Origin of the sequence: Mesorhizobium sp. CA14 (genome assembly GCF_020165195.1) — a bacterium.
In the GTDB taxonomy this organism is placed as follows: domain Bacteria; phylum Pseudomonadota; class Alphaproteobacteria; order Rhizobiales; family Rhizobiaceae; genus Mesorhizobium.
Genome location: NZ_JAIUHR010000014.1, coordinates 1 through 113,607 on the forward strand (window position 1 = coordinate 1; position 113,607 = coordinate 113,607).

Below are 113,607 nucleotides of genomic sequence, written 5' to 3' on the forward strand. Positions count from 1 at the left end.
ACAAGAAGCTCGCTCTGCGCCAAGCCGCATGACCAGCCTCGTGGCCGCCCCTTTTGCAGAACTTGACGCACACAACCCGCCGCGGTGCAGTCGATTACAAAGGGGGAGGGAATGGACCAGGGCGTGGAACCGATTGGAGCGGGATAGGCACCGGCATCGGTGTCGATCGGAACTAGGTTTCCCTTGAAGTCCAGATGACCTCCAATCGCCGCCCCAATTTCCGTAACACTCAAACAACGATCGTCTGCCACGTTCAGGATTCGCGTTGTCGGTGCTCGGGCAGCGAAATCAATCAATCGAGCGATGTTAGTGGCCGATGTCGTATGAAAAAGGCTCTCACCTCGGTATGCGAGTGGAATGTTCACGCGCCCATCTAGCATCCGCTTCACAAACCACCATTCGCGCGCATGACTCGAACCCACCCCGTGGATCGCGCCAGGGCGCAGGATAATTACCGGGCGAGAAGCCCCGTCGAGCAATCGCCTTTCGAGCGCGACTTTCCTGGTCGAGTATGTTTCAGGGCCAGGTGCGACCGTCGCCTGCGCTTCTGTCATCGGCTGGGGAAGATCGGGAAATTCGGCCCCACGCGCCTCATCAAGTGTACGTCCCCGGTCGTCGCAGTAGACACTGCTTGAAGAAATGACAAAGAACGCGCCGACATCTGCCTGGACCCGCAACAATTGATCCCCATGCGCGACGTCGAAGGCGACGGTATCGATCACGATATCGGCACCTTTGCCGATCACCGGAGCCAAGTCAGGTGCCTGGTCCCGGTCATGGATAATTTCATAGACGCCTTTGTTTGATCAGCTCCTCAGCAATCGGCCGATTTCCACGATGGACGATGGAAACACTCCATCCTTCACGCAGAAACGTCTGCGCTGTCGCTTGCCCAATTTGGCCGGTCCCTCCAATGATAATCGCGGAACGTGTCATAGAGCCTCTGAGGAAGGATACCACATCTTCATGCCCTTCCGCTTGAGGGTTTAAAACTATGCCCTGATCTAACTGGTCCTGGCGTATCAGGTTGGATCACGCAGCCGCGCTCTTGCGCCGGCCTCGCGACCAGGCCGGCAGCCAGTCGCCGTGAGTGGCAAGCAAATCATCGACCAGCGACCAGATCTGGTCGAGGTCGAGCTCGGCCGCGGTGTGCGGGTCCATCATCGCCGCGTGGTAGATGTGCTCGCGGTTCTCGCTCATCAGCGCCCGCACCGTCAGCTCCTGCACGTTGATGTTGGTGCGGATCAGCGCCGTGAGCTGCGGCGGCAGGTCGCCAATGTAAGTGGGTTGGATGCCGGAGGCATCGACCAGGCACGGCACTTCCGCCGCGCAGTCGAAAGGCAGCGAGGTGATGCAGCCATTGTTGCGGACATTGCCGTAGATCACCGACGGCTCGCCGGTCCACACCGAATTCATGATCGAGGAGGCATATTCCTTCGACTGCTCGACCTCGATCCTGTCGGCCGAGCGATAGGCTTCCGCCTGACCCTTCCAGCGCTCGATCTGCTCGATGCAGCGTTTCGGATATTCGTCGAGCGGAATGCCGTATTTCTCGATCAGGTCGGGACGGCCCTCCTTGATGAAATAGGGCGTGTATTCGGCGAAATGCTCGGAGCTCTCGGTGACGAAATAGCCGAGCCGGGTCAGCATCTCGTAGCGCACCTTGTTCGGGCAGCGCGGGTTCCAGCCGGGTTTTGGCGCACGGCCCTCGCGATAGGCGCGCACGAGATCGGGATAGAGGTCGCGATAGGAGCCGTCCGGCTGGCGATGCTCGAACTTGAGATAAAACGCCATGTGGTTGATGCCGGCCGAGCGGTAGCGGATCTCCTCATAGGGAAGGTCGAGATCGTGCGCCAGTTCCATCGCCGTGCCCTGCACCGAGTGGCAGAGCCCGACCTGCTTGATCGTCGGATATTTCTCGGCGATCGCCCAGGTGTTGATCGCCATCGGGTTGACATATTGCAGCATGATCGCTTCCGGGCAGACGGCGAGCATGTCCTCGCAGATCTTCCACAGATGCGGCACGGTCCTCAGGCCCCGCATGATGCCGCCGACGCCGAGCGTGTCGGCGATGGTCTGGCGCAGGCCGTATTTCTTCGGCACCTCGAAATCGGTGACGGTGCAGGGCTCGTAGCCGCCGATCTGGAAAGCGACGACGACGAAGTCGGCGCCTTTCAACGCCTTGCGCTGGTCGGAATAGGTCTCGGCCTTCGCCTTGACGCCGAGCGTCGCGATCAGCTTGTTGACGACGACGGCGCTTTCTTCCAGCCGCTGCGGGTTGATGTCCATCAATGCGATGGTTGCGCCCGACAGCGCCGGCCGCTGCAGCACGTCGCCGACGATGTTCTTCATGAACACCGTCGAGCCGGCGCCGATGAACGCGATCCTGGGATTTCTTGCCACTGTAAAAACCTCCGGCACTTCTAGGCCACGTCGAAAGCGGCCCTGACGAGCCGTTCCGTGTAGGCGGTCTTGGGATTGGAAAGGACCTCGTCGACGGGTCCCTGTTCGACGATCTTGCCGTGCTGCATGACGATGACGCGGTGGCACAGCGCCCGCACCACCTTGAGGTCGTGCGAGATGAAGAGATAGCTCAAGCCGCGCTCGTCCTGCAGCTTGCGCAACAGGTCGATGATCTGCGCCTGCACGGAAAGGTCCAGCGCCGAAGTCGGCTCGTCGAGCAGGATGAATTCGGGCTCCAGCGCAATCGCCCGCGCGATCGCGATGCGCTGCCGCTGGCCGCCGGAGAATTCATGCGGGAAGCGCGACAGGATGTTGCCGGGCATGCCGGCGCTCACCAGCGCCTCGCGCACCCGCTCGTTCCGCTCGCGCCGCGTCGCACCCAACCTGTTGACGACCAGCCCTTCCTCGATGATCTGGCCGATCGTCATGCGCGGGTTGAGCGACGAGAACGGATCCTGGAAGACGATCTGCATGCGCGAGCGCAGCGGCCGCATCTCGGCCCGCGTGAGACCCTGGATCGGCTGGCCGTCGAAACGGATCTCGCCGCGCTTGGCGTCGAGCAACCGAAGCAGGGCTTGCCCGAAAGTGGTCTTGCCGGAGCCGGATTCGCCGACCAGACCAAGCGTCTCATGGCGGCAAAGCTTGAGACCTAAGTCGTCGACCGCGACCAGCTCGCGCCAGTCCGGCTTCATGAAAGAGCCGTGGCGCAGCATGAAACAGACGCGCACGCCATTCGCCTCGAGGATCGTGCGGGACTTGTCGGGCAGCACCTTCGGCCGTCCGTGCGGCTCGGAAGCGAGCAGCCGCTGCGTGTAGGGATGTTGGGGATTGGCAAAGAGCCGCTCGGTGACGTTATGCTCGCGCATCTCGCCATGCTGCATGACATAGACGTAGTCGGAGAACTTGCGCACTACGGTGAGGTCGTGCGTGATCAGGATCACCGCCATCCGCAGCTCTTTTTGCAAGTTGCGGATCAGGTTCAGGATCTGCGCCTGCACGGTGACGTCGAGCGCGGTGGTCGGCTCGTCGGCGATCAGCACGTCGGGTTCGTTGGCCAAGGCCATCGCGATCATGACGCGCTGCCGCTGGCCCCCCGAGAGCTGATGCGGATACTGTTTGAGCCTTGCCTCCGGCTCGGGGATCTGGACATGCCGCAAAAGCTCGAGGGCTCGCGCCCAGGCTTGTCTGCGGCCGACCCTGCGATGCACCCTGATCGCCTCGACGATCTGGCTGCCGACCGTATAGATCGGGTTCAGCGAACTCATCGGCTCCTGGAAGATCATCGAGATGCGGTTGCCGCGCAGCTTGCGCCGGCCGCTCTCGGGGAATTTCAGGATGTTCTGCCCGCAATAGTCGACGCTCGACCGCGGCGAAACCGTCGCCCGCCGCGATAAAAGCCCCATGACGGTGCGCGCCGTCACCGACTTGCCGGAGCCGGACTCGCCGACGATCGCGATCGTCTCGCCGCGATAAAGCTGGAACGAGACGTCCTTTACCGCCTCGACGATGCCGTGCTCGACCTTGAAGGCGACCTCGATGTTGCGCGCATCGATAATAGGCTGCTCATGGCGCGCGTCATGGTCGAGCCGGACAGCTGGCGCGAAATTGTCTGCGAGCGCGATCGTCGTCATCCGGCCACCTCAATAGGGATCGACGGCATCGCGCAGGCCGTCGCCCAGCGCGTTGAAGGCAAAGACGGTGATCAGCACGAAACCGACCGGCGACAGGATCCAGGGATAGGTGCCGATGACCGAATAGGTCGCCGTGTCCTGCAGCATCAGCCCCCAGGAAATCAGCGGCGGCTTCACCGCGAAGCCGAGGAAGCCGAGGAAGGATTCGAGCAGCACCACGGTCGGGATCGCCAGCGTCACCGCGACGATCACGTGGCTCATCACATTGGGGAAGATGTGCTGCATGATGATGCGCCGGTCTGTGGCGCCCACCGCCATTGCGGCACGCACATAGTCGATCCGCGCCAGCGCCAGCGTCTTGCCGCGCACTTCGCGCGACATCTGCGCCCAGCCCAGCGCCGACATGACGATGATGACGAAGGCGAGGAAGACATTGGTCGGTGCTGTCACGGGGATCAGCGTCGTCAGCGCGAGATAGAGCGGCAGTTGCGGGAAGGCGAGCACCAGCTCGACGAAGCGCTGCACCCAGACATCGAACTTGCCGCCGAAATAGCCGGAGACCATGCCGACGGTGGTGCCGATCACGGTGATGATGAAGACCACCGTCAGCGCGATCATCAGCGACACGCGCGAGCCGTGGATGGCGCGCGACAGCACGTCGCGGCCGAACTTGTCGGTGCCGAGGAAATGCACCGGCTGGCCATCCATCGAGCCGAAGAAGTGCCGGTTCGCCGGGATGAGCCCAAAGAGCTTGTAGGGCGCACCCTCGACGAAGAAGCCGAGCAGCCGCGGATGGTCGTAGTCAGGCCCGACGATCGGCTGGAAGGTGACCGGATCGAGGTCGGTCGAATCGGCCAAGGCATAGATTCTCGGCCGCGCGACGAAATTGCCGTCCTTGTCGTGCAAGACGGGCAGTTGCGGCGGCGCAAAGGCCACATCGGTCGCCTTCGGATCGGAGGGCGCCAGGAAATCCGCGAACACCGCCATGACAAGCAGGAGCACGACCAGGCAGAGCCCAGCCATTCCTGTCCAGGAACGCTTCAGGCGGCGCCAGACAAGGGCGATATAGCTCTCATTGCCGTGCGCCGGCTCAGCAAAGGTCACGCCTGCCGCCGGCAACGGCGTAAGGGGCGTCGGGGAGGGATCGCGCGCCAGCATCTAGTGCTCCCCGAACTGGCGGATGCGGGGGTCGAGAAGCACGAGCAGCATGTCGGCAACGATGTTGCCGACGATCAGCGTCGCCGACAGCACCATCATGAAAGTCGCTGTGACATAGACGTCGCCCACCGCCATCGAGCCGACGATGGCCGGCCCGACGGTGGGCAGCGCGAAGATGATTGCCGTTTCGATCTCGCCGGTCAGCATGTAGGGCAGCACCACGCCCTGATACATCACCAAAGGATGCAGCGCGTTGGGCACGGCGTGCCGCATCACCACGGCGCCGCCGGTCAGGCCCTTGGCCTTGGCCGTCTCGACATATTGCGCGTTGAGCGTGTCGAGCAAATTGCCGCGCATCACGCGCATATTGTAAGCGAGCCCGCCGAAGGTCGCGATCGCCACCACTGGCCAGACGTGCTTGACCAGGTCGACGAACTTCGCCCACGACCACGGTGCGCCGCCATATTGCGGCGAGAAGAACGAGCCGATCTCCGAGACGTTGAACTGGAAGACCAGCAGATAGACGATGATCAGCGCCATCAGGAAGCGCGGCACCGTCATGCCGAGGAACGAGATCGCCGAAAGTGTCGAGTCGATCCAGCTATACTGCCTTGTCGCCGCCCATATGCCGAAGGTGATGCCGAGCACCGAGGCGAGCAGATGGCAGACCAGCGCCAGAAGCAAGGTGCGCGGCAGGCGCTCGCCCACTACATCGGCCACCGGCTTGTTGTAATAGAGGCTATAGCCGAAATCGCCGCGCGTGACGATGCCGCCGATCCAGTTGAGATACTGGACGGGCAGCGGCTTATCGAGGCCGTGTTCGACCCGGTAAGCCTGGGCTTGCGCATCCGCTTCGGCGTAGGAGGCGCCGCCCTGGTTAATCAGCTGCGATTTGATGTAGTCGGCATAGTCGCCAGGCGGCGCCTGGATGATGGCGAAGGTGACGAGGCTTAAGATTGCGAGGACGGGAAGCGCCGACGCTATGCGCATAAGCAGGAATCGCAACATCGGATGGTCCACTCCCTTCTTCCCGGCCGCACCTCGGGCGCTTCCGAGATTTGGTTTTGTCCGGCCGCGCCAGCGGCGCGACCGGAGTTCTCTTCGTCAGGGGAGGTTAACTAGTTCATCGGGCCCTTGTCTCCGGGCTTGCCGGGAAGCTCCTCGGGGAAGAGCTCATACTTCGCCTGCTTGTCGGCGGCGACGAAGACGCGCTCGCGGATGATCGAATCCTCGGCCCAGTTGAACATGTAGATCGGCGTGCCCTGCGGGATGTTGGAGAAGCGCTTGTTGACGATCAGCGCTCCGGGATATTCCGTCAGGCCGACATTGTAGACGTTTTCCGTCGATATCTTCTGGAACTTTCGCATCAGGTCGGCGCGCTCGTCATTGTCCTGCGTCGCGACGAACTTGTTGACGATGTCGACAAGGTCCTTCTCGAACGGCATCAGGTCGACTTCGCCGCTTTCCGGCGCGCGATGGTTCCAGCTGGTCTTCGGACCGACGGGAGCGAGCTGCTCGGTGTTCTGCACCACCGAAGTCAGTTCGGTCTCATTGCGCCGGATCAGCCAGTCGAAGCGGCCGGAATATTGGGTTGCATCGCGCTGCGTGCCGTTGACGCCGTTGATGACCACCCTCAGCCCAAGCTTTTCCATTTGGGCGACGACGCCTTCGGCAAGGCTCTTGTCGGTCGTGTAGTCGTTATTGACCAGCATCACGATCTCGACATTCTTGCCGCCGGCCGTGCCGGCCGGGAAGTTCACGAAACCGTCGCCATCCGTGTCCTTGAGACCGGCCTTGGCAAGTTCGGCTTTGGCGCCTTTGAGATCGAAGGGATAATAGACGGTCGATTTGCGGTCATAGAAGCTGGTGCCCGAGGAGAAGCCGCCCGGATAGATGGCGGTGAACGGGCCCTTGACCAGCGAGTCGCCAAGCGCCTTGCGGTCGAGCGCCATGGTGACCGCCTTGCGGAAATCCTCGTTGCGGTTGAGCTCACGCAGCGCCTGGCCGCGCTCGTCCGGGTTGCCCCAGCCATTGGCGGAAAAATTCATGCGCAGATTGTAGCCGATGAGGCGCGGACCGAAGGCAAGCCGTGCCGGCGCGTTCTTCTCAGCGGCACGCTTCAGCGAGGCGACGAAGTTCTCCGGCTGCTCCAGGTTGGAGAAATCGCCCGAGCCCGCCACCGCCTGGACGTCGCGATCGGCCCAGGTCGAGAGCTTGTATTGCAGCTCGTTGAGATAGGGCAGCTGGTTGCCCTTCTCGTCGACCTTCCAATAGTAGGGATTGCGGCGCAGGACGATGATGTCGTCCGGCCGGTATGCTACAGGCACCCAGGCGCCCATCACCGGCATGTTCATGAATTCCGGCGGGAAGGCGTTCTTGAACTGGTCGTAGGTGTTCTTCGAATATTTCGGATGCTGCGGCTTGAGAATGTGCGAGGGACCGGGGCAGAAGGTGCCGTAGGCCATCGCAAAGAGATATTGCTTCGGGAACGCCGCCTTGAAGGTCCATTCCACGGTGTAGTCGTCGATCTTCTTAAGCGTCGTGCCGACGCCGAAGGTTTCCTGCGTCGCGCCGTTGAGCGGCGAGACGTTGGGATCGAGCACTTCGTCCTCCCAGTAGAACATGACGTCGTCGGCGTTGAAGGGTGCGCCGTCCGACCATTTGGCGCCTTCGATCAGATGCATGGTGAGCTTGTGGCCGTCCTTCGACCATTCCCAGCTCTTAGCGAGGTTGGGCAGCGGCTCAATGTCCTTGGCTTCGACCTGGAACAGCGGCGCCGTACGCGTCAGGCATTCGGACAGGCCGATGTCGATGCCGCCCCAGCCTTGAGTCTGGCCGGCGCCATAGTTCCAGCCTTCCGGCCTTCCGCCGATGACGTGGCGCATCGTGTCGCCATATACGCCGATGCCGTCCGGCATGTTGCCCGTCTTGAAGACAAGGGGCTCCTTGGGCAGCCTGTCCTTGACCGGCGGCAACTTGCCGGTCTTGACGTATTTCTCGGTCACCCAGCTCGGCTCGTGATATTCGGGCAGCGCCTTGAACTCCAGGATGGAGTCGCGCGCCACATAGTGGATCTTGCCCTCGGCCGGAAACGTCGCCGGTTCCGGCGGCACTGTCGGTTCGGAAGCGAAAGCGTTGAGTGCGTGGACTGAAACGCCGAGCATCAGCCCGGCGGCGATGCCAATTCTATGCAGGTTCCTCATAGTCTCCTCCCAGGTGTTGGATGTCTGCTGTTGCCCGCCTCTTGTTCGGGACGGCTGATTCCGACGGGACCTGCCTCCTGCAGGTCCGGCTGCTTGTCCCAGTCTCAGCCGGCCTGTTTCAGCGCCGCCTTCTCGGCGCGCAGTTCCTCGATCGAGCGCACGTTGCGCCGCGCCGCGCCCGCCCATTCGCGGGTCTTGACCTTGGCTTTCGAAAGCCGCTCCTTTGCCGCCGGAACGGCATCGGCATATTGGGGAAGCCAGGCGGCCTGGGCGACGACCATCTCGTCCACCATCTGCCAGACCTCTTCCGGCGTCGACACCGCGCCGACCAGCGGGTCATGCAGGACGGCGAGCTTCAACAGGTCGATGTCGCCGGCGATCGCAGCATGCACCGACATGCGCTGCACATTGATCGAGGCCATGCAGGTGGCCGCGCAGGCCTCCGGCAGCGTGATGCCGGCCGCCATGTTGATGCCGAAGCGGTCGACGAAACCGGGTGACTCGATGATGGCGTCCTGCGGCAGGTTGGTGATCACGCCGTTGTTCTTGACGTTGAAGTGGCCGCGATAGACGCGATTCGTCTCCAGCGCTTCGAGAATGTGGCTGGCATGCTCGTTGGAGCGTTTTGCCGGGTCGATCGGCTTCGACGCCGCTTCGAGGAATTGCGGATATTCCGTCTCGAACCAGTTGCGGGTCTCGGTCGAGTAGCGCAGATAACCGCCGGTCTCGCCATGGATCCAGTCCGACATGTCGATCCAGCGCGTGATCTCGTCGGGGCGTTTGCGATACCAAGGCAGATATTCGGAGAGATGCCCGTTGCTTTCGGTCGAATAGACGCCGAAGCGCTTCAAAACGTCGATGCGCAGCTTCTCCTGCTTCGAATAGACGGGGTGGGCCTCGAAGGCGGCGACCAGCTCGTCCTTGCCGATTGGCCGGCCGTTCAGCCTGAGCTCGATGAACCAGGTCTGGTGGTTGATGCCGGAGCAGACATAGTCGAGCTCCTTGGGCGACTTTGCGCCCAGCACTTCGGCGATCTGCTCGGCGCCGTGCTGCACGCCGTGGCAGAGGCCGACCGTGTCCACCTTGCCGTACTCGATCGCGGCCCAGGTGTTCATGGCCATAGGGTTGGCATAGTTCAGGAACTTGGCGCCGGTGTCGGCGACCTCGCGGATGTCCCGGCAGAAGTCGAGGATCACCGGAATGTTGCGCTGGCCATAGAGGATGCCGCCGGCGCAGATCGTGTCGCCGACGCACTGGTCGATGCCATATTTGAGCGGGATGCGGATGTCGTCCGCATAGGCTTCCAGCCCGCCGACGCGCACGCAGCTGATGATGTAGCGCGCCCCCTCCAGCGCCTTGCGGCGGTCGGTCGTTGCCGTCACCTTGGTTGGCAGCTTGTTCGCTTCCACGATCCTGTCGAGGATCGCCTTGATCATCCCGAGATTGTGCTCGCTGACGTCGGTCAGCGCGAATTCGATGTCCTTGAACTCCGGCACGCACAGGATGTCGGTGAACAGCTTCTTGGTGAAGCCGACGCTGCCGGCGCCGATAATAGCGATTTTGAAACTCATCACCTTCACCTCGATCCAATCGAATGCTAGGCAAGGAGCAACGGAGGAGAACATGGCTGCACGCAACAGCGCGCATGCCCGTCAAGGCCGGAAATCCGGCTTTTCTCCTCCCGCCCGCTCCTCGACCGCGGGTCTTTCGCGTTCTGAGAAGCCGGATTATGCGCTTATTCGCCGGCACGACCAGAGAAGGATTATGCTTTCGAGGGTAATTTTGTGCTGCATGACCTGATCGCCAACGGAAAGCTGATGCGGACGATCTCGCTGCCGCGCGGCCGCCAGCGCCTCCACGCCATGCCGACCAGCACCGGCTACGAAGTGCGCGAGGACGAGACCTATGACTGGGACGGGCGAAAGCGCGGCCAGACCCCGTTCACGGTTCTCCAGCATACGATCAGCGGCACCGGTCAGCTGCGCTACGAGAGCCGCAACTATCGTCTGCAGGCGAACGACACGCTGCTGGTTCTGGTGCCGCACAACCATCGCTACTGGCTGGCCAAGGGCGACCGCTGGGAATATTTCTGGATCTCGATGAACGGCGAGGAGGCGCTGCGCATCCACAAATCCATCCTCAGCGTCTCGGGCCCGGTGTTGCGGCTGCAGTCGGCGACCATCGATCACCTTGCCGATTGCAGCCTGCGGCTGATCAAAGGCGCCGCGTCGCCAGGCGCGGCCTCCGCGATCGCCTATGAGGCGGCGATGGCGCTCTATGACGATGTCTTCGGCTCGCATGCCTTCGCGGAGAAGCAGAGCGCCATGCAGCCTGTCATCGACCACATCAACGCCAATCTCGACAAGCCGCTGCCGGTGGCTGAGCTGGTCGAAATCAGCGGCCTCAGCCGCGCCCATTTCTCGCGCTGCTTCGCCGAGAGCGAAGGGCTGCCGCCGGCCGAATTCGTCCTGCAGCAGCGCCTGCAGCGCGCGGCGAAACTCCTGACCAAGGCGGATTTCCTGCCGGTGAAGGAGGTCGCGGTGCTGTGCGGCTTCGAGGATGCGAACTATTTTTCGAAGGTCTTTCGCCGCTGCTACGGCATCAACCCGACACAGTTTCGCACCACCGGCATGTATGCCAGCCTTGGCAGCCATCGCTGATGTCCCCCTGGGCTCTTGGAAGAAGTCGGCTCCTGGAAGAAGTCAGCGCCTGGCGCTGTCGAGCGCCGTCGAGGCGGTGCTGACCGGATCGGCCGCGGCAGCGAAAGCCGCGTCGATCTGCTCGGGCGTGCGCTGTCCTGAGCGCTTCCAGGCGACATATTGCACGATGCCGAAGCTGGCACGCCGCGGCACCGTCTTCACCACCGGCATGCGGAAGCCGTCGCGGAATTTCTCCCAGCGCGCGCCGAGCACGGCGACCATTTCCTCTACGGTCGGCGGCGTCGCCACGTCGGCATAGGTGATGGTGACCTTGCCGGCCAGCGCTGTCTCACGCGAAACCGGCACCGGGATCGAGGCGAGGTAGTCGGCCGGCACGTCGAGCAGGCCGCCAAAGGCCCATTGCCGGCGCAGCTCGTCGGCGCTCATCGGGGCGACGCTGACGTCGATGTCGTTGGGCGTGCCGGGCACGCGGTAGGGGCAACGGAAGCGGCCGCAATTGGTGTGCGCCGAGAATTGCCAGAGCGCATAGCCCTGCCAGTTGCCCATCGGGAAATGCACGTCGATGTCGGGCTTGTAGCGTGCATACCAGAGCGGCAGCCGCGACAGGAGCCGGTACTGGTAGCGGTTGTCGGCGATATACTGGGCGGTCTTGCCGTTGACATAGAGCACCGGAAAGCGGCCGAGGCGGCGATGCACCTGGCGCACGAATTCCTCGGCATCCTCCAGCGACATCCATTGCGTGGGGTCGATGCCTTCGATGTCGAGGGCCATCAGCTCGTCCGGCGCCGGCTCGGCGAAATCGATAAAATTATTGGCCTGCTCGACCGGATTGCCGGGCCGCGCCAGGTGATAGGCGCCCCATTTCAAGCCAAGCGCCTTGGCCACGACCTTGCGCGTCTGGAACAATTCGCGCGTCACCGCATAGCGCTTCCATTGCGCCTTGCAGAGTTTGACGTCGGCTTCGGCGCCGAAGCAGAAATACGGCGGCGGCAACCCGTCGGATGCCTTGTTGATGAAGCCGGCGATGCGCTTGTCGGTGACGAGCTGCTGCCAGTCGATCGAATTGTATTCGTAGGCGTCGATCACCAGCGGGCGGTCGGCATTCTTCCACGGCTCGGAGAAATCCGAGGCCTTTGCCGCCGTGCCCAGCGCAACCGCCGCCGCGAGAAGCGCCAGGCGGCGAAGAGGGCGCGCCGCCTTTTTCAATCAGGGTGTCCCCACTGACCAGGGAACGATCCTGAACCGCTATGGTTAAGGAAGTGCTTCAGAACATCGGCTGCTTCGACCTCCTCCAAAACGTCAAAAAAGTATCGGCGGGGTGGACAAGCCGTGGTGGCAGGCATTTCAATTGCCGCCTAAGCTTTCAATCACAGCGGCCAGTGGGAATACACGGGTCCGCCTGGCGAAGCGCAGCAACCGGTCACAAGGCCGGACCCGCGCGGGGAGGAAACGAAGATGAATCCGGACCTGGAAGTCGTCCAGATCAGACAGGGAGAATCGTTCAAGGCCTGGGCCCACGGCTACCCTTTCCGTACTGTACGCTGGCACTTCCATCCCGAGTATGAGCTGCATCTGGTCGTCGCCACCACCGGCCGCTATTTCGTCGGCGACTTCATCGGCGAGTTCGAGCCGGGCAATCTGGTGCTCACCGGGCCTAACCTGCCGCACAACTGGGTCAGCGACGTGCCGCCGGGCGAGACCGTGCCGCTGCGCGGCCGCGTCGTGCAGTTCTCGGAAGAATTCATCGCCGGCGCCTCCGCCGCCTTGCCCGAACTTGCCGCCTGCGCCGGCATTCTCGAAACCAGCCGCCGCGGCGCGCTGTTCTCGCCGGCGACGGCTGAGCTCGCGGCGCCCCTGCTGGCGGAACTGACCGAGGCGCAGGGCGTGCGCCGCCTGTCGCTGTTCATGGCCGTGCTCGATATATTGAACCGCGCCGGCGACGTCCGCACGCTGGCCAGCGCGGGCTATCTGCCCGACCCCTCCGGCTTCATGTCGGCCGGCATCAACCAGGCGCTCGCCTACATCAACTGCCACCTGACGGAGCCGTTCAGCGAAGGCACTCTGGCCGAGATTGCCGGGCGCAGCCCGAGTGCCTTCTCGCGCAGCTTCCGCCGGCACACCGGAATGGCGCTGGTGCAGTACGTCAACCGGCTGCGTATCAACCTTGCCTGCCAGCTCCTGATGAGCGAGGCACAGATGTCGATCACCGAAATCTGCTACGCCTCCGGCTACAACAACATCTCGAATTTCAATCGCCAGTTCCTGGCGCAAAAAGGCATGTCGCCTTCGCGCTTCAGGGCCTTGCTGGCCGAGAACGTCAACGCGGAGATTGCCGCCTAACAGGGAGGAAGCGGGAGGAGCTTAAAGCGGTTCCGGTCAGAAAGATCTTTCGTCCGGAATTGCATCAACAAAGAAACATTCAGGGAAGGAAAGACGCGGGGTGCAGGGCGCCCTGTGCTGGGGTTCGTTTGCCCGAAATCCAGCACGTTCAGGAGGATGTCTGCGTGGTTAATCGGGGTCGATCGATCCTCAGCCGCAACCATACTCCTTTCAACAGTTCGATATGCAGTCAAGGCCTGGCGCGTGGTTCACCGCGCAGGTCCTCGTGAAACCATTTCTCGAAACGGAGACATTCGAATGACCAGACATGCTTGGAAATCGCCGTTTGCCTTGAAGTCGACAATCGCGGCCGTTTTCGCGGTCTCGCTGCTCGGCAGCACCGCGGCCTTCGCCGACACGGTCACCGACGCCACGGTTGCCTTCCTGATGCCCGACCAGGCGTCGACCCGCTACGAGCAGCACGACTATCCCGGCTTCGTCGCCGAGATGAAGAAGCTCTGCCCTGGATGCAAGGTGATCTACCAGAACGCTGACGCCGATGCGGCGCGCCAGCAGCAGCAGTTCAATTCGGTGATCTCGCAGGGCGCCAAGGCTATCGTGCTCGACCCGGTCGATTCGACCGCCGCCGCCTCGCTGGTGAAGCTCGCCCAGAGCCAGGGCGTCAAGGTGATCGCCTATGACCGGCCCATCCCGACGGCGCCCGCCGATTTCTACGTGTCCTTCAACAATGAAGGCATCGGCAAGGCCATCGCTGACTCGCTGGTCGAGCATCTCAAGGCTCTGAAGGTCGACCCGGCCGGCGGCGGTCTGCTGCAGATCAACGGTTCGCCGACCGATGCGGCCGCCGGCCTGATCAAGAAAGGCATCCATGAGGGTCTCGACAACAGCGGCTATCCGATCCTGGCCGAGTTCGATACGCCGGAATGGGCGCCGCCGAAGGCGCAGCAATGGGCGAGCGGACAGATCACCCGCTTCGGCACCAAGATCCTCGGCGTCGTGGCCGCCAATGACGGCACCGGCGGCGGCGCGATCGCCGCCTTCAAGGCGGCCGGCGTCGATCCGGTTCCTCCGGTGACCGGCAACGACGCGACGATCGCGGCGCTGCAGCTGATCATTGCCGGCGACCAGTACAACACCATCTCCAAGCCGAGCGAAATCGTTGCGGCCGCCGCGGCCAACGTGGCCGTCAAGCTCTTGTCGGGTGAGAAGCCGAAGGCCGAGATGTCGCTTTACGACACGCCCTCGCAGCTCTTCACGCCGGCGGTGGTGACGCAGGAGAACCTCAAGGCCGAGATCATCGACAAGAAGATCAACACGGCGGCCGAGCTCTGCGTCGACCGCTATGCCGAGGGCTGCAAGAAGCTCGGCATCACGAAGTGATCATAGGACATCCGGCCGCCACTCGGCGGCCGGATGTCCAGGGAACGACAGTCAGAAAGGCGGCGCATGAGCGAGAGTCTTGAAGGGTCGGCTTCCGTCGGCGAGCTGGTGCTCAGCCTGCGCGGCATATCGAAGAATTTCGGCGCCGTTTCGGCGCTGACCGATATCGATTTCGACGTCCATGCCGGCGAAGTCGTAGCCCTGGTCGGTGACAACGGCGCCGGCAAGTCGACGCTGGTCAAGATACTCGCCGGCGTGCACCAGCCGAGCTCGGGAACGATCAATTTCGGTGGCAAGCCGGTCACGCTGCCCGACCCTCGCGCGGCGCTGACGCTCGGCATCGCCACGGTCTTCCAGGATCTCGCGCTCTGCGAGAATCTCGACGTCGTCGCCAACATTTTCCTCGGCAACGAGCTCAGCCCGCTGCGGCTGGACGAGGTAGCGATGGAGATGCGCGCCTGGACGCTGCTCAACGAATTGTCGGCGCGCATCCCGAGCGTGCGCGAGGCGGTCGCCTCGCTGTCCGGCGGCCAGCGCCAGACGGTGGCGATTGCGCGCTCGCTGCTGCTCGAGCCGAAACTCATATTACTCGACGAGCCGACCGCGGCCCTCGGCGTTGCACAGACGGCGGAGGTGCTCAATCTTATCGATCGCGTCCGCTCGCGCGGCCTCGGCGTCGTTATGATCAGCCACAACATGGAGGATGTCCGCGCCGTCGCCGACCGCATCGTGGTGCTCAGGCTGGGGCGCAACAACGGCGTCTTTGAGCCCGACGCCTCGAACCAGGACCTGGTGAGCGCCATCACCGGTGCTTCCAACAACGCGGTGTCGCGACGCGCCGAGCGGCTGCGCATGGAGCGCGATCACAGCGGCAGCGCACAGGCGGGGGAGCAGCGCCCATGACGGCAGAGAAAAGCACCTCCGCCCCATTGGCGCTCGACCGCGCCGACGCGCGGGTGAAGCATGAGGCGGGTATAGGCGGAGCGGTCCGCGCTTTCCTTGACCGCGTGCGCAGCGGCGATCTCGGCTCGCTGCCGGTCATCGTCGGCCTGGTGGTCATCTGGACCGTGTTCACCAGCCTCAATCCGGTGTTCGTTTCCAGCAGCAATCTGGTCAATCTCCTGTTCGACTGCTCGACCGTCGGCGTCATCGCGCTCGGCATTGTCTGCGTGCTGATGGTCGGCGAGATCGATCTTTCCGTCGGCTCGATCAGCGGCTTCGCCTCGGCGGTGGTCGGCACGCTCTGGGTCAACCAGGGCTGGCCGGTGGCGCTCTCCATCCTCGCAGCGCTAGCCTTCGGCGCCCTGATCGGTTCGCTCTATGCCCTTTTGTTCAACCGTCTGGGCATGCCGAGCTTCGTTTCGACGCTTGCCGGCCTGCTCGCGGTGCTGGGCATGCAGCTCTACATCCTCGGCTCCACCGGCTCGATCAACCTGCCCTATGGCTCGGCGCTGGTGGATTTCGGCCAACTGATGGTGATGCCGAAATGGATCTCGTACACGCTGGCAGGGATCCCGGGCCTGGCGATGCTGGTCAGCGGGCTTCGCACCTTTGCGCGCCGCCGCGCGGCCAACCTGTCGGCACCGTCCGTGACCGGACTCATCGTGCGCGTCGCCATCATAATAATCGGCCTCGAACTGATCGTCGCCTATCTCAACCAGTCGCGCGGCATTCCATGGATGTTCGGCCTGTTCGTCGGCCTCGTCGTGGCGATGAACTATGCGCTGACCCGGACCAAGTGGGGGCGCTCGATGACCGCCGTCGGCGGCAACCGCGAGGCGGCGCGCCGCGCCGGCATCAAGGTGCGCGCCATCTATCTCAGCGCCTTCGCGCTGTGCTCGCTCTTTGCCGCGCTGGGCGGCGTGCTGGCCGCCGCCAGGCTCGCCTCCGCCAGCCAGCAGGCCGGTACCGGCGACGTCAATCTGAACGCCATCGCGGCCGCGGTCATTGGCGGCACCAGCCTGTTCGGCGGCCGCGGCAGCGCCTATTCCGCGCTGCTCGGCATCATCGTCATACAGTCGATCGCCAGCGGCCTGACGCTGCTCGATCTGTCCTCATCGCTTCGTTACATGATCACCGGTGCCGTTCTGGCCATCGCCGTGATCGTCGACTCCCTCGCGCGCCGCTCCCGTGCCTCGCACGGCCGCGCCTGAATAGTTCAAACGAGAAGGGTACACATGGCTCACAATCTTTCGGGAAAAGTCGCCGCGGTCACCGGCGCGGCATCGGGAATCGGCCTCGAATGCGCCAGGGCGATGCTTGCCGCCGGCGCCCGTGTCGTGCTGGTCGACCGCGCGGAGGACAGGCTGAAGGAGGTGGTCGCCGAGCTCGGCGACGGCGCGATCCCGCTGGTGGTCGACCTCACCAGCCCGGCAAGCGTGGCGACCATGATGCCCGGCATCCTCGAAAAGGCCGGCCAGCTCGACATCTTCCACGCCAATGCCGGCTCCTATGTGGGCGGCGAGATCCTCAACGGCGATCCGGATGCCTGGGACCGCATGCTGAACCTCAACATCAATTCGGTGTTCCGCTCCGTGCACGCGGTGCTGCCGCATATGGTCGAACGCAAGACCGGCGACATCATCGTCACAAGTTCGATTGCGGGCCTCGTCCCCGTCGTCTGGGAGCCGGTCTACACGGCCTCCAAACATGCCATCCAGGCCTTTGTCCATACGTTGCGCCGGCAGGTGGCCAAGCATGGCCTGCGCGTTGGCGCGGTCGCGCCCGGACCGGTGGTGACGGCGCTGATCAGCGATTGGCCGAAGCAGAAGCTCGAGGATGAGCTGGCGGCCGGCGGGCTGATGCAGCCCACGGAGGTCGCGGACGCCGTCCTGTTCATGCTGACGCGGCCGAGAAACGTCACCATTCGGGATCTGGTGATCCTGCCGCAGAGCAACGATCTATAGGCAGTAGGAATTAGGCAGTAGGGAATAGGGAAAAGAGGCCATTGCCTCCGGCCATTCAACACTAATCATCTCCTACTGCCTACTGCCTACTGCCTACTGCCTACTGCCTACTGCCTACTGCCCTACCTTCGAGGTTCCCATGCCTTTCCATTTCCTCGGCATCGATGTCGGCACCGGCAGCGCACGCGCCGGCGTCTTTGACGAGCACGGCGAGCTGCTCGCTTCCGCCAAGCGCGACATCGCGCTCTTCGTCGAGCCTGGCGAGATCGCCGAGCAGTCCAGCCGCGACATCTGGCAGGCGGTCTGCGCCAGCGTGCGCGAGGCGGTCGGGAAGGCGGGCGTCGATCCTCGGGAAATCGGCGGCATCGGCTTCGACGCGACCTGTTCGCTGGTGGTGGTCGGCGACGACGGCGGCCCTTTGCCGGTCGGCCGCTCGGGAGATAGCGACAGGAACATCATCGTCTGGATGGACCACCGCGCCCTCGACCAGAGCAGGCGCATCAACACCCTCAGGCATCCGGTCCTCGACTATGTCGGCGGCGTCATTTCGCCCGAGATGGAGACGCCGAAGCTTTTGTGGCTGAAGGAGAACCTGCCGGGGACTTTTGCCAAAGCGAGGCATTTCTTCGACCTCGCCGATTATCTCACCTGGCGCGCCACGGGCAGCCTTGCCCGCTCGGTCTGCACGCTCGCCTGCAAATGGACCTATCTCGGCCACGAGCGGCGCTGGGACGAAAGCTATTTCCATGCCGTGGGGCTCGGCGAGCTTGCCGACGAGGGTTTTGCCCGCATCGGCACCGACGTGGTCGAGCCCGGCACGGCGCTGGGCGCCGGCCTGACGGAAGCGGCCGCCGCTGAATTGGGACTGGTCGCGGGCACTGTCGTCGCTGCCGGGCTGATCGACGCCCATGCTGGCGGCGTCGGCACCGTGGGGGCCGCGGGCGAAGCCGGCACCATCTCGTCGCGCATGGCCTATGTGCTCGGCACCTCTGCCTGCACCATGGCAAGCAGCGAAGGCCCGGCCTTCGTGCCGGGCGTGTGGGGACCCTATTATTCCGCCATGGTGCCCGGGCTCTGGCTGAGCGAGGGCGGCCAGTCGGCGGCCGGCGCCGCCATCGATCTGCTGGTGCATTTCCACCCGGCCGAAGCCGAGGCCTCCGCGCGCGCCGCGGCCGAAGGCAAATCGCTGGTCGATTGGCTGGCCGCGGCCGCCACGGCGGGCTCGCCCGACCTGTCGGCCGCGGCCACGCTCGCGGGAAGCATCCATGTCGTCCCCGAATTCCTCGGCAATCGCTCGCCTCTGGCCGATCCGGACGCGCGCGGCCTGATCGCCGGGCTTGGCACCGACCGTTCCGTCGAAAGTCTCGTCGGCCTCTACGTGGCCGGGCTTTGCGGCCTCGGCTATGGCGTGCGTCAGATCGTGGCGGCCATGGCGTCATCCGGTCTTGCGGTCGACACTATCGTCATCAGTGGCGGCGCAGGGCAGTCGCCGCTGGTTCGCCAGCTGCTTGCCGACGCCGCCGGCTTGGCGGTCGCCGCGTCGCAATCGCCCGAACCGGTACTGCTGGGTGCTGCGATGCTCGGAGCTGTCGCCGCCGGCCGGTATGCGGACCTTTCGACCGCCATGCCTGCCATGTCCCGGCTTGGCGAGGTTTTCACCCCGGCGACCGGTGAAATGCGGGCTTGGCATGACAGGCGCTACGAAGCCTTCCTGGCGCTGCAGGCGGTGGGACACAGCATACGTTGAGGGGGTCGCTTTATCCTTGCGCAATTCCGGACGGAAAACCGCGCCCCACTTTTCCTGGAATTACCAGCTGGATGTAATTCGTCGCAGAAATTTGCGTGGTAATTGCAGACCTTGAGATTGGCCATGGCCTTCGCGATTTCGTCATTCTATGGCGGAGCAAGGAGCGAAGCGACGCGCGGGTAGTGTCTCAGTTTGAAATTTGACGGTTAGGCGAAAGCGCCTCGCCGCGTTGGCCCCGTAGGCGGAACCGCCTATATGCTTAGGTAAAGCATATGAGGAACCCATGGGCTGGCGCGAAGATATGATCGAGCATTACACGCAGATGCGTGATCGGTATCAGCAAGGAATCGACATGATGCGCGCCGGCAAACTCGAATTGCGCAGCCTTGAAGACGGCAAGTGGGTCAACATTAACGACTCAACGATAGCGCGCGACGAGACGATTATAGCCACCTTGAACGGAATTATTGAACGCGCGAAGGCCGAGGTAGGCTGATGCCCACCGGACCTAAAGGCCAGAAGCGCCCAGCCGACGTGATCGGCAACGCCGTCCGCGTCATGCGCATTGCTACAGGCGAGGAATCGGACAACGTGCCGGACGACGGCAAGAGCGCGGCCGCCAAAGAGCTTGGCTCGAAGGGCGGAAAGAAGCGCGCCGCCAATATGACACCGGGGGCGCGCCGAGATCGCGAAGAAGGCGGCGGAAAGCCGCTGGAAACGATAGCAAGCATACCTTTGTGAATTTCTGTCGCTCGTGCTTGCTATCGGCAGCAAGCATCGGTATGGATTCGCCATGCAGCAAGCATGAGGTGATTCCCTATGACCGACGATACCCCCCAAAGCAAAGGCGGCCGGATCCGCGCGAGCAATCTATCCGAAGAAGAGAGACGCGAAATCGCACGGCGCGGCGCGCAGGCCAGATGGAAGCCCAAGCCGGAAGCATCGGATCCGACACTGCCGCGCGCCACGCATCAAGGCAAAATGCAGGTCGGGACGCTCGATCTAGATTGCTATGTTCTCGAAGATGGCCGGCGCTTGTTCCATAAACGGGGAATGGCGCGCGCACTAGATATGAAGTCCGGCGGCGGCAACGTGTTTCTACGAGCAATGCGCCGAAAAGGACTAGGATCCGAACTCGACCAAAAACTAGTCCAAGATCTAGAAAATCCTATTAATTTCAAGCCCTTGACACAGGATCTGGGGCACGGGTACGAAGCCGATGTCCTGGTCAATGTCTGTAAAGCGATCGTGCGGGCTCGCGACGCCGGGAAACTGACTGCCTCCCAAGAGGGTTTGGCGGCGCAGGCGCAAATCCTTCTAAATGCCTTTGCCAAGGTCGGCGTCGCGGCATTGATCGATGAGGCCACGGGTTTTCAGGAAATCCGCCAACCCAATGCTCTCCGGATCCTAGTCCAGCAGTACATTGAGAACGAAAAGCGCGAGTGGGAGAAACAGTTCCCAGATGAGTATTATGACGAACTAAACCGCATTTATGGCAGCCGGAAGCGTACGATGACAGCCAGCGGCGCTGTTATTCAGAACCGCCCGCAGCATTTCGCAAATTTCACTCGGACTTATGTCTATCATCCATTGGAGAATGGGGCCGTTCTAGAGGAACTTGATCGGATCAACCCCAAGATCAACGCCAAGGGAACTCGCAAGGCTAGGTTTCATCAGCATCTTACAGAGGGCTATGGAATTGAGAAATTGAAGCGCCAGGTCCAAGAGGTCCTAACTCTCGTCAAGGTCTCGGATACCGTCGGTCAATTTCGGAAGCTGTTTGGCAAGAGGTTTCCCAAGGCCGGGGACCAAACCGATCTTTTTGATTAAGTGAATTTGTATGCTTGACACTTAGGGGCATGAACAAGCTGCCCCTTCAAACCCGTGTCCAAATCCTCTCGATGCTCTGCGAGGGTAGCTCGATGCGATCGATCTCTGCGCGTCCGCTCCGCCCGTGGATGACGAAGTCCAAGCAAAATCCGCGTGACAAAAGTTGACGTTTACGTAAAAAGAAGGCGTGAGGCCGGCCCAAAGGTGGATGGCTTCGCTTCGGCCATGCGCCTACGCTCGGCCGGAACGGGAGGAGCAGACATGTATCGCGCGCCGGTCGAGGACATCGCCTTCACGCTAAAGCAGGTGGCGGGGCTGAAGCCGGCGCTTGACGCCGGCATTTTCGGCGATCTCGGCGAGGACCTTGTCGACGCAATCCTGGCGGAGGCCGGCCGCTTCGCCAGCGAGGAAGTCGCTCCGCTTTACAAGATCGGCGACGAGCAAGGCGCTGTGCTGAAGGACGCTGCCGTCACCACGCCGCCCGGCTGGAAGGAGCTCTACCGGCGCTGGATCGAAGGCGGCTGGAATGCGCTGTCGGGTCCTGAGGAATTCGGCGGGCAGGGCCTGCCGACCATGCTCGGCGTCGCCGCCCTCGAAATGTGGAACTCCGCCGCTATGGCCTTCGGTATCGGCCCGACGCTGACCATGGGCGCGGTCGAGGCGCTCGACAAACATGCATCCGAGGAACTCAAGGCCAAATACCTCTCAAAACTCGTCTTCGGCAAGTGGATGGGCACGATGAACCTGACCGAGCCGCAGGCAGGCTCGGACCTCGCAGCCTTGCGCAGCCGCGCCGAGCCCGTCGGCGACGGCACCTATCGCATCTTCGGCCAAAAAATCTTCATCACCTATGGCGAGCACGATTTCACCGACAACATCGTGCATCTGGTGCTGGCCAGGCTTCCCGACGCGCCGGCCGGCACGCGCGGCATCTCGCTGTTTTTGGTGCCGAAGTTCTTCGTCAACGACGACGGCTCGCTCGGCGCTCGCAACGACGTCTTCTGTTCCGGCCTCGAGCACAAGCTCGGCATCCATGCCTCGCCGACCTGCACAATGATCTATGGCGACGGTTTTCAAGGCTCCACACCCGGCGCCATAGGCTGGCTGATCGGCGAGGAGAACAAGGGGCTGGCCTGCATGTTCACCATGATGAACAACGCCCGCCTTGCCGTCGGCATGCAGGGCGTTGCCGTGGCCGAGGCCGCCACACAGAAGGCGATCGCCTACGCCAATGAGCGCCGCCAGGGCAAGGCTTCCGCCTATTCGGGCTCAGGCATGGCGCCGATCGTCCATCACCCGGACGTGCAGCGCAATCTCTTGACCATGAAGGCGCTGACCCAGATCGCACGCTCGATCAGCTATTCCTGTGCGCATGCGCTCGACCGCGCGCGTGTCGGCGAGGGCGAGGCCGCTGCCAGATGGCATGATCGCGCCAGCCTGCTGACGCCGCTCGCAAAAGCCTTTTCCACCGATATCGGCGTCGAAGTCGCCTCCCTCGGCGTCCAGGTGCATGGCGGCATGGGCTTCATCGAGGAGACGGGTGCCGCCGCGCTCTATCGCGACGCGCGCATCGCGCCGATCTATGAAGGCACCAACGGCATCCAGGCGATCGATCTTGTGGCGCGAAAGCTGCCGCTCGGCGGCGGCGAGCATGTGCATTCCTATATCGGCGAATTGAAAGCGGTGGCCGATGCGGTGCGCACCTCCAACATTGACGGTTTCGGCCGCACCGCCGACAATCTCGACCATGCGCTGGCCGATGTCGACGAGGCGACGCGCTTCCTGCAGAAGCTCATGGCCGATGGCAATGCCGATGCCGCCATGGCCGGCGCGACGCCCTATCTGCGCCTGATCTCGCTCGCTGCCGGCGGCGCCTATCTGGCGCAAGGCGGGCTGGCCGATCGCGGCCGCATCGCCCTTTGCCGCTTCTTCGCCGAAAACCTGCTCGGCGAGACACGCGCGCTCAAGGATCGCGTCATCGGCGGCGCCGAGAGCCTTGCCGCTGCCGGCAAGGAATTGATTTCCGCTTGACGTTCACAAGGAAAAAATCGTGACAAACCACATCCTCGTCGAGCGCCAGGGCGCCGTGCAGATCATCCGCATCAACCGCCCGGACAAGAAGAACGCGCTGACGCGTGCGATGTATGCGAAAATGTCGGCGGCGCTCGCCGAAGGCGATGCCGATCCGGCGGTCCGCGTCCATGTCTTCCTCGGCGTTCCGGGCGCCTTCTCCTCCGGCAACGATCTCGCCGATTTCCTGGTTATCGCCACAGGCGGCGAGGGCGGCGACGAGGTCTGGGATTTCCTGATGGCGCTGGCCAAGGCCGAAAAGCCGATGGTGTCGGGCGTTGACGGCATTGCGGTGGGCATCGGCACCACGCTCAACCTGCATTGCGACCTGACCTTCGCCACGCCGCGCACGCTGTTCCGCACGCCCTTCGTCGATCTCGGCCTGGTGCCTGAAGCCGGCTCAAGCCTGATCGCGCCGCGGCTGCTTGGCCGGCAGGGCGCCTTCGCGCTGCTCGGCCTCGGCGAAGGCTTTTCGGCCGAGCGCGCCAAGGCCGCGGGGCTGATCTACGATGTCGTTGCGGAAGACGCGCTGGAAGCGGCGGCGCTGGCCGTCGCCAACGACATCGCCGCCAAGCCGCCGCAGGCGCTGAAGATCGCTCGCGACCTGATGCGCGAGCCGCGCGAGGAATTGATCGCCCGCATCAAGGTCGAAAGCGAGCATTTCCGCGAGCGGCTGACCTCCGAAGAGGCGCGCGCCGCGCTCACCGCTTTCATGACCAGGAAGAAATAGGTCGCGCAGGCGGCCCCGTAGGGCGGATCACCCGCTCACCGGTGCTCCGTCGCGATGCGGATACCGAGGCCGATCAGCACCATTCCGGTCAAGCCCTCGATGGTGCGGCGAATGGACGGGCGGCGCAGGAAATCCCCAGCCTTGGCGATTACGGTCGCATAGAGCGCGAGCCAGGTGAACGTCATGACGGCGAAGACCGCGCCGAGGCCGAGCAGCGCTGAAAAACTTTCTCCGCCGGGCGGCACGAACTGTGGCAGCAAGCTCGCGAAGAACACTGCCATCTTCGGATTGCCAAGATCGCTGATCAGCCCCTGGCGATAGGCGCTTGCCGCCGTCAGGCGGCGCGCCGGCCTGGCCACGATTGCCGTGTCCTGGCGATGCGGCGGCCGCAGCGCTTCCTGCAGGGCCTTGAAGCCGAGATAGATGAGATAGGCCGCGCCTGCATATTTGACGGCAAGGAACAGCGGTTCCGATGCGACGAGCAGCGCGACGATGCCGGCGCTGGTAGCCAACGCCCAGATCGTCTGGCCGCTGGAGATGCCGAGCGCGGTGAACACACCTGCCATGCGCCCGCCAAGCAGCGTGTTGCGGATGGTGATGGCAGTGTCCGGTCCAGGCGTGGCAAGCACGACGAATGAGACACCGAGAAAGGCCAGGAACAGGTTCATGCGTCTTTCCTTCCTATCGAAGGGCAGGTTCAATCGCACACGCCATCGTCACAACGTCAGGGATAAAGCCGCGTCTTGTCCCAGCCGCCGATGGCGTTGCGTGAGAAGAGGATGCGGTCATGCAGGCGGAATGGCCTGTCATGCCAGAACTCGATTGTCTGCGGCAGGATGCGGAAGCCCGACCAGTGTTTTGGCCGCGGGATATCGCCGATGGCGTAACGCGCCGTGTATTCGGCCACCGCCTTTTCCAGCGCGAAGCGGCTCTCCAGCGGCCGCGACTGTTTCGAGGCCCAGGCGCCGATGCGGCTGCCGCGCGGGCGCGTGGCATAATAGACGTCGGCCTCGGCGTCGCCGACGATCTCGACCGGCCCGCGCACCCGCACCTGGCGGCGCAGCGATTTCCAGTGGAAGCACATCGCCGCCTTCATGCTGCCAAGAATTTCGCGGCCCTTGACGCTCTCGAAATTCGTGTAGAAGACAAATCCCTTTTCGTCGAACCCCTTGAGCAGCACCATCCGCACATCCGGCATGCCGTCGGCGTCGACGGTTGCCAGCGCCACTGCGTTGGGATCGTTGGGCTCGCCTTTCGTGGCGTCCTCCAGCCATGCGGCAAAGAGCCTGAAAGGCTCCGCGGCCTCGGTGAAGTCACCGCTTGTTAACTCAGTTTCGTTCATAGTTTTCCGAATTTTTACCGTTCCGGGAGGAGTTCGCCGATTGTTGCGTATCGCGCAAGCTTTTGACAGCGGGCAATGGGGCGTTATCGCTTCGGCCAGCGTCAAGGCTGTGGTCGTGACGGCGGCCCTTTCCCTTGCCGGCTGCGGTGCGGGCGGCTTCAGCTTGGAAAAAATGGATGTCGATCGCTCGATCATCACTTCCAGCGCGCCGTCCTCGCCTGCCGCTCCGGCGATCGCCGACACGGACTCCGACCAGACCACCATCGGCAACGCCGTTTCTTCCGCCGACATCAAGGAGCTTGGCGGCCAGGCCGTGCCATGGGCCAACGCCGGCACCGGCTCGCGCGGCGCGATCACCGAATTGGTCGAGCTGAAGGATGGCGGTGTGACCTGCCGCCGCTTCAGCGCCACGCGCGAAAGCTTCGACGGCGTCGCGCTCTACAAAGGCGAGTTGTGCCTTGCCGGCGCCGGTGGCTGGCGCATGCAGGAATTCAAGGCGCTTTGATTTCGGTGGCGCCCTGAATTTGCGGCGCCCTGAATTTGCGACGCTCTGAGTTTCAGGCGCTAATTGCCCTTGCGCCACTGGAATTTCTTCCTATGCGAGCGCATATAGGGGGCGATTACAAATCCATTCTCTCTTGCAGGCAGGAAGCATGCGCGACCCCTATGAGGTGCTGGGCGTTGCCAAGAACGCATCGGCCAAGGACATAAAATCGGCTTACCGCAAGCTCGCCAAGAAGTATCATCCGGACCAGAATCCGAATGATCCCAAGGCGAAGGACCGTTTTGCCGCCGCCAACCAGGCCTATGAGATCGTCGGCGATGAGAAGACGCGCGCCGCCTATGATCGCGGCGAGATCGACGCCGAGGGCAAGCCGAAATTCCAGGGCTTTGAGGGCGCGGCCGGCGGCGACCCGTTCGCCGGCTTCCGCCGTCAGCAGGGCCCGGGCGGCGCGCATTTTGAATTCCGCACCGGGCGCCCGGGCGGCGATCCGTTCGACGGCAACAGCGACATCTTCAGCCAGATATTCGGCGAAGCCTTTTCCGGCGCCCGCGGCGCCGGCCGGGCAGACCGCCGCCAGCCGGTGCAGGCGGCCGATCTCAACGTCACCATGGATATCAGCGTCGAGGAGGCAGCCACCGCCGATAAGGTGACGGCAATGTTCCCCGACGGCCGCAAGGTCGCGGTCAAGCTGCCGGCCTATGTCGAGGACGGCCAGACAATCCGCCTGAAGGGCCAGGGCGAGCAGGGTCCGGGCCAACCGGGCGACGCGCTGGTCAAGATCCACATTCGCCGCCATCCGCGCTACCGCATCGAAGGGCGCGACCTGCATGTCGATCTGCCCGTCGATCTGGCCGATGCCGTGCTCGGCGCCAAGGTGACGGTCGAGACGCCGACCGGCAAGCTCGCGGTTAACGTTCCGGCATGGTCGAGCTCGGACAAGGTGCTGCGCCTGAAGGGCAGGGGCCTGCCGGAAAAAGCGGGCGGCCATGGCGATCTCTATGCCCATGTACGGCTGATGCTGCCGGAGGGCGGCGATGCCGAGCTTGAGGCCCTGATGCGCCGCAGAAAGGGTGATTGAGGGAATTTTGTTCCTCTTGCAGTGTCTTTTGAGCGCTTGAAGGGGCTTTGTGCCTGTGCGATAGGCTCTCCACAAAGCGGATATTCTTTCGGAGAGCTTGCACATGGCGGGTGGACAGGGCCTGATGGCCGGTAAGCGGGGCCTGATCCTGGGTGTCGCCAACAATCGGTCGATCGCTTTCGGCATCGCCAAGGCTTGCGTCGATCACGGCGCCGAAATCGCGCTGACCTATCAGGGCGAGGCCTTCAAGAAGCGCGTCGAGCCGCTCGCGGCCGAGCTCAACGCGCATGTCGCCGGCCATTGCGACGTCACCGACCCGGAAAGCCTCGACGCCGTCTTTGCCGACATCGCCAAGCACTGGGGCAAGCTCGACTTCCTCGTCCACGCCATCGCCTTCTCCGACAAGGATGAGCTCACCGGCCGCTATGTCGAGACGACGCGCGACAATTTCCTGCGCACCATGGACATTTCGGTCTATTCCTTCACCACCATCGCCAAGCGCGCCGAGCCGCTGATGACCGATGGCGGTTCGCTTTTGACGCTGACCTATTACGGCGCCGAGAAGGTGATGCCGCATTACAACGTCATGGGCGTCGCCAAGGCGGCGCTGGAGGCCAGCGTTCGCTATCTCGCAGTCGATCTCGGCGCCAAGAAGATCCGCGTCAACGCGATCTCCGCCGGTCCGATCAAGACGCTGGCCGCCTCCGGCATCGGCGACTTCCGCTATATTCTGAAGTGGAACGAGTACAATTCGCCGCTGAAGCAGACGGTCACCCAGGAAGAGGTCGGCGATTCCGGCGTCTACTTCCTGTCGGATCTGTCGCGAGGCGTGACCGGGGAGGTCCATCATGTCGATTCCGGCTACCATGTCGTCGGCATGAAGGCGGTCGACGCGCCGGATATCTCGACCGTCAAGGACTGATCCTTACCTTCGCCTGTCCTTCGTCCCAGGCCCTGGCCCGACCTTGGAAGACCTGATGTATCCGCTCGTCTACATCGCGCGCCACGGTCAGACCGAGTGGAATGCCGAGCACCGCTTGCAGGGCCAGGCCGACACCGACATCAATGCGTTCGGCCGCAAGCAGGCGACGCGCAATGGCCTGCGGCTGGCGGAGCTCGTCAGAAATCCTGCGGATTTCGATTTTGTCGCCAGCCCGATGCGGCGCACGCGTGAGACGATGGAGCTGATGCGCGAAGCTATGGGGATCGATCCCTCCGGTTACCGCACCGATCCGCGCCTGGTCGAGATAAGTTTCGGCAACTGGCAGGGCTTCACCTTCGCCGAACTGGAGAAGCGTGCCCCCGGTTCAACCGACGGCCGTCGCCACGCCAAGTGGGACTTCCAGCCGCCCGGCGAGGGCGCGGAAAGCTACGAGATGCTGCTCGAGCGGATAAAGCCGTGGTTCGACGCGCTGCGCCAGCCGACCGTCTGCGTCACCCATGGCGGCGTCATGCGCTGCTTCTTCCGCTTGGTCACCGGCATTTCCAAGCAGGAGGCCGCCAGCCTCGAAATCCCCCAGGACCGCCTGTTGCGGCTGGAGGGCCGGAATTTGGAGTGGCTTTGAAGGCACTCCGCTTCGCCATCCCAGGCGAAGCAGGAGCGAACGCTCCGTCGCGGAGACACTAGGCGCGGCTTGGCAAATTCAGGTCAGGCCGAGTCGAAAATGGTGGGTTCCGAGAACCGGAGCGGAGCGTACTTTTCGTACGTGAGCACCGGAAGCGCAGGAAGCCGCCATTTGCAGGCCGGCCTCATCTGAATTTAATTCTGGTCGCTGTCGGGCAACTGCATATCCGTCACGACATTCTCGCCATTGGTCACGTCATAGGCGATGACGATGTCCATGCCGGGCTTCAGCGAATCGAGATCGGTCTCGGCGTTGAGCTTGTAGGCCTTGCCGTCGTCAAGCGTCAGCGTCAGCGTGTCCTTGTCGACCTTCTTGATCAGGCCTTCGGTCTGGCCGGCGAACGCGGCGGCGGTGGAAATCAGCAACATGGCGCAGGCGGCGCCAATCAGGGTACGCATCGTCGTCCTCTTTGGTCATTGCGCCGGCTGGTCAGCGGCGGATCCTCAACGGCGGATGGGAAGAGAGCAGAAACCAACCGAATGTGTCAAAACTAAATCCGCCACATCACAGTTTGATGCATCCGATCACCGTTTGACCACTGTGGAAAACGCCAATAGAAGGCAGCCTTAACCGGGTTCCCTCGCCGGGGCAGGGCGTATTCTCATGTCGCACAACACATTCGGCCATCTCTTTCGCGTCACCACCTGGGGTGAAAGCCATGGCGCCGCGCTCGGCTGCGTTGTCGACGGCTGCCCGCCCGGCATCCGCTTCAAGCGCGAGGACATCCAGGCCGAGCTCGACCGCCGCCGCCCCGGCCAGTCGCGCTTCGTCACCCAGCGCCGCGAGCCGGACGAGGTCAAGATCCTGTCCGGCTTCATCCTCGACGGGGACGGCGAGACGATGATCACCACCGGCACGCCGGTGTCGATGCTGATCGAGAATGTCGACCAGCGCTCCAAGGACTATGGCGAGATCGCACGCCAGTACCGGCCGGGCCATGCCGACTACACCTACGACGTCAAATACGGGCTGCGCGACCACCGGGGCGGCGGCCGCTCCTCGGCGCGCGAGACCGCAGCGCGGGTTGCGGCCGGCGCCCTGGCGCGCAGGATAGTGCCCGGCATGACGGTGCGCGGCGCGCTGGTGTCGATGGGCGAAAAGTCCATCGACCGCGCCAACTGGAACTGGAATTTCGTTGGCGACGCCGAGAACCCGTTCTTCACCCCGGATCCGGCCTCGGTTCCGGTCTTCACCGCCTATCTCGACGGCATCCGTAAGGCCGGCTCTTCGGTCGGCGCGGTGATAGAGATCGTCGCCGACGGCGTGCCGGCTGGCCTCGGCGCGCCGATCTACGCCAAGCTCGACCAGGACATCGCGTCCGGCCTGATGTCGATCAACGCCGTCAAGGGTGTCGAGATCGGCAATGGCTTCGAGGCGGCCCGCATCACCGGCGAACAGAACGCCGACGAGATGCGCATGGGCAATGACGGCAAGCCGGTGTTTTTGTCCAACCATGCCGGCGGCATATTGGGCGGCATCTCGACCGGACAGCCGATCGTCGCCCGCTTCGCCGTCAAGCCGACCTCCTCGATCCTGACCCCGCGCCAGTCGATCGACAAGGACGGCAAAGATGTCGAGGTGATGACCAAGGGCCGCCACGACCCGTGCGTCGGCATCCGCGCCGTGCCGATCGGCGAGGCCATGGTTGCCTGCGCGATCGCCGATCATTATCTGCGGCACAGAGGACAGACAGGAAGGTAGCAGGGGAGTAAGGCAGTAGGGCAGTAGGCTAACGCTTGCCCGATGGCCAAAACTTTTTCCTTTCCCCTACTCCCTTACTGCCCTATTCCCCTACTCCCTTGCGAGCGAAGCGAGCGCCGATGCCATACGACCAGAAGAAGATCGTCGAAGCGATCCGTGCCTTCGAGCGCGGCGAGATCGTCGTCGTCATGGACGATGACGGGCGCGAGAACGAGGGCGACCTGATCGTCGCCGCCGTCCATTGCACGCCGGAGAAGATGGCCTTCATCGTCCGCAACACCTCCGGCATCGTCTGCACGCCGATGCTGCGCGAGGACGCGAGGCGGCTGAATCTTGCGCCGATGGTGGCGGATAATGATTCCGCCCACACCACCGCCTTCACCGTCAGCGTCGATTTCAAACATGGTACCACGACAGGCATTTCCGCCGACGACCGCACGCTCACCGTGCGCAACCTTGCCAACGGCAATGTCGGCCCCTCGGATTTCGTACGCCCCGGCCACATCTTCCCGCTGATCGCGCGCGAAGGCGGCGTCTTGATGCGCTCCGGCCATACGGAAGCCGCGGTCGATCTCTGCAAGCTTGCCGGCCTGCCGCCGGTCGGCGTCATTTCGGAACTGGTCAATGACGACGGCACGGTCAAGCGCGGGCCGCAAGTGCAGGCCTTCGCCGAGGAACATGGGCTGAAGCAGGTCTCGGTCGCCGACCTGATCGCCTATCGCCAGCGCAAGGAGACGCTGGTCGAACGCGTTGCCTGTTCCGACATCGACACGCCCGGTGGCAAGGCGCAGGCCTTTACATACACGCTGCCCTGGGATTCCATGCACCATCTCGCAGTCGTCTTCGGCGACATCCGCGATGGCGAGGAGGTGCCGGTACGGCTGCATTCGGAAGATGTCGTCACCGACGTCTTCGGCACCAGCCACCGGCTCGACGGCATCATGAAGGCGATGGGCGAGCGCAGGCGAGGCGTCATCGTCTATCTGCGTGAAGGCTCGGTCGGTGTCGCCCATCAGGAGCGCAAGCGGCCCGCCAGTGGCGACCGCGAGGACCACGAGGAAGCCCGCCGCCGCGAGAACGAATGGCGCGAGATCGGCCTCGGCGCCCAGATCCTCAAGGACTTGGGTATCTCCTCGATCAACTTGATCGCCTCGCGCGAGCGCCACTATGTCGGCCTCGAGGGATTTGGCATTCACATCGCCAAGACGGAAATTCTGTAGTCCGTCGAAGGACTGACGCACCGGAGGTCCTGGCGGCAGCCCCGCCGGCGTTGCTGACTGACGGGAGGCCTCGGCGAACTTCCGACCTCCGCAATGATCATCGGATGGCTGTACGCTCGTAACGTTACTCAGCGGGCATTGCCGCCTCGCCCCTGTCCGCCTCGCAATCGTCCGTCGCCAGCCGGCATTGGCCGGCGAGCACGGCAACGAGCGCGATCGCGCCGGCCGCGACCGAAACCCAGAACCCGTTCTGCGGGCCGAAATTGTCGACCATCCAGCCGGCGGCGAAGGAGCCCAGCGCCATGCCGATGCCGATCCCGGTGGTCACCCAGGTGACGCCTTCGGTGAGCATCGCCGGCGGCACGTGACGCTCGATCAGGCCGAAGGCGGTGATGAAGGTCGGTGAGATCGCGACGCCGCTGACGAACACAGCCAGCGCCAGCGTTGGCACGGTGTCGGCGAAGAGTAGCGGCAAGGTGGTGAGCGCGATCACGGTGACCGCGAGTGCCAATTGCCGCTGCAGCGGCGCCTTGAGGCTGAGCGCGCCGACGATGATGCCGAGCACGAAGGATCCCAGCGCATAAACACCGATGACGAGGCTCGCCGCCTCAGGTTGGCCGAACTCCTTGGTGATCGCCACCGTCGTCACTTCCGTCGTGGCGAAGGTCGCGCCGACGAAGATCAGCGCGAAGGTGATGATCTGCACCGGCCGCAGGCGGATCGCCGAGCCGGCCGCTCCATGTTCCGCCGGGCGGACCGGCGGCTCGGATGAGCGCTGCAGCAGGAATGCCGCCGAGCCGAGCGCAAGCAGCAACGTGCTGACCACCATGCCGGCTTCCGGGAACAGCGCCGCGCTCAGGCCCACCGACAGCGAGGCGCCGGCGACATAGACCAGTTCGTCGGCGGCCGATTCGAAGGCAAACGCCGTGTTGAGCTCCGGCCGGTCGCGGAAGATCTCGGTCCAGCGCGCCCTGACCAGCGCCGGGATGCTGGGCATGGCGGCCGCAAGCAGCGCCGACAGGAACAACGTCCAGATCGGCCAGTGCTGGTTGGCCGCGATGATCAATGTTGCGAAGGAAAGCACCGAAACGAGCGTCATCGGCGCGGCGATCGCCGTCTGGCCGCGCCGGTCCACCAGCCGCGATACCTGCGGCGACAGGAAGGCGTTGACCAGCGCGTATGTGGCCGAGACAGCGCCGGCCAGCCAATATTCGCCATGCGTCTGCGATAGCATCGCCACGATGCCGATTGGCGCCATGGCGATCGGTAAGCGCGCGATGAAAGCCGCCGTGGCAAAGCCTTTCGTGCCGGGAGCCCGAAAGATGTCCGAATAGGGGTTTCGCATGATCCTGCTCCTCGACAAGGGTGAATGCCGCAACTACATACGCAGCGTATGAAAGTCACATAGTTCATACGTCGCGTATGTCAATTGGCATACGAGACGTATGTGAATAGGGCCAGGGCCATGCACAGACCGCGCAAGGAGATGATCGCCGAGACGCGCGCCAAGTTGATCGCGGCCGCCCGCCATGCCTTCGGCACGATCGGCTATGCCGAGGCCTCGATGGACGATTTCACCGCTTCGGCCGGCCTGACGCGCGGCGCGCTCTACCACCATTTCGGCGACAAGAAGGGACTGATGCAGGCGGTGATCGCCGAGATCGACGGCGAGATGGCCTTGCGGGTGAACGAGGTGGCTTCCAAGGCGCCGACCCGCTGGCAGCATTTCGTCGACGAATGCACCACCTATATCGAGATGGCGCTGGAGCCGGAAATCCAGCGCATCATGTTCCGCGACGGCCCGGCGGTGCTCGGCGACCCGGCACAGTGGCCGAACGCCAATGCCTGCACCGCCTCGATGACCGAGCATCTGACCAAGCTGCAGGAAGAGGGCGTGGTCGTTCCGGAGCTTGATCCCGAGACGACCTCACGGCTGATCAATGGCGCCAGCAGTCAGGCCGCGCAGCGCATCGCCAATTCGAAGGATCCGGAAGCCACCTCGAAGAAGGCGATCGCGGCCTTCAAGCAATTGCTCGAAGGCTTGCGCAAGAAGCCATGACGGTTCGCTTGGGTAACCAAGCCACCGGGTTGTGCACCGGTTTCGGGCCGGCGCAACCCTGCCGTGATTGACAATCGCCGGGGCAGGCGCATGCTCCCCGCCCATTCTCTAAGGGTGGGAGAGTCGGGGCATGTGGGACTTCAGCATCGCCAGGTCTGTGTCGATCATGATGCGGACATGGCCGTTCATCGTCTTTCGCATGATCGTCTATTTCGGCATCACGGTCGCCTACATCATGGCGACCGGTACCGGCGCCAGCGTCGGTTATGGCGTCGGGCCCATCTCGACCGATCCCGACGGTCCGATGTCCTTTGCGCTGTGGGGCGGCGTGGTCGGCTTCGGCGTCGTTTCGATCGCCGTCTATTGGATCCGCGAATACATCCTCTATGTGCTGAAAGCGGGCCATATCGCCGTCATGGTGCATCTGATCGACGGTCACGAGGTTCCCGACGGCCAGGGCCAGATCGCCTATGCGAAGGAAGTGGTCACCCAGCGTTTTGCCGAGGCCAACATCCTTTTCGTCGTCGACCAGCTGGTCAAGGGCGCCATCCGCGCCATCACCGGCCTGATCGGCGGCATCGCCGCCTTCCTGCCCATTCCGGGCCTGAGCGGTGTGGTCAGCTTCATCAACACGGTGATCCGCCTGTCGCTGACCTATGTCGACGAGATCATCCTAGGCTACAACATCCGCATCAATTCGAACTCGCCATTCGAGACGGCAAGACAAGGCGTGGTGCTCTACGCGCAGAACGGCAAGCACATGGTCAAGAACGCCGTCTGGCTGGCGGTGATCATGTGGGGCGTGTCCTTCGTCATCTTCCTGTTGATGCTGGCGCCCGCGGCCGCGATTCTGTGGGTCATGCCTGGGCAGTTAGCCGGCTGGGCCTTCGTGCTCGCCATCGTCTTTGCCTGGGCGTTCAAGGCGGCCTTCATCGAGCCCTTCGCCATCGCCTCGCTGATGCAGGTCTATTTCGAAGCCATCGAAGGGCAGGCGCCTAATCCCGAATGGGACCGGCGGCTCGCCGAGACCTCGTCCAAATTCAGGGAACTGCGCGACAAGGCGCTGGGCTCTGTTGGTGGCGGCTCGCGCTGGGATACCCCGAGAGCCGCCTGATCATGGCTTTGATGGGCCGCCAAGCTTTGCGATTGCCGATTTAAGCGGCGCCTCGCCGGCGCCGCGAAACGTCTCGCTCATGACCAGTTCGGGCAGCGGCAGACGCTTGCCCCAGCCATGCGTCTCAAGATCCGGCTTCGGCGCGAATTCCGAGACGCGGCCGACGCAAAGATAGGCGATCGGCGTGACATGCTCCGGGATCGCGAGAAGCCGCTTCAATGCCTCGGTTTCGATGATGCTCACCCAGCCAACGCCGACACCTTCGGCCCGCGCCGCCAGCCAGAAATTCTGCACCGCGCAGACGGTGCTGTAGAGATCCATCTCCGGATTGTGCCAACGTCCGAGAGGCGAGTCCTTCGAGCGCTGCCGGTCGCAGGTGATGCACAGATTGAGCGCGCTTTCGCAGATGCCTTCGAGCTTCAGCTTGCGATAGAGCGCCTGCCGTTCCGCCTCGATCGCCGGCAATTCCTGCTCGCGCGCGGCGAGAAAAAGGTCACGCACCTGCCGTCGTCTCGCGGCGTCGCGGATGACGATGAAATTCCACGGCTGCATATATCCGACCGATGGCGCGTGATGTGCGGCGGTGAGAAGTCGAGCGAGCACACTGTCATCGAGATCGTCTGGGACAAAATGGCTGCGCACGTCGCGCCTGGTGAACATGGCCCGGTAGACCGCGTCGCGCGCCAATTGGTCAAAGTCGTCGCCGCTTGTGGCGATCGCTGCTGCCGTCATCGCTTTTCCCCTTGCGACAAGCAGTCCCCCGCCTGACCAAGCGGAAAACCATGTCTGCCGGGCCGGTCTTCTGGCTCGGGATCGTCCCGCATCCGGCGCCTTCCCGTCTTCGACAGTGGCATTTGCCGGCGCGGTCCCCCTTACAGTGTTGGGCACGCCACGGAGTTCAACCGTGTTCCCGATTCTCCCGCGTCGCGGGCACCAGGCAGCGACGCGACCTTACAGCGAAACCCGGCACCAGCCAATGGCGTTAGCGACACGGCAAGACGCGATTTTCCCCAGCCATTCGGCCTGCCAAACATGGTCATTGCGGTCATAGGTCCCTAGATTAGGCGCCATGGCCACCCGTCTCTACACGCACCCGATCTTCCTCGAACACCTCACGCCGCCCGGCCACCCCGAACGGCCCGACCGCCTGCGCGCCATCGAGCGCGTGCTCGACGACGAGGCGTTTTCGGCGCTCGACCGCGTCAAGGCGCCGGAAGGCGACGAGAAAACGATCCTTTATGCGCACCCGCAGGACTTCGTCGAGCGTGTCCGCGCCGCGATCCCTGAGAGCGGCATCGTCTCGATCGACGCCGACACCAGCGCCAGCCCGAAAAGCTGGCAGGCCGCGGTGACGGCGATCGGCGCCGCCAACGCCGCGGTCGACGACGTCTTCGAGGGCCGTGCGGCAAACGTCTTTGTCGCCGCCCGCCCGCCTGGACATCATGCCGAAAAGACCACCGCGATGGGCTTTTGTCTGTTCAACACGGCGGCGATCGCCGCCCGCTACGCCCAAAACAAGCATCAGGCCGAACGCGTCGCCATCGTCGACTGGGACGTTCACCACGGCAACGGCACCCAGGACATCTTCTGGGACGATCCGTCGGTCCTCTATTGCTCGACACACCAGATGCCGCTTTATCCGGGCACCGGCGCGAAGAGCGAGACCGGCGCCGGCAATATCGTCAATGCGCCGCTGGCGCCGCAGACCGGCAGCGATCTCTTCCGCGACGCCTTCCTGTCGCGCGTGCTGCCGTCGATCGACGCGTTCGCGCCGGACCTGATCATCATTTCCGCCGGCTTCGATGCGCACCATCGCGACCCGTTGGCCGAGATCAACCTGACCGAGGACGATTTCGACTGGGCGACCGGGCAATTGATGGAACGCGCCGGCCGCCACAGCGGCAACAGGCTCGTCAGCCTGCTGGAAGGCGGCTACGATCTGCAGGGACTGGCATTTTCAGTCGCCGCCCATGTCGGGCGGCTGATGAAGGGATAGAGTATGGCATTGGAAGGCAATGAGGACGTCAAGGCGATGAGCTTCGAACAGGCGCTCGACGCGCTGGAGAAGATCGTCGATGATCTTGAGCGCGGCGACGTCCCGCTCGACCAGTCGATCAAGATCTATGAGCGCGGCGAGGCGCTGAAGGCGCATTGCGACCGGCTGCTGAAAGCGGCCGAGGACAAGGTCGAGAAGATCAGGCTGTCGCGCGACGGCAAGCCGGTGGGAACTGAGCCGCTGGACGCCGACTGATTTGGAATAGGGTGGGCAGAGAAAGCAGGTAAGGAGTTCAAGCCATGTGCCGCAATATCAAGACCCTGGCCAATTTCGAACCGCCGGCGACCAATGACGAAGTGCATGACGCAGCACTTCAGTTCGTGCGCAAGCTGAGCGGCTCGACCAAGCCGTCCAAGCGTAACGAGCATGCCTTCTACCATGCCGTCGAGGCGATCGCCGCTGTCGCGCGCGAATTGATCGATTCGCTCGAAACCAACCAGGAACCGCGCAATCGCGAGGAAGAGGCTGCCAAGGCGAAGGCCAGGTCGGCGCTGCGTTTCGCCTGAGGGGTAGTCATGAGCTTTTTTCCCGGAAACGACCCTGAACCCGGCGATGCCTTCGCCTGCGACCAGATCGAGCTGATGGTCGTTCCGAACGCCAAGGACATCGGCGGCTTCGAGGTGCGCCGCGCTCTGCCGACGGCAAAACGCCGGCTGGTCGGGCCGTTCATCTTCTTCGACCGCATGGGCCCGGCGATCCTGCGCGCCGGCCACGCGCTCGATGTGCGTCCGCATCCGCATATCGGGCTTTCCACCGTCACCTACCTGTTCGACGGCAGGATCAGGCATAGGGATTCGCTCGGCACCGAAATGGTGATCGCGCCGGGCGACGTGAATTTGATGACCGCGGGACGCGGCATCGTTCATTCCGAGCGCACGCCACAGGAATTGCGCGGCGCGCCGATGTCGGTCTCCGGCCTGCAGACCTGGCTGGCTTTGCCCGACGGCAAGGAGGAGATTGCCCCGGTTTTCGCGAACACGTCGGTGGCCCGCTTGCCGCAGATCGATGCCGAGGGTGTCAGCGGACGCATCGTGATCGGCGAATTCTCAGGGCTGCGTTCGCCCGTGGCGACCGCTTCGGATACGCTTTATGCCGATCTGCGCTTAGTGTCGGGTGCAAGCGTGAAGATTCCGGCCGATGCCGAGGAGCGCGCCATCTACACGCTGGAGGGCGACGTCTCGATCGCCGGCGATGTTTTCCCTGCCGAACGGCTCCTGGTGTTCAAGCCGGGCGAGGAGATCGTTGTTTCCTCCGAGCGCGGTGCGCATTTCATGCTGTTCGGCGGCGCTTCGCTGGGCTCCAAGCGCTATATCTGGTGGAATTTCGTCTCGTCCTCCAAGGAACGCATCGAGCAGGCCAAGCAGGAATGGAAGACGGGCCGCTTCGATATCGTTCCTGGCGATGAGGAAGAGTTTATTCCGCTGCCCGAGAACTAAGGTGTGTTGATATTCAGGTGAGGCCGGCCTGCAAATGCCGGTTTCCTGCGCTTCCGGTGCTCACGTACTTTGAGTACGCTCCGCTCCGGTTCTCGGAATCCATCATTTTCGGCGCGGCCTGACCTGAATCTCAATACACCTTGCAGCGTAGCACGCGTCACTGGCGCGCATTTACATTCGCCCGCCGTCGGCCTATTCCCGCGCATGATTATGGCGCAATCTGCTGATAGCGCCGTGTTCGATCAATAAGGCAGGACGCGCCCGAGTGAAGCCAGACACGCCGCTGCTCGACAAGGTCCGCATTCCGGCGGATTTGCGGACGCTTGATGAGAGCGCGCTGCCGCGGCTTGCCGCGGAACTCCGCGCCGAGCTGATCGATGCCGTGTCGCAGACCGGCGGCCATCTCGGCGCCGGCCTCGGCGTCGTCGAGCTGACGGTTGCCCTGCACTATGTCTTCAACACGCCGCAGGACCGGCTGATCTGGGACGTTGGCCACCAGGCCTATCCGCACAAAATCCTGACCGGCCGCCGCGACCGCATCCGCACGCTGCGCCAGGAAGGCGGCCTCTCCGGTTTCACCCGGCGCGCCGAGAGCGAATACGACCCGTTCGGCGCCGCGCATTCCTCGACCTCGATTTCAGCCGGTCTCGGCATGGCCATGGGGCGAGACCTGTCGGGTGGCCGCAACAATGTCATTTCCATCATCGGCGACGGCTCGATGTCGGCCGGCATGGCCTTCGAGGCGCTGAACAATGCCGGCGCGCTCGATGCCCGGCTGATCGTCATCCTCAACGACAACGACATGTCGATCGCGCCGCCGACCGGCGCCATGAGCGCATATTTGGCCAGGCTTGCCTCCGGCAAGGCCTATCTGGGCCTACGCGATTTCGGCAAGAAGCTGACATCCTATCTCGGCAAGCGCGCCGACCGCGCCATCACCCGTGCCGTCGAGCATGCGCGCGGCTACGTCACCGGCGGCACCTTGTTCGAGGAGCTCGGCTTCTACCATATCGGCCCCATCGACGGTCACAATCTCGAACATCTGATCCCGGTGCTGAAGAACGTCCGTGACAATGGCAAAGGCCCGGTACTGATCCATGTCGTGACCCAGAAGGGCAAGGGCTACGCGCCGGCGGAAGCCGCGGCCGACAAATATCACGGCGTCAACAAATTCGACGTCATCACCGGCGCGCAGGCCAAGGCGCCGGCCAATGCGCCCGCCTACACCAAGGTCTTCGCCGAAAGCCTGATCCAGGAAGCGCGTGAGGACGACCGCATCGTCGCCATCACCGCCGCCATGCCGAGCGGCACCGGCCTCGACCTTTTTGGCGAGGTGTTTCCGAAGCGAACTTTCGATGTCGGCATTGCCGAGCAGCATGCGGTGACCTTCGCCGCGGGGCTGGCCACCGAAGGCTACAAGCCCTTCGCCGCCATCTACTCCACCTTCCTGCAGCGCGCCTACGACCAGGTCGTCCATGACGTGGCGATCCAGAAATTGCCGGTGCGTTTTCCCATCGACCGCGCCGGTTTCGTCGGTGCCGACGGCGCCACCCACTGCGGCGCTTTCGATACGACCTTCCTCACCACGCTGCCGGGCTTCGTCGTCATGGCCGCCGCGGATGAGGCGGAGCTGCGCCATATGGTGCGCACCGCGGCGGCCTATGATGATGGTCCGATCGCCTTCCGCTATCCGCGTGGCAATGGCGTCGGCGTCGACATGCCGGAGCGCGGCTCGCTGCTCGATGTCGGCAGGGGCCGCATCCTCAAGGAAGGGACCAAGGTCGCGCTGCTTTCCTTCGGCACGCGGCTGCAGGATTGCCTGTTGGCGGCCGAGGAACTTGGCGCTGCCGGCCTTTCCACCACGGTTGCCGACGCCCGCTTCGCCAAGCCGCTGGACGAGGATCTGATCCGGCGGCTCGCCCGTTCGCATGAGGTACTGGTGACGGTGGAAGAGGGCGCCATCGGCGGCTTCGCCAGCCAGGTGCTGCATTTTCTCGCTCATGAAGGCCTCTTGGAAAGCGGCCTCAAGGTGCGCCCGCTGGTGCTGCCGGATGTGTTCACGGACCACGCCAAGCCGGAAAAGATGTATGCCGATGCCGGGCTGGATTCGGCCGGCATCGTGCGCACTGTCTTCGCCGCGCTCGGTCGCGGCGTGCAGGCGCAGCGCGCCTGAATCAGAACGTCAAGACGCTGAATCGTTTGCCGGCTTGCCAAGCAATTCCAGCAAAACTGTGCAGCGGTTTTGCGCTCGGAATTGCATCAAGCCAACATTGTAACTATCTGTTAACGCTCCCGTTTGGCGGTTCGCTTACCCTGTCTATTGGCCGATTTTCAACGGCGCCCTGTTAGAAGTTCGAGCCAGGCAGGGAGATAACAAAAATGAAAACGCTTCTGTGCGGCATGGTCCTTTTGGCGGGCATGATTGCACCGGTGGCAGCCGAGACGCGTTACGACCGCAATCTTGAAAAGGCGGTGCTGGACATCGTTGCCGGCAAGATGGGCAACATCCGCGGCGCCTTCTCCTATAAGCAGGTTCCTCAACTCGTAGTGCTGCCGGATGCCACGCCCGTCGCGCCCACTCCGGTTGAGCCGCCGCGCAAGGAAGCCTCCGGCAATGACGGCCTGATGCCCGCCGTCGAGCGCCAGGTTTCTCGCACTATTTTTTAGAACCACATATCGCGCACGCAGCTGCGATCGCGCGGTAGGTCGTCGAAACTATTCAGGCCGTCGAAATGGTCGATCGGCAGGTCGGCGACCTCCTCGGGCGGCGCAAGCCTGACATTGACTGCGATACGCGTGCGGCCGCTTTTGCTCGAACGCAGGCCACGCCAGGCGACCACGCAGGCGCAGGTCGGACAGAACAGGATTTCCAGCGCGGGCTCCGCCACCTCGGCGCGTGTGTACGATTTCAGCGGCCCGGCGACGCGGATGCGCTCGTCGACATAATCATAGGCCCAGAGCGCACCGTAGCGGCGGCAAAGCGTGCAATTGCATGCGGTGATTCCACCGGGATCGCCCTCCAGCGTCCAATGAACCGCGCCGCAATGACAGGTACCCTTCAGCATTGCCACCTCCACCGGCTGACGAACGGCCTGTGCCTATCGGCATTCTGCAGCCTATTGCCCGATATTCAAACCCATTGCGTTCGCGCCCGGCTTTCGCCAATGAAGGCCGATGAGTTCCCCTTTGCCAGCCAGCCGGCGCCAGCGGCTCGACGAATTGCTCGTCGGGCGTGGCCTGTTTGCCAGCCGTTCGCGCGCCCGCGACGCGATCGAGCGCGGCACGGTGACGGTTGACGGCGCCGTTGCCCGCAAGCCCGGCCAACCTGTCGCGCCGGACTGCCTCGTAGCCATCGACGATCCGGCGCAGGCCTATGTGTCGCGCGCCGCGCTGAAGCTGATCGCCGGCCTCGATCATTTCGGTCTCGATCCTTCCGGCAGCGAGGCGCTTGATATCGGCGCCTCGACCGGCGGTTTTACCCAGGTGCTGCTCGAGCGCGGCGCGGCGCACGTTACGGCGATCGATGTCGGCCACGGCCAGATCAACCCTGACATTGCCGGCGACCCGCGTGTCACGGTGATCGAAGGACTGAACGCACGCGATCTGACGGCAGCCGATCTCGGCGGCCGCGTTCCCGGTTTCCTTGTCTGCGACGTCAGCTTCATCTCGCTGAAGCTTGCGCTGCCGCCGGCGCTGGAACTGGCGGGCGAAGGCGCCAAGGCAATCTTTCTGGTCAAGCCGCAATTCGAGGCGGGCCGCGAGGCCATCGGCAAGGGCGGCTTGCTCAAGAATCCGGGCGAAGCCGGGCGCATTGCCGGAAATTTGCGCGACTGGCTGGCCGGCGTTCCAGGCTGGCGCGTGCTGGGGCTCCAGCCATCGCCAATCGAAGGCGGCGACGGCAACCGCGAGTTCCTGCTCGCCGCCATGAAGGACGGGCGATGAGCGCACGCTTCACCATTGCGAGGCTCGGTTCGCAGGGCGACGGCATCGCCAATGCCGAAGGCGGGGAGATCTTCATCCCGTTCACGCTGCCGGGCGAAACGGTCACGGCCGCGCGCCAGAAGGACCGCGCCGCGCTGATGTCGGTATTGGAAGCCTCGCCGCTCAGGGTCGGCCCGGCCTGCCGCCATTTCACCGAATGCGGCGGCTGCGCGCTGCAGCATTACGAGGCCGCAGCCTACCAGCAATGGAAGCGCGAGAGGGTCGTGCAGGCGCTGAAAGCCAAGGGCATCGCATCCGACATCGCTGCGCTGGTGCCTTGCGCGCCGCACACTCGCCGCCGCGTCACCTTCAGCGCCAGGCGTACCGAGGCCGGCATGCTGCTCGGCTTCGTGCGCGCGCTGTCTTCCGAGATCATCCCGATCGAGGAGTGCTCGATCTCGCTGCCGGCGATCGTCTCGGCGCTCGACAAATTGCGCGCCCTCGCCGGATTGGTCTGCGCCACCCCGAAGGCGTTTCATATGACGGTGACCGTCACCGCTTCAGGCCTCGACATAGCTGTGCACGATGCCGGCAAGCTTGGCGACCATCAGCGCCGTATCGCGTCGAATTTCGTCATAGCTGAGGGTTTGGCGCGGCTTTCCGTCGACGGAGAGATCGTCGTCGAGCCGAAGAAGCCGGTGGTGCAGATCGGATCGGTCGCGGTCGCCGTGCCGCCCGGCGCCTTCCTGCAGGCGACGGAAGCCGCCGAGCAGGCGATGGCGGGCCTTGTCGGCCGGCATTTGTCGCGCGCCAGGAAGGTCGCGGATCTGTTTGCCGGCTGCGGCAGCTTCGCGCTCAGGCTCGCGGCGAAGTCAGAGGTTCACGCTGTGGAGGGCGATGCGCCGGCGCTCGCCGCGCTCGACCGCGCCTTCCGCTTCGCCGGCGGCCTGAAGCGGGTGACCAGCGAACGCCGCGACCTGTTCCGCCGGCCGCTGACCTTCAAGGAGTTGAACCTTTTCGACGGCCTGGTCTTCGATCCGCCGCGCGCCGGCGCCGAGGATCAGTCGAAGCAGATCGCCCGCTCCGACGTGCCGCTGGTCGCTGCGGTGTCCTGCAATCCGGTGACGCTGGCGCGCGATCTGCGCATCCTGATCGATGGCGGCTACGCGCTGAAGAGCGTCACGCCGATCGACCAGTTCCTGTGGTCGCCGCATGTCGAGGCCGTGGCGCTTTTGGAGAAGCCGAAGCGGCGGCGGTAGCCCGCCGCCGGGGGCTCGCATGAAAATTGTGAAGCCTCTGTTCTTTCGACGAAATTGCGCCCTAAAGCCGCCTTTTTGAAGGGCCTTAATTCTGCTGTTAGGGAAACATTCCTGCCTCTCCGGCGTTATCGCGTTGGACGAATGGCGGACAAGGATGGCGGATTGCAATGCGCTCGCTTCGGAAAGTCATCGGTCTTCTCGTCATTCTCGTCGCGTTCGCCGTCGCGTCCACGACCGGCGCGCTCGCCCAACAGCAGAAACGTCTCGCATTCGTCATCGGCAACGCCGCCTATCCGTCGGATGCGCTGGTCACCTCCGCGAATGACGCCGGCCTGATTGCGCAGACCTTGCAGGCAGCAGGGTTCGACGTGGTCGGCGCGCGCGACGTCGACCAGGAATCGTTGCGTGGCGCGCTGCGAGATTTCCTTGGAAAGGTTTCCGCCGCCGGTCCGGACGCGACCGTTTTCGTATACCTCGCCGGCCGCGGCGTGCAGTTCGAAGGTGAGAACTATTTCTTGCCGGTAGATGCCCAGATCGCCAATCCGGCCGACGTGCCGCTGCAGGCCATGCGGCTCTCCGATATCACCAAGTCCCTGGCGGGACTGCCGGCGAAGGTCAATATCGTCGTCCTCGACGCGGCGCGGCCGAATGCCCTTCCGAAAATGAGCCAGCCGCTGGCCGGCGGTCTCGCCCTGGTCGACCCCGACCCCAACATGCTGATTGCGTTCAACGCGGCGCCCGGAACGGTTGCGCCGGAAGGCAAGGGCCCATACGGCGCCTATGCTCAGGCGCTAGCGGAGATGATGCGCGAAGGCGGCTTGTCGCTTGACGATGTTTTCGACCGCACGCGGCTACGCGTCAACGAGGTGACGCTAGGCGCCGAAATCCCGTGGGACGCCTCGAAGATCAGCGCGCCTTTCGTCTTCTTCGAACGCGCTCCGGACGCGCCGCCGCCGAAGGTTTCGGAGTCCGAAGAACGGGCCAACCGGACCAGGCCGATCCGCGATTTCAACGCGCATGACGCCTATGTCGCGGCACTCGATCGCGATACCATGCGCGGCTACGAGGAATTCCTCGTCGCTTATCCGCACGATCCGATGGCCAAGCGTGTGCGCGCCATCATCGCTGCGCGGCGCGAGGCGATCACCTGGCGCGAAACATGGCTGCGGGACACGCCGGAGGCTTATTGGTCTTACCTCGATCGCTATCCGCACGGGCTGCATGCCTGGGACGCGCGCCGCCGGCTGGAACATTTCGACGCTGAGCTCGAGCCACCGGCGAGCTTCACCGTCATCGTCTACGACGTGCCGCCGCCGCCGCCGGAAGAAATCATCTATGTCGACAGGCCGGTGCTCTATTTCGACGATCCCGATTTCGACTTCGAGCCGCCGCCGCCGATCGACGTGATATTCCTGCCGCCGCCGCCGCCGGATTTCGTCGTGCTGCCGCCGCCCCCGCCGCCGGTCGATGTTTACGTCCTGCCGACGCCGGTCTTCGTCCCCGTGCCGGTCTGGGTCAGACCGCCCCGTGACATCGTGCCGCCGCCGAACGACATCATCTTCAACAACATTCACAACACGACCGTCATCAACAACATCAACAACACGACGATCAACAGCGAGCCGGCCAATCAGGCCGGACAACCCAACGCCAATGCACCGAGCGGCCTCACCACCGGCCAGAAGATGGCGGTTGGTGCGGGCGCGGCCGCGCTGGCGGCCAAGGTGGCGCTGCCGCCGTTGCTGCAGAAAAGGGCGGTGCTGTTCAAGCAAAATCAGGGCGGCCAGCCGCTGAAGCCGGGCCAAGCTGCCACGCAGGGCCAGCAGCCTGGTGCGACGCCGCAATCGCTGAAGCCGGGGCAGGCTGTCACGCAGGGCCAGCAGCCGGGTGCGACGCCGCAGGCCAAGACGATGGGCAAGCTCTCGACCGATCACGCCTTGCCGGGAGCTGACGGCAAAGCGCTGCCGCTCGTCAACGGCAAGCCGGTGCTCAACGGCCAGAATGCGCCCAACAGGAAGGTGCTGGGCAAGCAAGGCACTGTGAGTGGCAACCAGCAGGCTACCGGAAATGCCGGCGCCCCCGTTACGGGCAATGGCCAGCAGAACGGAGTTGTCAACGATCAGGACAAGAGGGGCAAGTTCCGCAAGTTGCCGAGCGTCAATGGCGCGCCGGGCGGGCAGAACGCCCAGCAGAGGTTCGGAAAGAACAATCCGAATGCTTTGGCCGGCCAGAATGGAGGCAACCCGAAGAAGCTGACACGCAAGGATCTGTCGGCAGGCCAGACAGCTGTCGGCCCTAGCGATCAAGACTCGGTCAACGGAGGCGATAGAGGCAAGAAGCTCCGCAAGCTGCCGACCGTCAACGGCGCGCCGGGCGAGAACGGGCAAAACGCTCAGCAGAGGTTCGGGAAGAACAATCCGAATGCGTTGTCCGGCCAGAACGAAAACAGACCGAGGAAGCTGACACGCAAGGATCTATCAGAAGGTCAGACAGCTGTCAGCCCGAGCGATCAAGGCTCGGTCAACGGAGGCGATAGAGGTCGGAAGTTCCGCAAGCTGCCGACCGTCAACGGCGCACCGGCCGACAACCGGGCGAGCGTGCAGGAGCGGCTCAGGAGAAACAATCCGAGTGTGTTCTCCGACCAGAATCAGGGCTCGGCCAATGAAAACAGGAAGTTCCGCAGGCTGCCGAACGGCGAAGAGGGTTCCGCCGGCGCGGGCGCCAAGGTCCAGCGCAACTTCAAGCAGGAAAGGCCGAACGTGCAGGTGCTCAGGCCGCAAAGGCCGGAGTTCCAGGCGCAGCCAAAGCCTCAGATGCAAGAGAGACGCCTGCAGCAGTTGAGGCCTGAGCCTCAGATGCAAGAAAGACGCTTGCAGCAGCAGCCGCGGCCTCAGCCTCAGATACAGGAGCGGCGCCTGCCGCAGCAGCCCAAGGAGCAGCCGCCGCAGGGAAACAAGAAGCCGGCCTGCGGGCATCCCGGCGAGCCGCCCTGCAAGCAGTAGGCCAGCAAGGCTTGCCTTGGCCGCGGGCGGCAACGCCCGTTCATGGGCCGGACTTCCGGCCCCATGAATTTGCGAGAATGTGACGGGTCAGGCCGTCAAAAGCAGACCAGACCGCTCTGGTCGCTCCGGGAGCGATTGCGGGAAAAGGTGAAAGGTTCGGGCTCGGCGACTTCACCGTAGCCTTCCCTCCGGAATTGCGTCCCAGTGAGATAGAGCGGCTCGCCGTTTCCGTGAAACGGTGAAATGCTCTGGCTTTTACGAGCTTGGAGACAGCCGTTTCGCCGTGCCGCCGCGCTGGTTGAGCGAAACCCAGATATTCGGGTTCTGCTGCGATTGGCGCTTCAGGAAATAATAGCCGGTGGCGTTCCAGGGCCGGATTTCGTCGACCAGATTGTCCAGCACGAGATCGCCCTTGTCGGTCTTCACCGTCAGGATGGTGTGGCCCTCATTGTGAAGATCGCGCACCACCGTCATCAGCAGCGCCTGCCGGGGGAATCCCGCTTCCTGGAGAAGCTTGCGCTTGTAGAGCGCGTAGATCTTGCAATCGCCCTTGCCGTCCGTTGGATAGTCCCAGTGGTCCATCATCGTGCCCCAGTGGTCGTAATTGCTGACCGGCTTGATGGAACGGTTCGCCGTCCGGTTTATCCGCCTGAGGATGCTCATGTTCTGCGCGGTCAGCCTGATGCTGGCGGCGGGCAGGGTAGGCACCTTGCACTCTTTCGGCCGGCGATGACAGAAATCGAGCCAGCCATATGGGACGCTGGTGCTGCTGCCGACCGCGGCGGAGCTTGCATCAGGTCGTGTCGACGTTAGCTTGAACAGCGACGACTGCGCCGCTGCAGGGCCGACTTGCAGCGATGAGGCGCCAACCAACGAAACGAGGCCAAGGAGGAAAGAAGAGGTCAGGACGCCAGGGGAACGCTGCATTGCCGACACCACCGCAACCAGAAGACTGGCGAGAAGCTAATGCGCAAACGCCCGCCCCGCCAATTAAACAATTAATAATGTCCTAACACGATTGTGTTCACTTCAAGGTGGAGGATGCATTCAAGCCGGAATCAACCGCCTGGTGCGCGGGGGCTGCTCGGGAAGTCGTTCGTCAGGCAGCGAACGGTGACGTTCGTATCAATCGCGAGCATGGCGCCGCCGTGCTTCGGCGAGGACGCCTGCGTCCATTTCTTCCATTGTCTTCGGCGCGCCGCGGGATGGCAGGGAGCCAAAGACATCGTTCTGCTGTTTCGCCGCGAACACAGGCGCCAGCTTCAAAAGCACTCCCTCAGCCGTTTCTTCAACCTCGAGCCTCGTTCCCGGGCCCCACTCTTTCCGTTTCCGGATGGCGCTGGGCAGGATCACTTGCCCCTCGGTCGAGACGGTGGTCGTCAGCTTTCAGAGACGGTCATAGTACCTACCGGTGTAAGACGAAGGCATGGGTTAGGCCTCAAACCCTGGTGCCGCCCACCGTCATCTGGTTCATCCGCAGATGCGGCTGGCCGACGCCGACAGGCACGCCCTGTCCGGCCTTGCCGCACATGCCGATGCCGGTGTCGAGCTGCATGTCGTTGCCGATCATGCTGACGCGGTGCATGGCGTCGGGGCCGTTGCCGATCAGCATCGCGCCCTTGATCGGCTGCGTCACCTTGCCGTTCTCGATCATGTAGGCCTCGGTGCAGCCGAACACGAATTTGCCGGAGGTGATGTCGACCTGGCCGCCGCCGAAGGAAACGGCATAGATGCCGTTCTTGACCGAGGCGATGATCTCTTCCGGCTGCATGTCGCCGGAGGTCATATAGGTGTTGGTCATGCGCGGCATTGGCTGGTGCGCATAGCCCTCGCGGCGGCCGTTGCCGGTCGCCTTCATACCCATCAGCCGGGCGTTCTGGCGGTCCTGCATATAGCCGACCAGTATGCCGTCATCGATCAGCACGTTGCGCGCCGAAGGCGTTCCTTCGTCGTCGACGGTGAGCGAGCCGCGCCGCTCGGGGATGGTGCCGTCATCGATCACGGTGACGCCCTTCGCTGCCACCTGCTGGCCCATCAGGCCGGCGAAGGCCGATGTCTTCTTGCGGTTGAAGTCGCCTTCGAGCCCATGGCCGACCGCCTCGTGCAGCATCACGCCCGGCCAGCCGCTGGAGAGCACGATGTCGAACGTGCCCGCCGGCGCAGGGACGGCCTCGAGATTGACCAGCGCCTGCCGCAGCGCCTCGCTGGCTGCATGCTTCCAGCTTTCCTCGCTGACGAACTCGCCAAAACTCTTGCGGCCGCCCATGCCATAGGAGCCGCTCTCTTGCCGGTCGCCGCTGCCGACCACGACCGAGACGTTGATCCGGACCAGCGGGCGGATGTCGCGCACGATCTGCCCGTCGCCGCGCACGATCTCGACATGCTGCCATGAGGCGGCGAGCGAGGCCGTCACCTGGCGCACGCGCGGATCCTTGGCCCGCAGCCAGCCGTCGATCTCCTGCAGCAGCTTGGCCTTGGCCTCGAAAGAGGGCGAGGGGATAGGGTTCTCGTCGCCATAGAGATGGCGATTGGTGCGGGCGGGCGCTCCGGCCAATGTGCCGGAATAGCCGCCCTTGACCGCCGAGACGGCATCGGCCGCGCGCAGCAGCGAGGCCTCGGACAGATCGCTCGAATGCGCGTAGCCGCTGGCCTCGCCGGCCACGGCGCGCAGGCCAAAACCCTGGTCGGTGTTGAAATTGGCCGTCTTCAGCCGGCCATTGTCGAACATCAGCGCTTCATTCTCGCTGTATTCGAGGAACAGCTCGCCGTCGTCGGCGCCCTTGATGGTGTCGGTGACGATCTCCTTGACGCGATCGTCGGAAATATCGAATTGGCCGATCAGGCTGTTCATGGCTAATCCATTCGTGGAAATAAAATCGTTGCACCGGATGTAGGCGCGAAGCCGCCGTTGCACAATCGCCAACAGGATCAAGCCGACGATTGCGCCGCCGTCACTCGCCGCTCAGGAAGTTCTTGATGTTGGCGGCCATCGCGTTCCAGGTGGAAAACTGTTCCTCGAGATTGGCTTTGGTGATGCCACCGGCGAAAGAGACATCCATCTTGAAATTCGAGCCGTCGCCCGAATAGGCCTTCACCCAGCGGTATTTTGCGTTCCAGGCGTTGGCTTGGTCGGCGGTGAGCGGGTCGGTGTAGCCGGTCGAGAACTGCAGCGACTTGCAGTTCTCGTGGTCTTCGCAGCCGTAGAAATAAATCACGTATTTGACGCCCTCGACCCGTCCGGAAATCATCGGGTCGCCATTGTCGTCCCTGTCCATCTTGGCCGAACCGAAACCCTTGGCGATATCGAGGATCGCCGCCGGCTCCGGGCTCTGGAGTATTTCGGCATCCTCGGCCCGCGCGGCCGAAACCGCAGCGACCAGCGCCAGACCGGTGACGAAAGCGGATAAATTCGCGCGCATTGAGCCTCCTGGCCGCCAAACGCGCATTCGCCACCGGACCTCAGCGTCAGGAGCGGCGCATGGGTAAGAAGATCAAGGTAGGGCAGCGAAACCTTCCGCAAAGCCCTTGAGGTCGACGGGAATGCCGATGCCTTCCTCGGGCGTCTGGAAGACGATGAAGGTGGCCGAGGTGCCGCTCTTTAACGTGTCGAGCAGCGGCTTTTCGAGGATTACCTCGGCGTAGCAGCCGTCCTGGAAGCAGCGCACGAAATAGGCGCGGCCGATGTCCTTGCCGTCGACATTGAGGCCGAGGCCGTTGGGGAGCAGCACGCCGAGCGGCGCCAGCACGCGCAGGATCTCGGCCTTGTTGTCGGCGGTGCGCAGCACCACGACCGAAAGGCCCATTTCAGGACGGTCCTCGGCGACGACGTTCTGCATCATCACGCATTGCTCGGACGTCGCGCCCGCCGGCGTGTCGCAGATGATCGACCACGCGCCATGCGTCGACTTTACCGTGCCGCTCGGGGGCGTGGCATTGTTCGGCGAGGCGGCAGCGCCAACGGCTATGCCGACGCCGAGCAAGGCAAGGGCAAGAACGACCTTCGCCAAGGTTCTCGAAAGCCAGGAAGTCATGACGGCTCCATTGCGAATCACGGCACTTTAAGCCGCGCCGGGGCCAAGTAAAGGATGAGACCGTCGCCGGCCCGCCCCGATACCGGCAATTCCATGCTTTTCCAAAGCAAATTCGCCCGAATTGCGACCGTTGCGCATATAGCGCGGCGGGCGCGGAAGATGGCCTTCGGCCTGCGCGCAAAAATGCCGCACGGTTTCCTCCGCTCCTTTCTTGCGGAGGGAAATAGAGTATGGTTTGAACCACCCTAGGCACAGACCGGGATTCCCGATCCCGGCAGCGTCCGTTATTGGTGCGACCAGATCGCGGGAAGTGGGAGACGAGAGGGCGATGAGGAAATTCCTGGCAAGCGCTGAATTCTTGGCAGGTGCGGCAGCTTCGGCCGTGCTCTTCTCCAGTGCTGCGGCCCGTGCCGACCAGCCGCGGGAATGGGAGGTGACCTTCCAGGCTCCGGCGACCGACATGATGCGGCAGATCGAGCGGTTCGGGAACTACACCATGTGGTTCATCGTCCCGATCACCGTCCTTGTGCTGGTGCTTCTGCTGGTCTGCATCGTCAAGTTCCGCGCCAGCGCCAACCCGGTGCCGTCCAGGACCAGCCACAACACGCTGATCGAGGTGATCTGGACCGTCGGACCGGTGATCGTGCTTCTGCTCATCGCCATTCCCTCCTTCCAGCTGCTCACCGCGCAATACACCCCGCCGGAAGAAGCCAAGCTCACCGTCAAGGCGACCGGCAACCAGTGGAACTGGGATTACGAATATCAGGTCGACAAGACCTTCTCCTTCAACTCGGCGGTTCTCCAGGATGCCGACCGCGCCAAGGCCGGCAAGGAAGATCGCGCTCTCTATCCGCGCCTGCTCGCGGTCGACAACGAGCTGGTCGTGCCGGTCAACACCATGACCCGCGTGCTGATCACCGCGACGGACGTCATCCACTCCTTCGCCGTGCCGTCCTTCGGCATCAAGATGGACGCCGTCCCCGGCCGCACCAACGAGACCTGGTTCAAGGCCGAGAAGGAAGGCCTCTACTACGGCCAGTGCTCGCAGCTCTGCGGCAAGGACCATGCCTTCATGCCGATCGCGGTGCGCGTCGTGTCCGATGCGCAGTTCAAGACCTGGCTGGACACGGCCAAGACCGATGTGCCCGCCGCCAACAAGGCGCTGATGGCCGAGATCGATGGTACCAACAAGGTAGCGGCCGCCGGCAACTGATGCCGCGGGTTAGCAAGATTTAGGGAACGGAGCGGAACATGGCAGAGGCTGCAGCTCACGATCACGACGACCACAGGCCGCATGGCTGGGTCCGCTGGGTCTACTCGACCAACCACAAGGACATCGGCACGCTCTACCTGATCTTCGCGATCATTGCCGGCATCGTCGGCGGCGCGCTCTCGGTCGCCATCCGCATGGAGCTGCAGGAGCCGGGCATCCAGATCTTCAGCGGCCTGGCGCAGATGGTCTACGGCATGCAGGGCGACGCCGCCATCGACGGCGGCAAGAGCATGTACAATGCCTTCGGCGCCGCGCATGGCCTGATCATGATCTTCTTCATGGTCATGCCGGCGCTGATCGGCGGCTTCGCCAACTGGATGGTGCCGATCATGATCGGCGCGCCGGACATGGCCTTCCCGCGCATGAACAACATCTCCTTCTGGCTGCTGCCGCCGGCCTTCATCCTGCTGCTCTCATCGATGTTCGTGCCGAGCGCGCCGGGCGCCTTCGGCGTCGGCGGCGGCTGGACGATCTATCCGCCGCTCTCGACGTCCGGCCAGCCAGGCCCGGCGATGGACCTGGCGATCCTGGCGATCCACATCGCCGGCGCGTCGTCGATCCTCGGCGCCATCAACTTCATCACCACCATCTTCAACATGCGCGCTCCCGGCATGACGCTGCACAAGATGCCGCTGTTTGCCTGGGCGGTGCTGATCACCGCCTTCCTGCTCCTCCTCTCGCTGCCGGTTCTGGCGGGCGCCATCACCATGCTGCTCACCGATCGCAATTTCGGCACCGCTTTCTTCGTGCCGGACCAGGGCGGTGACCCGATCCTCTTCCAGCACCTGTTCTGGTTCTTCGGCCATCCCGAAGTGTACATCCTGATCCTGCCGGGCTTCGGCATCATCAGCCACATCGTCTCGACCTTCTCGAAGAAGCCGGTGTTCGGCTATCTCGGCATGGCCTACGCCATGGTCGCGATCGGCGCCGTCGGCTTCATCGTCTGGGCGCACCACATGTACACGACCGGCCTGTCGCTCGACACGCAGCGTTACTTCGTGTTCGCCACCATGGTCATCGCGGTGCCGACCGGCGTGAAGATCTTCTCCTGGATCGCCACCATGTGGGGCGGCTCGATCTCCTTCAAGCCGCCGATGCTGTGGGCGCTGGGCTTCATCTTCCTGTTCACCATCGGTGGCGTCACCGGCGTCCAGCTGGCCAATGCCGGCCTCGACCGCTCGCTGCACGACACCTATTTCGTGATCGCCCACTTCCACTACGTGCTGTCGCTGGGCGCCGTATTCGCCATCTTCGCCGGCTGGTACTACTGGTTCCCGAAGATGACCGGCTACATGTACTCGCCGGTGATCGCCAACACCCACTTCTGGGTCACCTTCGTCGGGGTCAACCTGATCTTCTTCCCGCAGCACTTCCTCGGCCTCGCCGGCATGCCGCGCCGCACCGTCGACTATCCGGATGCGTTCGCCGGCTGGAACATGGTGTCGTCCTACGGCTCCTACATCGCGGCCGTCGGCGTTGCGATCTTCCTTTACGGTGTGTTCGAGGCCTTCCAGAAGAAGCGCGTCGCCGGCGCCAACCCGTGGGGCGAGGGTGCCACCACGCTCGAATGGCAGCTGCCTTCGCCGCCGCCGTTCCACCAGTGGGAACAGCTGCCGAAGATCAAGTAGGCGCCCCTACGCATACAGGACCGCCGGCTTGCCCGGCGGTCTTGGCCAACGGAATGATGGACTTTAAGTACGAATGGCCCTTGCCGAAGACAGATCGATGGAGGAAGCGGGTTTTCGCATGTCGGAAGCGACCGCAGGCGATTTCTTCGCCCTCCTGAAGCCGCGCGTCATGTCGCTGGTCGTCTTCACGGCTTTTGTCGGCATGATCGCTGCCCCCGTCGCCATCAATCCGCTCATCGCGGTGATCGCCATCCTCGCAATCGCCATTGGCGCCGGCGCCTCGGGCGCGCTCAACATGTGGTACGACGCCGATATCGACGCCGTGATGACCAGGACCGCCGGCCGTCCGGTGCCGTCCGGTCGCGTCACGCCAGGCGAGGCGTTGAGCTTCGGCCTTGTGCTGTCGGTGCTGTCGGTGATGACGCTCGGCGTGCTGGTCAACTGGCTGTCGGCATCGCTTCTCGCCTTCACCATCTTCTTCTACGCCGTCATCTACACCATGTGGCTGAAGCGCTGGACGCCGCAGAACATTGTCATCGGCGGCGCCGCCGGCGCCATCCCGCCGGTGATCGGCTGGGCCGCCGTGACCGGCTCGGTCAGCCTCGAAAGCGTGATCCTGTTCCTGATCATCTTCCTGTGGACGCCGCCGCATTTCTGGGCGCTGGCTCTCTTCAAGTCCGACGACTACGCCCGCGCCGGCATCCCGATGATGCCGAATGTCGCCGGCCATGCCTCGACCCGTAGGCAGATCTTTGCCTATGCGCTGATCCTGGCGCCGGTCGGCGTGCTGCCCTGGGCGCTTGGTTACACCACGGCCGGCTATGGCCTCGTCTCGGCCGCCCTCGGCGCGGGCTTCGTCTGGTATGCCTGGAAAGTGCTTGCCATGGCCGACGACGACCGCGCGATGAAGCCGGCCAAGGCCCTGTTCGGTTATTCGCTGCTCTATCTCTTCGCCATCTTCGCCGCCTATCTCGTCGATTGCGTGGTTGGGCGCGCGCTCATGATGGGGGGAGTATGACCGTGGCCGACAAGAACCTCGAACTGGTCACGCTGACCGAGCGTCAGCGCAAGGCGCGCCGCAACCGCTCCATCGCCATCGGCGTCGCGCTGGCGGCGCTCGTCATCATCTTCTATGCCGCCACCATCGTGCGCTTCGGTCATCATGGCGCGAGCCTCACCGGCTCGGGTCTGTTTGGGGGCGGCTGATGAGCGGCGACTTGAGCAAGCCCCGTAAGGTCAACAACGGCATCGTCGCCGCTGTCTGCCTCGCCTTCTTCACCGGTATGATCGGCATGGCCTATGCGGCGGTGCCGCTCTACAAGATGTTCTGCCAGGTCACCGGCTATGGCGGCACCACGCAGCGCGCCGAGAAGCAATATGCCGGCCGTGTGCTCGACCGCGATATCACCATCCGCTTCGATGCCAACACCAACGGCATTCCCTGGCAGTTCGAGCCGGTCGCCCGTTCGGTGACGATCAAGATCGGCGAGACGACCCAGGCGCATTACAGCGCAACCAATAAGTTCGATCGCCCCATCACCGGCCGCGCTTCGTTCAACGTGCAGCCTGAAATGGCCGGCGCCTATTTCAACAAGGTGGAGTGCTTCTGCTTCACCGACACGACGCTGACGCCCGGCGAGACGCTGGACATGCCGGTCGTGTTCTATGTCGATCCAGACATCGTCAACGTGCCGGAACTCAAGGACTTGAAGACGATCACCCTGTCCTACACGATGTTCCCGGTCGAAAAGAAACAGCCGGTCGCCTCGTCGGCACCGGCCGCTGGCAGCAGCAACAAAGTTCCAGATTCCGACGCAAGCCTCGGGGGTTGATATGGCAGACGCGCACGCAAAACCACACCACGACTACCATCTCGTCAACCCGAGCCCCTGGCCTTTCCTGGGCTCGATCGGCGCGCTGGTCACCGCCGTCGGCGGCGTCTGCCTGATGCAGTATCTGAAGGGCGGCAATTTCCCGGTCTTCGGCCACAACATCGCCAATCCGTGGCTGTTCTTCATCGGCATGATCATCGTGCTTTACACGATGTTCGCCTGGTGGTCGGACACCATCAAGGAAGCGCATGAGGGCTACCATACGCGCGTCGTGTCGCTGCATCTGCGCTACGGCATGATCATGTTCATCGCCTCCGAGGTGATGTTCTTCGTCGCCTGGTTCTGGGCCTTCTTCGACGCAAGTCTCTTCCCCGGCGAGGCGAACCAGTATGCCCGCACCGCTTTCACCGGCGGCGTGTGGCCGCCGAAGGGGCTTGAAGTCCTCGATCCCTTCCACCTGCCGCTCTACAACACCATCATCCTGCTTCTGTCGGGCACGACGGTGACCTGGGCGCACCACGCGCTCCTGCATGGCGACCGCAAGGGCCTGATCAACGGCCTGGTGCTGACCGTAGGCCTCGGTATGCTGTTCACCATGGTGCAGGCCTACGAGTACATGCACGCTCCGTTCGGCTTCAGGGATTCGATCTACGGCGCCACCTTCTTCATGGCCACCGGCTTCCACGGCTTCCATGTCATCATCGGCACCATCTTCCTGCTGGTCTGCCTCGTGCGTGCGATGCGCGGCGACTTCACCCCAAAGCAGCATTTCGGCTTCGAGGCGGCCGCCTGGTACTGGCACTTCGTCGACGTGGTCTGGCTGTTCCTGTTCAGCGCCATCTATGTCTGGGCCTCGAACGGCGCACTGATCGAAGGCCATTAAACCGACGGGTTTCGCAATCCCAAAGGGCGGCTGCGGCGACGCGGCCGCCTTATTCTTTGGGGCGAAAAGGTCTACGGTGAGAACATGAACGAAGATAAAGCGATCTGGCCCCCCATCGATCCGATCTCGGCCGGCCTGCACGGCCGCTGCCCGCGCTGCGGCGAAGGCAAGCTGTTCTCGGGTTTCCTCACCGTCGGCAAGCGCTGCTACAATTGCGGGCTCGATTATTCCTTCGCCGATGCCGGAGACGGACCGGCGGTGTTCGTCATCCTGATCATCGGCTTCATCGTCGTTGGCTTGGCGCTGTGGATGGAGGTGACGCTCAGCCCGCCGCTCTGGCTGCACTTCATTTTGTGGATACCGCTGGCGCTGGTTCTCTGCCTGACGGCGCTGCGCCTCATCAAGGGCGTGCTGATCACCTTGCAATATTCCAAGAAGGCCGCTGAAGGCAGGCTGGAATCCCAAGAATGAATGAGACGACAGGCCCGGTTGCCGGCCGTTCGCGGCCGCGCGCGGCGTTGCTCATCGGTCTCGGCCTCGTGCTGTTCGCCGTCCTGATCGGGCTCGGCACCTGGCAGGTTCAGCGCTTGCACTGGAAGGAGCACCTGCTCGCGACCATCGACAAGCGCACGCATTCCGCGCCGTTGCCGCTGGCCGACGTCGAGAGGCAATTCGCCGCTTCCCACGATGTCGATTACACCCCGGTGACGGTGACCGGAACGTTCCTGCACAAGGGCGAGCGGCACTTCTTTTCAACCTGGCAAAGCGACAGCGGCTTCAACGTCTACACGCCCCTGCAGCTCGAGGACGGCCGCTTCGTGCTCGTCAACCGCGGCTTCGTTCCCTACGATCTCAAGGACCCGGCCAAGCGCCAACAGGGCCAAATTGCCGGCAAGGTGACGGTGACCGGACTTGCCCGCAATCCGCTGCCCGCAAAGCCGTCGATGATGCTTCCCGACAATGACGTCGCCAAGAACATCTTCTATTGGAAGGACCGCGACGTCATGGCGGTGACCGCCGGCTTGCCTGCCGGCTTCGTGCTGGTGCCGTTCTTCATCGATGCCGACAAGACGCCGAATCCCGGCGGTCTGCCGGTCGGTGGCGTCACCATCATCGACCTGCCGAACAACCACCTGCAATATGCCGTCACCTGGTACGGGCTGGCCGCCGCCCTTGCAGCCGTGCTGATCCTGAGGTTGCGCCGCCCGGCGAAGGAGCAGTGAGCGCCGCCGCTCTTGACAGGGCAGGGGTGCACGTCTCATTTCGCCTACATCAACGAGATAGAGCATGATGTGGTCCGAAAACCGCTACACACTTTTCGGCATCATGCTCTTGATTCCGACTGAACCGGCTTCGCATTCATGATCGAGAAAAAACCACCGCTGACGATCAGGCTCTGCCAGCCACGCGGCTTCTGCGCCGGCGTCGACCGCGCCATCCAGATCGTCGTGCTGGCGCTGAAGAAATACGGCGCGCCGGTCTATGTTCGCCACGAGATCGTGCACAACCGCTACGTCGTCGAAGGGCTGCAGAGCCTCGGCGCCGTCTTCATCGAGGAACTGTCCGAGATTCCGCCGGAGCATCGCCAGTCGCCCGTGGTCTTTTCCGCGCATGGCGTGCCGAAATCGGTGCCGGCGGATGCCGAGGCGCGCAATCTCTTCTACCTCGACGCCACATGCCCGCTCGTCTCGAAGGTGCACAAGCAGGCGATGCGCCACCAGCGGCTTGGCCGCCATGTGCTCCTGATCGGCCACGCCGGGCACCCGGAGGTGATCGGCACGATGGGCCAATTGCCGGAAGGCGCTGTGACGCTGATCGAGACCGAGGCCGATGCGGCGCGCTTCGTGCCCGTCGACGCTTCGGCATTGGGCTTCGTCACCCAGACGACCTTATCGGTCGAGGACACCGCCGGCATTATCCGGGCGCTCCAGGAGAGGTTTCCCGAACTGCATGCGGCCGCGGCCGAATCGATCTGCTACGCCACCACCAACCGCCAGGAAGCGGTGAAGGAAACGGCGGCGGGGGCTGATCTTTTCCTTATCGTCGGCGCTCCCAATTCGTCCAATTCGCGCCGCCTTGTCGAAGTGGCGGAGCGTGCGGGTGCCACGATGTCGCTTCTCGTGCAGCGCGCCGCCGAAATTCCGTGGGATGAGATCGCCGGGATCAGGGCGCTCGGCCTGTCGGCCGGCGCATCGGCGCCGGAGATCATCGTCGATGAGATCATCGACGCGTTCCGGCAGCGCTTCGACGTCACCATCGATCTGGCCATCACGGCCACGGAAACGGAGGATTTTCCGGTGATGCGGGTGCTGCGCGATGTCGAACTGACGGCGGCCGACATGGCCTTCGTCAATGGAGCGGCGTGAAACCGGATGGCCGTCTACACCGACGTCAACGAAGGCGAGCTGACCGCATTCCTCAAGGCCTATCCGGTGGGCGAGCTGCTCTCCTATAAGGGCATAGCAGAAGGTACCGAGAATTCCAATTTCCTGGTCCATGCCTCGACCGGCTCCTACATCCTGACGCTCTACGAGAAGCGCGTCGACAAGGCCGACCTGCCGTTCTTTCTCGGCCTGATGGGCCATCTCGCCAGGAAGGGCATTTCCTGCCCGTTGCCGGTGACCGCGCATGACGGCACCGTCATCGGCACGCTCGCCGGCCGGCCTGCGGTCATCATCACCTTTCTCGAAGGCCTGTCGCTCAGGCGGCCGACCGCCGCGCATTGTGGCGAGGTCGGCAAGGCGCTCGCCGGCCTGCATCTTGCCGGCCAGGATTTTCAGATGCGAAGGCCGAACGCGCTGGCCATCGACGGCTGGCGCAAGCTCTGGGCGGCCTCGCGCGAGCGCGCCGACGAGGTCGAGCCCGGCTTGGCGGCCGAGGTCGATGCCGATTTCGCCGATTTCGAGCGCAACTGGCCCACCGGCCTGCCGAAGGGCATCATTCATGCCGATCTCTTCCCGGACAATGTCTTCTTCCTCGGCGAGAAACTGTCGGGGCTGATCGACTTCTATTTCGCCTGCGACGATCTCTACGCCTATGATGTCGCCACCTGCCTCAACGCCTGGTGCTTCGAGAAGTATTTTTCCTTCAACCTGACCAAGGGGACAGCGCTGCTGGCCGGCTACCAGTCGGTGCGGCCGCTCTCGGGTGACGAGAAAGCGGCGCTGCCGATCCTGGCGCGCGGCTCGGCGCTGCGCTTCATGCTGACCCGCCTCTATGATTGGCTGACCATTCCGGATGGCGGGCTGGTGATGAAGCGCGATCCGACCGAATATATCCGCCGCATGCGCTTCCATCGCGCCATCAAGTCGCCATCCGAATACGGGCTGACATGAACAAACAGATCGAGATCTTCACCGACGGCGCCTGCTCGGGCAATCCCGGGCCCGGCGGCTGGGGCGCGGTGCTGCGCTACAACGGCGTCACCAGGGAGCTGTCCGGCGGCGAGGCCGAGACCACCAACAACCGCATGGAGCTGCTCGCCGCCATCACGGCGCTCAACGCGCTGAAGGAGCCTTGCGCGGTCGATCTCTACACCGACAGCAAATACGTCATGGACGGCATCTCCAAATGGATCCATGGCTGGAAGAAGAACGGCTGGAAGACAGGCGACAGAAAGCCGGTCAAGAATGGCGAGCTCTGGCAGGCGCTCGACGAAGCCAACCGGCGCCACAAGGTCACCTGGCATTGGGTGAAAGGCCATGCCGGCCACCCGGAGAACGAGCGCGCCGACGAACTGGCCAGGCAAGGCATGGCGCCGTTCAAGAGAGGCCCGGTGAAGCCTGTCGTGGCGGCACAGCCCGTAGCGCAACCGAAGCGGCCGGCGGTTGCAAAGGCGCGACGCTCGACCCAGAGCTATTAGGCCTGCCGGCAGATCGGCCGACGGCGGGAGGACGTCAACCGTGCCCTTAGCCTATTACATCACCCATCCCCAGGTTCGCATCGACGCCAACGTGCCCGTGCCGGAATGGGGCCTGTCCGACGTCGGCCGGGCGAGGGCCGTTGCGATGCTCGATCAGCCCTGGGTTGGCTCGATCCGGCGCGTGGTGTCGTCGGGCGAACGCAAGGCCGTTGAAACCGCGAAAATTCTGGCGGACCATCTTCATCTTACGGTCGAGATAAGGGAGCGGATGCATGAGAACGACCGCTCGGCGACCGGCTTCCTGCCGCCGCCGGAATTCGAAGCGGTTGCCGACGAGTTCTTCGCCAGGCCGCATGTCAGCATTCGGGGGTGGGAGCGCGCGATCGACGCTCAGCGTCGTATTGCGAGCGAGGTCGATGCAGTGCTCGCCGCCGATGCTGGAAACGTCGCTTTCGTTGGCCATGGCGGCGTGGGCACGCTTTTGCTGCTTCTGCTCGATGGCCGCGAAATCAGTCGTGTCGCGGATCAGCCGGCGGGCGGCGGCAACTACTTCGCCTATGACATTGAGGCTCGCCGCACCCTGCACGGCTGGCGCCCCATCGACGAACTGACGCCGCATGACGGCATTTGATCGTCAGCGGATCAGCAGCGCCGTCGAGAACATGCCGAGAGCGAACACCGTGTGCGCCACGAGATTGAGCGCGCGCACCTTCGTCGGGTTGGGGAGCTTGGATGCCGCCCAGCCTGCGCCCATGCCAGGCGCCAGAAGGAACCAGCCCGCCCCGACCGTGACGATGCCGAGGATGAAGGCCGGCAGGAATGTCGGCGCCGCCAGCCAGCCCGCGCCAGCGAGCACCACCAGGATCGCCCCGTAAAGGATGCCGACGAGGTAGTGGAACGCCCAGCCGAGCGCCTTTTCATGCGCATAGGGCGCCGCCTTGCCGATATCGTGGTGAAAGACCCTCTCCGGCAGATGCCGGACCCAGCGTCCAACCATCCCCCAGTTGGGCAATGGCTGGCCGATTATCTTATTGAGGATGATCGCCCAGATATCCATGAACACCGTGGCGCCGATGCCGATCGCCACCGCGCGCCAGACGGTGTCAAACATCAGAGCTGCTCGAGGATTTTCGCCGCGCCGGACTCGTCGACGCCAGGCTTGGTCTCGACATTGAGCGCCACGACCTTGCCGTCCTCGACGATCATCGAAAAGCGCTTCGAGCGCAGGCCCATACCGGCGGCGGAAAGATCGTTGTCGAGCCCTACCGATTTGGCGAAATCGCCGCTGCCGTCGGCGAGATAGAGGATCTTGCCTTCGCCGCCGGTGAACCGCGCCCAGGCGCCCATGACATGCACGTCGTTGACCGAGACGACGGCGATCGTGTCGACGCCGCGCGAAAGAATGGCGTCATGGTTCTCCAGATAGCCCGGCAGGTGGTTGTTGCTGCAGGTCGGCGTGAAGGCGCCGGGAACGCCGAACAGCACCACCTTCTTGCCGGCGAAGATCTCATCGCCGGTGATCGGCTTGGCGCCGTCGGTCGTCATCACCTTGAAGCTCGATGCGGGCAGTCTTTCGCCAACCGAAATGGTCATGGGTTCCTCGCTTGGATATCGGGAAGATCGATGCCTTCGATATCGGACTGCGCGGGCTCCGGCAACCTCTTCACAACCCTGGATCAAGGGAAAGGCAGCAACCCGTCGACCGAACCCTCGGCGCTGGTCAGCGTGTAATACAGCCCGCCATCGGTCGGCGTCGCCGACGGTCGGTCGAGGATCGGCACGGTGAAGACGAGTTTGCCGTCCTTCTGGCTGCGCACCGGCGCGCCGAACATGTAGTCGCGCTCGCCGGCGATGAAGAAGTCGACGGATTGCGGATCGCCGGCCGACTGCGCCTCGACGACAAGGGTTTCGTGATCGCCGGGCAGCACGCTGACGCCGAAATCGGACCGGGCCGGAGAGGGCAGCGTCGCAAGCGCGGTTTTCACCAGTGCGGCATCGGTTGCGTTATCCGGATCGGAGCCGGGGTCGACGCTGAGCCGGGTCTGCACCGGAATGCAGATCGTCTCGCAGATGCCGACGAAGACATGGGCGTCGATGGTCGCCGGTTGGCCAGGCGAAGACACCGTAAAGGTCACCGGCAGCGACACCGGACGATCGTAGCCTGCCCATTTGCCGTAGCCGTCGTCATGCCGCTGCGGCGGCGGGAACGACAATTGCGCGTCGGCGATGTTGGTGCTGCCGGATATGTCGAGCTGCGGCGGCACGCCGGCATCGCCCGGATCGCGCCAATAGGTCTTCCAGCCGGGCTTCAACGCGATATCGAGCACGCCGTGGATCTTGCCGGCCTCGTCGGGCTTACCGGTGGTCACCAGCCGAACCTTGCCGCCTTCACTGTTGTACCAGTTCGAGGAGGAGGCCTCGGCCGGGAGGCTTGCAGCCCACCCGAAAACCACGCCGAGAACCAGTATTTTCATATATCGCATAGCGGTGATTTGACCGTCCGTTCTTGGCCGCGCAATGACTTCGTCACCTTCCCGGTATCATATTTGCGTGACATCGGGGACCGGCACCATCTTTTCGGCGCTGCCGAAACGCGTTACGCTCAAGCCATGGACTTGCTGCGCCACAAGAAGGCGGCCGCCGGCCGCGGCTTCCTCGACGATCAGTTCCTGATTGCCATGCCAGGCATGAAGGACGACCGTTTCGCGCGCTCCGTCATCTACGTCTGCGCCCATAGCGACGAGGGCGCGATGGGCCTGATCATCAACCAGACGCAGCAGATGCTGTTTCCGGACCTGCTCGTGCAGCTCGGCATCATGGACGAGCAGGAAGTGATCCGCCTGCCGGCGCACACGCGCGATTTCGTCGTGCGCAATGGCGGGCCGGTCGACCGCAGCCGCGGCTTCGTGCTGCATTCCGGCGACTATCGCGTGGAATCCTCGCTCAACGTCTCCGACGATATCTGCCTGACGGCAACCGTCGACATATTGCGCGCCATCTCCACGGGGCGCGGCCCGCGCCATGCGCTGATGGCGCTCGGCTATTCCGGCTGGGCCGCCGGCCAGCTCGAAACGGAGATCGCCGAGAATGGCTGGCTCACCTGTCCGGCGACGCCCGAGCTTCTCTTCGACACCGACATCGAGCGCAAATACGACCGCATCCTCGCCTCGATCGGCATCGACCTTGCCCATCTGAGCGCCGCCGCCGGGCATGCCTAGCCTACCCTACCGAGCAGACGCAGAGGCCGTTTCGAAACTCGCTCATGCGAGTCATATGGTGGTGATTTCGAGAATCGGAGCGGAGCGTGCTTAACGCACGTGGGCACCGGAAGCGCAGAAAGCGCCGCCAGACGGCCGCAGGAGCAGAGTTTCCAAACGGCCTCTAAGCCTGGGTCAGCGGATACTGCTCCCTCAGCGTCTTCAGCACCTGATCGCCGGGCATCGGCGCGCCGAACATGAAGCTCTGGACATATTCGCAGCCCATCTGGCGCAGCTCCAGCGCATCGCTCTCGTCGGAGATGCCTTCCGCCACGACCGAAAGCCCGAGCTCATGCGCCATGTTGACCATGGATTTGAGCAGCACGGCGCGCTTCGGCGTTGCGTCGTCGACGAAGCTCTTGTCGATCTTGATCGTGTCGAATGGGAAGCGCGTCAGATAGGAGAGCGAGGAATAGCCGGTGCCGAAATCGTCGAGCGACAGTCCGATGCCGAGCTGCTTCAGCTTGGTCAGAACATGTGCGGTCTGCTCGGGATTGTCCATCACCAGGGATTCGGTGAGCTCGAGCCGGAAGCAGCGCGGTTTCAGATTGGCGCGCGCGATGACCGAGCGGACGTCGCTGACCAGATCGCGGCGGATGAGCTGGCGGCTGGACAGGTTGACCGAGACCGAGAGCGGCGCGTCGCCGATCTGCTTTTGCCAGCTCGCCAGGTCCTCGGCCGCCTGCTGCATGGCGAACAGGCCGAGCTGCACGATCAGCCCGCAGTTCTCGGCGACCGGGATGAAGTCCCCCGGCGGGATCATGCCGCGGCGCGGATGGTCCCATCTCAGCAGCGCCTCGAAGCCGGCGACGCTGCCGTCCTCCAGCCGCACGATCGGCTGGTAGGCAAGCGTGAACTCGCGCCGCTCGATGGCGCGGCGAAGGTCGGATTCGAACTGCAGCCGGTCGGTGCCGACGGTGCGGAAGGCCGGCCGGAACGGCTCGATCCGGTCGCCGCCGAAGCGCTTGGCCTGGTGCATGGCAAGCTCGGCGTCCTTGACCATGTCCTCGGCCGAAGTCTGTGCCGTCGTCCAGGTGATCAGGCCGATCGAAGCGGTCAGCACGATCTCGCGCTTGGCGAAGGTGATCGGATTGTTAATCGCATGCTTGATGGCATCGGCGATCGCCGCGATGCGGGCCGGGTCCTGCTCCGAAAGCAGCATCAGCGCGAACTGGTCGCCGGCAAAGCGCGACAGCGAATCCTTCGGCTTGAGCAGCCGGTGCAGCCGGCGCGCGACAGTGAGCAGAATGGTGTCGCCGGCGGAAATGCCCAGACCGTCATTGACCTGCTTGAAGCGATCGATATCGATGATGAAGACCGTCGGGCGCACCTTCTCCTCGGTGCGGGCGATCGAGATGATCGCCTCCAGCCGGTTCATGAACAATTCGCGGTTCGGCAGGCCAGTCAGGTTGTCGTGCACGGCATCGTGCAGCAGCCTTTCCTCGGATTTCTTCTGTTCGGTAACGTCGACCATGGTGCCGACGCAGCGGATCACCTCGCCGTCGGAGCCGATAACCGGGCGGGCGCGCAGCGAGAACCAGTGGTAGTGGCCGTCGGCGCCGCGCAGGCGGAAATTCTGCGCCACCTTGCCGCGGCGATGCTCCAGCACCACGTCGAGCGTGGTGCGGAACGTGTCGCGGTCGTCGGCATGCAGCACCGGCAGCCAGTTGCGGGCCGCACCCCCAAGGCTGTTCGGCGCTAGGCCGAGCTGCAGGCTGATGTCCGGCTTCGTCACAACGCGGTCGCGCAGCACGTCCCAGTCCCAGACGATGTCGCCGGAGCCGGCGACGGCCAGCGCCTGCCGCTCGAGGTCGGAGAACAGGCCCTGGTGCAGCGCGCCGCCGGCAAAGGCGTGCTGCATGACGGTGAAGCCGATCAAGAGGATGATCAGGATCAGCCCGCCGCCCAGCGCCGGCTGGGCGATGTCGTTGTCCAGCATGCCGGTGATCGCCATCCACGACCCGCATAGCCATAGGAGCACCATCACCCAGCTCGGCACCAGCATGATGGCGCGGTCATAGCCGCGGATGCCGAGGAAGATGATGAGGCCGAGACCGGTGAGCGCGGTGGCGGCAAAGGAGAGGCGAGCGATGCCGGCGGCGACCGCCGGATCGACGATGGCGACGCCCGCGATCAGAAGCAGGCCCAGGATCCAGACCAGCGCGCCATAGCTGAAATGGCCGTGCCATCGGTTGAGGTTGAGATAGGCGAATAGGAACACCACGAAGGTTGCGGCCAGCGCCACCTCCGTGCCGGCCCGCCACATCTGCTCGTTGCCGGGCGATATCTCGATGATCTTGTTGAGGAAGCCGAAGTCGACGCAGATATAGGCCAGCACCGCCCAGGCGAGCGCCGCGGTGGCCGGGAACATCGAGGTTCCCTTGACCACGAACAGGATGGTCAGGAACAGCGCCAGAAGGCCTGAGATGCCGATGACGATGCCGCGGAACAGCGTGTAGGAATTGACCGAGTCCTTGTAGGAATCCGGTTCCCAGAGATAGACCTGCGGCAGCTTCGGCGAGGCGAGCTCCGCGATGAATGTCACCACCGTTCCGGGATTCAGCGTCACCCGGAACACGTCGGCGTCCGGGCTTGTCTGGCGGTCGAGCGCGAAGCCTTCGCTGGGCGTGATCGCGGCGATGCGCGTGGAGCCGAGGTCGGGCCAGAAGAGACCGGAATTCACCAGGCGGAAATGCGGCGCGACGATCAGCCGGTCGAGCTGCTGGTCGGTGGAGTTGGCGAGCGCGAAGACAGCCCAGTCGCCGCTCGAGCGCGCGTCATTGGCCTCTACCTCGATGCGCCGCACGATGCCGTCGGGCCCGGGCGCGGTCGAGACCTGGAAATTCTCGCCCTGGTTCCGGTAGATCTCCACCGCGCCGGAGAGGTCCAGCGCCTTGTCGTCGCGCGCGATCTTGATCGGCTCGACGGCGAAAGCCGGCATGGCCGAAAAAAGCGTGACGACGACCGTCATGATGAGGGCGAACAGCGACGCTAATCGCGGAGAATTCGTCACAATCAGCCCTTCGTTCCTTCGCCCGGCGGATCGTCCGCGATCCGGGCGTAGAGGTAGTGATCCTGCCAGATGCCGTTGATCCTGAGATAGGATCGCAGAAGTCCTTCGCGCCGGAATCCGGCTTTTTCAAGCACGCGGATCGACCGGGCGTTTTCGGGAATACAGGCAGCTTCGATCCGGTGCAACCTGAGCGTATCGAAGGCGAAGCGCGACACCAGCTTGACCGCCTCGGTCATCAGACCGCGGCCGCCGAAGCGTTCGCCGATCCAGTAGCCGATATGGCCGCTCTGCGCGACGCCATGGCGGATGTTGCCGAGCGTGATGCCGCCGGCAAGCTTGCCGCTCGATTTTTCGAAGATGAAGAAGGCGATGGCCGTGCCTTGCGCGTAATCCTCGCGGTAGCGGCTGATGCGCAGTCGCCAGGCGGTGCGGTCAAGCTCGTCCGGCTGCCAGCGCGGCTCCCACGGCTCCAGGAAAGCACGGCTTTCGCCCCGTAGCGTCGACCATTCGCGATAGTCGTTGGTCAAGGGCACGCGCAGCGTGACCTTGTCGCCCTTCAATGCCGGCAGGTCGCGGCGAAAGAAAGGAAGCGCGAACACGGTTTTGGTCGAAGATCAGACGGCGAGCCGGCGGGCCGTCGTCTGCGGGCCCGCAAGCGATTCGAGGATCGCCTCGTAAGGCGCAAGCGTGCCCACAGGGCCGACCGCGGTGAGCGTGGGCTTGGTCGAAAACAGCCGCGAGGAGAGGTCGGTCAGCCGCTCGACGGTCAGCGCCGAAAGCCGCTCCATCAATTCCTCCTTGGCGATCGGCCGCCCGAACAGAAGCAGCTGCCTTGCGATCTGCGAGGCGCGGCTGGCTGGGCTCTCGGCCGACATGATGAGGCCGGCGCGATATTGCGCGCGCGCCCGGTCGAGCTCGTCCTGCTGGATGCTCTCGCCGGCCTTCTGCAATTCGTCAATGATCACCGGCACCAGCTTGGCGATGTCGCTCTGCCCGGTCGCGGCATGCACGCCGAAAATGCCGGTGTCGGAAAATCCCCAGTGGAAGGCATAGACCGAGTAGCAGAGGCCGCGCTTCTCGCGCACCTCCTGGAACAGCCGCGACGACATGCCGCCGCCCAGGATCATCGAAAGCACCTGCGAGGCGTAGAAATCGCGCACATGATAGGCGCGGCCCTCGAAGCCCAGCACGATCTGCGCATCCATCAGGTCGCGGTCCTCGCGAAAGTCGCCGCCGACATATTGCGCATATTGCGGGATGTTGCCCGCTGCCTTGGAACGAAAGCCGCCGAGCTGTTTTTCCACCTCGCGCACGAAATTGTCATGCTTGACGTCGCCGGCGGCCACGATGACCATCCGCTCTGCGTCATATTGCCGTTCGATGAAGTTGTGCAGCTGCTTGGAGGTGAAGGATTTGACCGTCTCCGGCGTGCCCAGGATCGAGCGGCCGATGGTCTGATGGCGGAAGGCCGTTTCGGTGAAGCGGTCGAAGACGATGTCGTCGGGCGTGTCGTGGGCGGCGCCGATCTCCTGCAGGATCACATGCTGCTCCCGTTCGAGCTCGTCGGGATCGAATTCGGACTCCTGCAGGATGTCGGCCAGGATATCTACCGCCAGCGGCACGTCGTCGGAAAGCACCCTGGCATAGTATGAGGTCGTCTCGACGCTGGTGGCGGCGTTGATCTCACCACCGACATTCTCGATTTCCGAGGCGATCTCGAAGGCGCTGCGGCGCTTGGTGCCCTTGAACGCCATGTGCTCGAGCAGATGGGCCATGCCATGCTCGTCGTCCCGCTCATTGCGGGCGCCTGACTTGACCCAGGCCCCTAGGGCAACCGATTCGATGCTTGGAAGGGTTTCGGTGGCGACTGTCAGGCCGTTCGACAGACGGCTTACCTCAACACCCATATGGCAAGTACTCCCTAACGCGCCGCCCGCGAGTGGCGGCTCACGTAATCTTCCACCATTTTCAAGTCGGATGGAAGTATCGTGTATTTTTCGTCGGCTGTCATCAAGCCGCCTAGCCATGCGGGCAGGGCAGGGCCGATGCCGCTCGCAGCCTCCACCGCCGCCGGGAATTTCGCCGGATGCGCGGTGCCGAGCACCACCATGGGCACCGGACCGGAGGCATGGGCGGCCGCGACATGAACGGCCGCCGCCGTATGCGGATCGAGCAGGTAGTTGCTTTTCTCCAGCATCGTGCGGATGGTGGCGGCGACCTCGTCGACGGTAGCGCGACCGGCGTCGAACTCGGCGCGGATGCGCTTGAGCTCGCCTTGCTCGATGGTGAAGGCGCCCGATTGCCTCAGCCCGTTCATGTACCGCCTGACCGTCTCGGGGCTGCGGTCCGCAGCCTCGAACAGCAGCCGCTCGAAATTCGACGACACCTGGATGTCCATCGACGGCGAGGTCGTGGCGAAAACGCCCCTGGTTCGGTATTCGCCGCTCGCCAGCGTGCGCGCCAGGATGTCGTTGTCGTTGGTGGCGATGATCAGCCGCTCGATCGGCAGCCCCATGCGCTTGGCGGCGTAGCCGGCGAAAATATCGCCGAAATTGCCGGTGGGCACGGTGAAGGAGACTGGACGGTCGGGCGCGCCGAGCGACAACGCCGACGAGAAATAATAGACGATCTGGGCCATGATGCGGGCCCAGTTGATCGAATTGACGCCCGAAAGCGATACCCGGTCGCGAAAGCCGTGGTCGTTGAACATGTCCTTCACCAGGCCTTGGCAGTCGTCGAAATTGCCCTCGACCGACAGCGCATGGACGTTGGCGGCGCTCGACGTCGTCATCTGGCGCTGCTGCACCGGCGAAACCTTGCCGTGCGGGAAAAGGATGAAGATGTCGGTGCGGTCGCGGCCGGCGAAGGCGTCGATCGCAGCACCCCCGGTGTCGCCCGAGGTCGCGCCGACGATGGTGGCGCGCTGGCCGCGTTCGGCAAGCACGTGGTCCATCAGCCGCGCCAGCAACTGCATGGCCACATCCTTGAAGGCCAGCGTCGGGCCGTGGAACAGCTCGAGGATGAAGGTGTTTTTCCCGGTCTGCACCAGCGGGCAGACAGCCTCATGCCGGAAAGTCGCATAGGCTTCCCGCACCAGCCGCTCGAACACGGGCGCCGCGATCTCGCCGCCGAGGAATGGCGTCAAGACGCGAATGGCAAGGTCGGGATAGGCAAGCCCGCGCATGGCGCGGATGTCGGCGGCCGAAAACTGCGGCCATTCGCGCGGCACGTAAAGCCCGCCGTCGCGCGCGAGGCCGGCCAGCACCGCGTCCGAAAATCCAAGCGCGGGCGCATCCCCGCGGGTACTCACATATTGCATCGTCAAAGGCCCATTGCTGCCGGTCGCGTCATCCACGGCAATTGTTAATTTTCCGAGCCGGCTCAGTCGCATTTTTGCCGCGCGGTTGCTATACGTCACCGGCTTTGTGAGAGGGAAGTGCAGTTTCATGGCGTTTTATTCGGTCAACCGTCGATTTGTCGCGGGTCTGGCGCTTACCGGCTTTATGCTTGCCGCCGCCGGCTGCCAATCGGGCGACAATGGCATTCTTAACTTTGGTTTGACCAAGAAGGATCCGACCGCGCCGCCGCCGCCGCAGGATCCCAAGATACTCGCCAGCCAGCTGCGCGCCTATTGCCCGAAAGTGACGCTGCGCGACGGCACCGCCTATTTCAACACCTATGCCAAGGGCGCAACGGCGAAGCCCAAGAAAAAGAAGCTTGACCCCGCGGCGCAAGCCGAGGCCGAGGCAGCAGCCGCGGCCGCCCAGACCGGCCCCAATGGCCAGCCCATCGATCCCGCTCACGATCCGTCCAAGATCATCTACCAGGCCTCGATCACCGATGTGACGCGTGATTGCACCCATGCCAATGGTCAGATGTCGATGAAGATAGCCGTCGCCGGCAAGGTCGTGCCGGGGCCAATGTTCGCGCCCGGCACCATCACCATGCCGATCCGCATCGCGGTTCAGCACGGCGACGAGGTGCTTTATTCGCAGCTGCATCCTTACCAGGTGCAGGTTACCGACCCGTCAGCCGCTACCCAGTTCGTCTTCGTCGACAACAACGTCGTGGTGCCGGAGCCGACCGCGCGCGACTACCAGGCCTATGCCGGCTATGACGAGAACACGCCGGCCGCGGCGGCGGACAAGTCGAAAGGCAAGCGGAAGAAGCGCGCGCCGGCGACGAACTGAGCGAGGGCAGGAAACAACAACGGCGTCTCGCTGGCCAACGAGACACGCGCTGTTCGTCATCTACTCAGGTAATCCGGCTGCCCGTAATGCGCTGCCAAGAGCCTGCGCGAGCGCAGGCGCGCAATTCACGCCTGCAAACTGGCGGCTGTAGCGAAAGCCGGGCTGAAGCTCGATCACGCGGGCGGCCGCCGCCCTCGCTTCGTCCAATCGGCCAAGCTTGGCCAGCGCTGCGGCCAATTGCACATAGGTGATACTGTGCGCCGGATTGGCTTGGACGGACTTGTAGGCAGCACGGCAAGCCTCTTCGTAATGGCCGCGCAGCAAATGGCTCATCGCCTGCGCGTCAAATGCGGCCCAGGCCCATGAATCGAACGGGCTCAGCCGCATGCCCTGCTCGCTCCACTCTATCGCGCGCTCCGCTTCACCGCTCCATCCGAGCATGACGCTGCCGAGGATGTAGGTCAGCGCCGACGACGGGCTGATGGCAAGCGCGGCTTCCAATGCCGCGAACGCACCGGCGCGATCATGCGCATCCATTCCGATGGAAAAGCCCGCCCATGTGAGGGCGAGCGCATCATCCTGCCCGTGGACGATGGCCGACCGCGCGTGGCGGATCGAAGACGCACGGTTGATCTCCTGCAGGCCGGCGCGAAGGAACAGGCAATGATGGCACATCGCGGCATTGCCATGCGCCAGCGCATAGGCTGGTTCGAGCGCGAGCGCCCGCTCGAGCAGCACCAGCGCCCTGGTCACCTGCTCCGGCATGCCTGAATCCACGTCAGGCTGGGCCTGCAGCACGAGATCGTAGGCATCGAGACTGTCGGGGCGCTTGCGCCTGACTCGTTCGATTTCGGCTTTCCGCACGCTTGGCGCGATCGCTCCTACTGCTGCGAGTGCGATCTCGTCTTGGAGCGCGAAGATGTCTTCGGAGTTGCGATCGTAGCGCTCGGCCCAGACATGAGCGCCGGTCGAAGCATCGATCATCTGCGCGGCGACACGCACGTTGCCGCCGGCCTTGCGCACGCTGCCTTCGAGGACATAGCGAACGCCAAGCTCGCGGCCGACCTGCTTCACGTCGACGGCACGACCCTTGTAGCTGAAGGTCGAGTTTCGCGCGATGACGAACAGCCACTTGATGCGCGCCAGGCCTGTGATGATGTCGTCGACCATCCCATCGGCAAAATACTCCTGTTGCGGGTCGCCGCTCAAATTCGAGAAGGGCAGGACCGCGATCGAGGGCTTCTCAGGCAAGCTCGGCGCCGACGCGGCGCGGGTGGCGGCCGAGGTGTCGGGAACATTGGTGGCGACGGCTGGTCCGACATAGCGGTAGCCGCGGCGCGGCAACGTCTCGATCCAACTCGCGACGTTCGCCGCGTCTGCCAGAGTCCGGCGCAAGGCTGCGATCTGAACCGTCAGATTGTTGTCGGCAACCGCCGATCCGCCCCAGCCGGCATCGATCAGCGCGTCCTTCGACACGGGTTGGCCCGCATTCTGGATCAGCAGCCGCAGCAGCGCCACGGCGCGCCGCCCGAGCATGGTCGGCTCGGCCCCGTAAAAGAGAATGCCCACCTCGGGATCGAGGCGGAACGGGCCGAACTGGTAGGCGTCGCCCCTAGCTGTCATTCGAGTCTTTTAGCAAATTTTTGGCAACGGATTCACGACTTTCCGGCGTCAGCGGCCGATGTTGCGCGAACGCTTGTCGGAAACAAGCGCCCTGTCAGAGGAGGATCATATGAGCGCCGATGCCGTCATCCGCATGCCCGACGAGAAGAAAGGCGTCATGTTGCGTGGCCATCCAATGGCTTTCCTCGTTACCGATCAAAATACCAGGCATACGAGCATGTTCGACTGGACGATCCCGCCGGAGTTCGCCACCGGGCGGCATGTTCACCGGGTGCAGGAGGAGACCTTTTATCTGCTTGAGGGCGAGTGTGAATGGCATGTCGGCGACAGGACGATCCGGGCAACGCCCGGCACCTTTCTGTTCATCCCGCCGGGAATGCCGCACAACATCACGAATATCAGCGAGAAGCCGGCGCGCGTGCTGATGACCGTCTCTCCGCCCGGTCACGAGCATTATTTCGAAGAGCTTGCCGAACTCACGGCGCGGGGCGCGCCGGATCCGAAAGCGCTCGCCGATCTGCGAAACCGCTACGACACCGACCAGCTGTCGACGCTGACGACGCGCTCGTAGCCGGGTCCCTTGGGTGTCTAGGCGTCTTCCGACCACTCCGACAGTGCCGCGATCGTGCCGTTGAGCTCCGCCCAGCGCCGGATGACCGTTTCGGCGCCGGCCTCGGTCAGCGCATCGGCGTGGCCCGGATAGCTGTGCCCTGCGCCGGTGAAGCCAATGACGCGCATGCCGGCCGCCCTGGCGCCGGCAATGCCGTGCACGGAATCCTCGATGACGAAGGTGTTCTTCGGGTTGGCGCCGAGCTTTTCGGCAGCGTAGAGGAACACGTCCGGCGCCGGCTTGGTCTTCCTGCTGGGTATATCCAGCCCTGAAAAGATACGGCCGGCGAAGAACGGCAGCAGCCGCACCTTCTCCAGCATGAATTCGACCCGCTCGGTGCGCGAATTGGAGCAGACGGCGCGTGGCGCGGTGACGGCGGCGACCGCCTCGCGGGCGCCGTCGATGATGCGTACGTCGCTGCGCAGCTTGCGATCGACGAGTTCCTCGGCGCGGTCGATCAGTGAGGCCTGGAACGGGATCTCCGACTTTTCCTCGACCCGCAGCATGATGTCCTTGAAGGTCAGGCCGGCATAGGTCTCGGCAAGCTCGTCGGCCGATATCTCGAAACCGGCCGACGTCAAAAGCTCGGCCTCGACGCGCGCGGCGATGATCTCGGAATCGACGAGCACGCCGTCGCAATCGAAAATGACAAGATCTGGCTGGGGCATCGCAATCCGCAAACGTTGGGGGAGGGGGCCTAACGGGCTCAAGCGGCGCGGCATACACCAATGGGCCGGCCTTCGCAAACCGTCGAGGGTCAGGCGGCGAGCCTTCACCGAATGTTTACGCCGATCGGTAACCATAACAGCCAGTAAACCGTAACGCGTTCTTTTGGGTGTTTCGATGTCTGCCGTGCGTCTTCTCGACGAGCTTTCCCACGCTCCCCAGCAGTCCGAATGGCTGGACACGATCCTGAAAGGCGATTGCGTCGCCGCCCTCGACCGGCTGCCGGAAAAGTCGATCGACGTCATCTTCGCCGACCCGCCCTACAATCTGCAGCTCGACGGCGACCTGCACCGGCCCGACCAGTCCAAGGTCGACGCCGTCGACGATGACTGGGACCAGTTCGAGAGTTTCGAGGCCTATGACGCCTTCACCCGTGCCTGGCTGCTCGCGGCGCGCCGGGTGCTGAAGCCCAGCGGCACCATCTGGGTCATCGGCTCCTATCACAACATCTTCCGCGTCGGCGCCCGCATGCAGGATCTCGGCTTCTGGATCCTCAACGACATCGTCTGGCGCAAGACCAATCCGATGCCGAATTTCCGCGGCCGCCGCTTCCAGAACGCGCATGAGACGATGATCTGGGCCTCGCGCGACCAGAAGGCCAAGGGTTACACCTTCAATTACGAAGCGCTGAAGGCGTCGAATGACGATCTGCAGATGCGCTCCGACTGGCTGTTCCCGATCTGCACCGGCGGCGAGCGGCTGAAGGACGAGAACGGCAACAAGCTGCATCCGACGCAGAAGCCGGAAGCCTTGCTTGCCCGCATCATGATGGCCTCGACCAAGCCGGGCGACGTCGTGCTCGATCCCTTCTTCGGCTCCGGCACCACCGGCGCCGTCGCCAAACGCCTCGGCCGTCACTTTGTCGGCATCGAGCGCGAGCAGGCCTATATCGACGCCGCCAATGAGCGCATCGCTGCGGTGCGCCCGCTGGAAGGTGCCGATCTCACCGTGCTTTCCGGCAAGCGCGCTGAACCCCGTGTCGCCTTCATCAGCCTGATCGACAATGGCCTCGTGGCGCCGGGCGCCACACTCTACGACGCCAAGAAGCGCTGGGCGGCGAAAGTGCGCGCCGACGGCACGCTGGCCATCGGCGACAGCGCCGGCTCGATCCACAAGATCGGCGCCGAGGTGCAGGGGCTGGATGCCTGCAACGGCTGGACCTTCTGGCACTATGAGCGCAGCGGCGGCTTGACCCCGATCGACGAGCTGCGCCGCATCGCTCGCCTCGGCATGGAGCGGGCAGGCGGCTGATTCAACACTTGAACGGATTGCTGCAAGCGATTCAGATCAGATCGCAATCCCCAGCCGTTCAAGGTCCGCTTTAAGCGTCCCGGCATCGGTGAACAGCACCGCCTGCCAGCCGGCGGCCCTGGCGCCCTCGACATTCTTCTGGCTGTCGTCGATGAACAGCGTAGCGGCAGGCTCGAGACCGAACGATGCGACATGGTGTTCGTATATGGCCTGATCCGGCTTGATCTGGCGGATGTCGCCCGAGACGGTCACGCCGCGCGGGCTGTTGAGGAAGTCGAAACGCTCGCGGGCCTCGGCAAACGTGTCGGAGGCGAAATTGGTCAGCATGGTCACGTCGTAGCCGCTGGCGATAAGGCTCTCCATGATGGCGACACTGTCGTCATAGGCGTGCGGCACCATGTCGTGCCAGTGCCGGCGAAAATTGCGGATGTTCTCCGCGTGGCCGGGATGCTCGGCAATCAGCAGCGCCTCCGCCTCTTCCCAGGTCCGGCCGCGGTCCTGCTCGATGTTCCAATCGCTGGTGCAGACATTGTCGAAGAACCATTTCCGCTCTTGCGCATCGGGGATCAGGCGGCTGAACGCAAGGTTCGGATCGTAATGCAGCAGCACCTTGCCGATGTCGAACACGATATGGCGAATTTCAGTCATGCGGGCCTCTTTGCACTGTGCGACGAGGGTTTTTTCGTCGCGCCCGGTATCGCCGCTTCAATTGCCTTTTTCATGACAGTCGGCAGCGCTTCCCCGGAAATTTCATGGGCCAGCGACCAGAAATGCCCCGCGGGCGCATCGCCTTTGATGTGGGCATGGAAGATGTCGAGTTCGAGCGCGAAATGGGTGAAGACGTGCGCGATCTGCCCAGCGCGACGCCAATCGGCTGGAAAGGGCGCGGCGTCGGCCGTCGTGGCGCCGTCGACCCGCGCGGTCCAGCCTGTGGTCGGCACCTCGGTCATGCCGCCGAGCAAGCCCTTCGCCGGCCGCTTGCCCAACAGGATGGCGCCGTCGTCACGCTCGGCGACGAAGGCAGCACCCTTGCGCAGCGGCTTGTCGTCCTTCGGCAGGCGGACCGGGAAGCGTTCCGGATCGCCGGTGAGGATGGCGCTGCAATCCTCGCGCACCGGGCAGAGCATGCAGCGCGGCCGCTTTGGCGTGCAGATTGTTGCGCCGAGATCCATCATCGCCTGGGCGAAATCGCCGGGCCGCGTCCGCGGCACCTGCTTCTCGACCAGCGCGCGGATTTCGGGTTTCGCTTCGCTGAGCGGCGTTTCGATTGAATAGAGCCGGGTCATCACCCGCTCGACATTGCCGTCGACGACCGCCGCCGGCCGGTCGAAGGCGATCGCCGCGATCGCCGCCGCGGTGTAGGCACCGATGCCGGGCAATTCGCGCAAGCCCGCCTCGGTGTCGGGAAAGCGTCCGCCCCGCAGCGCCACGAGGTCGGCGCAGGCCTTCAGGTTGCGCGCCCTGGAATAATAGCCGAGCCCGGCCCAGGCCTTCATCACGTCCTCGGCGGGCGCCGCCGCCAGCGCCTCGACCGTCGGCCATTTCTCGACGAAATTGCGGAAATAGGCCTTCACCGCTTCGACCGTGGTCTGCTGCAGCATCACCTCGGACATCCAGACGCGATAGGGATCGGCCCTCACGCCGCGCGCAAACGCGCCCGGGGCGACGCGCCAGGGCAAGTCGCGGTGGTGGGCGTCATACCAAGCGAGCAGGCGGGACGCGATGCCCGTATCGCCGGACGTAGCCTGCTGTGATGCCTTGCGGGTCTGGTTTAGTGGTGCCATTGATCGGATGAACTGGGGACTTGGAGAACGCACATGGCAGGGAAAAGGCCCTTCGGCAATCCCGTTCCGGTCAGCGATCTCGCGACCGAGATCCTCGATCCGGTGCTGAAGAAGCGCGCCGGCATCTCGATCGGGCTGGTACAGTCCTGGGAAGAGATCGCCGGGCCGCGGCTCGCCAGCCATTCGCGGCCGGAGAAGATCCAGTGGCCGCGTCGTCTGCATGAAGACGATCCGTTCGAGCCGGCGACACTGATTATCGCCTGCGAAGGCATGGCGGCGCTGCATCTGCAGCATGAGGCCGGCGAGGTCATCAACCGCGTCAACGCCTTCCTGGGCTTCAACGCGGTCGGCCGCATCAAAATCCTGCAAAAACCGGTGCTTTCGCAAAAGGCGCGGCCGAAGCCGGCGCCGCGGCCTTTGAGCGAGGCCGAGAAATCGAAGCTTTCGCATCTGGTCGGCAAGATCGAGGATGACGGCCTGCGCGCGTCGCTGGAGCGGCTTGGTGCCACAATTATGGGTGAAAGGAAGCCGAAAGGGTCGTAAGAAGCGTCATGAGTGCGTCACCAATCTCGCGCATTCGTGATGCTTACGATCGAGTTTCGCGATTGGATTGGGGATCGCGATGCCTTAATTCGCGCCAACTCTCGCCTTTTCTAGCCCTTGCATTGCAAAATCCAACCGATATCAGGTGATTCGCATGAACCGTGCCCCGTTTGGCAAAAGCCCGTTTGGCAATAGCTTGTCTCGCAGAAACCTTCTGACCACGCTGGCTGCTGTTCCTGCGGTGGCGCTGCTTGCGGCATGCAGCGACTCCGGCGAGGAGGCCAAGGCCGCCGATGTGAAGCCGGCCAACCCGTCGACGCCTGCCAAGCCGGCCGCCACGCCGGCGGCGGCCCAGGTACCCGAGGCGCAGGGCACCGTAGACATGGCGGAGTTGCTCAAGCCCGGCGCGCTGCCCGACAAGCAGCTCGGCAAGGACGACGCCAAGGTCACTATCGTCGAATACGCATCCATGACCTGCCCGCATTGCGCGCATTTCAACGACACCACCTTCCCGCAGTTGAAGTCGAAATACATCGACACCGGCAAGGTCCGTTACATCCTGCGCGAATTCCCCTTCGACCCGAGCGCCGAGGCCGGCTTCATGCTGGCGCGCTGCTCCAAGGACAACTACTTCGCCATGGTCGACGTGCTGTTCAAGCAGCAACCGAGCTGGGTCGGCGTCAGCAACACCAAGGAAGCGCTGCTGCAGATCTCCAAGCTGGCCGGTTTTACACAGGAGTCCTTCGAGGCCTGCTTGACGGACCAGAAGCTTCTAGACGATGTGAGAGCAGTCCAGAAACGCGGAGCGGACGAGTTCAAGGTCGACTCGACGCCGACCTTCTTCATCAACGGAAAGACCTACAAAGGGGCGATGTCGATTGAGGAAATGTCGGCCATCATCGACCCTCTGCTCTGACATCCAGGCCGCGCCGAAGCGGTCCGGCTTCGGCGCGCACGCCTGTAGTGTTGGGCGGCGCGAATGAAGTTTTCGCGCCTTCGCCTCCTCGGTTTCAAGTCCTTCGTCGAGCCCGGCGAGTTCGTCATCGAACGCGGGTTGACCGGCATTGTCGGGCCGAATGGCTGCGGCAAGTCGAATCTCGTCGAAGCTTTGCGCTGGGTGATGGGCGAAAGCTCCTACAAGAACATGCGCGCGTCCGGCATGGACGACGTGATCTTCTCCGGCTCCGGTGCGCGGCCGGCGCGCAACACCGCCGAAGTCACGCTTTTCCTCGACAATACAGACCGCACCGCGCCTGCCGCCTTCAACGATGCCGATGAGTTGCAGGTCTCGCGCCGCATCGAGCGCGAGGCGGGCTCGCTCTACCGCATCAACGGCAAGGAAGCGCGCGCCAAGGACGTGCAGCTTCTGTTCGCCGACCAGTCGACCGGCGCGCGCTCGCCTTCCATGGTCGGCCAGGGCCGCATCGGCGAGCTGATCCAGGCAAAGCCGCAGGCACGCCGCGCGCTGCTCGAAGAAGCAGCCGGCATTTCCGGCCTGCATACGCGCCGCCATGAGGCGGAGCTGAGGCTGAAAGGGGCCGAGCAGAATCTCGAGCGGCTGGACGACGTCGTCGGCGAGTTGGAAGGCCAGATCGACAGCCTGAAGCGTCAGGCGCGCCAGGCCTCGCGCTTCAAGAACCTGTCGGCCGACATCCGCAAGGCGGAAGCGACGCTTCTGCATCTGCGCTGGACGCTCGCCAAGACCCAGGAAGGCGAGGCGCGTTCGGCGCTCGCCGTCGCCACCACGCTGGTCGGCGACCGCGCCGCCGCCCAGATGGCGGCCGCCAGGGAGCAGGGCATCGCCGCGCATCGATTGCCGGATCTTCGCGACGCGGAGGCCGCCGCCGCGGCCGCCTTCCAGCGCCTGTCGATCGCCAAGACCCAGCTCGAGGAAGAGGCCGGCCGCATCCGCGCGCGCCAGACCGAACTCGAACGCCGCCTGCAGCAGCTCGACGCCGACATCGCCCGCGAGGAACGGATGGTGCGCGACAATGCCGACATCCTCGAGCGCCTGCGCGCCGAGGAGGCTGAGCTCAACTCGGACAATGCAGGCGCCGCCGAGCGCGAGGCGACCACGCGCGCCGCCTTCGAGCAGGCCGGCGCGACGCTGTCGCAGAGCGAGGCAAAACTTGCCGCGCTGACCGCCGAGCGCGCCGAGGCCGCAGCCTCGCGCCACCAGATCGAGCGCAGTTTGCGCGAGACCGCCGAGCGCCGCGGCCGCTTCGCCCGCCAGCTCGCCGAGGTCGACCGCGAGCTTTCCGACATCGTCGCGCGGATTTCCGGCTTGCCCGATCCGGCCGAAAAGCGGCTTCTGGTCGAGGATGCGCTTGCCCGGCTGGAAGAGAGCGAGGCCGGCGCCATTTCCGCCGAACAGGCCGTCGCCGAGGCGCGCGCCGCCGAAAGCGCCGCTCGCCCGCCGCTGCAGGACGCCAGGGCGGAACTGGCGCGCATCGAGACCGAGGCGCGCACGCTGGCGAAGATCCTCAACGCCACCAGCGGCGGCGATCTTTTCCCTTCGGTGCTTGAGCAGATCAGCGTCGAGCGCGGCTATGAGACGGCGCTGGGTGCGGCGTTGGGCGAGGACCTCGATGTCCCGCTCGACCGCAGCGCACCGGTGCATTGGGGCGAAAGCGCGATCCAGCCAGGCGATGCGTCACTGCCCGAAGGCGTGAAAAGCCTTGCCAGCGTGGTGCGCGCGCCGGCGCAGCTCGCCCGCCGTTTGGCGCAGATAGGCATCGTCGATACCGCGGACGGGCGCCACCTCCAGGCGCAGCTTTCGCCCGGCCAGCGGCTGGTCAGCCGCGACGGCGCGCTCTGGCGCTGGGACGGCCTGACCGCGAGCGCCGACGCCCCGACCGCCGCCGCGCTGCGGCTGGCGCAGAAGAACCGTCTGGCCGAGCTCGATGCCGAAGCCGTGCAGGCGACGCGCGTCGTGCGCGAGGCCGAGGAAGCGCTGGCGCGCGCCGAGCAGGCGATGCGCCAGGCAAGCGAGGCCGAACGCAATGCGCGTCAGGCCGGCCGCGACGCCCAGCATGCGCTGGATGCCGCCCGCAACGCCTTGGCCGAGGCCGAGAAGGCCGGCGGCGAGCTGGTGAGCCGGCGCGCTGCTCTGGATGAAGCCCGTGCCCGCATCGTCGACAGCCATGAGGAGACGCAGGCCGCCTTCCTCGAGGCAGAGGAGATGCTGAAGGACGCGCCCGATCTCGGCGATCTCCAGCTGCAGCTCGAACAGGCTTCCGCCAACGTCTCGCGCGACCGCGCCACGCTTGCCGATGCGCGCGCCGTGCATGAAGGGCTGCGGCGCGAGGCCGAGGCGCGCATGCGCCGGCTCGATGCCATCGGCGCCGAGCGCAAGAACTGGCTGGAGCGTGCCGAAAATGCCTCGACGCAGATCGCCGCGCTTGGCGAGCGCAAGGCGGAGGCCGAAGCCGAACGCGAGCGGCTGGCCGATGCGCCGGATGAGATCGACGCAAAGCGCCGCGCGCTCTTGACGCAACTTTCCGAGGCGGAGGCGCTGCGCCAGGCAGCAAGCGACCGCTTGCAGGAGGCGGAGAACAAGCAGGCGGAGCTCGACAAGGCGGCGACCGCCGCCATCCAGTCGCTGGCCGAGGCGCGCGAGACCCGCGTCCGCGCCGAGGAGCGGCTGACAGCGGCCGACGAGCGCCGCGCCGAGGTCGAGGCGCGCATCCAGGAAGCGCTGAACACACCGCCGCATCTGGTCATCAAGCATACCGGCCTCGAAGCCGACGATCCGATGCCCGACATGGCCGAGATCGAACGCCAGCTCGACCGGCTGAAGATCGAGCGCGAGCGGCTTGGCGCCGTCAACCTGCGCGCCGAGGAAGAGCAGAAGGAGCTATCCGACAGGCTGGAGACCATCGTCTCCGAGCGCGAGGACATCATCGAGGCGATCCGCAAGCTGAGGCAGGCGATCCAGAGCCTCAACCGCGAAGGGCGCGAACGGCTGCTGTCGGCCTTCGAGGTCGTCAACGGCCATTTCCAGCGGCTGTTCTCGCACCTGTTCGGCGGCGGCACGGCCGAATTGCAGCTGATCGAGTCGGAAGATCCGCTGGAAGCGGGGCTGGAAATCCTCGCCCGCCCACCGGGCAAGAAGCCGCAGACCATGACGCTGCTGTCGGGCGGCGAGCAGGCGCTGACGGCGATGTCGCTGATCTTCGCCGTCTTCCTCACCAATCCGGCGCCGATCTGCGTGCTCGACGAGGTCGACGCGCCGCTCGACGACCACAATGTCGAGCGCTTCTGCAACCTCATGGACGAGATGTCGAAGACCACCGAGACGCGCTTCGTCATCATCACCCACAACCCCATCACCATGGCGCGCATGGACCGGCTGTTCGGCGTCACCATGGCCGAGCAGGGCGTCAGCCAGCTGGTCTCCGTCGACCTGCAGGCCGCCGAGGCGATGCGCGAGGCGAGCTGAGGCAGTTCCCCAGGGCTCTGCCAAGGCTATCGCCTCGAGATCGTTTCCGAAGGCATGAAGCGGACGCTTGCCGACCGGCTCTCGCTAGGCGCGAGCACCATACTGCCGGTGCCTTCCCTCTGGACCGGTTGAAGGCGTCGGTGAGGCCGCATTGGCAACTCGATGGTCCCGCCCGGCGAAGGTGAAGCGGCCGCCTCTTATACGATTGGGAGTAGGGGACAAGCGGAAAGCAGGCCATCGCGTCCGCACCGCGGCTGTCGAGCGCGGCGGGTCCGGCGGGACGTAGCCAGTCGACGGCAGCCCGTTTTTCTGCCACCGGTGCGACGCCATCGCGCGGCGACGGTCGGGGCGATCCCGACCGTCGCCAGACCATCCCGCGATCGTGACCAGCCCACCCGCGCCCCTTGTCTCAAAATTCCCGTCCATCCTCTCCCCAGCGGCTTGACTCTCATCGTCGTCTGAATAAAGACATATCATATGAATAGTATGAAGAACACAAAATCCTTCAGCACCGCCCGCACGTCGCGGGTCGTAGCGGCAGTCGCCAGCGGCTCGACGGCGCTGCATGCGACAGTCGTCGAGCAGATAGGGTTGCGTATCGTGCAGGGCGATTTCCTGCCGGGCGAGGCGCTCCCCAATGCCGACGATTCCAGTGAGATGCTGGGCGTCAGCCGCACCGTGCTGCGCGAAGCGATCAAGGTCCTGGCGGGCAAGGGGCTGGTCGAGTCGCGGCCGAAGATCGGCACACGGGTGCGCCCGCGCTCCGACTGGAACTTCCTCGATCCTGACGTCCTTTCATGGCGCTACGCGGCGGGCGTCAGCGCCGAGGACGTCACGGCGCTTTTCGAGCTGCGCCGGGCGATCGAGCCGATGTCGGCTGCGCTCGCGGCCAAGCGCGCGACGCCGTCGCAGCTTGCCGAGCTGAATGCAGCTCTCGCCGAGATGGAAGCCGTGGGCGACGACGGCGACCGCTTTGCCAAGCCCGACCTCGTCTTTCATCAGACCATCCTGCGCATGACGGGCAATGAACTGATCGGCTCGCTGGCGGCGCTGGTGGAAACGGCACTGATGATGAGCTTCCGTCTCTCCAACGACAATCCGGAAGGGCAGCGCCACTCGCTGCCGCTGCATCGCGAGGTGGCCGAGAAGATTGCGGCCGGCGATGGAGGCGACGCGCAGCAGGCTCTTCTCGTGCTCATCGACAACGCCGAGGAAGATGTTCGCCGCAGTGTCGAGAACCGCAACAGGCGCCGTAAGGAACAGAGTTCGTGAGCCAGCAAAAGCGAAACCTGCGGTCGACGGCATGGTTCGGCGGCGAGGGCAAGAACGCCTTCATGCACCGCAGCTGGATGAAGAACCAGGGCATTCCGGCCGACGCGTTCGACGGCCGCCCGGTAATCGGCATCTGCAACACCTGGTCGGAGCTGACCCCATGCAACGCGCATTTGCGGGCGCTCGCCGATCACGTCAAGCGCGGCGTCTATGAGGCCGGCGGCCTGCCTGTGGAATTCCCCGTCATGTCGCTCGGCGAAAGCAATATGCGACCCACGGCCATGCTGTTCCGCAACCTGGCGAGTATGGATGTCGAGGAGTCCATCCGCGGCAACCCGATCGATGGCGTCGTGCTTCTGGTCGGATGTGACAAGACCACGCCGGCCCTGCTGATGGGCGCGGCCTCGTGCAACCTGCCGACCATCGCGGTGTCCGGCGGGCCGATGCTCAACGGCAAGTTCCGCGGCCAGGACATCGGTTCCGGCACCCATGTCTGGAAATTCGCCGAGGAGGTGAAGGCCGGCCGCATGAAGGTAGAGGATTTCCTGGCGGCCGAGCAGGGCCAGAGTCGTTCCGCCGGGAGCTGCATGACCATGGGCACCGCTTCCACCATGGCCAGCATGGTCGAGGCGCTCGGCATTGGCATGCCGCACAATGCCGCCATACCGGCGGTCGACTCGCGCCGTGGCGTGCTTGCACAGCTTGCAGGACGGCAGATCGTCGACATGGTGCACAAGGACGTGACGATTTCGCAAATCCTCACCCGGCAGGCCTTCGAGAACGCTATCCGGGTCAATGGCGCCATCGGCGGATCGACCAATGCGGTGCTGCACCTTATCGCGATCGCGCATCGCGTCGGTGTCGATCTAAGCCTCGACGACTGGGATCGCCTCGGCCGCGATGTGCCGACCATCGTCGATCTGATGCCATCGGGACGGTTCCTGATGGAAGATTTCTACTACGCCGGGGGGCTGGCTGCGGTCATGGCGTCGCTGGATGGGGCGGGGTTTCTCCACCGCGATGCCATGACCGTCAGTGGAAAGACGATCGGCGAACTGGTCGACGGCGCGCCGAATTATAACAGCGAGGTGATCCGGCCGCTCGACCGACCGCTGACCAGCGAAGGCGGCATATCGGTGCTGCGCGGCAACCTCGCACCCAACGGAGCCGTCATAAAGCCTTCGGCGGCGACGCCGGCGCTGATGCAGCACCGGGGCAGGGCGGTCGTCTTCGAGAATATCGAGCACTATTACGCCCGCATCGACGATCCCGACCTCGATATCGACGCCTCCTCCGTGATGGTGCTCAAGAATTGCGGGCCACGCGGCTATCCCGGCATGGCCGAGGTAGGCAACATGCCGCTGCCGGCGAAGCTCCTGAAGCAGGGTGTGTCCGACATGGTGCGCATCTCCGATGCGCGCATGAGCGGCACCGCCTACGGCACTGTGGTCCTGCACGTCGCGCCGGAAGCGGCGGCGGGCGGCGCGCTTGCCCTGGTTCGCGATGGCGACCTCGTCGAGCTCGACGTAGCGGGCCGGCGTCTCGAATTGCTGGTTTCCGAGGAGGAGCTTGCTGCCCGCAGGGGCGACTGGAAGCCGCCGGCGTCACCCCAAGGCGGCTACCAGAGCCTTTACGTCGAACGTGTCCTGCAGGCCGACAGGGGCTGCGATTTCGATTTCCTCGTCGGCCGCCGCGATGCCGGCATTCCTCGCCATTCGCATTAGGTGCCGCGATGACCACCGAGACCAGCAGCTATGCCATCTACCCCAGTCTCAAAGGCTGCAGCGTCTTCGTCACCGGCGGCGGCAGCGGTATCGGCGAAAGCCTGGTGCGCCATTTCTGCGCGCAGGGGAGCCGCGTCGCCTTCGTCGATCTGGCGGTCGAGCCTTCCCGAGAACTGGTCGCTACGATCGCCGCTCAAGGCCATCCGGAGCCGCTTTTCATTCCGTGCGACCTGCGCAATGTCGAGGCCCTGCAGGCGGCCGTCGAGCAGGCGAAGGAGCATAACGGCCCGATCCAGGCTCTGTGCAACAATGCTGGCAATGACGACCGCCACCAGACCGCAGATGTGAGTGTCGCCTATTGGGACGACCGCATGGCGGTCAACCTGCGCCACCAGTTCTTCGCCGCGCAAGCCGTGCGCCCTCAGATGAAGGCGCTTGGCGGCGGCTCGATCATCAATTTCGGCTCCATCACCTGGATGGTCGGCGATCCGGACTGCCCCGCCTATGTGACGGCGAAGGCGGCCGTCTACGGCATGACGCGGGCGCTCGCCCGCGAACTCGGCCCCGAGCGCATCCGTGTCAACTGCATGGTGCCCGGCTGGGTGATGACGGAGCGCCAGATGCGCCTGTGGCTGACGCCGGCCGGCGAGCGCCAGATCGAGGAAAGGCAATGCCTGCCGGACCGCCTTCAGCCCTCGGATGTCGCCCGCATGGCGCTGTTTCTTGCCGCCGATGACAGCCGCATGTGCTCAAGCCAGCAATTTATCGTCGATGGCGGCTGGGTGTGACCCGGCGAGAAGGAAAGATAGGTTCATGCGTCTCGTTCAGTTCAACTTGCCCGATCGCACCCGTCACGTAGGCCGCGTCAGCGCCGACGGCGATCAACTCCACCTCCTTCTCGGCACGGGCACGGTTCTCGAACTTGCCACGGCGGCTATCGCCGAGGGCAAGCCCATCGCGTCGCTTGTCGAGGAGCGGACCGGCAGCGAAAAAGTCGATTACGATCAGCTGCTGCGCGAAGCCCGCGTGCTTGTCCCGGTCGATCATCCGGAGCCGGCGCGTTTCCTCATCACCGGCACCGGCCTGACACATACGGGAAGCGCTGCCGCGCGCGACAAGATGCATGTGCTGACCCACGGCAAGGATGCTACCGAGTCCGACTCGCTCAAGATCTTCCGCATGGGACTGGAAGGCGGTAAGCCCGCGCTAGGTAAGCTCGGCGTCCAACCCGAATGGTTCTTCAAAGGCGTCGGCACCTGCGTCGTCCCGCCTGGTGCTGCGCTGCCGCTGCCGGCCTTCGCCAAGGCGGGCGCCGAGGAGGCCGAGATCGTCGGCCTCTACCTCAACGGACCAGACGGCCGCCCCTATCGCATCGGCTATGCGCTGGGCAACGAGTATTCCGACCACGTGACCGAGGCCGAGAATTATCTCTACCTAGCGCACTCGAAACTCCGCTCGTGTTCGATCGGTCCCGAGCTGCTGATCGGCGAGCTGCCGCGGGAGGTGCGCGGCTCTTCCCTCATCCGCCGCGACGGCGCGGTCATCTGGGAGCAGGAATTCCTCTCGGGCGAGGAGCACATGTCGCACTCGATCGCCAATCTTGAGCATTATCATTTCCGCTACCCGATGCACCGCCGGCCAGGCGACTTGCACGCCTATTTTTTCGGCGCGGCGGTGATGAGCTACGCCTCTGGCATCAAGACGGCGCCAGGCGACGAATACGAAATCCAGGCCCCGCAATTCGGCAAGCCGCTGCGCAACCGGATGCAGGCTGTGCCGGACGAGGGGCTGGTGGCCGTCACCCCGCTGTAACGGCAAGACCCGCAGACTGAGATCAACAGAACAACAATGGGAGAATGATCATGCTGTTGAAGAGACTGCTTTTAGGGATAGCGAGTGTCGGCCTGGGCATCGGCCTGATGGCTTCGTCGGCGCTCGCCGCAAACCTGCGCGTGCTGGCCTGGGACGGCTATGCCGACGCCGACTGGGTCAAGCAATTCACCGCCGAGAGCGGCATCGGCGTCGATGTCGTCTTCATCGGCAGCGACGACGAGATCTGGGCCAAGATCAAGGGCAGCGAAGGCCAGGACTTCGATGTCTTCGCCGTCAACACCGCGCAGTTGCAGCGCTACATCAAGGCTGATCTGGTAAGCCCGATCGACCTCGCCAAGCTGCCCAACCAAAAGGAGGTGCTGCCGCGCTTCCGCGACCTCACCCAGGTCAGCGGCGTCACCAAGGACGGCAACGTCTATGGCATCCCGTTCTGCTTCGATTCCATCGGCCTGATCTACGACACCGACAAGGTGAAGCCGGCACCGACCTCGATGTCGGTGCTGTGGGATCCGGCCTACAAGGGCAAGGTGCTGGCCTATGACAATGGCGAGCACAATTTCTCCTTCACCGCGCTGACGCTGGGCTACAAGGACCCGTTCAATCTCAGTGCCGAGCAGATGGCGGCGGTCAAGGCCAAGCTGGTCGAACTGAAGCGCAACGTGCTCAGCTTCTACACCACCGCCGACGAGGCCCAGCAGATCTACCAGAACAACGACGTCGCCCTGATCTGGGCCAATTACGGCCAGCAGCAGGTCAAGGCCTTGCAGAAGATCGGCGCCCACGTCGCCTACATCAATCCGAGCGAGGGCGCGCTCGCCTGGCTCGACAACTGGGTCATCTCAAAAGGCGCCCGCGACAAGGACGCGGCCGAGAAATGGATCAACTTCATGGTTAGCAAGAAGGTCAGCGGTGCGTTGTCCGAGCGCACCGGCTTCGGCAACACCGTGGTCGAGTCGAGCAGCGCCGGCAGCAACGACAAGCTGGTCTGGCTCAACAATGTCGAGGATCCGACCAAGCGCTCCGATCAGTGGAACGAGATCAAGGCGACGCCCTGATATCCTTCCGCCGAGCTTTGAAGGACCTGGCGGTCCGGGCACCGGGCCGCCAGCATTGTGTTTCTGGAAGTTTGTGATGAACCAGAACTGCGACCTGCTCACGCTGCGCTCCGTCTCGAAGTCCTACGGCACGGTTCCCGTGCTCTACGACATCGATCTCGCGATCCGCGATGGCGAGTTCCTGACCGTGCTCGGGCCGTCCGGTTCGGGCAAGACCACGGTGCTCAGGCTGATCGGCGGTCTCGAACCGCTGACCTCGGGCGAAATCCGGCTCGATGGCCAGGACATCAGCGACATGCCGATCAACCGGCGGCCCTTCAACACCGTCTTCCAGGACTATGCGCTGTTCCCGCACCTTACCGTCGCCGGCAATGTCGGCTACGGCCTGTCGGTTCGCCACGTGGCGCGCAAGGAGATCGCGGAACGCGTGGCCAAGGCGTTGGAACTGGTGCAACTAGGGCGCTTTACCGAACGCTTTCCGGCCCAGTTGTCGGGCGGCCAACGGCAGCGCGTGGCACTCGCGCGTGCGCTGATCTGTCAGCCGCGTCTCGTCCTGCTCGATGAGCCGCTCGCAGCGCTCGATCTCGAACTGCGCCGGCAGATGCAGGAATTCCTCAAGTCCATCCAGCGTGAGGTCAAGACCACCTTCCTGTTCGTGACCCACGACCAGGAGGAGGCCATCGGCATGGCCGACCGGATCTGCGTGATGGAGGCCGGCCACATCCGCCAACTAGGCACGCCCCATGAGCTCTACTACAAGCCGAACTGCGAGTTCGTGGCGCGGTTCTTCGGCGAGAACAATCTTGTGGCGGGCACGCTCGGCGAGACGCGAGGCGAATTCCGCGCGATCGAGACGGCGCTCGGCCGGCTCGTCTGTTCGGTCGCCGACCAGCCGCATCTCAAGGCTGCAGCCACCGGCGCCCGCGGCTTCGCCGCCTTCCGCCCCGAGGCACTGCACCTTGCCGGTGACGGCGATGCCGGGAACCGTTTTTCCGGCGCCATCGCCGATCTTGCCTTTGCCGGTTCCTCGACGGTCGCCACCATCACGGCTGGCGGCGATGCCGCGCAGCGCCTCAGGCTGCGCTTCCCGAGCCGGATGGACGGCAGCGTCCTGAGGGCTGGCGAGACCGTGGCGCTTTCCTTCGCGCCGCATGAAGGCCATCTGGTGCTGGCATGAGCAGCGCTGGCCTGGGGCGTCCCATCGCCTTCCGCTGGTCGCCGCTGGTCACCGCGCTTGCCTTTGCGCTACCGGTGGTATTCGTCCTTGCGCCGCTCGCGATCTTCCTCGTCTACAGCTTCTTCAGCGTGGACCAGGGCCAGATCGTCTACGCGCCGACCCTTGCCAATTATCTCCGCTTCTTCACCGACCCGGTCTTCCTCCCGGTGTTCTGGCGCACGATCGTGCTCTGCCTCTCAGTGGCGGCGATCTCGATCCTGCTCGCCTATCCGACAGCCTATTTCCTGACCACGCTGCACGGCCGCTGGCGTTACGTGCTGCTGATGCTGCTCATGGTCCCGCTCTTAATGAGCTACGTCATCAAGATCTACGCGATCCGCAGCATCCTCGGTCTCAATGGCTTTCTCAACAAGGCGCTGGTGGGGCTGGGCATCATCGCGGAGCCGTCGACGCTGTTCGTCTTCAACATGAACGCCATCCTGCTTACGCTCACGCTGCTCTTGATCCCCTTCGCGATCCTGCCGATCTTCCTGGCGTTGGAGCGCATACCGCAGGTGTTGCTGAGCGCCTCCCACGACCTTGGCGCGAGCAACCTGCAGACTTTCCTGAGGATCACCCTGCCGCTTTCCTTGCCGGGTGTCGCCTCGGCGGCGAGCTTCGTCTTCGTGCTGGCGATCGGCGACTTCCTCACGCCGCAGATGGTCGGCGGGATCAGCGGCTTCACTTTCGGCCGTATCCTCTACAGCCAGTTCGGCACCGCCTTCAACTGGCCCTTCGGCGCCGCCCTCTCGGTGGCGCTGGCCATGGTGGTCATCGCCGCGATCCTTGCCGGCGAGCGCTTCGGGCGCAATCGGGGGGCTTCGCTGTGATCGTCGTGCCTCGCCTGTCCACGATCCTTCTGGCCGCTGTCACCGGGGTGGTCGCCGTGCTGCTCTACAGCCCGCTCTTCGTCCCGATCGTCTCTTCCTTCTTTCCGGTGGCGCGCGGTGAGGTCGACTGGTCCTCGCCCACCGTTTCGACCTATGTCGCTCTGGCCGGAAATCACGAGATACTTGCGGCCTTGCGTGCCACGCTTGTCGTCGGGCTCTGCACGGTCGTGCTTGCGGTGGTCAGCGGCACGCTGCTTGCCCTCTATTATCACGGCCGCCGCGCCGGCCGCTCGCTGCTGCAGTTCATCGTTTTCCTGCCGTTCCTGACGCCGCCCATCATCAGCGGCCTGGCGCTGTTGATCTTCTTCCGCGAAATCGGGCTCGAACGCTCGCTGCTGACGGTCATCGTCGGTCATACGGTCTTCGTGCTCGCCATCGTCTACCGCACGGTGCTGACGCGCTTGCAGTCGATGAGCCGCACGCTGGTCGAGGCCTCCTACGACCTCGGCGCGACCAAATGGCAGACTTTCTGGCGCGTCATCCTGCCCAACTTGTCGAGCGCGATGGCCGGCGGCGCCATCCTGGCCTTCGCCCTTTCATTCGACGAGACCATGATCACCATTCTGGTCACCGGCACCCAGACAACGCTGCCGGTGCGCCTGTGGGCGATGATGCGACTCGGTTTCTCGCCGGATATCAACGCGCTGGTGGCGTTGATCCTGATGTTTACCGTCTTGCTCTGCGCTCTTGCGGCCAGGTTCCTTGTTCCGAGGCAGATCGCCACGCAGCGCAGTTGAAACGGGACTCACCGGGCAGCGGAGCCGGCGGAGATCCGGCCAATGCAAAGGTCAGTCCCTCTCCGGAGCGGTGGCAGGCGCGGTATAGCGGCGGCGCACGGCGTCGATCACCAGCTTGCGGCTCTCGTCGGCTGACAATGTCTTGTCCTTCTCGGCTTCGGCCGTCTCTCGCGCGAGCTCCTTGTCCCTGATCTGCTGGCGGAACCATTTGGAATAGTCGCCGGCGCGCAGATGGTATTCCCATGTCTTGTCGTCGATGCCTTCTGCCATCTGCGCGAAGATGATGAGATTATGGGCTCTGAGGTTCATCGCCTTCTTCGGCCCGGTGAAATAGAAGCTGCCCGCCTCATCGAGCTCGCCCTCGGCATATTTGCGGCTGTGCCGCTTCAGCGACTGGTCGGGCTCGATCGCCTTGACCGTGAACGGTTTCTTGCCGCCGTGCGGCCGCCAGAACAGCACCCGGTCGCCCTTGGGCAATGGAATGTCCTTTGGCGCCTGGAGCCCTGTCTCTTTGCAGAAGGTCTTGATCACGCCCTTCGCCTTGGGCCCAAGCGCGATTACCGCTGTCACCAGGCCGAGCGCATCCGTCGAGATTGCCTCGGGATGGACAGTGATCAGCACGGTGCCGGGCAGCTCGACCGAAAGTACGGATCGCGTATCTCCGCGTCGCTTCGGCATCAAATGATGCGCCTCGTCGATGATCAGCCAGTGCGGCCTTGCCGTGCGATAGCGGACATTGCCGAGGCCGGGCAGCAATTCGGCGAAGAAGTCGGGCCGCTCATCGACCTTCAGCGCCAGGCCGTTGACCACGACATTGGTCTGCGGTTTCTCGATCAGTTCCAGCAACTGTTCCTTGTTCGGCGCGGTCGAGCCGTTGCCGAGCGGCACCGCGCCTTTCAGTCCGTCATAGTCGCCCTCGGGGTCGAAAATACAGAATTGCAGCCCCTTTTCGACCAGCCCTTCCGTGAGCGCCGTCGCCAAAGTCGATTTGCCGATGCCCGAGCTCCCGGCGATCAGCACCGTTTCCATCGGCGAGAGATAGATATTTTTCCCGCGCGAGGTCCCGAGCAGCGCGCCGCGCAAGCGTTTCTTAGCCAGCAGGTGATCGTGCTTGATCAGCTTGGCGATCAGCTCCTCGACGCCCTTGCCGCGCGCCTCCTTGGTGACGAGGTCGGCGGTTTCCTTGACGGCGGGCAGCGCGTTGGCCACCGCGACGCTGCAGCCGGACGACCTGAGGAAGGCGTGGTCGTTTTCGGCGTCGCCAACGGCCACGACATTGTGCGGCGACAGCTTCAGGTCCTCGAGCGCCGCCGCCATCCCGGTCGCCTTGTTGATGCCGGAAGGCAGGATCATCACCGCGCCCTTGTTGAAGATGATCTCCAGCTCCAGCCCAAGCTGCTTGATGACGTCGAGCACGGTGGCCTGATGCGGCTCCCAGGTGGCGACGATCGAGCGGCCGACCGACAGCGGCTTCACGCCGCGCTTCTTGAGCCTGTCGACGAGATCCGCGGAAGGCGAGGGCGAGATCGTGCGCTCTTCCTCGCTGGCCGGCGTGTAGATCAGCGCGCCGTTTTCGGCGACCACCTTGTCGAACAGGGAAAGTTCGGGAAATACCTCCTTGAGATCGGGCAGTTCCCGCCCGGTGACCAGGATCAGCTTGCGCCCGGATTTCTTCAGCCTCTCCACAGCCGAGATCGTGCTGGCCGCGACCAGGCCATCATGCGCCAGCGTGCCGTCATAGTCGGTGGCCAATGCCATGAAATACATCGGTTGAACCTCTCCGCGGGCCGTTTTGTCGGTTTGTCTGGAACGAACAACGCCTGTCGGCGGAAAAGGTTTAGGCCGACGTTGGCGTCGAAACGATCGCGGCGTTTCGCCCAGCTCACGGCGCATCCAGCGCGCCGCCCAGCGGAATTGAAGCGTACGCCGATGGGAACCCGGTCAGCAGGATCACGTTCGGTCTTGACGAGGTTGCTTCTGCACAAGCGCTCAAGCTGGAGTGAGAGGCCGATCCGATGTATGTCTTTCTGGAGGTCCTGACCGTCATCCTTGTGGCGGGGGCGATGGCTATGGCGCTCGCCCACGCGCTGGAGCTGCCGGGCAAGTTGCGACTCGGTAGGCAAGAGTATTTCGTTGTCCAACGCATCTACTATCCGGGTTTCACGATTGGAGGCGGCGTCGCGGAAGTCGGTGGGATCCTTGCGACGTTTGCACTGATGCTGACGTCGAGCGGTCCGCTCCAAATCTGGCTGATCGCCGGCGCCTTGATCGCGCTCCTCGCCATGCAGCTTGTCTTCTGGTTCATGACCCAGCCGATCAACAAACACTGGCTGCAGGACGTGGAATTGAACGCGCCGGCTAAGCGCTTTTTCGCCAGCGAGGGCAGCGACGGAGCCACGCTTGCGCCAGCGCAGGAGTGGACGGCGCTGCGCAACCGCTGGGAACTGTCGCACGTTATCCGCGCGGCACTGGCGTTGCTGAGCCTTATCCTGCTCACCACCGCAATCGCCATTCAAGGCGCCTGATGTCCGACCGGCTTTCCGGTCAAACCACGCGATGCTGCTTCAAAGGCGTTGGCCGATCATCCGTTCGAATTCGGCGTTCAGGTGGAGGATGGCTGGGGCGCCAGGATTCGAACCTGGGAATGTCGGTACCAAAAACCGATGCCTTACCGCTTGGCGACGCCCCAGCAGGCGGGGCATGCCGCGCTGCGCGCGGCCTTATAGGACGAGGCGGAGCAAAGCTCAATGCCGGAAATCAACTAAAGCGACAGCGGCGGGGCCACGGCAGCGGTCAGCTCACGCTCTCCGGGAAACAAACGATGCGTCCTCTGCCTACGCCTGGGCCACGCGCGCGCGGCAATCCCCCAGGACGGCCGCAAGCGTTTCTTCGAAGGGATGCTCGGGCGCCCAGCCAAGCAAGGTCCGAGCGCGGGTCGCATCGCCGACGATGCATGGCAGATCGCTCGGTCGCAATCGCAGGCGATCCTGCTCCGTGACGATCTTGGCGCTGCTTTGCGCGAGCAGCAGATCGAGGATGTCTCCCATCCGCCAGGACACGCCGGATGCAATGTTGAAAATGGTGTTCGGGGCAAGGTCGCGGCTGGTCAAGACCGCGCGGGCATAGGCATTGGCGATGTCGCGCACATCCAGGAAATCGCGCCTCGTATCGAGATTGCCGACGCGGATGACCGGCTGAGCCAGGCCTGCTTCGATCCGCGCGATCTGCATGGCGAAGGCCGGGACCGCAAAGGCTTCCGTCTGACCCGGACCCGTATGGTTGAAGGGACGCATCCGAACGCACTTTAATCCCTGGCGTGAAAGTGCGCCGAGCGCGAGGTCGGCCGCGGCCTTGGTCACGGCGTAGTCGTCGACCGGAGCAAGCAGCGTGTTTTCGTCGAGCGGTCGTCCGGTCTTTGCGCTTTCGCCATAGATCAAGCCGGATCCGACATGGATCAGCCAGCAGTCCGGAGCCTTGTCGAGGATGGCATTGGCCAGGTTGAGCGCGCCGTCCACATGAATGCGCCACGTTTTTCGCGGGTCGGCCTGGGCGGCACCCAGTGCCGCGACCGCCGCTAGGTGAACGATATGGGTGGGCCGGTGACGGGCCACGGCATCCTGCACGGCCGTCGCGTCCGTCACGTCCAACTCTTCGACCAGGCCGAAAGCGGGATGCGGACCACCATCCTTGGAGGTCGCGGCAACGGCAATTTCGTGGCCGCAAATCCTGCGCAGCGCGTCCAGCACATAGGGACCGACGAAACCGTTGGCGCCGGTTATCAAAACCCGCATGCCGGCCTCACGAACCACGATGCATCGTCCGCATGCGGATGCGTGGCGAAAGACAGTGTGTCAAGTCATCGACCCGCAAATGCAAGAGCTTCCTTTCAACGCCTGGCTGCCGTGTGGCGCGCCAGATCGGCGTCCATCATTTCACGAATCATCTCTTCCAGGGAGATCGTCGCTTCCCATCCGAGTTTCGCCTTTGCCTTGGCCGGATTGCCGAGCAGGATTTCGACTTCCGCCGGCCTGAACAGGTCAGGATCGATGACGAGATGGTCGTCCATCTTCAGCCCGACATGCTCGAAGGCGATCCTGCACATGTCGCGCACCGTCGTCGTCCTGCCCGTGGCGACGACGTAGTCATCGGGCCGATCCTGCTGCAGCATCAGCCACATGGCGCGGACATAGTCCCTGGCGTGGCCCCAGTCGCGCTTGGCGTCGATGTTGCCCAGGCGCAGTTCCCTTGCCAGGCCCCTCTTGATGCGCGCGACGGCATCCGTGACTTTGCGGGTCACGAATTCGATGCCGCGAAGCGGCGATTCGTGATTGAACAGGATGCCGCTCGATGCATGCAGGCCGAAGCTCTCGCGGTAGTTGACGGTGATCCAGTGACCATAGGCCTTCGCCACCGCATAGGGGGAACGGGGATGGAAAGGCGTGGTCTCCGACTGCATCGGCTCCTGGATAAGGCCATACATCTCCGACGACGAAGCCTGATAGAAACGCGCCTCGGGAATTTCGAGACGCAGCGCCTCGAGAACATTCGTGACGCCGATGCCGGTGACGTTGCCCGTCAGGATCGGCTGCTGCCAGGAGGATTTGACGAAAGACTGTGCGGCAAGGTTATAGACCTCGTCCGGCTTTATGTCGCGCATGGCTCGGGCCAGGCCTGAGAGGTCCGTGAGGTCGCCATCCACGATCCGCACGTCGTTCTCGATCCCTAGCCATTTCAGGCGCGCGGTGTTGATCTCGGCTGTGCTCGATCGTCGCGCCAGCCCGTGGACTGTGTACCCCTTCGAAAGCAGGAGCTGTGCCAGATAGGCGCCATCCTGCCCCGTAATGCCGGTTATCAACGCTGTCTTTGTCATCGGTGCTTTCGGGGATCGAGCGGCACGCGGGGCGCGAGTCCCCATTGTTGTAGAGCGGGGCGCGCTCCCGGCCTGCGGTGATCGCTGGCGCCACTTTCGTTATACGGCATCTCAATCATCTGCCAGTGTGGCGTCCCGCGCCCGTTCCAGCGCCATTGCCACGATTTCGCTCGCCCTGTCATGACTGGCGGCCTCGGCATAGCAGCGAAATTCGGGAGCGTTGCCGGAAGGCCGCAGATGGACGATCTCGTCGCTGGTCATCCGTGCCCTGAGACCGTCGGTCTCATCGATATCTACAACGGTGCCGAAGGGGGCAAGGAATTGCCGCAACGCGTCGCGGTCGGCTAGCTTGCGCATCAGGCTGCGCGATGCCTCGACAGGGAAGTTCTCGAGCCGCTCGCTGGCGCAGACCGGAAGATTCCAGGTTTCGCGCAGGCCGGACAGCGATTTGCCCGTCGACGCCATCGTGCCCAGCACCGCCAGGATGGGCAAAAATGAGTCCCGCGTCGGCAGCGCGGACAAGGTCCTGCCGTTCACTAGGCAATCCGATCCCAGAAGAACCCCGCCATTGGCCTCGAAGCCGACGACGATGCCGCCTGCCTTCTGCGCGGCGTCCATTCCCTCTATGACGAAGGGGGACCCGACCTTCGTTCTCCTGACGCTGAATCCGAAAGCCTCGGAGATGCCTGAATTGGAGGTGACCGGCGTCACTACGATTTCGGCCTTGAGGAAGAGCGCCGTAGCCAGCCCGATCAGGTCGCCTCGAAACAGCTCACCCTTGTCGTCAATAACGAGAGGACGATCGGCATCGGCGTCGGCAGAGAGCACGGCGTCGAATTTGAATTCGCGCACCCAGTCCTTCACCTTCGCCATCGTTTCCCGGCCAACGGCCTCCGTGTCGACGGGCACGAAAACCTCCGTTTTGCCGACGGCGATCACATCCGCGCCAAAAGATCGCAGGACCTCGACCAGCAACTCCCTCGCCACGGTGCTGTGCTGGTAGACGCCGAGCTTCATTCCGGAAAGGGCGCCAGGGGGCAGTATGCCGTCGACACGATCTCGAAAGACCGCGAGCGCCTGTTCATGGCCGTCTTGCCAATCCGCATGGGCCGGCGGCCAGGGATATCGGTCCGACAGCTCCGCGACATGAGCGGTGATCGCGGCCTCGTCCGCCTTGTCGATCTCGCCCTTCGGCCCGTAGAACTTGATGCCGTTGCGGTCGGCGGGAATATGCGAGCCCGTCACCATGAGCGCCGCGGCGCCGTGCAGGCGCGCGTAGAAGGCAAGCGCGGGTGTGGGGATGGGGCCGCAATCGACCGGCTGGAAGCCGCTTGCGGCCAGCGCCGCCATGCAGTCTTCGGCTATCGTTTGACTGCTGTCGCGCAGGTCGCGCCCGACGAAGACCTCGCCTTGCCGAAAGCCGGTCGACCGCAAGCGCCGGGCAAAACCCTCGGTATAGAGTCCGCTCGGCCGTCCGACCAATTCGGAAGCCAGACCCCGAACACCGCTTGAGCCGAATTTCATCAGTCTGCTTTTGCTGTTGAAGGTTTGCCGCCGTTCATTGGAATGAGCCCGGCTGCCCCCCGGCTGTCAACAGCAAACAACCCGAAATTGCGACTCCCTAATGTCCCCAAACGGCCAGTTCGTTGCCGGCCGGATCGGTGAAGTGGAACCGCCTGCCGCCCGGGAAGGAAAAGATCGGCTTGACGATGGTGCCGCCGGCACTCTCGACCGCGTCCAGCGTTTCCTCGAGATTTTCGGAGTAGATGACCGGAAGCGGCTTGGCCGGCGCTTCGTCGGCATCTGCCTGGAAGCCGCCGTCGAGGCCTTCGGCAAAGGCGGAATAGGTCGGGCCGTAGTCGGTGAACGACCATGAAAAGGCTGCGCTGTAGAAGGATTTGACGCTGTCCAGCGTGCCGCCCGTCGCCGGCAGTTCAAGATAGTCGAGTTTTCCGTTGAGTTTCATCGCACTACTCCACTATGTTCCTGTTATGTTCTATATCGCGCCATACCCTCCGGCAAGTCTTTTGACGCAGCTTTTGCTTAATCGATTGTAGTTGCGGCGAGCGCCCGGCCGGTGCTTGCCTTTCGCACTGCAGCATCCTATCGCTCGGATCGCGAAGGCGGGGAACCGGGCCGTGGTCCGGCTGTTTCTATCTTCCACGAACGGAGGGCAAGCATGACCAAGTGGGTTTACACCTTCGGCGACGGCGCCGCCGAGGGCGGTGCCGGCGACCGCAACCTTCTCGGCGGCAAGGGTGCCAATCTGGCCGAGATGTGCAGCCTCGGGCTGCCGGTGCCGCCCGGTTTCACCATCACCACTGAGGTCTGCAACGCCTATTACGCCAACGGCCGCACCTATCCCGAGGCGCTCGAGGCGGATGTCGTCGCTGCTCTCGACCATATCGGCCGGATCACCGGCCGCCGCTTCGGCGATCCCTCGAAGCTGCTCCTGGTCTCCGTGCGCTCCGGTGCTCGCGCCTCCATGCCCGGCATGATGGATACGGTGCTCAATCTCGGTCTCAACGACGAGACGGTCGAGGCTCTGGCCGCCGATTCCGGCGATGCGCGTTTTGCCTACGACAGCTACCGCCGCTTCATCCAGATGTATTCCGACGTCGTCATGGGCCTCGACCACGAAGTGTTCGAGGAAATCCTGGAGGACCAGAAAGCCAGCCTCGGCCATGAGCTCGACACCGAGCTGACGGCCGAAGAATGGCAAGGCGTGATTTCGCTCTACAAGGCCAAGGTCGAGGAAGAGCTCGGCAAGCCGTTCCCGCAGGATCCGCAAGAGCAGCTCTGGGGCGCGATCGGCGCCGTGTTCTCGAGCTGGATGAACAGCCGCGCCATCACCTATCGGCGCCTGCACGACATCCCGGAAAGCTGGGGCACCGCGGTCAATGTCCAGGCCATGGTGTTCGGTAACATGGGCGACACGTCCGCAACCGGCGTCGCCTTCACGCGCAACCCCTCGACCGGCGACAGGCAGCTCTACGGCGAGTTCCTGGTCAACGCCCAGGGCGAGGACGTAGTGGCCGGCATCCGCACGCCGCAGAACATCACCGAGGCGGCGCGCATCGCCGCCGGCTCCGACAAGCCGTCGCTGCAAAAGGTTATGCCCGACGCCTTCCAGGCCTTTGTCGACATATCCGACCGGCTGGAAAAGCACTACCGCGACATGCAGGATCTCGAATTCACCATCGAGCGCGGCAAGTTGTGGATGCTGCAAACCCGCTCCGGGAAGCGCACCGCCAAGGCGGCGCTGAAGATCGCCGTCGAGATGGCGAAGGACGGGCTGATCACCAAGGAGGAGGCGGTCGCCCGCATCGATCCGGCCTCATTAGACCAACTGCTCCATCCGACCGTCGACCCGAAGGCGGCGCGCGACGTCATAGGCATGGGCCTGCCCGCCTCGCCGGGCGCCGCCACCGGCGAGATCGTCTTTTCGTCCACCGATGCCGAGGACGCCAAAGCGCAAGGCCGCAAGGTGATTCTGGTGCGCATCGAGACCAGTCCGGAAGATATCCACGGCATGCATGCGGCAGAAGGCATCCTCACCACGCGCGGCGGCATGACCAGCCACGCCGCGGTGGTGGCGCGCGGCATGGGCAAGCCCTGCGTGTCCGGCGCCGGCTCGCTGCGCGTCGACTACAAGGCCGGCACGCTCATCTCGATGGGCCAGACCTTCCGCAAGGGCGACGTCATCACCATCGACGGCGGCAACGGCCAGGTGCTGAAGGGCGCGGTCGCCATGCTGCAGCCGGAGCTGTCGGGCGATTTTGCCGCCATCATGGAATGGGCCGACGCCGCGCGCCGCATGAAGGTACGCACCAACGCCGAAACGCCGCTCGACGCGCGCATGGCGCGCTCTTTCGGGGCCGAGGGCATCGGGCTCTGCCGCACCGAGCACATGTTCTTCGAGGGCGACCGCATCGTCGCCATGCGCGAGATGATCCTGGCCGACACCGAGAAGGATCGGCGCGCAGCGCTCGACAAGCTCCTGCCCATGCAGCGCTCGGACTTCCTCGAGCTGTTCGAGATCATGGCCGGCCTGCCGGTGACGATCCGCCTGCTCGACCCGCCGCTGCACGAATTCCTGCCCAAGACGGAAGCCGAGCTCGCCGAGGTCGCCTCCGCCATGAATGTTTCGGCCGACAAGCTCAGGCAGCGCACGGAGGCGCTGCACGAATTCAACCCGATGCTCGGCCATCGCGGCTGCAGGCTCGCCGTTTCCTATCCGGAGATCGCCGAGATGCAGGCGCGCGCCATCTTCGAGGCGGCGGTCGAGGCCGGCCGCAAGGCCGGCGCCTTGGTGGTGCCCGAAATCATGGTGCCGCTGGTCGGCCTCGTGAAGGAGCTGCAATACGTCAAGGCGCGCATCGATGCGGTGGCGCAAAGCGTCATGCAGGAGACCGGCACCAAGATCGATTACCTGACCGGCACGATGATCGAATTGCCGCGCGCGGCGATCCGCGCCCATGTCATTGCCGAAGCGGCCGAATTCTTCTCCTTCGGCACCAATGATCTGACGCAGACGACTTTTGGTATCTCGCGCGACGACGCGGCCTCCTTCCTCGAAACATACCGGCGGAAGGGCATCATCGAGCAAGATCCGTTCGTGTCGCTCGATGTCGACGGCGTCGGCGAGCTGGTGCGGATCGCGGCTGAAAAAGGCAAGACGACGCGGCCCGCTATCAAGCTCGGCATCTGCGGCGAGCATGGCGGCGATCCGGCTTCGATCCGTTTCTGCGAGGAGGTCGGCCTCGATTATGTGTCGTGCTCGCCCTACCGTGTGCCGATCGCCAGGCTCGCAGCCGCGCAGGCTGCGGTGGCTGCGGCGAAGAGCGCGTCAAAACGCGCCTGACGGGCTTCGGCCGGCGGCGTCCCGATATCTTACGGTTTTGTATGCAATGTCACGCGAACGTGCGCGTGACGGCCCTGAATCTCGCTTGGGCCTTCCATGCCTTGTGACTGCGTCGGCGGCGACCTGTGCCGCCGGATCGATCCGAGCAAGGCATGCTGCGTCTGGCGCCTGGAGGTCGATCCGGTCGTCGAGGCCGCGCTGGAGCTTCTGGCATGGACGGAGATGTCCCTGGAGGCCGCGGTCTGACATTCGCGGGAAGCCGCCCGTCGGCCGCGTCGCGCCTTCTGGAGCAATTCCAGCAAAGGTCTGAAACGTCGGGCTCGGCGCCTTCGTCTTCCGTGAAACGGGAGGTCCCTATGGGCGCGCGAGTCACTCTGGTCCACAACCTTGCCGTCTTGTATGAGAGGCCCACGTGAAACACACGCATGGCGGTTCCAAATGTCTACGTCTCAGCCCAACTTCGTGGACTTCGATCCGTCCGGTGCCCGGACACGGATGTCGCGGCTTCGCTCCGGCCCTCTGCGGTCGATCCTGATCCTGCAAACGAAGCAGATTGGCGATCTCGTTCTTTCGTCCGCGCTGGCGAGGAATCTGCAGCTCGAATATCCCGGCGTCCGTATCGTCTTCCTCTGCGATGGCCGCTTTGCCAGCTTCCTCACGGCCAACGACGTCGCCTCGGAGGTCGTGACATTTCGCCGTTCGCATATGCGTGGCACGCCGCTGCGGCGCGCGCAGGAGCTCATTCTCACGCTCCTTAGGTTGCGCCGGAGCCATTTCGATATGGTCGTCGACATCACCGATACGAGGACGTCGCGGTTCATCTCGGGGCTGATTGGTGCACCGGTTCGCGTCGGATATCATCCGTCCGAAAGGCCGCTGAGTCGGCTAGAGCGCCAACCTGCCAACGTCAAGGCAAAGCCGTTCGGCTATGGCGGGCAGCACTTTCTCTATCGTTATCTTTCGCCGCTGGAGGCGCTTGGCATAGAGTTGCGCGTGCGGGATCCCGACATCCGGCCGCTGCCGCTGGAGACGACGAAAGCCTTGGCGCTGCTGGACAAGTTCCATCTTCGGCCGAACGCCTTCATCGCGGTGCATGTTGGGGCAAGCTTCCCCGGGCGCCGCTGGCAGCCCGAGCGCTTTGCCGCCGCAATCGACCGGATATCGGTCGAAACCGGTCTGGACGTCGCTCTGGTCGGCAGCCCGGACGAGAACGAGCTGGTCAAAAAGGTCCTGGCGGCTGCGAAGGCTCGGATCGTCAACCTTGTCGGAGTGCTCCCGCTTGAGACCTTGCCGGCGTTGTTCAAACAGGCGCGGCTGTTTCTCGGCAACGACAGCGGCCCCATGCACATGGCTGCCGCGGTCGGCACTCCCGTCGTCGGCCTGTTCGGCCTGCAGAGCCCGGTCCACTGGGGACCGGTCGGCGTGCCGAGCATCGCGGTGCGCCCGGCCATGCCTTGTGACTGCGTCGGCGGCGACCTGTGCGAACGGCCTGACCCCAACAAGGCGTGTTGCGTCTGGCGTCTGGAGGCCGCCACGGTCGTCGATGCCGTGCTCCAACTGCTGGCACGAACCGGGATGGCCCCGGAGGCCGTGGTGTAAGGCGAAAGCAAATTTTCGCGACTGGCACTTTTTGCGCTGTTTGCCGTCCCGATTTTCGCCTAGATGCCGGTTTTGTAGGGACAAGTTTTGGCGCGGCGCGGAGAATGCCCGGCCGTGCCGGTTTGGAACGAATGATGAGCCTGTTTCGAAACTCCCTTTGCGCGATGGCGCTGTCGCTGTTCGCGGCGTCGGCGGGCAATGCCGCCACGCTGCTCGAGCCGACGCTGCATCTGAAGCCGCAGGGCGTTGAAGGCGGCGGCGGTCGCGTCGCCCTGACGCTCGATGCCTGCGGCGGCAAGACCGACACAAGGATACTTTCGGCGCTTGTCGACAACAGGATACCGGCGACGATCTTCGTTACCGGCATCTGGCTGAAGCGCAATGCCGAAGCCGTCGAGATCATGCGGGCGCATCCCGATCTGTTTGAATTGGAGAACCATGGCGGCCGCCACATTCCGGCGGTCGATACGCCGCAGAAGATCTACGGCATCCGCAGCGCCGGCAGCCCGGACGCCGTGCAGGCCGAGGTTGAATCCGGCGCCGCCGCCCTTGCCGGGGCGGGCGGGCCGGCGCCAAGATGGTTCCGCGGCGCCACGGCCGAATACAGCCCCTCAGCGATCGCCATGATCCGCAGGCTGGGCTTCAAGATCGCAGGCTTCTCGGTCAATGGCGACGGCGGCTCGCTGCTCGGCGCCAAGGAAACGGCGCGCCGCATCGGCGCCGCCAAGGACGGCGACGTCATCATCGCCCACATCAACCAGCCGACCCATGCCGCCGGCGAGGGCGTGGTTCAGGGCCTGCTCGCCTTGAAGCAGAAGGGTATGACCTTCGTACGCCTCGACGATGCCGAGGGTGTAGGCAACGACGGCACGACCGACTGAGGTGCCGTCTGGCGGGCCAACGGAGGCTCAGCCCGGTTCGGCTTCGACCGTCACCTTGTTGTTATAGAACGCGCCGTGATTGCGGATTTCGGCCATTTCGTCGAATGGCGTCTCGTAAGCCCACATCGCGTTTTTGCCTGCCTCGCTGGCCGGCTGGACGCTCCAGTAGTTGGCATCGCCCTTGTACGGGCAATGCGTCGAGTGCTCGGTGCCGGCGAGCTTGCTGAAGTCGATGTCGTCGAAGGGGATGTAGAAGGCGGCCGGATAGGGCGGTTCCGAAAGCACCTTGGCCCTTGTCGACCGCGCGATGATGATGTCGCCCGCGCGCACGGTGACGCTGCCGCGATAGGGTTCGACCGTGATCACCTTGTCGGGGTTGCGCTGAAAGCCGGGGGCTGGGTTGGCGGGCTTGTCCATGAATGGTCTCCTGGAGCAATTCCAGGAAAAGTGCGAAGCGGTTTTCCGTCCGGAATTGCGTCAAAACAGAGAGAGCGTTTCGTCGTTTCCCTGAAATGGTGAAACGTTCTCGGGGAAGACTTAGATGTGTCGGCCAGACGCATCGCGCAAGCGCGCGTCCCGCCTGACGTCATCACCATTCATTGAACGTCTGTTTTCCAGTCGTCAGGCGGCTGTCTTGAAGGCATCCATAAGGCCGGCATAGGCGGCGGCAATGCCTGCGACAGGATTGGTGCTCCGCGCCGCGGTTTCGACTTTGAGCGCGCCGCCGCTGGTCGGCAGCGTCAGCAGCAGAAACTGGCGGTTGCCGGCGTCGCCGATGCAGGCGGCGGCGACATGTTCGCCGTCGGCGCCGTTTTCGACGCGCATCTTGAATAGCAACGTCCCGCCGACGGCCTCCAGCGCGCCGCCGACGACTTCGGCAAATTCATCTTCGGAAACGGTTTTGATGTCCGGCGTCAGATCGTCCAGACTTTCGGCAAGCGTGCTTTCGAGGGCTTTTTCGTCGAGCTGCGCGTCCATGCGAATCTCTCCATTCGCCAATCTCACCCAGCCCGTTAACGAAGCTTAACGGCGAGGATGGCCGGATTATGGCGGTCTTCCCGGTCCTTCGATCCATCCACTGGCTTCGACTTATGGCGGCTGGACAAACCGCCGGTTCGTTTCACAATGCGTGAAACAAATGACGCGAATGCGCAAAGGGAGGAATTGATGCTTGGATTGATGCAGGAATGGCCGCTGCTTTGCCATAAGCTGCTCGACCATGCGGAACGCCAGCACGGCAGCCGGGAGGTCGTGTCGCGTTCGATCGAAGGCCCGATCGTGCGCACGACCTTTGCCGAGATCCATCACCGGTCGCTCAAGGTGGCGCAACGGCTGGAGCGCGACGGCTTCAGGCTGGGCGACCGCATCGCGACCCTCGCCTGGAACACGGCCCGCCACATCGAGGCCTGGTACGGCATCATGGGCATTGGCGCGATCTATCACACGCTCAACCCGAGGCTTTTTCCCGAGCAGATCGCCTGGATCATGAACAATGCCGAGGATAAGGCGATCTTCGTCGACCTGACCTTCGTTCCGCTCCTGGAAAAGATCGCCCGCGCGGTCCGATCGCTGCGACGGGTGATCGTGCTGACCGACCAGGCGCATATGCCGCAAACGTCTCTGGCGAATGCCGTCGCCTACGAGGAATGGCTGGCTGAAGCCGACGGCACCTTCACCTGGAAGACGTTCGACGAGAACACAGCCGCCGGCATGTGCTACACCTCCGGAACGACGGGCGACCCGAAGGGCGTTCTCTACAGCCACCGCTCTAATGTGCTTCATGCGATGATGGCGGCGATGCCCGACGCCATGGGCCTGTCGACGCGCGATGTCGTCCTGCCTGTCGTGCCGATGTTTCACGCCAACGCCTGGGGGCTCGGCCAGAGCGGGCCGATGATCGGCGCCAAGCTGGTGATGCCGGGCTGCAAGATGGACGGCGCCTCGATCTATGAACTGCTCGACACCGAAAAGGTGACGTTCAGCGCCGCCGTGCCCACCGTCTGGATGATGCTGCTGCAATATCTGGAGGAGACCGGAAAGAAGCTGCCTTATCTGAAGAAGGTCGTGATCGGTGGGGCGTCCTGTCCGCGTGCCATCATCGCCAAGTTCCAGGACAATTACGACGTGCAGGTGGTGCATGCCTGGGGCATGACCGAGATGTCGCCGCTGGGCACGCTGTGCACCTTGAAGCCGCAACATGAGATGCGGATCGGCGAGGCGCGGCTCGATATCCAGGGCAAGCAGGGTTTTCCGCCCTTTGGCGTCGAGATGAAAGTGACGGACGACGACAACAACGCGCTGCCTTGGGACGGCAAGACTTTCGGACATCTCAAGGTGCGCGGACCCGCGGTGGCACGCGCCTATTATGGCGGCGCCGGCGCCGAGCAGTTCGACGCCGACGGTTGGTTCGACACAGGCGACGTCGCCCATATCGACGCCAGCGGCTATATGCAGATCACCGACCGCGCCAAGGACGTCATCAAATCCGGCGGCGAATGGATATCGACCATCGATCTCGAGAATCTCGCCGTCGGCCATCCGGACGTGGCGGAAGCGGCGGCCATCGGCATCCCGCATTCCAAATGGGGCGAGCGGCCCCTGCTTGTCGTCGTGCGCAAGCCAGGCAAGGAGCCGAGCAAGGGCGACATTCTGACCTTCATGAGCGGCAAGGTGGCGAAGTGGTGGATGCCCGACGACGTGGCCTTCGTCGGCGAAATCCCGCACACCGCCACCGGCAAGATCCAGAAGACCAGCTTGCGCGCCCAGTTCAAGGATTACCGCCTGCCGACGGATTGACGAAAAATGTTCGATCTTTCGGCTTCAAGCCCGCGCTAAAAACCTCTAAGTCTCGGTTCGGACTGGGGTAATGCGGCAGACAATGGCTACAATTCCTGAACGGCAGACGTCGAGGGCGGCCGGCTGGTCGCGGCGGATCGGCGCATTTTCGCTCGTCCTTCTGCTGACCGTCGTTGCCGGCTATCGGCTCGATCTCCTCGATACGCCCCCTTTCCTGTGGGTGCTTGCGGTCGCGGCACTGCTGGCGGCGCTTGCCCTGTTGCTGGCAGGCCTTGCCCTGTCGCGGGTCTGGAGCTTCGGCGATCGCGGCGGCCGCGATCTCTCCATCGGCGCGCTGCTGGCGCTTCTGGTGCTGGCACCCTACGGCGTTGCGGTCTATTGGGCGACGATCTATCCGCCGCTGCGTGACATCTCGACCGATCTCGACGATCCGCCGGCGTTGGACACCAGCGACCGCACCGCCGACATGAACCAGCTGTCGCCGCCGACGCCGGGCGAACAGGCCCTGCAGGCGGAGGCCTATCCGCTGGTCAGCGGGCGCAGCTACAATCTGCCTTTCGAAACCGTCGTCGATGCTGTCGAAACCGTGCTCGACCGCCGCGACTGGCAGTTGACGGCGCCTTATCCCGACATCAACGGCCAGAGCGAAGCCACGATCAACGCGCTGGCCAAGGGCTTCGTGCTCGGATTGCCGGCCGACGTCGCCATCCGCATCACCGATGACGGTGAGCAGGTCATCGTCGACATGCGCTCGGCCTCACGCTACGGCCGCTACGACCTCGGCGACAACGCCGCCCGCATCACGGCTTTCCTTGGCGAGCTCGACCAGGAAGTTGCCGGGCAGGTCGGCGCGGCGCCGGCCGAGTAGAGCAATTCCAGGAAAAGAATGAAGCGGTTTTCCGTCCGGAATCGCGCCAATAAGGAAGGGAGCGCTTCGCCGTTTCCGTGAAACGGTAAAGCGCCCCGGACCTACGCGGCGGGCGCGAAAACGCCATCTATGGCCGGATCGCCGTCGGTGACGACCAAGCCGCGCGCAACGAGATCCTCGAGATGGGCAAGCACCGACAGGCCGGCAGCGCCGTGCAGCCGCGGGTCGGTGTCGCGATAGATCGCCGCGACCATTTCCGTGATCGTGCGGTCTCCGGCGCGGATGCGTTCCAGGATCGCCCTTTCGCGCATCTTGCGATGCGTCTTCAGGCCGCGCATGAAGCTTTGGGGCGCGGCCACAGCTCCGCCATGGCCAGGCAAAAGCAAGCGATCGTCGCGCGTCAAAAGCTTGTCGAGGGAGCTCATATAGTCGGCCATGGCGCCATCGGGCGGCGCGACGATCGAGGTCGACCAAGCCATGACGTGGTCGGCTGAAAACAGGGTTCCGGTCCCCTCTAGCGCAAACACGGCATGGTTGGCGGTGTGGCCGGGCGTCAGCACGGTGCGGATAGCCCAGCCGTCGCCCTTGGTCAGCGCATTGTCGGTCAGCACGACATCGGGAACGAAGGCAAGGTCGGCGCTGGCGTCGAGCGGATTGACCTCGCCGATGCGCAAGGCACGCGCCGGCCGATGCGGGCCTTCGGCAAGCGTCGGAGCGCCGGTCAGCTCCTTCAATCGCGCCGCGAGCGGCGAATGGTCGCGATGGGTGTGGCTGACGAAGATGTGGCTGACAGGTCGGCCAGCGATCGCCGCAAGCAGCGTCTCGAGATGGGCGTCGTCTTCCGGCCCTGGATCGATCACCGCCAGCGTGTCGCTGCCGACGAGATAGCTGTTGGTGCCGTGGAAGGTGAAAGGGCCCGGGTTTCTTGCGGTGACGCGCAGCACACCCGGCGCAACCGCAATCGCCTGGCCATAGGCGGGATCGAAGCTGGTGTCGAACTCAAGGGCCATGCCGGCGTGCTCCGTTGCAATGCGGCAAAATGATTGCCGGCCGATACGGAAGCCAATATAGGAAAATCAATGCATGTCGCCCAAAACTGCGCCGCGGTTTTGGGAGAACGACATGCACCAAGACGAATTTTTAAAGCGCGCCACCTGGATCCGTTTCTGCGCGATGCGCTTTAAAGCCAACAAATCAGCCGCTCAACAAATCAGCCAGAACGGGGAAGGCCATGGCAACTGCAACCACGATGCGCCCGCTTGTTTCTCTCACCCTGCCGGATCGCGGCGCTGCCCGGCTCGCGACCCAACTCTTTCTGGCGCTTGCCGGAACCCTGCTGCTGACGCTTTCGGCCAAGACCAAAGTGGTGCTCGGCCCGGTCGATATCTCGCTGCAGACGCTGGCCGTGCTGTTGATCGCCTCCGCCTTCGGCCTGCGGCTGGCCGTCGCGACGCTTCTTCTCTACCTCGCCGAGGGCGCTTTTGGCTTGCCGGTCTTTCAGGGCACGCCGGAAAAGGGCATCGGCATCGCCTATATGCTGGGCTCGACCGGCGGCTACCTCGCCGGCTTCGTGGTCATGGCGGCGATCGCCGGCTGGGCCGCCGATCGCGGCTGGGACCGCAATCCCGTCAAGCTGTTCGGCGCCATGCTGACGGCGGAGGTGGTCATGATGGCCATGGGCTTTGCCTGGCTGGCGATGCTCATCGGACCGGAAAAGTCCTGGCAGTTCGGCGTCCTGCCCTTCATCGTCGGCGACCTGATCAAGGTGGCTTTGGCCGCCAGCCTGGTGCCGGCCGTGTGGACGTTGCTCAAGCGCGGCTGAGCCAGATCGACGAAAAAAAGGGCCGGCGGGCGACAAGCGCCCGCCGGCCCTTTTTCATTGTGTAGTCGGATTTCGCTCGAAATCATCGCATGCCGGATGGTAGAAGGGGGAGAAGTAACGTCGGGAAGCAGTCAAGCCGACATTGACAAGCAAGCGTCCGAAACCTAAGCACGGGCAACTTGGCGTCGAGGCGGGGGCCGCGGTAGTTCAAGGAGAGCTTGTTGAAAGGAATTATCCTTGCGGGTGGGAGCGGGACACGCCTTTATCCGCTTACATTAGCGGTTTCTAAGCAGATACTGCCGATCTACGACAAGCCGATGATCTATTACCCGCTGAGCGTGCTGATGCTCGCTGGGATTCGCCAGATTCTGATCATTTCAACTCCGCGCGACTTGCCGGTTTTCCAGGCGTTGCTGGGCGACGGTTCCGAATTCGGGCTGGAACTGTCCTATGCCGAGCAGCCGCAGCCCAACGGCCTCGCCGAGGCCTTCATCATCGGCCGCGACTTCATCGGCAAGGACAGCGTGTCGATGATTCTCGGCGACAACATCTATTTCGGCGGCGGCCTGTCGCAGCTCTGCCGCGAGGCGGCGACGCGCGATGGCGGCGCCTCGGTCTTCGCCTATTATGTCGACGATCCGGAGCGTTATGGCGTGGTCTCCTTCGACAAGGCCACCGGCAAGGCGCTGACGATCGAGGAGAAGCCGCAAAAGCCGAAGTCAAACTGGGCCGTGACCGGTCTCTACTTCTACGACAACGATGTGGTCGACATCGCCTCGACGATCCGCCCTTCGGCGCGCGGCGAGCTCGAGATCACGACGGTCAACAATGTCTATCTCGAGCGTGGCGAATTGCATGTCCACCGCCTCGGCCGCGGCTATGCCTGGCTGGATACAGGCACGCATGACAGCCTGCTCGAGGCATCGTCTTTCGTGCGCACGATCGAGCATCGCCAGGGCATCAAGATCGCGTGCCCGGAAGAGATTGCGCTGGAGCAGCACTGGATCAGCGCCGACAAGGTTCTGGATCGCGCCGCGCGGCTCGGCAAGAACGAATATGCCGCCTATCTGCGCCGGCGCGTGGCCGATCTGATGGAGGAACGGGGTGCTTGAGGTCAGGCCGCTCGGCCTCGACGGCGTGCTGGAGATCGTGCCGAAGCGGCATGGCGACGCGCGCGGTTTTTTCAGCGAGACCTGGAATGCGGAACGCTTCGCCGAAGCCGGCATCGATCTCGCCTTCGTACAGGACAATCATTCCTATTCCGCCGCGGCCGGCGTGCTGCGCGGGCTGCACTACCAGCTGCCGCCGCGCGCTCAGGACAAGCTGCTGCGCGTCATCAGGGGCAGCGTGCTCGATGTCGCGGTCGACATCCGCCGTTCCTCGCCCACTTTCGGCAGATGGGAAGCGCTGGAGATATCGGCCGAGAAGGGCAACCAGGTGCTGGTGCCGAAAGGCTTCGCGCATGGCTTCGTCACGCTCGTGCCGGATACCGAGGTGCTCTATAAGGTGACCGACACCTACTCGCCCGGGCACGACCGCTCGATCCGCTTCGACGATCCGGCGATCGGCATAAAATGGCCGGAGATCGCGGGCGGCTTCCAGCTGTCGGACAAGGACCGCAGCGCGCCGCTGCTCGGAGCGGCGGAGGTGTTCGCGTGAGGAGGGACGGCGGCATGAATTTTCTGGTCACCGGCGGCGCCGGTTTCATCGGCTCGGCCGTGTGCCGGCATCTGTGCGCCAATCCGGCCTACCGCGTCACCAATCTCGACAAGCTCACCTATGCCGGCAACCTCGCTTCGCTGCGGCCGATCGAGAACGCGCATAATTACCGCTTCGAGCAGGCCGACATCTGCGACGAGCGCGCGGTGCTGGAGATCTTGCGCCGCGACGACATCGACATCGTCATGAACTTAGCCGCCGAGAGTCATGTCGACCGCTCGATCGACGGGCCGGGCGCGTTCATCGAGACCAACATCGTCGGCACCTACCGCATCCTGAATGCCGCGCTGGAATATTGGCGCGGCCTGTCCGAGGAGCGCAAAGCGGGCTTCCGCTTCCACCATGTCTCGACCGACGAGGTGTTCGGCGACCTGCCTTTCGACGGCGGCATGTTCGTGGAGGAAACGCCCTATGCGCCGTCCTCGCCCTATTCGGCCTCGAAGGCGGCCTCCGACCATCTGGTGCGGGCCTGGCACGAGACCTACGGCCTGCCGGTGGTGCTTTCCAACTGCTCCAACAATTACGGGCCGTACCATTTTCCGGAAAAGCTGATCCCGCTGGTCATCCTCAACGCGCTCGACGAGAAGCCGCTGCCGGTCTACGGCGCCGGCGCCAATGTGCGCGACTGGCTGTTCGTCGAGGATCACGCGCGCGCCCTGGAGCTGGTGGCCACCAGGGGGCGGCCGGGCGAGAGCTACAATGTCGGCGGCAATTCCGAGCGCACCAATCTCGGCGTCGTCGAGGCGATCTGCGATCTTCTCGACCTCAGGCGGCCGCGCGCCGGCGGCAAGCGCCATCGCGAGCTGATCGCCTTCGTCACCGACCGCCCCGGCCATGACCGGCGCTATGCGATCGACGCCTCCAAGATCGCGCGCGACCTCGGCTGGGCGCCGCGGGAGGATTTCGACAGCGGCCTGGCCCGGACCGTCGACTGGTATCTCGACAACAAATGGTGGTGGGGGCCGATCCGCGAGCAGCGCTATGCCGGCGAACGGCTGGGCCACGGTTCGGTCGCAAAGAGCCAACACAGTCCGATCGAAAGCAGCCCGGCCGGGAACGCGGCCGAGAGCAGGGTGACCACGTGAGGCTTGCCGTCACCGGGCGCGAGGGCCAGGTTGCCGCAAGCCTGGTCGAGGCAGCGCGGGGCCGCGACGATGTCGAGGTCATCGCTGTCGGCCGGCCGGCGCTCGACCTTGCGCGGCCCGACACGGTGTTCGCAGCCCTTGAAGCGGCGAGGCCCGACATCGTCGTTTCCGCCGCCGCCTACACCGCCGTCGACCAGGCCGAGGACGACAAGGACCTGGCCTTCGCCGTGAACGCAACCGGCGCCGGCAAGGTGGCGCAAGCCGCTGCAAGGCTCGGCGTCCCCGTCATCCATCTGTCGACCGACTATGTCTTCGACGGCGCCAAGGACGGCGCCTATGTCGAGACCGACCCGACCGCCCCGCTCGGCATCTACGGCGCCTCCAAGCTCGCCGGCGAAGAGGCGGTCGCCGCGGCCAATCCGCGCCATCTCATCCTGCGCACGGCCTGGGTCTACAGCCCCTTCGGCAGAAACTTCGTCAAGACCATGCTGCGGCTGGCCGCCGAACGCGACGAGATATCGGTCGTCGCCGACCAATGGGGCAATCCGACATCGGCGCTCGACATCGCCGACGCGATCCTGCATGCGGCGGCGAGGCTGGTCGGCGACGGCAATTTCGCCGCCTTCGGCGTCTATCACCTGGCGGGCGAGGGCGACACCAACTGGAGCGGCTTTGCCCGTCACATCCTCGACACAAGCCGGGCGTTTGGTGGCCCCCACGCGAGCGTGCGCGATATCGCGACGGCGGATTATCCGACCAAGGCCAGGCGTCCGCAAAACTCGCGGCTTTTGAGTGCCAAGTTTGCGGGGGCGTTTGGGTGGCAGACGCCGGGGTGGCGGGAGTCGGCGGAGAAGGTGGTTCGGCGGCTGGGGGGCGGCGAGACGAAACAGGCATTGAGTGCATGAACAAGCATCCAGCACCGGAGCAACTGCGCGAAGCGAGCGCGCAGTCGGCCGATCAAGCGGCGCCGAAGAAGGGCGCGAAGGCTAAGTCATCGAAGACCAGACCGGCGAAGCGCACCTGCATCATGGTGCTCGGCATGCACCGCTCGGGGACGAGCGCGCTGACGAGGGCAATCAGCCTGCTTGGAGCGGAGCTGCCGAAGAATTTGCTGGGGGCCAATCCGTCGAATCCGACCGGACATTGGGAACCACAGCGTCTCATCGAGTTGAACGACCAGATGCTTGCCGAGTGTGGCAGCCGTTGGGACGACTGGCGCGCGTTTGACCCCAACGACCTTGGAACCGCGCGCCTGCAATTCTACAAGGCCGAGATCGCCAAAATAATCGACGAGGAGTATGACGGCGCCTCGCTCTTTGTTCTCAAGGAGCCGCGCATCTCGCGCTTCGTGCCGCTCTATGCGGAAGTTCTCGAACGGATGCATATCGATGTCCGGTACACGCTGGTCTCGCGCAATCCGTTGGCCGTGATCGCTTCGTTGAAAAACCGGGACGGATTTACGGCAGGCTTCAGTTCCCTTCTTTGGTTGCGACATGAACTGGATGCCGAGCGTGCGACGCGGAAACGGCCACGCATCTTCTTGTCCTATGAAGGTCTGCTCGACGATTGGCGGCAGGGTATTGAAAGCATTGCGAACACCCTCGGGATCGATTGGCCGCAACCGGAGATGGACTGGCATTCCTTGTTGGGCACGCATTTTTCAGCTGACAGTCAGCACTTTACGGCCAGTGCCGATTTGCTCGACGCGGACCCGCGCATCACTGGTTGGGTCAAGGTTGCTTACGCGGCACTGACGGCGCTTGAAAAAAACGCTCATGACGAACGCGCTTTGACGCGGATTGATGCGGTGAGCCTGGCTTTCGATGAAGCGAGTTCAATCTTCGGTGATGCGTGCTTCCCCGAAATGAACGTTCGCATCAAGGCTATGTCGGAAGTTCAAGCCGAAACCGCGAGGGTGGCTGAAAGTCGTTCCGTCGAAATGAAAGAGCTGGAAGTCACAGTCGCAAAGATGCGTGCGGAAGCAACTGAACGTGATGAGCGTGACGCTAAATTCGCAAGTGATCTAGCGAAGACGAAGCGAAAATTTCAGGCGGAAATGGATAGGCAAGCGGCGGAAGCTGGGGTTCGAGAAACAACGATCGCCACGTTGCGTGTCCAATTGAACGAAAAAGACTCTGCTGTCGAAGAAGAAAAAAATAGGCTACTTCATGCTTTGCAGACGATATCTGCCATAAAGGAGAGTAGATCTTGGAAGATTACACGTCCTTTACGGGCAACAAAAACAGTTGCTCGAAATTTTTCTCTGTTTAGCTTTGCCAAAGCATTTGCCAGTTCAGCTTTTCGTAGCGTTGGGGTGGGAAAATCTTCTGCAAAAAGGGCGATACATCTCACGGGCCACGCCTTGAAACTTGTTAGAAGCGAAGGATTTTATGTAACCTTCGAAAGGGCGAAACGCTTTGCCGCCAGAAGACAGCATGTTCTCCCAGGTCGTCCCCTCAATAGTTATACAAATTTTTCCTCGTTTTCCCTAGTTCGTGATGACGGTGCGACGAACGCAAGGCGCCTGACGCCGGAGCATGACCTGGCCGTTCGTATACCGCTACCTCGAGTCTCTAGGGTGGCATTACCCCGCGACATCGCGGTCATCGTCCATGTTTTCTACACAGAAGTATTTCCTGAAATACTTGCTGCGCTTAAAAATGTCGGAAAAGATTTCAAGCTATACGTGTCAACAACTGAGGATGTTAAGGCTGCCGTTGTAAGAAGAATGTGTGAAGAGAACGGGTTCGAGCACATCGAAATCCGCGTTTTCGAGAATAAAGGGCGAGATATCGCACCGAAGATTGTAGGTTTTCGTGATATATATGACAAGCACGAATTCTTTCTGCATCTTCACACAAAAAAATCTCCCCATCTGTCTGATCTTGAGGGTTGGAGGTCATATCTGATCGACAATCTGATTGGGTCAAAGGAGATAGTCAGGTCAATATTTTCAATTTTTATGTCGAATCCAGAGATCGGCATAATTTATC

Annotated in this window: 107 protein-coding genes, 1 tRNA gene and 1 riboswitch (1 of these 109 only partly in view); of the genes, 69 read left to right on the top strand and 39 right to left on the bottom strand. The window is 63.8% G+C overall.

Annotated elements, in window-relative coordinates; all coding sequences use genetic code 11:
- From LB565_RS16275 to LB565_RS16305, 7 genes are all read right to left on the bottom strand, one after another.
- The coding region (locus LB565_RS16275; RefSeq protein WP_224585684.1) for a hypothetical protein at positions 1–755 on the bottom strand (755 nt) is incomplete at its 3' end.
- A 277-nt stretch (positions 756–1,032) separates the two neighbouring features.
- Positions 1,033–2,403: an alpha-glucosidase/alpha-galactosidase gene (locus LB565_RS16280; protein WP_224585686.1), complete on the bottom strand. Its 1,371-nt coding sequence runs from the start codon at positions 2,401–2,403 to the stop codon at positions 1,033–1,035.
- A 20-nt stretch (positions 2,404–2,423) separates the two neighbouring features.
- Complete coding sequence (locus tag LB565_RS16285; protein WP_224585688.1) at positions 2,424–4,094, bottom strand: ABC transporter ATP-binding protein; 1,671 nt, start codon at positions 4,092–4,094, stop codon at positions 2,424–2,426.
- 9 nt (positions 4,095–4,103) lie between these two features.
- Positions 4,104–5,252 carry an ABC transporter permease gene (locus LB565_RS16290; RefSeq protein ID WP_224585689.1) on the bottom strand — a complete coding sequence of 383 codons (1,149 nt, stop codon included), beginning with the start codon at positions 5,250–5,252 and terminating at the stop codon, positions 4,104–4,106.
- Positions 5,253–6,260: an ABC transporter permease gene (locus tag LB565_RS16295; protein ID WP_224585690.1), complete on the bottom strand. Its 1,008-nt coding sequence runs from the start codon at positions 6,258–6,260 to the stop codon at positions 5,253–5,255.
- A 110-nt stretch (positions 6,261–6,370) separates the two neighbouring features.
- Positions 6,371–8,455, bottom strand: a complete 2,085-nt coding sequence (locus LB565_RS16300; RefSeq protein WP_224585691.1) for an ABC transporter substrate-binding protein — start codon at positions 8,453–8,455, stop codon at positions 6,371–6,373.
- A 104-nt stretch (positions 8,456–8,559) separates the two neighbouring features.
- Positions 8,560–10,026 (bottom strand): alpha-glucosidase/alpha-galactosidase, encoded by a 1,467-nt coding sequence (locus tag LB565_RS16305; protein WP_224585692.1) that lies wholly within the window; start codon positions 10,024–10,026, stop codon positions 8,560–8,562.
- Between the two features lie 246 nt (positions 10,027–10,272).
- Here LB565_RS16305 and LB565_RS16310 point away from each other — a divergent pair, with 246 nt between their 5' ends.
- Complete coding sequence (locus tag LB565_RS16310; RefSeq protein WP_411970656.1) at positions 10,273–11,115, top strand: AraC family ligand binding domain-containing protein; 843 nt, start codon at positions 10,273–10,275, stop codon at positions 11,113–11,115.
- A gap of 42 nt (positions 11,116–11,157) precedes the next feature.
- Here LB565_RS16310 and LB565_RS16315 read toward each other — a convergent pair whose 3' ends face one another.
- The gene (locus LB565_RS16315) at positions 11,158–12,321 is read right to left on the bottom strand and encodes a glycoside hydrolase family 25 protein (protein WP_224585694.1); all 1,164 of its coding nucleotides are present in this window, start codon (positions 12,319–12,321) and stop codon (positions 11,158–11,160) included.
- Between the two features lie 249 nt (positions 12,322–12,570).
- Between LB565_RS16315 and LB565_RS16320 the strand changes: the two genes are divergently transcribed.
- The 11 genes from LB565_RS16320 to LB565_RS16370 all read left to right on the top strand — a co-directional run bounded on the left by LB565_RS16320 (position 12,571) and on the right by LB565_RS16370 (position 24,118).
- Entirely contained in the window at positions 12,571–13,455 is an 885-nt protein-coding gene (locus LB565_RS16320) for an AraC family transcriptional regulator (RefSeq protein WP_224585695.1), read from the top strand.
- A 297-nt stretch (positions 13,456–13,752) separates the two neighbouring features.
- The gene (locus tag LB565_RS16325) at positions 13,753–14,835 is read left to right on the top strand and encodes a sugar ABC transporter substrate-binding protein (protein ID WP_224585696.1); all 1,083 of its coding nucleotides are present in this window, start codon (positions 13,753–13,755) and stop codon (positions 14,833–14,835) included.
- Positions 14,836–14,901: 66 nt separating this feature from the next.
- Positions 14,902–15,738, top strand: coding sequence for an ATP-binding cassette domain-containing protein (locus tag LB565_RS16330; RefSeq protein ID WP_224585698.1), 837 nt, complete (start codon positions 14,902–14,904; stop codon positions 15,736–15,738).
- Positions 15,735–16,988 carry a sugar ABC transporter permease gene (locus LB565_RS16335; RefSeq protein ID WP_224585700.1) on the top strand — a complete coding sequence of 418 codons (1,254 nt, stop codon included), beginning with the start codon at positions 15,735–15,737 and terminating at the stop codon, positions 16,986–16,988. The genes LB565_RS16330 and LB565_RS16335 overlap by 4 nt, the downstream gene beginning before the upstream one ends.
- A 24-nt stretch (positions 16,989–17,012) precedes the next feature.
- Positions 17,013–17,741, top strand: coding sequence for an SDR family oxidoreductase (locus tag LB565_RS16340; protein WP_224585702.1), 729 nt, complete (start codon positions 17,013–17,015; stop codon positions 17,739–17,741).
- A 139-nt stretch (positions 17,742–17,880) separates the two neighbouring features.
- Positions 17,881–19,488, top strand: coding sequence for an FGGY-family carbohydrate kinase (locus LB565_RS16345; RefSeq protein WP_224585704.1), 1,608 nt, complete (start codon positions 17,881–17,883; stop codon positions 19,486–19,488).
- Positions 19,489–19,771: 283 nt separating this feature from the next.
- A complete protein-coding gene (locus LB565_RS16350; protein ID WP_224585706.1) occupies positions 19,772–19,984 on the top strand; it encodes a hypothetical protein in 213 nt (70 codons plus the stop codon).
- A 38-nt stretch (positions 19,985–20,022) separates the two neighbouring features.
- Entirely contained in the window at positions 20,023–20,229 is a 207-nt protein-coding gene (locus LB565_RS16355) for a hypothetical protein (RefSeq protein WP_224585708.1), read from the top strand.
- A gap of 78 nt (positions 20,230–20,307) precedes the next feature.
- On the top strand, positions 20,308–21,318 hold the full coding sequence (locus tag LB565_RS16360; RefSeq protein WP_224585711.1) for a P63C domain-containing protein: 1,011 nt from the start codon (positions 20,308–20,310) through the stop codon (positions 21,316–21,318).
- 261 nt (positions 21,319–21,579) lie between these two features.
- Complete coding sequence (locus LB565_RS16365) at positions 21,580–23,349, top strand: acyl-CoA dehydrogenase family protein (RefSeq protein WP_224585714.1); 1,770 nt, start codon at positions 21,580–21,582, stop codon at positions 23,347–23,349.
- 19 nt (positions 23,350–23,368) lie between these two features.
- Complete coding sequence (locus tag LB565_RS16370) at positions 23,369–24,118, top strand: crotonase/enoyl-CoA hydratase family protein (RefSeq protein WP_224585715.1); 750 nt, start codon at positions 23,369–23,371, stop codon at positions 24,116–24,118.
- Positions 24,119–24,153: 35 nt separating this feature from the next.
- Here the strand turns inward: LB565_RS16370 and LB565_RS16375 are convergent, their stop codons facing one another.
- Together LB565_RS16375 and pdxH are read right to left on the bottom strand one after the other, a co-directional pair.
- A complete protein-coding gene (locus tag LB565_RS16375; RefSeq protein ID WP_224585717.1) occupies positions 24,154–24,786 on the bottom strand; it encodes a LysE family translocator in 633 nt (210 codons plus the stop codon).
- Between the two features lie 56 nt (positions 24,787–24,842).
- Positions 24,843–25,460, bottom strand: a complete 618-nt coding sequence (gene pdxH / locus LB565_RS16380; RefSeq protein WP_224585719.1) for a pyridoxamine 5'-phosphate oxidase — start codon at positions 25,458–25,460, stop codon at positions 24,843–24,845.
- A gap of 40 nt (positions 25,461–25,500) precedes the next feature.
- Here pdxH and LB565_RS16385 point away from each other — a divergent pair, with 40 nt between their 5' ends.
- The 4 genes from LB565_RS16385 to LB565_RS16400 all read left to right on the top strand — a co-directional run bounded on the left by LB565_RS16385 (position 25,501) and on the right by LB565_RS16400 (position 28,608).
- Complete coding sequence (locus tag LB565_RS16385) at positions 25,501–25,965, top strand: RT0821/Lpp0805 family surface protein (protein ID WP_224585720.1); 465 nt, start codon at positions 25,501–25,503, stop codon at positions 25,963–25,965.
- A gap of 148 nt (positions 25,966–26,113) precedes the next feature.
- Positions 26,114–27,043 carry a DnaJ C-terminal domain-containing protein gene (locus LB565_RS16390; protein ID WP_224585723.1) on the top strand — a complete coding sequence of 310 codons (930 nt, stop codon included), beginning with the start codon at positions 26,114–26,116 and terminating at the stop codon, positions 27,041–27,043.
- 103 nt (positions 27,044–27,146) lie between these two features.
- Positions 27,147–27,965, top strand: coding sequence for an enoyl-ACP reductase FabI (fabI, locus tag LB565_RS16395; RefSeq protein WP_127229536.1), 819 nt, complete (start codon positions 27,147–27,149; stop codon positions 27,963–27,965).
- Between the two features lie 55 nt (positions 27,966–28,020).
- Positions 28,021–28,608 (top strand): histidine phosphatase family protein, encoded by a 588-nt coding sequence (locus LB565_RS16400; RefSeq protein WP_224585725.1) that lies wholly within the window; start codon positions 28,021–28,023, stop codon positions 28,606–28,608.
- A 194-nt stretch (positions 28,609–28,802) separates the two neighbouring features.
- Here LB565_RS16400 and LB565_RS16405 read toward each other — a convergent pair whose 3' ends face one another.
- Positions 28,803–29,066 (bottom strand): DUF1344 domain-containing protein, encoded by a 264-nt coding sequence (locus tag LB565_RS16405; RefSeq protein ID WP_224516004.1) that lies wholly within the window; start codon positions 29,064–29,066, stop codon positions 28,803–28,805.
- Between the two features lie 205 nt (positions 29,067–29,271).
- Here LB565_RS16405 and aroC point away from each other — a divergent pair, with 205 nt between their 5' ends.
- Positions 29,272–30,369, top strand: coding sequence for a chorismate synthase (aroC, locus tag LB565_RS16410; RefSeq protein WP_224585727.1), 1,098 nt, complete (start codon positions 29,272–29,274; stop codon positions 30,367–30,369).
- A 119-nt stretch (positions 30,370–30,488) separates the two neighbouring features.
- Positions 30,489–31,589 (top strand): 3,4-dihydroxy-2-butanone-4-phosphate synthase, encoded by a 1,101-nt coding sequence (ribB, locus tag LB565_RS16415; protein WP_095766746.1) that lies wholly within the window; start codon positions 30,489–30,491, stop codon positions 31,587–31,589.
- A gap of 124 nt (positions 31,590–31,713) precedes the next feature.
- On the opposite strand, the gene LB565_RS16420 is transcribed toward ribB, so the two are convergent.
- On the bottom strand, positions 31,714–32,934 hold the full coding sequence (locus LB565_RS16420) for an MFS transporter (protein ID WP_224585729.1): 1,221 nt from the start codon (positions 32,932–32,934) through the stop codon (positions 31,714–31,716).
- A 120-nt stretch (positions 32,935–33,054) separates the two neighbouring features.
- Here LB565_RS16420 and LB565_RS16425 point away from each other — a divergent pair, with 120 nt between their 5' ends.
- Both LB565_RS16425 and LB565_RS16430 read left to right on the top strand, forming a co-directional pair.
- A complete protein-coding gene (locus LB565_RS16425) occupies positions 33,055–33,648 on the top strand; it encodes a TetR/AcrR family transcriptional regulator (protein ID WP_224585731.1) in 594 nt (197 codons plus the stop codon).
- 130 nt (positions 33,649–33,778) lie between these two features.
- Positions 33,779–34,762 (top strand): hypothetical protein, encoded by a 984-nt coding sequence (locus LB565_RS16430; RefSeq protein WP_224585733.1) that lies wholly within the window; start codon positions 33,779–33,781, stop codon positions 34,760–34,762.
- Here LB565_RS16430 and bluB read toward each other — a convergent pair whose 3' ends face one another.
- Positions 34,763–35,494, bottom strand: coding sequence for a 5,6-dimethylbenzimidazole synthase (bluB, locus tag LB565_RS16435; RefSeq protein ID WP_224585735.1), 732 nt, complete (start codon positions 35,492–35,494; stop codon positions 34,763–34,765). It lies immediately after the preceding gene.
- A gap of 42 nt (positions 35,495–35,536) precedes the next feature.
- Positions 35,537–35,715: riboswitch (cobalamin riboswitch) on the bottom strand.
- Between the two features lie 116 nt (positions 35,716–35,831).
- Between bluB and LB565_RS16440 the strand changes: the two genes are divergently transcribed.
- From LB565_RS16440 to LB565_RS16465, 6 genes are all read left to right on the top strand, one after another.
- On the top strand, positions 35,832–36,758 hold the full coding sequence (locus LB565_RS16440; protein WP_224585737.1) for a histone deacetylase family protein: 927 nt from the start codon (positions 35,832–35,834) through the stop codon (positions 36,756–36,758).
- Between the two features lie 3 nt (positions 36,759–36,761).
- Positions 36,762–37,013: an exodeoxyribonuclease VII small subunit gene (locus LB565_RS16445; RefSeq protein ID WP_095766752.1), complete on the top strand. Its 252-nt coding sequence runs from the start codon at positions 36,762–36,764 to the stop codon at positions 37,011–37,013.
- Between the two features lie 44 nt (positions 37,014–37,057).
- A complete protein-coding gene (locus tag LB565_RS16450; RefSeq protein ID WP_095766753.1) occupies positions 37,058–37,324 on the top strand; it encodes a DUF2277 domain-containing protein in 267 nt (88 codons plus the stop codon).
- Positions 37,325–37,333: 9 nt separating this feature from the next.
- Positions 37,334–38,254: a pirin family protein gene (locus tag LB565_RS16455; RefSeq protein WP_224585739.1), complete on the top strand. Its 921-nt coding sequence runs from the start codon at positions 37,334–37,336 to the stop codon at positions 38,252–38,254.
- Between the two features lie 265 nt (positions 38,255–38,519).
- Positions 38,520–40,427 carry a 1-deoxy-D-xylulose-5-phosphate synthase gene (gene dxs, locus LB565_RS16460; RefSeq protein ID WP_224585741.1) on the top strand — a complete coding sequence of 636 codons (1,908 nt, stop codon included), beginning with the start codon at positions 38,520–38,522 and terminating at the stop codon, positions 40,425–40,427.
- Positions 40,428–40,633: 206 nt separating this feature from the next.
- Positions 40,634–40,921, top strand: a complete 288-nt coding sequence (locus LB565_RS16465) for a hypothetical protein (RefSeq protein ID WP_224585743.1) — start codon at positions 40,634–40,636, stop codon at positions 40,919–40,921.
- Here LB565_RS16465 and LB565_RS16470 read toward each other — a convergent pair.
- The gene (locus tag LB565_RS16470; RefSeq protein ID WP_224585745.1) at positions 40,918–41,319 is read right to left on the bottom strand and encodes a GFA family protein; all 402 of its coding nucleotides are present in this window, start codon (positions 41,317–41,319) and stop codon (positions 40,918–40,920) included. The two genes, LB565_RS16465 and LB565_RS16470, sit on opposite strands and share 4 nt — an antisense overlap.
- A gap of 109 nt (positions 41,320–41,428) precedes the next feature.
- On the opposite strand from LB565_RS16470, the gene LB565_RS16475 reads away from it, so the two are divergent.
- The 3 genes from LB565_RS16475 to LB565_RS16485 all read left to right on the top strand — a co-directional run bounded on the left by LB565_RS16475 (position 41,429) and on the right by LB565_RS16485 (position 46,436).
- On the top strand, positions 41,429–42,196 hold the full coding sequence (locus tag LB565_RS16475; RefSeq protein ID WP_224585746.1) for a TlyA family RNA methyltransferase: 768 nt from the start codon (positions 41,429–41,431) through the stop codon (positions 42,194–42,196).
- Positions 42,193–43,434 carry a class I SAM-dependent RNA methyltransferase gene (locus tag LB565_RS16480; RefSeq protein ID WP_224585748.1) on the top strand — a complete coding sequence of 414 codons (1,242 nt, stop codon included), beginning with the start codon at positions 42,193–42,195 and terminating at the stop codon, positions 43,432–43,434. The genes LB565_RS16475 and LB565_RS16480 overlap by 4 nt, the downstream gene beginning before the upstream one ends.
- A gap of 167 nt (positions 43,435–43,601) precedes the next feature.
- Positions 43,602–46,436 carry a caspase family protein gene (locus tag LB565_RS16485; protein ID WP_224585750.1) on the top strand — a complete coding sequence of 945 codons (2,835 nt, stop codon included), beginning with the start codon at positions 43,602–43,604 and terminating at the stop codon, positions 46,434–46,436.
- A gap of 255 nt (positions 46,437–46,691) precedes the next feature.
- Here the strand turns inward: LB565_RS16485 and LB565_RS16490 are convergent, their stop codons facing one another.
- The 5 genes from LB565_RS16490 to LB565_RS16510 all read right to left on the bottom strand — a co-directional run bounded on the left by LB565_RS16490 (position 46,692) and on the right by LB565_RS16510 (position 50,467).
- On the bottom strand, positions 46,692–47,363 hold the full coding sequence (locus LB565_RS16490; RefSeq protein ID WP_224585752.1) for a transglutaminase-like cysteine peptidase: 672 nt from the start codon (positions 47,361–47,363) through the stop codon (positions 46,692–46,694).
- Positions 47,364–47,561: 198 nt separating this feature from the next.
- Entirely contained in the window at positions 47,562–47,819 is a 258-nt protein-coding gene (locus tag LB565_RS16495; RefSeq protein WP_224585889.1) for an AbrB/MazE/SpoVT family DNA-binding domain-containing protein, read from the bottom strand.
- Between the two features lie 55 nt (positions 47,820–47,874).
- Positions 47,875–49,287 carry a metalloprotease TldD gene (gene tldD / locus LB565_RS16500; RefSeq protein ID WP_224585754.1) on the bottom strand — a complete coding sequence of 471 codons (1,413 nt, stop codon included), beginning with the start codon at positions 49,285–49,287 and terminating at the stop codon, positions 47,875–47,877.
- A 100-nt stretch (positions 49,288–49,387) separates the two neighbouring features.
- Positions 49,388–49,855, bottom strand: a complete 468-nt coding sequence (locus tag LB565_RS16505) for a YbjN domain-containing protein (RefSeq protein ID WP_224585756.1) — start codon at positions 49,853–49,855, stop codon at positions 49,388–49,390.
- Between the two features lie 72 nt (positions 49,856–49,927).
- Complete coding sequence (locus LB565_RS16510) at positions 49,928–50,467, bottom strand: invasion associated locus B family protein (RefSeq protein WP_224515399.1); 540 nt, start codon at positions 50,465–50,467, stop codon at positions 49,928–49,930.
- A gap of 328 nt (positions 50,468–50,795) precedes the next feature.
- Here LB565_RS16510 and coxB point away from each other — a divergent pair, with 328 nt between their 5' ends.
- From coxB to LB565_RS16570, 12 genes are all read left to right on the top strand, one after another.
- The gene (gene coxB / locus LB565_RS16515; RefSeq protein WP_224585758.1) at positions 50,796–51,680 is read left to right on the top strand and encodes a cytochrome c oxidase subunit II; all 885 of its coding nucleotides are present in this window, start codon (positions 50,796–50,798) and stop codon (positions 51,678–51,680) included.
- Between the two features lie 38 nt (positions 51,681–51,718).
- On the top strand, positions 51,719–53,368 hold the full coding sequence (gene ctaD / locus LB565_RS16520) for a cytochrome c oxidase subunit I (protein WP_224585760.1): 1,650 nt from the start codon (positions 51,719–51,721) through the stop codon (positions 53,366–53,368).
- Between the two features lie 73 nt (positions 53,369–53,441).
- Complete coding sequence (locus tag LB565_RS16525) at positions 53,442–54,386, top strand: heme o synthase (protein ID WP_224585761.1); 945 nt, start codon at positions 53,442–53,444, stop codon at positions 54,384–54,386.
- Entirely contained in the window at positions 54,383–54,574 is a 192-nt protein-coding gene (locus tag LB565_RS16530; RefSeq protein ID WP_224585763.1) for a hypothetical protein, read from the top strand. Before LB565_RS16525 ends, LB565_RS16530 begins: the two co-directional genes overlap by 4 nt.
- On the top strand, positions 54,574–55,200 hold the full coding sequence (locus tag LB565_RS16535; protein WP_224585765.1) for a cytochrome c oxidase assembly protein: 627 nt from the start codon (positions 54,574–54,576) through the stop codon (positions 55,198–55,200). The genes LB565_RS16530 and LB565_RS16535 overlap by 1 nt, the downstream gene beginning before the upstream one ends.
- 1 nt (position 55,201) lies before the next feature.
- Positions 55,202–56,083 carry a cytochrome c oxidase subunit 3 gene (locus LB565_RS16540; protein ID WP_224585767.1) on the top strand — a complete coding sequence of 294 codons (882 nt, stop codon included), beginning with the start codon at positions 55,202–55,204 and terminating at the stop codon, positions 56,081–56,083.
- Between the two features lie 84 nt (positions 56,084–56,167).
- Positions 56,168–56,554 (top strand): DUF983 domain-containing protein, encoded by a 387-nt coding sequence (locus LB565_RS16545; RefSeq protein WP_224585768.1) that lies wholly within the window; start codon positions 56,168–56,170, stop codon positions 56,552–56,554.
- The gene (locus LB565_RS16550; RefSeq protein WP_224585769.1) at positions 56,551–57,306 is read left to right on the top strand and encodes an SURF1 family protein; all 756 of its coding nucleotides are present in this window, start codon (positions 56,551–56,553) and stop codon (positions 57,304–57,306) included. Before LB565_RS16545 ends, LB565_RS16550 begins: the two co-directional genes overlap by 4 nt.
- Positions 57,307–57,444: 138 nt before the next feature.
- Complete coding sequence (ispH, locus tag LB565_RS16555; RefSeq protein ID WP_224585770.1) at positions 57,445–58,449, top strand: 4-hydroxy-3-methylbut-2-enyl diphosphate reductase; 1,005 nt, start codon at positions 57,445–57,447, stop codon at positions 58,447–58,449.
- A 6-nt stretch (positions 58,450–58,455) separates the two neighbouring features.
- Positions 58,456–59,418, top strand: coding sequence for a homoserine kinase (locus LB565_RS16560; protein WP_224585771.1), 963 nt, complete (start codon positions 58,456–58,458; stop codon positions 59,416–59,418).
- Positions 59,415–59,945, top strand: a complete 531-nt coding sequence (gene rnhA / locus LB565_RS16565; RefSeq protein WP_224585772.1) for a ribonuclease HI — start codon at positions 59,415–59,417, stop codon at positions 59,943–59,945. Before LB565_RS16560 ends, rnhA begins: the two co-directional genes overlap by 4 nt.
- 40 nt (positions 59,946–59,985) lie before the next feature.
- Positions 59,986–60,576, top strand: a complete 591-nt coding sequence (locus LB565_RS16570; RefSeq protein WP_224585773.1) for a histidine phosphatase family protein — start codon at positions 59,986–59,988, stop codon at positions 60,574–60,576.
- A 3-nt stretch (positions 60,577–60,579) separates the two neighbouring features.
- Here the strand turns inward: LB565_RS16570 and LB565_RS16575 are convergent, their stop codons facing one another.
- The 3 genes from LB565_RS16575 to LB565_RS16585 form a co-directional block, all read right to left on the bottom strand.
- On the bottom strand, positions 60,580–61,056 hold the full coding sequence (locus LB565_RS16575; RefSeq protein WP_224585775.1) for a DUF2938 domain-containing protein: 477 nt from the start codon (positions 61,054–61,056) through the stop codon (positions 60,580–60,582).
- Positions 61,056–61,538 carry a peroxiredoxin gene (locus LB565_RS16580; protein ID WP_224585777.1) on the bottom strand — a complete coding sequence of 161 codons (483 nt, stop codon included), beginning with the start codon at positions 61,536–61,538 and terminating at the stop codon, positions 61,056–61,058. Before LB565_RS16580 ends, LB565_RS16575 begins: the two co-directional genes overlap by 1 nt.
- 83 nt (positions 61,539–61,621) lie before the next feature.
- Positions 61,622–62,428, bottom strand: coding sequence for a protein-disulfide reductase DsbD domain-containing protein (locus LB565_RS16585; protein WP_318012165.1), 807 nt, complete (start codon positions 62,426–62,428; stop codon positions 61,622–61,624).
- A gap of 126 nt (positions 62,429–62,554) precedes the next feature.
- Here LB565_RS16585 and LB565_RS16590 point away from each other — a divergent pair, with 126 nt between their 5' ends.
- Entirely contained in the window at positions 62,555–63,163 is a 609-nt protein-coding gene (locus LB565_RS16590) for a YqgE/AlgH family protein (protein WP_224585890.1), read from the top strand.
- Positions 63,164–63,326: 163 nt separating this feature from the next.
- Here LB565_RS16590 and LB565_RS16595 read toward each other — a convergent pair whose 3' ends face one another.
- The 4 genes from LB565_RS16595 to thrC are packed head-to-tail and all read right to left on the bottom strand — an operon-like array spanning position 63,327 to position 69,534.
- Positions 63,327–66,173, bottom strand: coding sequence for an EAL domain-containing protein (locus LB565_RS16595; RefSeq protein WP_263488513.1), 2,847 nt, complete (start codon positions 66,171–66,173; stop codon positions 63,327–63,329).
- Between the two features lie 44 nt (positions 66,174–66,217).
- Positions 66,218–66,814 (bottom strand): GNAT family N-acetyltransferase, encoded by a 597-nt coding sequence (locus LB565_RS16600; RefSeq protein WP_224585783.1) that lies wholly within the window; start codon positions 66,812–66,814, stop codon positions 66,218–66,220.
- Positions 66,815–66,829: 15 nt separating this feature from the next.
- Positions 66,830–68,122 (bottom strand): M16 family metallopeptidase, encoded by a 1,293-nt coding sequence (locus LB565_RS16605; RefSeq protein ID WP_224585784.1) that lies wholly within the window; start codon positions 68,120–68,122, stop codon positions 66,830–66,832.
- A gap of 14 nt (positions 68,123–68,136) precedes the next feature.
- Positions 68,137–69,534: a threonine synthase gene (thrC, locus tag LB565_RS16610; protein ID WP_224585892.1), complete on the bottom strand. Its 1,398-nt coding sequence runs from the start codon at positions 69,532–69,534 to the stop codon at positions 68,137–68,139.
- A gap of 127 nt (positions 69,535–69,661) precedes the next feature.
- Between thrC and LB565_RS16615 the strand changes: the two genes are divergently transcribed.
- Positions 69,662–70,405, top strand: coding sequence for a hypothetical protein (locus LB565_RS16615; RefSeq protein ID WP_224585786.1), 744 nt, complete (start codon positions 69,662–69,664; stop codon positions 70,403–70,405).
- Positions 70,406–70,465: 60 nt separating this feature from the next.
- Here LB565_RS16615 and LB565_RS16620 read toward each other — a convergent pair whose 3' ends face one another.
- Positions 70,466–72,028, bottom strand: a complete 1,563-nt coding sequence (locus tag LB565_RS16620) for a winged helix-turn-helix domain-containing tetratricopeptide repeat protein (RefSeq protein WP_224585788.1) — start codon at positions 72,026–72,028, stop codon at positions 70,466–70,468.
- 109 nt (positions 72,029–72,137) lie between these two features.
- Between LB565_RS16620 and LB565_RS16625 the strand changes: the two genes are divergently transcribed.
- Complete coding sequence (locus LB565_RS16625) at positions 72,138–72,599, top strand: cupin domain-containing protein (RefSeq protein ID WP_224585790.1); 462 nt, start codon at positions 72,138–72,140, stop codon at positions 72,597–72,599.
- 17 nt (positions 72,600–72,616) lie between these two features.
- On the opposite strand, the gene LB565_RS16630 is transcribed toward LB565_RS16625, so the two are convergent.
- Positions 72,617–73,306, bottom strand: a complete 690-nt coding sequence (locus tag LB565_RS16630; protein ID WP_224585792.1) for an HAD family hydrolase — start codon at positions 73,304–73,306, stop codon at positions 72,617–72,619.
- Positions 73,307–73,481: 175 nt separating this feature from the next.
- Between LB565_RS16630 and LB565_RS16635 the strand changes: the two genes are divergently transcribed.
- Positions 73,482–74,615, top strand: a complete 1,134-nt coding sequence (locus LB565_RS16635; RefSeq protein WP_224585793.1) for a site-specific DNA-methyltransferase — start codon at positions 73,482–73,484, stop codon at positions 74,613–74,615.
- 36 nt (positions 74,616–74,651) lie between these two features.
- Here the strand turns inward: LB565_RS16635 and LB565_RS16640 are convergent, their stop codons facing one another.
- A complete protein-coding gene (locus LB565_RS16640) occupies positions 74,652–75,263 on the bottom strand; it encodes an HAD family hydrolase (RefSeq protein WP_224585795.1) in 612 nt (203 codons plus the stop codon).
- A complete protein-coding gene (gene mutY / locus LB565_RS16645; protein WP_224585797.1) occupies positions 75,260–76,399 on the bottom strand; it encodes an A/G-specific adenine glycosylase in 1,140 nt (379 codons plus the stop codon). The genes LB565_RS16640 and mutY overlap by 4 nt, the downstream gene beginning before the upstream one ends.
- 33 nt (positions 76,400–76,432) lie before the next feature.
- Between mutY and LB565_RS16650 the strand changes: the two genes are divergently transcribed.
- The 11 genes from LB565_RS16650 (at position 76,433) to LB565_RS16700 (ending at position 90,110) form a co-directional block, all read left to right on the top strand.
- Entirely contained in the window at positions 76,433–76,942 is a 510-nt protein-coding gene (locus tag LB565_RS16650; RefSeq protein WP_224585799.1) for a DUF721 domain-containing protein, read from the top strand.
- 154 nt (positions 76,943–77,096) lie between these two features.
- Positions 77,097–77,858, top strand: a complete 762-nt coding sequence (locus LB565_RS16655) for a DsbA family protein (protein WP_224585800.1) — start codon at positions 77,097–77,099, stop codon at positions 77,856–77,858.
- A gap of 63 nt (positions 77,859–77,921) precedes the next feature.
- Positions 77,922–81,383 carry a chromosome segregation protein SMC gene (gene smc / locus LB565_RS16660; RefSeq protein WP_224585802.1) on the top strand — a complete coding sequence of 1,154 codons (3,462 nt, stop codon included), beginning with the start codon at positions 77,922–77,924 and terminating at the stop codon, positions 81,381–81,383.
- Between the two features lie 477 nt (positions 81,384–81,860).
- Positions 81,861–82,655, top strand: a complete 795-nt coding sequence (locus LB565_RS16665; protein ID WP_224585804.1) for a FadR/GntR family transcriptional regulator — start codon at positions 81,861–81,863, stop codon at positions 82,653–82,655.
- A gap of 62 nt (positions 82,656–82,717) precedes the next feature.
- The gene (locus LB565_RS16670; RefSeq protein ID WP_411970657.1) at positions 82,718–84,379 is read left to right on the top strand and encodes an IlvD/Edd family dehydratase; all 1,662 of its coding nucleotides are present in this window, start codon (positions 82,718–82,720) and stop codon (positions 84,377–84,379) included.
- Between the two features lie 8 nt (positions 84,380–84,387).
- Positions 84,388–85,167 carry an SDR family NAD(P)-dependent oxidoreductase gene (locus tag LB565_RS16675; protein ID WP_224585808.1) on the top strand — a complete coding sequence of 260 codons (780 nt, stop codon included), beginning with the start codon at positions 84,388–84,390 and terminating at the stop codon, positions 85,165–85,167.
- Positions 85,168–85,192: 25 nt separating this feature from the next.
- Positions 85,193–86,191, top strand: a complete 999-nt coding sequence (gene araD1 / locus LB565_RS16680; protein WP_224585811.1) for an AraD1 family protein — start codon at positions 85,193–85,195, stop codon at positions 86,189–86,191.
- Positions 86,192–86,241: 50 nt separating this feature from the next.
- Positions 86,242–87,267 carry an ABC transporter substrate-binding protein gene (locus LB565_RS16685; RefSeq protein WP_224585813.1) on the top strand — a complete coding sequence of 342 codons (1,026 nt, stop codon included), beginning with the start codon at positions 86,242–86,244 and terminating at the stop codon, positions 87,265–87,267.
- Positions 87,268–87,343: 76 nt separating this feature from the next.
- Positions 87,344–88,444 carry an ABC transporter ATP-binding protein gene (locus tag LB565_RS16690; protein WP_224585815.1) on the top strand — a complete coding sequence of 367 codons (1,101 nt, stop codon included), beginning with the start codon at positions 87,344–87,346 and terminating at the stop codon, positions 88,442–88,444.
- The gene (locus LB565_RS16695) at positions 88,441–89,313 is read left to right on the top strand and encodes an ABC transporter permease (RefSeq protein WP_224585817.1); all 873 of its coding nucleotides are present in this window, start codon (positions 88,441–88,443) and stop codon (positions 89,311–89,313) included. Before LB565_RS16690 ends, LB565_RS16695 begins: the two co-directional genes overlap by 4 nt.
- On the top strand, positions 89,310–90,110 hold the full coding sequence (locus LB565_RS16700) for an ABC transporter permease (protein ID WP_224585819.1): 801 nt from the start codon (positions 89,310–89,312) through the stop codon (positions 90,108–90,110). Before LB565_RS16695 ends, LB565_RS16700 begins: the two co-directional genes overlap by 4 nt.
- A 51-nt stretch (positions 90,111–90,161) precedes the next feature.
- On the opposite strand, the gene LB565_RS16705 is transcribed toward LB565_RS16700, so the two are convergent.
- A complete protein-coding gene (locus tag LB565_RS16705; RefSeq protein ID WP_224585821.1) occupies positions 90,162–91,877 on the bottom strand; it encodes an HAD family hydrolase in 1,716 nt (571 codons plus the stop codon).
- A 248-nt stretch (positions 91,878–92,125) separates the two neighbouring features.
- On the opposite strand from LB565_RS16705, the gene LB565_RS16710 reads away from it, so the two are divergent.
- The gene (locus LB565_RS16710; protein ID WP_224585823.1) at positions 92,126–92,635 is read left to right on the top strand and encodes an anthrone oxygenase family protein; all 510 of its coding nucleotides are present in this window, start codon (positions 92,126–92,128) and stop codon (positions 92,633–92,635) included.
- A gap of 89 nt (positions 92,636–92,724) precedes the next feature.
- Here the strand turns inward: LB565_RS16710 and LB565_RS16715 are convergent.
- The 5 genes from LB565_RS16715 to LB565_RS16735 form a co-directional block, all read right to left on the bottom strand.
- Positions 92,725–92,799 (bottom strand) — tRNA-Gln (locus tag LB565_RS16715).
- Between the two features lie 145 nt (positions 92,800–92,944).
- Positions 92,945–93,901 (bottom strand): NAD-dependent epimerase/dehydratase family protein, encoded by a 957-nt coding sequence (locus tag LB565_RS16720; RefSeq protein WP_224585825.1) that lies wholly within the window; start codon positions 93,899–93,901, stop codon positions 92,945–92,947.
- Between the two features lie 95 nt (positions 93,902–93,996).
- Entirely contained in the window at positions 93,997–94,980 is a 984-nt protein-coding gene (gene gmd / locus LB565_RS16725; protein ID WP_224585827.1) for a GDP-mannose 4,6-dehydratase, read from the bottom strand.
- Between the two features lie 111 nt (positions 94,981–95,091).
- Complete coding sequence (locus LB565_RS16730; RefSeq protein WP_224585829.1) at positions 95,092–96,504, bottom strand: phosphomannomutase; 1,413 nt, start codon at positions 96,502–96,504, stop codon at positions 95,092–95,094.
- A 97-nt stretch (positions 96,505–96,601) separates the two neighbouring features.
- Complete coding sequence (locus tag LB565_RS16735) at positions 96,602–96,946, bottom strand: VOC family protein (protein ID WP_224585831.1); 345 nt, start codon at positions 96,944–96,946, stop codon at positions 96,602–96,604.
- Positions 96,947–97,159: 213 nt separating this feature from the next.
- On the opposite strand from LB565_RS16735, the gene ppdK reads away from it, so the two are divergent.
- The 4 genes from ppdK (at position 97,160) to LB565_RS16755 (ending at position 102,324) form a co-directional block, all read left to right on the top strand.
- The gene (ppdK, locus tag LB565_RS16740; RefSeq protein WP_224585833.1) at positions 97,160–99,844 is read left to right on the top strand and encodes a pyruvate, phosphate dikinase; all 2,685 of its coding nucleotides are present in this window, start codon (positions 97,160–97,162) and stop codon (positions 99,842–99,844) included.
- 96 nt (positions 99,845–99,940) lie between these two features.
- Positions 99,941–100,090: a hypothetical protein gene (locus LB565_RS16745; protein WP_224585835.1), complete on the top strand. Its 150-nt coding sequence runs from the start codon at positions 99,941–99,943 to the stop codon at positions 100,088–100,090.
- Positions 100,091–100,306: 216 nt separating this feature from the next.
- Positions 100,307–101,443 carry a glycosyltransferase family 9 protein gene (locus LB565_RS16750; RefSeq protein WP_224585837.1) on the top strand — a complete coding sequence of 379 codons (1,137 nt, stop codon included), beginning with the start codon at positions 100,307–100,309 and terminating at the stop codon, positions 101,441–101,443.
- 134 nt (positions 101,444–101,577) lie between these two features.
- Entirely contained in the window at positions 101,578–102,324 is a 747-nt protein-coding gene (locus LB565_RS16755; RefSeq protein WP_224585839.1) for a polysaccharide deacetylase family protein, read from the top strand.
- 27 nt (positions 102,325–102,351) lie between these two features.
- Here the strand turns inward: LB565_RS16755 and LB565_RS16760 are convergent, their stop codons facing one another.
- The gene (locus LB565_RS16760) at positions 102,352–102,741 is read right to left on the bottom strand and encodes a DUF427 domain-containing protein (RefSeq protein ID WP_224585841.1); all 390 of its coding nucleotides are present in this window, start codon (positions 102,739–102,741) and stop codon (positions 102,352–102,354) included.
- Between the two features lie 204 nt (positions 102,742–102,945).
- Entirely contained in the window at positions 102,946–103,302 is a 357-nt protein-coding gene (locus LB565_RS16765; RefSeq protein ID WP_224585843.1) for a hypothetical protein, read from the bottom strand.
- A gap of 189 nt (positions 103,303–103,491) precedes the next feature.
- Between LB565_RS16765 and LB565_RS16770 the strand changes: the two genes are divergently transcribed.
- Together LB565_RS16770 and LB565_RS16775 are read left to right on the top strand one after the other, a co-directional pair.
- Positions 103,492–105,120, top strand: a complete 1,629-nt coding sequence (locus LB565_RS16770; protein WP_224585846.1) for a fatty-acid--CoA ligase — start codon at positions 103,492–103,494, stop codon at positions 105,118–105,120.
- An 82-nt stretch (positions 105,121–105,202) separates the two neighbouring features.
- Positions 105,203–105,988, top strand: a complete 786-nt coding sequence (locus LB565_RS16775) for a DUF1499 domain-containing protein (RefSeq protein ID WP_224585848.1) — start codon at positions 105,203–105,205, stop codon at positions 105,986–105,988.
- Between the two features lie 101 nt (positions 105,989–106,089).
- On the opposite strand, the gene LB565_RS16780 is transcribed toward LB565_RS16775, so the two are convergent.
- Complete coding sequence (locus LB565_RS16780) at positions 106,090–106,998, bottom strand: MBL fold metallo-hydrolase (RefSeq protein ID WP_224585849.1); 909 nt, start codon at positions 106,996–106,998, stop codon at positions 106,090–106,092.
- 221 nt (positions 106,999–107,219) lie between these two features.
- Here LB565_RS16780 and LB565_RS16785 point away from each other — a divergent pair, with 221 nt between their 5' ends.
- The 6 genes from LB565_RS16785 to LB565_RS16810 form a co-directional block, all read left to right on the top strand.
- On the top strand, positions 107,220–107,810 hold the full coding sequence (locus tag LB565_RS16785) for a biotin transporter BioY (protein ID WP_224585851.1): 591 nt from the start codon (positions 107,220–107,222) through the stop codon (positions 107,808–107,810).
- Positions 107,811–108,031: 221 nt separating this feature from the next.
- Positions 108,032–108,922 carry a glucose-1-phosphate thymidylyltransferase RfbA gene (gene rfbA / locus LB565_RS16790; RefSeq protein ID WP_224585853.1) on the top strand — a complete coding sequence of 297 codons (891 nt, stop codon included), beginning with the start codon at positions 108,032–108,034 and terminating at the stop codon, positions 108,920–108,922.
- Positions 108,915–109,469, top strand: a complete 555-nt coding sequence (gene rfbC / locus LB565_RS16795) for a dTDP-4-dehydrorhamnose 3,5-epimerase (RefSeq protein WP_224585854.1) — start codon at positions 108,915–108,917, stop codon at positions 109,467–109,469. The genes rfbA and rfbC overlap by 8 nt, the downstream gene beginning before the upstream one ends.
- Before the next feature lie 14 nt (positions 109,470–109,483).
- On the top strand, positions 109,484–110,614 hold the full coding sequence (rfbB, locus tag LB565_RS16800; protein ID WP_224585855.1) for a dTDP-glucose 4,6-dehydratase: 1,131 nt from the start codon (positions 109,484–109,486) through the stop codon (positions 110,612–110,614).
- Positions 110,611–111,519, top strand: a complete 909-nt coding sequence (gene rfbD / locus LB565_RS16805; RefSeq protein ID WP_224585857.1) for a dTDP-4-dehydrorhamnose reductase — start codon at positions 110,611–110,613, stop codon at positions 111,517–111,519. The genes rfbB and rfbD overlap by 4 nt, the downstream gene beginning before the upstream one ends.
- Positions 111,516–113,607: the 5' portion of a rhamnan synthesis F family protein gene (locus LB565_RS16810; protein WP_224585859.1), read on the top strand. Its footprint extends 1,562 nt past the window's final position; only the first 2,092 of its 3,654 coding nucleotides appear in the window; the start codon lies at positions 111,516–111,518; its stop codon lies beyond the right edge, outside the window. Before rfbD ends, LB565_RS16810 begins: the two co-directional genes overlap by 4 nt.

Bases quoted from the DNA above. Each gene is read 5' to 3' on its own strand.
- LB565_RS16285 (WP_224585688.1), bottom strand. From the start codon at position 4,094: ATGACGACGATCGCGCTCGCAGACAATTTCGCGCCAGCTGTCCGGCTC.
- LB565_RS16290 (WP_224585689.1), bottom strand. From the start codon at position 5,252: ATGCTGGCGCGCGATCCCTCCCCGACGCCCCTTACGCCGTTGCCGGCG.
- LB565_RS16295 (WP_224585690.1), bottom strand. From the start codon at position 6,260: ATGTTGCGATTCCTGCTTATGCGCATAGCGTCGGCGCTTCCCGTCCTC.
- LB565_RS16300 (WP_224585691.1), bottom strand. From the start codon at position 8,455: ATGAGGAACCTGCATAGAATTGGCATCGCCGCCGGGCTGATGCTCGGC.
- LB565_RS16305 (WP_224585692.1), bottom strand. From the start codon at position 10,026: ATGAGTTTCAAAATCGCTATTATCGGCGCCGGCAGCGTCGGCTTCACC.
- LB565_RS16310 (WP_411970656.1), top strand. From the start codon at position 10,273: ATGCGGACGATCTCGCTGCCGCGCGGCCGCCAGCGCCTCCACGCCATG.
- LB565_RS16320 (WP_224585695.1), top strand. From the start codon at position 12,571: ATGAATCCGGACCTGGAAGTCGTCCAGATCAGACAGGGAGAATCGTTC.
- LB565_RS16325 (WP_224585696.1), top strand. From the start codon at position 13,753: ATGACCAGACATGCTTGGAAATCGCCGTTTGCCTTGAAGTCGACAATC.
- LB565_RS16330 (WP_224585698.1), top strand. From the start codon at position 14,902: ATGAGCGAGAGTCTTGAAGGGTCGGCTTCCGTCGGCGAGCTGGTGCTC.
- LB565_RS16335 (WP_224585700.1), top strand. From the start codon at position 15,735: ATGACGGCAGAGAAAAGCACCTCCGCCCCATTGGCGCTCGACCGCGCC.
- LB565_RS16340 (WP_224585702.1), top strand. From the start codon at position 17,013: ATGGCTCACAATCTTTCGGGAAAAGTCGCCGCGGTCACCGGCGCGGCA.
- LB565_RS16345 (WP_224585704.1), top strand. From the start codon at position 17,881: ATGCCTTTCCATTTCCTCGGCATCGATGTCGGCACCGGCAGCGCACGC.
- LB565_RS16350 (WP_224585706.1), top strand. From the start codon at position 19,772: ATGGGCTGGCGCGAAGATATGATCGAGCATTACACGCAGATGCGTGAT.
- LB565_RS16360 (WP_224585711.1), top strand. From the start codon at position 20,308: ATGACCGACGATACCCCCCAAAGCAAAGGCGGCCGGATCCGCGCGAGC.
- LB565_RS16365 (WP_224585714.1), top strand. From the start codon at position 21,580: ATGTATCGCGCGCCGGTCGAGGACATCGCCTTCACGCTAAAGCAGGTG.
- LB565_RS16375 (WP_224585717.1), bottom strand. From the start codon at position 24,786: ATGAACCTGTTCCTGGCCTTTCTCGGTGTCTCATTCGTCGTGCTTGCC.
- pdxH (WP_224585719.1), bottom strand. From the start codon at position 25,460: ATGAACGAAACTGAGTTAACAAGCGGTGACTTCACCGAGGCCGCGGAG.
- LB565_RS16390 (WP_224585723.1), top strand. From the start codon at position 26,114: ATGCGCGACCCCTATGAGGTGCTGGGCGTTGCCAAGAACGCATCGGCC.
- fabI (WP_127229536.1), top strand. From the start codon at position 27,147: ATGGCGGGTGGACAGGGCCTGATGGCCGGTAAGCGGGGCCTGATCCTG.
- LB565_RS16400 (WP_224585725.1), top strand. From the start codon at position 28,021: ATGTATCCGCTCGTCTACATCGCGCGCCACGGTCAGACCGAGTGGAAT.
- LB565_RS16405 (WP_224516004.1), bottom strand. From the start codon at position 29,066: ATGCGTACCCTGATTGGCGCCGCCTGCGCCATGTTGCTGATTTCCACC.
- aroC (WP_224585727.1), top strand. From the start codon at position 29,272: ATGTCGCACAACACATTCGGCCATCTCTTTCGCGTCACCACCTGGGGT.
- ribB (WP_095766746.1), top strand. From the start codon at position 30,489: ATGCCATACGACCAGAAGAAGATCGTCGAAGCGATCCGTGCCTTCGAG.
- LB565_RS16420 (WP_224585729.1), bottom strand. From the start codon at position 32,934: ATGCGAAACCCCTATTCGGACATCTTTCGGGCTCCCGGCACGAAAGGC.
- LB565_RS16425 (WP_224585731.1), top strand. From the start codon at position 33,055: ATGCACAGACCGCGCAAGGAGATGATCGCCGAGACGCGCGCCAAGTTG.
- LB565_RS16430 (WP_224585733.1), top strand. From the start codon at position 33,779: ATGTGGGACTTCAGCATCGCCAGGTCTGTGTCGATCATGATGCGGACA.
- bluB (WP_224585735.1), bottom strand. From the start codon at position 35,494: ATGACGGCAGCAGCGATCGCCACAAGCGGCGACGACTTTGACCAATTG.
- LB565_RS16440 (WP_224585737.1), top strand. From the start codon at position 35,832: ATGGCCACCCGTCTCTACACGCACCCGATCTTCCTCGAACACCTCACG.
- LB565_RS16445 (WP_095766752.1), top strand. From the start codon at position 36,762: ATGGCATTGGAAGGCAATGAGGACGTCAAGGCGATGAGCTTCGAACAG.
- LB565_RS16450 (WP_095766753.1), top strand. From the start codon at position 37,058: ATGTGCCGCAATATCAAGACCCTGGCCAATTTCGAACCGCCGGCGACC.
- LB565_RS16455 (WP_224585739.1), top strand. From the start codon at position 37,334: ATGAGCTTTTTTCCCGGAAACGACCCTGAACCCGGCGATGCCTTCGCC.
- LB565_RS16465 (WP_224585743.1), top strand. From the start codon at position 40,634: ATGAAAACGCTTCTGTGCGGCATGGTCCTTTTGGCGGGCATGATTGCA.
- LB565_RS16470 (WP_224585745.1), bottom strand. From the start codon at position 41,319: ATGCTGAAGGGTACCTGTCATTGCGGCGCGGTTCATTGGACGCTGGAG.
- LB565_RS16475 (WP_224585746.1), top strand. From the start codon at position 41,429: ATGAGTTCCCCTTTGCCAGCCAGCCGGCGCCAGCGGCTCGACGAATTG.
- LB565_RS16480 (WP_224585748.1), top strand. From the start codon at position 42,193: ATGAGCGCACGCTTCACCATTGCGAGGCTCGGTTCGCAGGGCGACGGC.
- LB565_RS16485 (WP_224585750.1), top strand. From the start codon at position 43,602: ATGCGCTCGCTTCGGAAAGTCATCGGTCTTCTCGTCATTCTCGTCGCG.
- LB565_RS16490 (WP_224585752.1), bottom strand. From the start codon at position 47,363: ATGCAGCGTTCCCCTGGCGTCCTGACCTCTTCTTTCCTCCTTGGCCTC.
- tldD (WP_224585754.1), bottom strand. From the start codon at position 49,287: ATGAACAGCCTGATCGGCCAATTCGATATTTCCGACGATCGCGTCAAG.
- LB565_RS16505 (WP_224585756.1), bottom strand. From the start codon at position 49,855: ATGCGCGCGAATTTATCCGCTTTCGTCACCGGTCTGGCGCTGGTCGCT.
- LB565_RS16510 (WP_224515399.1), bottom strand. From the start codon at position 50,467: ATGACTTCCTGGCTTTCGAGAACCTTGGCGAAGGTCGTTCTTGCCCTT.
- coxB (WP_224585758.1), top strand. From the start codon at position 50,796: ATGAGGAAATTCCTGGCAAGCGCTGAATTCTTGGCAGGTGCGGCAGCT.
- ctaD (WP_224585760.1), top strand. From the start codon at position 51,719: ATGGCAGAGGCTGCAGCTCACGATCACGACGACCACAGGCCGCATGGC.
- LB565_RS16525 (WP_224585761.1), top strand. From the start codon at position 53,442: ATGGCCCTTGCCGAAGACAGATCGATGGAGGAAGCGGGTTTTCGCATG.
- LB565_RS16530 (WP_224585763.1), top strand. From the start codon at position 54,383: ATGACCGTGGCCGACAAGAACCTCGAACTGGTCACGCTGACCGAGCGT.
- LB565_RS16535 (WP_224585765.1), top strand. From the start codon at position 54,574: ATGAGCGGCGACTTGAGCAAGCCCCGTAAGGTCAACAACGGCATCGTC.
- LB565_RS16540 (WP_224585767.1), top strand. From the start codon at position 55,202: ATGGCAGACGCGCACGCAAAACCACACCACGACTACCATCTCGTCAAC.
- LB565_RS16545 (WP_224585768.1), top strand. From the start codon at position 56,168: ATGAACGAAGATAAAGCGATCTGGCCCCCCATCGATCCGATCTCGGCC.
- LB565_RS16550 (WP_224585769.1), top strand. From the start codon at position 56,551: ATGAATGAGACGACAGGCCCGGTTGCCGGCCGTTCGCGGCCGCGCGCG.
- ispH (WP_224585770.1), top strand. From the start codon at position 57,445: ATGATCGAGAAAAAACCACCGCTGACGATCAGGCTCTGCCAGCCACGC.
- LB565_RS16560 (WP_224585771.1), top strand. From the start codon at position 58,456: ATGGCCGTCTACACCGACGTCAACGAAGGCGAGCTGACCGCATTCCTC.
- rnhA (WP_224585772.1), top strand. From the start codon at position 59,415: ATGAACAAACAGATCGAGATCTTCACCGACGGCGCCTGCTCGGGCAAT.
- LB565_RS16575 (WP_224585775.1), bottom strand. From the start codon at position 61,056: ATGTTTGACACCGTCTGGCGCGCGGTGGCGATCGGCATCGGCGCCACG.
- LB565_RS16580 (WP_224585777.1), bottom strand. From the start codon at position 61,538: ATGACCATTTCGGTTGGCGAAAGACTGCCCGCATCGAGCTTCAAGGTG.
- LB565_RS16585 (WP_318012165.1), bottom strand. From the start codon at position 62,428: ATGCGATATATGAAAATACTGGTTCTCGGCGTGGTTTTCGGGTGGGCT.
- LB565_RS16590 (WP_224585890.1), top strand. From the start codon at position 62,555: ATGGACTTGCTGCGCCACAAGAAGGCGGCCGCCGGCCGCGGCTTCCTC.
- LB565_RS16595 (WP_263488513.1), bottom strand. From the start codon at position 66,173: ATGACGGTCGTCGTCACGCTTTTTTCGGCCATGCCGGCTTTCGCCGTC.
- LB565_RS16605 (WP_224585784.1), bottom strand. From the start codon at position 68,122: ATGGGTGTTGAGGTAAGCCGTCTGTCGAACGGCCTGACAGTCGCCACC.
- thrC (WP_224585892.1), bottom strand. From the start codon at position 69,534: ATGCAATATGTGAGTACCCGCGGGGATGCGCCCGCGCTTGGATTTTCG.
- LB565_RS16615 (WP_224585786.1), top strand. From the start codon at position 69,662: ATGGCGTTTTATTCGGTCAACCGTCGATTTGTCGCGGGTCTGGCGCTT.
- LB565_RS16620 (WP_224585788.1), bottom strand. From the start codon at position 72,028: ATGACAGCTAGGGGCGACGCCTACCAGTTCGGCCCGTTCCGCCTCGAT.
- LB565_RS16625 (WP_224585790.1), top strand. From the start codon at position 72,138: ATGAGCGCCGATGCCGTCATCCGCATGCCCGACGAGAAGAAAGGCGTC.
- LB565_RS16630 (WP_224585792.1), bottom strand. From the start codon at position 73,306: ATGCCCCAGCCAGATCTTGTCATTTTCGATTGCGACGGCGTGCTCGTC.
- LB565_RS16635 (WP_224585793.1), top strand. From the start codon at position 73,482: ATGTCTGCCGTGCGTCTTCTCGACGAGCTTTCCCACGCTCCCCAGCAG.
- LB565_RS16640 (WP_224585795.1), bottom strand. From the start codon at position 75,263: ATGACTGAAATTCGCCATATCGTGTTCGACATCGGCAAGGTGCTGCTG.
- mutY (WP_224585797.1), bottom strand. From the start codon at position 76,399: ATGGCACCACTAAACCAGACCCGCAAGGCATCACAGCAGGCTACGTCC.
- LB565_RS16650 (WP_224585799.1), top strand. From the start codon at position 76,433: ATGGCAGGGAAAAGGCCCTTCGGCAATCCCGTTCCGGTCAGCGATCTC.
- LB565_RS16655 (WP_224585800.1), top strand. From the start codon at position 77,097: ATGAACCGTGCCCCGTTTGGCAAAAGCCCGTTTGGCAATAGCTTGTCT.
- smc (WP_224585802.1), top strand. From the start codon at position 77,922: ATGAAGTTTTCGCGCCTTCGCCTCCTCGGTTTCAAGTCCTTCGTCGAG.
- LB565_RS16665 (WP_224585804.1), top strand. From the start codon at position 81,861: ATGAATAGTATGAAGAACACAAAATCCTTCAGCACCGCCCGCACGTCG.
- LB565_RS16670 (WP_411970657.1), top strand. From the start codon at position 82,718: ATGCACCGCAGCTGGATGAAGAACCAGGGCATTCCGGCCGACGCGTTC.
- LB565_RS16675 (WP_224585808.1), top strand. From the start codon at position 84,388: ATGACCACCGAGACCAGCAGCTATGCCATCTACCCCAGTCTCAAAGGC.
- araD1 (WP_224585811.1), top strand. From the start codon at position 85,193: ATGCGTCTCGTTCAGTTCAACTTGCCCGATCGCACCCGTCACGTAGGC.
- LB565_RS16685 (WP_224585813.1), top strand. From the start codon at position 86,242: ATGCTGTTGAAGAGACTGCTTTTAGGGATAGCGAGTGTCGGCCTGGGC.
- LB565_RS16690 (WP_224585815.1), top strand. From the start codon at position 87,344: ATGAACCAGAACTGCGACCTGCTCACGCTGCGCTCCGTCTCGAAGTCC.
- LB565_RS16695 (WP_224585817.1), top strand. From the start codon at position 88,441: ATGAGCAGCGCTGGCCTGGGGCGTCCCATCGCCTTCCGCTGGTCGCCG.
- LB565_RS16705 (WP_224585821.1), bottom strand. From the start codon at position 91,877: ATGTATTTCATGGCATTGGCCACCGACTATGACGGCACGCTGGCGCAT.
- LB565_RS16710 (WP_224585823.1), top strand. From the start codon at position 92,126: ATGTATGTCTTTCTGGAGGTCCTGACCGTCATCCTTGTGGCGGGGGCG.
- LB565_RS16720 (WP_224585825.1), bottom strand. From the start codon at position 93,901: ATGCGGGTTTTGATAACCGGCGCCAACGGTTTCGTCGGTCCCTATGTG.
- gmd (WP_224585827.1), bottom strand. From the start codon at position 94,980: ATGACAAAGACAGCGTTGATAACCGGCATTACGGGGCAGGATGGCGCC.
- LB565_RS16730 (WP_224585829.1), bottom strand. From the start codon at position 96,504: ATGAAATTCGGCTCAAGCGGTGTTCGGGGTCTGGCTTCCGAATTGGTC.
- LB565_RS16735 (WP_224585831.1), bottom strand. From the start codon at position 96,946: ATGAAACTCAACGGAAAACTCGACTATCTTGAACTGCCGGCGACGGGC.
- ppdK (WP_224585833.1), top strand. From the start codon at position 97,160: ATGACCAAGTGGGTTTACACCTTCGGCGACGGCGCCGCCGAGGGCGGT.
- LB565_RS16745 (WP_224585835.1), top strand. From the start codon at position 99,941: ATGCCTTGTGACTGCGTCGGCGGCGACCTGTGCCGCCGGATCGATCCG.
- LB565_RS16755 (WP_224585839.1), top strand. From the start codon at position 101,578: ATGAGCCTGTTTCGAAACTCCCTTTGCGCGATGGCGCTGTCGCTGTTC.
- LB565_RS16760 (WP_224585841.1), bottom strand. From the start codon at position 102,741: ATGGACAAGCCCGCCAACCCAGCCCCCGGCTTTCAGCGCAACCCCGAC.
- LB565_RS16765 (WP_224585843.1), bottom strand. From the start codon at position 103,302: ATGGACGCGCAGCTCGACGAAAAAGCCCTCGAAAGCACGCTTGCCGAA.
- LB565_RS16770 (WP_224585846.1), top strand. From the start codon at position 103,492: ATGCTTGGATTGATGCAGGAATGGCCGCTGCTTTGCCATAAGCTGCTC.
- LB565_RS16775 (WP_224585848.1), top strand. From the start codon at position 105,203: ATGGCTACAATTCCTGAACGGCAGACGTCGAGGGCGGCCGGCTGGTCG.
- LB565_RS16780 (WP_224585849.1), bottom strand. From the start codon at position 106,998: ATGGCCCTTGAGTTCGACACCAGCTTCGATCCCGCCTATGGCCAGGCG.
- LB565_RS16785 (WP_224585851.1), top strand. From the start codon at position 107,220: ATGGCAACTGCAACCACGATGCGCCCGCTTGTTTCTCTCACCCTGCCG.
- rfbB (WP_224585855.1), top strand. From the start codon at position 109,484: ATGAATTTTCTGGTCACCGGCGGCGCCGGTTTCATCGGCTCGGCCGTG.